The following is a 102451-nucleotide window of genomic DNA, read 5'->3' as shown; positions in this document are numbered from 1 at the left end:
GTCATAACAGTTGTGCTGGCGACAATAGCAAGAGTGAACCACCTGATCCCTTCCCGAACTCAGAAGTGAAACCTCTTAGCGCTGATGGTAGTGTGGGGTTACCCATGTGAGAGTAAGTCATCGCCAGTTCATTATTCGAAACACCCCCTGATATCTCAGGGGGTGTTTTTTTATGTGGGGAAAAAGGGAAGAAAAAAATAATAAGAAAAGCAGAAGAAAAAACAGGGAAATGATAGATATTTAAAAAGAATAAGGCCGATCAACAATAAACTCGTCTAGAACTCTTTTATATCATTTAAAATGTTTTGCTAATGAAAATGTGTAATAAATCAATATAATAAAATCGTTTGTCTCTTTAATAATATATAGGGTATTTAAGATGTTTTTAAAAAAATTATTAGCTACAGTTTTATTTGCATTTGTTTCTTTCAATACTACAGCCGGTGTGTATCAGGGTAAACTAAGTGAATGTTTGGTAAATAAAATTTCAGCAAAAGAGAGTCAGAACTTAACAGCTTGGATTTATTTGGCATTTTCAGCACATCCAGAAATTTCTAAATATAGTAAAGTAACGCCAGTTGAGATACAAAAAATTGATAAAAATATGGCTATTCTATTTCAAGATTTATTTACTAAACGTTGTAATGCTGAAATCAAAGCTGTTACAGAAAATGAAGGAACAAATGCTCTAGGTAAAGCATTTGAACTATTGGGAAATCGTGCAGCTGAAAATCTGATGAAAAATCCAATTGTTGAAAAACGTATTGCATCATTTGCGCAATATTTTGATGAAGATAAAATGCGTCAATCTATGAAATAATTGAAGAGATTAGACCTAACAAAATTTATCCTCTTAAGCTTAGTTAGGTCTATATGGTTAAATAAAAGATTAAATTTTTAGAAATTATAAGGAACTTTTTAAATTATTTTGATGTTCTTTAACTTGTTTTGCATAACGTTTGCCTTGTTTTTTCATTTTTCGATTGGTGTTATAAGCAGTAGGTCCGACATTATAGTAGGCTAAAGCTTTTGGAATACTACCTGCCGCATTTTTATATTTAGTTAAAATAAATGACCCACAATTAATATTGGTTAATTCGTCATATAAATCCCCAGGGCATGTTGCTTGCCAATAACGTGGCATCACCTGAGTTAAACCGACTGCACCTGCAGGAGAACTGACATAAGGGCGGAAAGTTGATTCTTGGCGAATAACGGCAGCCAGTAGTAAAGGATCTAAGTTGTATTGATCGGCAGTTTGCACAATGTAGGGTGACACTCGATTTGCAGTTTCAGGATTGACTGAATAGGCCTTTTGGATCCCTGATGAAAGTTTAACTGCACGTTTTTCTACAGAGCCACCACCTAGTGATGAACATCCAGAAATCAGGGTTACAGATATAATAACAGTTGAAAACTTTAAGCTGTGAGCGTTTAGGAGCGACGAAAGACGAGTTGAAAGGCGAGTTTTATTCAGTACATTCTGCATTTATATTCACTTTAAAATAATCATGGCTAAGTGTAATTTCTAAAGCGATATTATGAACTGGAGACTTAGAGGTCAATATTTTCTTAAGATGCTCTGTACAGTGAAATTGTAAGAATTGATGGAAATGTACTCAAATTACATGATTTTTTAAGTGAAGAGAGAAAAACAGATCGTGTTAATTGAGTCAGTATTTCTCTCTTTACATTCTTACTTAAGATTGTGGGGCATTCAAATCCCGAGAACTTTAGTTATAAAAAACTAGAATATCCACTCATTAAATATCCCTATTTGGAAAAGCTATAACTCTTTTCAGAGGTATTAGTGGAATCTGAGTTTAAAGCGTTTTAAGCATCCAAATTTCGCATGCTTGGCTATGACCTGTATTGCCCTTGGGAGCTTGTAAGTGTTGAAATCCTACTTTTTCATAAAGTTTCACTGCTTGCCCAAGTGTATGTGTAGTTTCTAAATAACACGCTTTAAAATTATGATCTTTGGCGAATTGAAAACAAAGTTCTAAAATATCTTTGGCTAAGCCATGACCACGTAATTCAGGCATAAAATACATTTTTTGGATTTCTAAAATGCTTGAGTCTCCAACTAAAGGAGAAAGGCCCCCACCACCTAAAATTGTACCGTGTTGATTTTCAATAACCCAATATTGTGCATTTGCTTGCGTATAGACGTGATATAAATCATCTAAAATTGGATCTGCAACGGCAAATCCTGATTCAGGTGCTAATCCAAATTCTTTGGAAACTGTGCGAATGACATTGGCAATGCTTACATTGTCTTCAAGTTGAAGTGGTCGGATCTGAAACATAATCATCGAAAAACAAAAAGATGGATTGTTTATAGACTGATCCTATAAAAAAATCCATCTCTAAGTTTAAAATTACTCAAGCAAAAAATTACTTTAATTCGCTTGAACTTTTACCCAGTTCACGACGTGCAACGATTAATTGTTGAATTTGCTGTGTGCCTTCAAATATATCGAGGATTTTTGAATCACGTGCCCATTTTTCTAATAATTCATCTTCGCTATAGCCGACAGCCGCTGCGAGTTCTACACACTTTAACGTGATTTCATTACCTACACGGCCTGCTTTTGCTTTAGCGATGGATGCTTCACGTGAGTTTGGTTTTTTGTTGTCGGCCATCCATGCGGCTTTGAGCATGAGGAGACGTGCTGCTTCCCAGTCTGCTTCCATTCGATATATTTGTGCAGCAATATTCGAGCTTTGTAAGATCGGTGTTGAATACTGCTCATCTAATTCATCTTTAAAGATTTCTTTAATTCGCTCTAAAGATGCCTTGGCACAGCCAATAGCCATCGCGGCAACGAGTGGGCGAGTATTATCAAAAGTTTCCATAACCCCAGCAAAACCCTTTGCTACATCAATTTCAGCATTGCCTAATAAGTTTGCAGCAGGGACACGACAATCTACAAAGCTAATGGCAGCCGTATCAGAAGCTTTAATACCCAATTTATGTTCTAGGCGTTCTACAGTCATGCCCAGCGTACCTTTTTCAACAACAAAGGATTTAATCGCTGCACGGCCTAATTTTTTATCTAGCGTTGCCCAAACCACCACGGAATCAGCACGCTCACCCGAGGTGACAAAGATTTTTTCCCCATTGAGAATGTATTCATCGCCATCTTTCGTCGCTGTTGTCCGAATAGCAGCAGAATCAGAGCCGCAATTGGGTTCTGTAATGGCCATAGCGGCCCAAGTTCCTTTTAAGCGTTCTAGTTGTTCATCATTGGCTACTGCTGCAATAGCCGAATTTCCAAGCCCTTGTCGAGGCATACTGAGCAACAGGCCTGTATCTCCATAGCACATCTCGATGATACTGAGGGCTGTCGACATATTGACACCGTTTTTATTACCAGTGTCTGTGTCACCACGTTTATTGACGGCAGCACCTGCATTCATGCCATCTCCGCCATCATTCATACCGTCGACGAGGGAAGATAACATGTCTAACTCTTTAGGATAGGCATGTTCGGCTTTGTCATATTTACGTGAAATAGGACGTAGAACATTTAATGCGACTTCATGGGCTTGGTCGATCAGCAATTTAAATTTTTTCGGATTTTGTAAGTTCATGGACATTTCCTTGTTTTTATTTTGCTGAATTAAGCATGCAAGCCAGATTGAAGAATCGCTGTGGCACGTAAGTCTCGATACCAACGTTCTACGGGATGTTCTTTGGTAAAGCCGTGACCACCTAATATTTGCACGCCATCGGTCCCAATTTTCATCGATTTTTCAGCACATAGCACGCGAGCTAAATAGGCTTCACGATGAAAAGGCTTGCCGGCTTCGGCTAGGCTTGCTGCATTGAGGATGAGCATATGCATGGCATCAATTTCGATTGCCATATCTGCAATCATAAATGCCACACTTTGACGGTGCGAAATTGGCTCTCCAAAAGCTGTACGTTCGTTTGCATATTGAATGCAATATTTTTTGACTGCAGTTGCGGTGCCAACAGCCATGGCACACCACATTAAGTTGCCAAGATCGATAAATGAGGTGTAATTGAAATCTTGATCTCCTAAGCGTTGGGCAGGGGTCTGATCAAATTTTAAAGTTACCGTTTCAGTGGCTTTCAAACCCATAGCAGGTGTTTTTTTTGCGCTAATGCTCTGGTCGCGTTGCACAATAAAAACTTCAGGCTGTCCATTGAGCATGGCACTCACTAACAGCACATCTGCCTGTTCGCCTAGAAGGACTAAGGTTTTCTCCCCACTGATTTTATACTGCTGGCTATCAGCAATCGCGTGAGTTTTAAGTTGATAGGGATTAAATGCCGCTGTTGCCTCTTGAACCGCAAAGCTTGCACGTAGGGCTGAATCATCTGCAAATGCCGCTAAGTAGGTTGCTTGAACAGATTCGGAACCCCATTGGGTAATGGCGTTGATACAGCTAAACGTCGACAGTAAACCTGCTGTTAAACTAAAGTCACCTTCAGCCAATTGTTCAGCAATTAAGATATTGCTAATGATATTTTTTTCTGCCGCGACGCCACCCAAATCTTCAGGTAAGGCATAATAATTTAGACCTAGATCTTGGATATGTTGCCATAACGCTTCAGGAAATCTTTCCTCTTGATCGGCTTGATGAGCAAGTGGATACAAGACTTCTGTGGCAAACTGCTGCATCGCATCAGCAGTCATTTGTTGTTCTTCAGTCAGGTTTAAATCAAATAATGATTTTTGTTGATTAGGCAAACGTTGCTTATGCACATCTTTGTTGGTCTGAAATGCTTTTTGCGTCTGGCTCAGGGTTTTAAAACCAGCTTTTGAGCTTTGATACAAAGATTTTTCAACAAATTTGCGCAGTTTAAACTGATCGAGTACATCACTTCCGGCAATTTTAGTTAAAAGTGAGAGTCCAAATCCTTGTGCCTTGTTTACCATATTGGTCATTGTTGTTTTCCATTTGCGTTGTTCTTATTTAATGCTGACATGCCAAAGATAGAAAAACCATGTCATAAATGACATGCATGATTGTCAAAGATAAACGGCGCGCTTAGGCGATTTTTGATAGCTAAATGATTAATTAAGAATGAAAAAGTAAAAAATCTAAAACGGTTTGTTATTTTAAAATTGACTTGGCTGACATTTGAGTCAGCCAAGTTTTAAGGTCTGTATTGAATGATTATTGATATTTTTGAATCATACGACGAACATTGGTTTTTGCTTCAATGACGGTCATAAAGGTATATGCACCGATAAATTTACGGCTAATAAACATAAACTCTTTAGGTGGAACTGAGAAATAGCGAGATGCCATCGATTTTGACGCTTGTTGCATCACACGGCTATGTAATTGGCTTTTTTTCCAGTCATAGCGTTGTTGTTCGTCCATAACACCAGCAGGGATGTTTGGGTTATTTTCAGTGCTACTAAATGCCTCTGTCGCTAACAAAAAGACTTTAGCCATATCAGGTTTAATACTTTGTGGAATACCATCAAAGAACTCATAACCTGTCATCGCTTTGACCATTTGCTCAGAGCTGTGATGGTAACCCGCGGTAATCAAATTACGCGCAACGCCTAATAGATGCTCATCAAACTGACGGATCGCACCAAAGTCGAGGAGTACGATTTTATCTGGTACATCCGCACCATTGCCCAAACGCACCAAATAGTTTCCGAAGTTAGGGTCGGTTTGCATTTCACCCCATTCAAAAATTTCGCGTACGGCAATTTCAAGTGATGCTTCACCTAAGGCGTTACGGCGCTCTTGAGGAAGTGACAGCATTACTGGGCTGTTAATCGGTACACCACGTTCAAAAGTCATACACAGTACTTGAGGTGTTGAATAACTTTCAATGATTTGCGGCACGATATAGCGTGGGTCTTCTTTTAAGCGTGCAGCAAAACGGCGAGTGGTGTCTGCTTCAATTTTATAATTTACTTCACGATGCATCATTTCACGAACTTCATCAAACCACTGATCAAATTCACGGGTTTGAGGAACCATTCGTGTCAGTTTGAGCATGTTTTTGAATAGATTCATATCTGAATCGATTGCATCTGCCACACCCGGATACTGGATTTTTAAAACCAGTTCTAAACCATCAGATTTACGTTTTGCACGATGAACTTGTGCCAAAGATGCTGTACCAAGCGGCTCATGATCAATCACGAGATCATCAAGTTTTGAGCCAAGTTGATTTTGTAATTGTACTTTGATGGCTGGCCATGCCAATGCGACTGTTTGATTGTTAAGGGTATTGAGGGCTTGGGTGATTTCTTCAGGTAGAAAATGTTCACCATACAACGCCATCATTTGCCCAATTTTTACAATTGAACCTTTTAATTTACCAATTTCTGCGACGAGATATTCAGCCTGATCTTTCATGGCTTTTTTACGCTTTTTCTCTTTTTCTTCTTCACTCGAAAAAATAGAAGTGGCGTTTGATGCTGCCCAACGAGTTCCCGCAAGTAGCGATGCCTTTGCGATAGATAAGCGTCGATCCATAGAAGACGTTTTCAAGTGTTTGAGCTTATCGTTCTGATCTGACATGTAAATTAAATCCTTTAATCAGCAATTCGCAGAAAAATACATTGTAGCTAATTTTAACGTTTCTTAACGTATTAAAATAGTTCAACTTACTGAATATGCAGTAAGCATTTGCAAACTTAAGCAAGATGCCACGTAGACAGGCACATTGGAAAAGAAAACTATAAACGATATTTGATTTTTACCGTATCGTTTTGCATCAATGCGGCTTTATGTTCTTCAATATGTTGATGAATAAGATGTTGGACAGATTCGTCTTTAAATCCGGCAGCATAACCTTTGACAATAATAATGCTCGGTAAGCTAAAAAATAGGGTACGTGCGTTTTCTAGACTCGCATCAGGGAAAACTTGATGTTCGATCAGCAGTTGCTGAAAAAATGCCTTTTCAGTTTGCACGTTTAAAGACTGAGTGTCTTCCCAATAGCTTTGACGCATAGCCATGAGGTTATTGTGCTTATAGCTCATTGGAGCTCCGCATTTAAAATTTAACTGTTTGTATGGGGATGATTTTAAGAAAATAAAGCTTAGGATCAAGTACAAATTGCTAAACAATTGAGCTTGAATTGGTTTTTATTCGTAATTTTCATCTAATTAGATTTTATAGAATGCTGAAAGGCATAAAGTACACATTTCATTTCAGCGAATGTATCAGACCTCATATATACGGTTATGAAATGCTTTCAAGCGGTGAATAATGCCGTATTTTTATTATAAATAGCATTAAAACAAGGTATCATAGGGCGTTTAAAAAATTATGAACTGGAGACGCCTTAAGTGGATCGACCGACTATTAGCCCTGAACATTTACAGGAAGCAGCTGAAAACCTATCTACAATTCGTGATTATATCCGCTTTGGGGTAACAGCTTTACGTCAATATGATGCCCACTTAGGACAAGGTACAGAAGACTATTTTGCTGAAAGCTCAGCATTGGTTTTACAAACGTTATCTCTAGATTGGAATGCAGATGCGGAAATCTTAGATGCGAAATTATTGCCAAGTGAAGTTGCAGAATTTTTAGCATTGTTAGAACGTCGTATTAATGAAAAAGTTCCGACGTCTTATTTACTAAACTTGTCATATTTCTTTGGTAAGCCATTTTATGTCGATGAACGTGTACTAATTCCACGTTCTCCAATTGCAGAGTTAATTGAAAACCGTTTTGCACCTTATTGTTTAGGCGAAAATGGCGAGATGGGTGCTGCAGTTAATAATCTACCTGAAAATGCCAATCCAAAAACTCCTCAGCGCATTTTAGATATGTGTACGGGTTCGGGTTGTATCGCGATTGCCTTAGCTTATGCATTCCCAGACGCTGAAGTTGATGCAACAGATTTATCTAAAGATGCACTTGAAGTGGCACAAATTAACTGTGAACACCACAATAAACAATATCAAGTGGCATTACTCGAGTCTGATTTATTTGCCAAAATTCCAGCAGAAAATCAATATGATTTGATCGTGTCGAATCCACCATATGTGGATGCTGAAGACATGGCAGATTTACCAGAAGAATTCCACCATGAACCTGAAATGGCGCTTGCTGCGGGTCAAGATGGTTTGGATCTTGTACGTAAAATGTTGGCACAAGCTGCAGATTACCTGACTGAAGATGGCTTAATTGTGATCGAAGTGGGTAACTCTGAATGGGCAATGCGTCAAAACTTCAATACCGTTGATTTTTACTGGTTACAGTTCCAAAAAGGCGGTACAGGTATCTTTGCATTGACTGCTGCTCAATGCCGCGAATACCGAGATTTATTCATTCAATCTGTTCAAGCATAAGGAGTCGTTTGACATGGCAGGTAATAGTATAGGGCAACTCTTCCGTGTAACGACTTGTGGTGAATCTCATGGCGTTGGTTTGATGGCCATTGTGGATGGGGTTCCACCGGGTATTGAACTGACTGAAGCCGATTTGCAAAAGGATCTGGATCGTCGTAAGCCGGGCACATCTAAGTTTGCGACTCAGCGTAAAGAACCCGATGAAGTTGAAATTATTTCAGGCGTATTTGAAGGCAAAACAACCGGTACATCGATTGGTCTATTGATCCGTAACACAGATCAAAAATCAAAAGATTATGGCAACATCGCGCAAACCTTCCGTCCGGGTCATGCAGACTATACGTATACACATAAGTATGGTTTTCGTGATTACCGTGGTGGTGGCCGTTCGAGTGCTCGTGAAACTGCGATGCGTGTTGCTGCGGGTGCGATTGCTAAAAAATTCTTGTTTGAGAAATTCGGCATAGAAATTCGTGGTCATGTAACCCAAATTGGTACCGAAAAAGCAGAGAAATTGGACTGGAATGAAGTTCCGAATAACCCATTTTTCTGTGGTGATGCAGATGCCGTCCCACGTTTCGAAGCTCTCGTAACGTCACTTCGTGAACAAGGAACGAGCTGTGGCGCCAAACTGGAAATTATTGCGACGCAAGTGCCAGTCGGTTGGGGCGAGCCTGTATTTGATCGTTTAGATGCAGATATTGCACATGCCATGATGTCCATCAATGCTGTAAAAGGTGTGGAAATTGGTGATGGCTTTGGCGTTGCTGAGCAGTTTGGTCATGAAACCCGTGATGAGTTAACTACGGATGGTTTCTTGGCAAACCATGCAGGCGGCATTTTGGGTGGTATTTCGAGTGGTCAGGATATTCGTGTTGCGATCGCCTTGAAACCAACAGCTTCCATTACTACGCCGGGTAAAACCATCACGATTAATCGTGAAGATACAGATGTGTTGACCAAAGGTCGCCATGATCCTTGTGTCGGTGTTCGTGCGACACCAATTGCAGAGGCGATGTTGGCAATTGTGCTTATGGATCACTTCATGCGTAACCGCGCACAAAATGCGGATGTAGTCGCACCATTTGCCCCAATTGAACCCAAGTGAGGAAACAAAGCGCTGCTTTGTTCCGAACGCGGTTGGTGAGTAGCGTTAGCGAGTCACAGTAGATAAATAACAAAGCGTTGCTTTGTTCCGAACGCGGTTAGTGAATAGCGTTAGCGAGTCACAGTGGATAAATAACAAAGCGTTGCTTTGTTCCGAACGCGGTTAGTGAATAGCTTTAGCAAGTCACAGTGTATAAATAACAAAGCGTTGCTTTGTTCCGAACGCGGTTGGTGAGTAGCGTTAGCGAGTCACAGTGGATAAATAACAAAGCGCTGCTTTGTTCCGAACGCGGTTGGTGAATAGCTTTAGCAAGTCACACTGATGAGAAAATTGCATAAAAAAACCAGACAATTGTCTGGTTTTTTTATTTCGGTAAACTAGGCCTATGAAAATAAATAGCAAAAAAATATGAATATACGAAATGCTTTACTTGGTGATATTCAGCAGCTTGAAAGCTTAATGAATACAGCCTATCGGGAAAATCATCCCAAGAGTTGGACGACAGAACATCATATTGTTCGAGGAAATCGAATAAATGTGTCTCAACTCAGTCAACTCTTACAAAAAAGGGATTTTCATTTATATGTGATTGAGTCGGTACATGCGCAGATCATGGGGTGTATTGGTATTCAAATGCAGGGGAAGAGCTGTGAAATTGGTCATTTTGCAATTCATCCAAATGAGCAAGCTCAGGGCTTAGGAAAAAAAATTATTGCAATTTGCAGAACAGCAAGCGATGTTGATTGAACCCAATGTTGAAGAATTTGTGATGTATGTGATTGATCGGCGTTTAGAATTAATAAAATATTATCAACGACGTGGCTATAAGCTTACAGATGAAAATCAAGCCTATCCTCTTCATCTAGAGGTAGGTCAACCGATTTGTGAACTGACAATTAAACAATTAATTAAACGAATAAAATAAAGACCATGTGATGCATTTGATCAATTTATAAAGCGAGATGAATAAAAAATCCCCAAAAAACATACACTAACTTTTGGGATTTTGATTTTAGACTATTTGGGCTTAAGAGTAAGCACGTAAAAATAGTCGGTAGGCATCTGATGATTTTTGGTTTTTTAGCATATAGTGTGCGATTTCACCTTGGTTGGTATTCATAATCACCGCAATATCTTTTGCGTCACAGAATTGTTTAAGCACAGTATCTGGAATCATCACGGTATTAGAAGAATCAATCACATTTGAATTATCTAAGCGACGATAATTTGTTTGACCAATTGCAGGATAAGACAAAACTTTGCCGTCAATCACAAAAGATATTTCATTCATATCAAGCTGCTGTTGATCATAAGAGTGCAGTGAAAGCGCATACTCACCTTTGTTCTTTTGCCAATCAATTGCAAGTTCAGGACATTTTTGCCCAGCCTCACACAGTAATTGACCTCGAGTAATGGTTCGTTGGATCACTTTGCTGTTTTCAACGGTATTCACACCATTTAGCTTCAAGGTTCTTGTTTCAGGTTTATTTTTAGGTACGGTAATACAACCTGTGAGTAGTAGGAGTGTAAATCCTAGAACTAAATAATTTTTCATGTGTTTTTCCATGTTAGCGTTATTTTTATAAGCAATATTTATTTTGGCGCATATTCACACAGAAAAACAAAAAAGTAAAATACATCACACTTTTCTAGTTTTGTTTGAGCACTGCTTTGATATAAGTGGTCGATATTCAAATAAAAAATATTATTAAGTGATGTAAATCTTATTTCATTGAAATTTAGATAACTTAAGTAAGATCTGTGATTTTGCGCTATCAATCTGCTCGGGATTGGTTTGTCGAGACAATTGGTCACGTGGTTTTTCGCCTAAAAAATATTTGATCCGTTCAGCATTCGCACCCGATGGATGGGGAAGTCCTGCTAAAATCTGCTGATCTTTTAAATAGCCTAAGCTGCTTACATAATTTAAAACCTCATCTACACCTTTGCCTAGCGGAATATAAATTGCGTTCGGAAGCTGTTGAATCATAGGAATAAAATAATCATCAATATGTTGTTTTAATAATTCATTTTTCAACATTGCGGGCGTTGAGCCTGCATAATTTTTTCCATTGACCAAAATACATTGCTGTAAAACCGAACACATTTGCACCATATCTTGATGATTGCTAAATAGCTCTGCAGTGGTCTGTATGCCTAATTGATTCTGTAATCCAATATGATCTAGCAGTTGAGTTAAATTTTTACGAATAGGACCACTAAAAGCACCACTATTCTTGGCAAGTTTAAGTATGTTTTCCTCAGATAATTGCTGCTCTACGCCGTCCTTCGCTGCAATTAATGCATTACGCCATTGTTGTTGGCCTGGGCAGATGCCGACGATGACCACTTTTGCATCATGATTTATGGCCTCGAATGGTGCATAAAAACTTTGAACAGGTCCCAGAGTCTTAAGAAGGAGTAAATCACTTTGGGTTAATTCTTCAATAGAATGTGTTTTGATCACAGATGCAAAGCGAGAGAAAAGCGTATAATCCGACATAAAACTTCAATCTTTCTAGATATAAATTTCATTTAATATTTTAAACCTTTATTTTAAAGATGAAGTATTTAGGTTTAGAAAAAATGATTTTAAATTTATAACCTAACAACTTAAATCGATATAAAAATAATATTTAACAATATTGACCCAAACAGGACTTGAGATTTGGTACAAATATTGCTCATATCTAACTAAGGCAATACCAAGATGAATGCCGAATAAAAACGAATGGATGATTGCAGGAGAGAAGCACAGATCGTGCTCGCCGAAGGAGCAAGTTCCCCCAGGAAACTCTCAGGCAAAAGGACTGTAATCATATAAAAAATCTGGAGAGAAGTAGGCCGGATCTACTCACCGAAGGGGAAGGTTCACATTGCTTCGCAAGGAACCAAAGCTCTCAGGTACCAATGACAGATGGGGCGAGCATAGGAAATATAATTTCCAAGGAGCCTATATGTGTCATATTGTTGTGATTGGTGCAGGTATTACTGGGGTAACGACAGCTTACGAACTCGGATTACTCGGTTATCGTGTCACTGTGGTCGATAAACATCTTTATCCTGCGATGGAAACGTCGTTTGCCAATGGTGGTCAATTATCAGCGTGTAATGCTGAGGTGTGGAACCAAAAAGCAACGGTGGTGAAAGGCATCAAATGGATGTCGCAAAAATCGGCACCATTATTATTAAATCCAAGTTTTAACCTACATAAATATTCATGGCTCTTTGAGTTTATGGGGCATATTAAAGATTATCGTGAAAATACCCATGAGACAGTGCGTCTAGCGTTGATGGCACGTCAGCGCTTATTTGAAATAGCTGAGCATGAAAACTTACAGTTTGATTTAGAAAAACGCGGCATTTTACATTTCTTTCATAATCAACATGATTATGAGGTGGCGACTCAAGTTAATAATATGCTCTGTGAGGGTGGCTTAGAGCGTCATCCTGTGACATTAGCTGAAATCCGTGACATTGAGCCTAGTCTGACAGGTGAATACTATGGTGGATTGTATTGCCCAGGGGACGCCACGGGCGACATCCATAAATTTACGACGCAGCTTGCCAAAGCAACAGAACGCTTTGATGTGAAATATATGTGGGGCTTTGAGGTGACTGACTTTGAACATCATGCAAAAGGTGTCAATGTTCAGTTAAAAGCCAGTGATGAAAATATGGAACATCCTGATGCAAATACCTTACTTGAGGCAGATGCTGTGGTGGTCTGTGGTGGTGTAGGCAGTTATGAACTTGCGCATAAACTCGGTGACCGTGTAAATGTCTATCCAGTCAAAGGATATTCAATTACCATAAACTTAAATGATGAACAAAGTCAGACCAATGCGCCTTGGGTGAGTCTGTTGGATGAAAGTGCCAAAATTGTGACTTCACGCTTAGGTGCAAATCGACTACGTGTTGCAGGCACGGCAGAGTTTAATGGCTATAACCGAGACATTCGTGCAGATCGCATTCAGCCCTTAATTGATTGGTCGAATCGTAACTTTAATCTATCAACAGAACATGTGGTGCCATGGGCGGGTTTACGACCAATGATGCCCAATATGATGCCTGTAGTACATGCAGGTAAGCGAGATCATATTTTCTATAATACAGGGCATGGTCACCTTGGATGGACCTTGTCTGCGGCAACAGCTGCAATGATTAGCCAGCAAGTGCAGCAAACACATCCGATTTAACTGACATATTTTAGACATCAAAAAAGCCTCAATGTTGAGGCTTTTTTGTATTTTTCTAAGTCATTCGAATTTGATCTTAATCATATAAACGATAAATCCCTGCAAAACGTTCACAGCCTTTTTGTTCAGTTTTTACTGAGAGTAAGGCTTTACTGTAATTGAACTGATATTTGCAGTCGTGTTCATTATCGGTGATTTGATTTTTTTGTTCGGGTGTTGTGTAAGCTAAAAATGGGATGGTTTGTGTTTCGACTCGATTGTTAGGATTACGATAGGCAATGCCTTCAATTTTGATGCTGTCTTTGCCCAGTTGATGTACCTTTAAATGTACAGGTGATGTCGCAAAATGACCATTTTCAAATTTCAGATAATGCTGCGTTAAACTTTGGTTCATCGAGGTGTAGATATTCAAATCTTCATGGCGAAGCTCAAATTGTTGTTTAAAACACTCCAAGTTTTTGCATTGCTGAACTCGGCTATACCATAATTTTTGCGTATCTATCAGTAAGCGTATTGGGGCATCGGTAATCAACTGCGCTGTTAAAAAAAGCCCATCTAGCTTTTCACGTTGTTCTTCAAAACCGTTAGAACAGTAATTTTTTTTTGCCTGAGTATTGGCCTGATCACAGTCTATCTTTTCTGCATGCGTAAACATCGCTAGGCTAGAACCTATTAGCAGAACCAGTCCGAATTTTTTGATGATATTTATTTCAGTTTTCAACAGCATGATCGCTTATACTTTCACTATGTTGCGCTTGCCCACACTATAGCGAAATAGAAAGCGTGAATACAAGATTTCAATCATTATTTTCTCAAGGAACTCAAGCATGATAGCTCAAATTCGTATCGGTCAGGGCATGGATGTGCATGCATTTGAAGAAGGTGACTTTGTAACGCTTGCTGGTGTTCAAATTCCACATACACATGGACTCAAAGCACATTCAGATGGTGATGTGGTATTGCATGCGCTTTGTGATGCATTATTAGGAGCTTTGGCACTTGGAGATATTGGTCAGCATTTTCCAGATACAGATCCAAAATTTAAAGGTGCCGATAGTCGAGTACTTTTAAAACACGTCTACCAACTGATTTTAGATCGTGGATATGTACTTAATAATGCTGATATTACCGTGGCTTGTGAGCGCCCTAAACTAGCAAAACATAATTTAGAAATGCGTCAAAGTATCGCAGATGTTATGGATGTTGAAGTTACACAAATTAGCATCAAAGCGACCACCACCGAAAAATTAGGGTTTACTGGTCGCCAAGAAGGTATTCTTTCTACTGCAACAGTACTGATTTCTCACGCAAAATGATCTGGATGGATCAGTGCATGTTGTAAATCTTGAGTTGCTTTACGGCCTTGAAGTTGTAAGGCAACCGCATGGATTAAACCTGTCCATGTTTCATTGGGTTCCCAAATTTGATGCATCAAATCTTGAGCCTTTGGCATATCAACATCCATATAGTATTGACGATATAAATACATCAAACTGCTGACACGGAAGTTTTTTGCACAGTGTAGCCAAACCGTTTGACCTTGAACCAAATGGTCAATCATATCGAGTACTAAAAGGCATTGATCATCTGAAGGGGTATCCCAAGAGATTGGAACTTGGATGTAGTTCAGGCCTAGATCTAGGCAAATGCGGTCTTCATGCTCGATATGATTGGATGCATCAGTCAGTGCTAAATTAATAACCGTTGAAACACCATATTCTTTGATCGTTTGAAGCTCAGAAGGAGATGGTTGACCGGACGTTAATAAGTGTTCATGTATATATTGGAAGTTTTCAATGTGACTTAACGCATTTTCGATTTCATTCATCTGACAAATAATCCTTCAAAGTAAAACGCCATCTCGAAGATGGCGTTTTTCATTCACTTAGCGTGTCGGTAACACGTCTTTAAGTGCTTCATGCATCTCTAACAAGACTTTTTCAGTCGTATCCCAATCGATACAGCCATCAGTCACTGATTTACCATATTCGAGGTCACATAAGTTGGCAGGAATATCCTGACGACCACCTTTTAAGTGACTTTCTACCATAATACCCACGATTGACTTGTTTCCGTCAAGGATTTGTTCAGTAATATTTTTCAGAACAAGGGGTTGTAGGTACGGGTCTTTGTTTGAGTTTGCATGACTGGTATCAATCATGATTTTGCCACTAACTTTTGCTTTGGCTAATGCCGCTTCGGCATCTGCAACAGAACCTGCGTCGTAGTTTGGTTTACCGTTACCGCCACGAAGTACAACGTGTGCATAAGGGTTACCACTGGTACGAATAACTGAAACTTGACCTTGGTCGCTTAAGCCCAAGAAGCTATGACCATGTTTAACAGATTGCATGGCATTGGTCGCAACGGTTAAACCGCCATCTGTACCATTTTTAAAGCCAACTGGTGAAGAAAGGCCAGAAGACATTTCACGATGTGTTTGGCTTTCAGTGGTACGCGCACCAATCGCTGACCAAGAAATAAGATCTTGGTAGTACTGTGGTGAGTTTGGATCGAGCGCTTCAGTTGCACAAGGCAAACCTTTTTCATTCAATTCAAGTAAAAGTTTACGACCAATACGTAAGCCTTTTTCGATGTTGAAAGAGTCGTTCATGTCTGGGTCATTAATTAGACCTTTCCAACCCACAGTGGTACGTGGTTTTTCAAAATACACTCGCATCACGACATAGATCGTATCTTGGATTTTGTCACTTAAAACTTTTAAACGGTCAGCATAATCATGTGCAGCGACTGTGTCGTGAATTGAACATGGACCAATGACAACAAAAAGACGTTTGTCATTTCCATCTAAAATATTACGTACAGTTTCACGGCCCTTAAGGACTGTTTGATAGGCAGTTTCAGTCAGAGGTAGCTCTTTTTTTAGTTCTGCAGGAGTAACAAGAGGCTGAATGCTTTTTACATTCACGTCATCAATGTCGTTTTGGGTAATAGAATTTGACTGTAAAGTATTCATTGCCGTCACTGGTTTGATTATACAAAAGGTTGTTTCGTGAGCCGAATATAACATGAATATAGCATGCAAATGTTATAAAAAAGATCAATAAGTCTCTGAAAAAAAAGTGATGAATCGGGCAGTTAATTTAAACCTGCTGACTATTCACCGTCGGTGCGATCAACATTGCAGTTGTTGGTTTTTCAACAGGTTTTGATTTTACTGGATTAATGATGAAATTCATGCCTAAAACAAACAAGGTAATGCCTAAGACTTTACGAATCACTTTTTCTGGTAAACGTGAGCTGATCAAAGTTCCGACAACAATCGCTGGAATAGAACCAACCAATAACCAACCCAATAAATGAAAATCGACATTACCTGAGCTCATATGACCCAAGCCTGCAACCAGTGTAAGAAGCACGGCATGTACGACGTCAGAGCCGATAATACGAATCATCGGTAAGTTCGGGAACATAAGCACCAAAGCCATAATACCGAAGGCACCTGCACCAACAGACGATAGGGTAACGAATACGCCTAAAATAATCCCCATGATGATGATATATGCACGCTTATTTTTAGCTTGGAAATTGATACGTTCAAGATCCGCACTCATATCATCCAACTGATCAGTTTTTCGAAATTTATTAAAGAATTTTTCGATATGACCACGGAAAATAATTGAGATCCCAGTAATCGTCAGCATAAAACCCAAAAACATGGTTAATACCGTTTTGTAATGTGTCGATTGGCTCAGATAGTTTTCCAGTACCCAATGGGTCGCAAAAGACGCAGGGATACTGCCGACTGCAAGCCAAATAACAATGGTCCATACAATATTCATTTTACGTGCATGAACTAAAGAACCACAAAATTTTGAAATTGCGGCATATAGTAGGTCTGTGCCGATCGCAATATGGGGTTCAATTTTATACAGGCTGATCAGGATCGGGGTCATCAATGAACCACCGCCAACGCCGGTAATACCTACGCAGAAACCTACAATTACACCTGCCAGAATGAACTCTAAAGGACCGACCATCGCTGAATGCCAAATATCAAAAAACGTGCATATCTTATGACTAATTGATATAAGTCGTTGTCTCGATTAGTGATTTGCTTGTGAAAAAAATAGATAAAGAGTGGTTTTAATTTGGAAAATAATGGATTTTAAATAAGCTAAGTTATTGATTGTAGTTTTTGCAAGTGGTTGATAGCTCAAATGGAGATTATGCTGCAGTGAAATCATGTATTTAGAATATAAGGTGATGACTATCTGAAATGCATCTCTAATACCAAAAAACGCACCGTAGGTTTATTTTCCTAGTCTTTAATTAGTTATTTATCGATATATGCGACTGTGAACTTAAAGTCCATTCCTGCAAAATCTATACTCCTTAAAAAGATAAGGTTTCGCCATTATTCCAATATGAGTAGAAGGACACTGACCAGACATTTTAAACATGCGACAGGACTACCTATTGTCACTTGGTTAAACAATGAAAGACTGCGATATGCGGCTGAATTGCTTGAAGTGACAGATTATTCGATTGATAAAATTGCGGAAAGCGCAGGTTTTAATACCGCAGTGCTATTTCGTAAATTGTTTAAGAATAAATACGGTACAAATCCGAACCATTGGCGGAAAAATTTTAATCAGCAGCTAAATAGCAGTGATGAATATTCCTAAAATGTTGAATTAAAGACGTGCAGCTTTTTTTTGGAAATCTATTAACTTTGTGAAGGACTCGTATAGAATCTATAGCTAAAGAACATTGAGTTAAAAGGACAGACTTTTGCAAAATCGGAAACTGAAAATTGGCATCGTGGTTGGGGAAGTATCCGGGGATACATTAGGCGCCAAGCTTATCCGCAGTTTTCGAGAGCAAGGGATTGATGCGGAATTTGAAGGCATCGGCGGTCCGCAAATGATTGCAGAAGGTTTTAATAGCTATTATCCGATGGATATTTTATCGGTAATGGGGATTGTTGAGGTCTTAAAAGATATTAAAAAACTCTTTGCTGTACGCGATGGTCTGGTTGAAAAATGGACTGAAAATCCTGTCGATGTTTTTGTGGGGATTGATGCGCCGGATTTTAATTTGCGTTTATCTAAGAGCTTAAAGCAAAAACAGCTACCAATTAAAACAGTACAATATGTTAGCCCTTCAGTGTGGGCGTGGCGTCAAGGGCGTGTACATGGCATTAAAGCAAGTATTGATTTAGTCCTTTGCTTATTTCCATTTGAAAAAGCGTTTTTCCAAAAATGGCAAGTTCCGGCTGCATTTGTCGGACACCCATTGGCAAGTCAGTTGCCTTTAGATAATCCACTCGTTGCGGCTAAACACGAGTTAGGCTTAGATGAGCATCAAAAACACATTGCATTACTTCCGGGCAGCCGTCGCGGGGAAATTGAGCGCTTAGGGCCTTTGGTGCTGTCTGCCGCACAGATTTTGACGGAGCAGCATCCAGACTATGTATTCCTGATTCCTGCAATTAATGATGCACGTAAACAGCAAATCGAAGTGTTGCTCAAGCAGTTTCCTGAAGCATTACAAGCCAAAGTTCGCTTGATGGAAAACACCGATACCGAATCTAAAATTGGCCGTCTGGTGATGAACGCATCGAATATTGTCGCTTTGGCTTCGGGTACAGCGACTTTAGAAGCGATGCTTTTACACCGTCCAATGGTGACCTTTTATAAGTTAAATTGGCTGACCTATCATGTGGTGAAATTGCTGATCAAAATTCCGTATTATTCATTGCCAAATATTATTGCGGGCAAAAAGGTGATTCAGGAACTCATCCAACATGATGCAACGCCTGAAAAATTAGCAGCAGAAATTGAAAGCTTGATGGATGTTGAAAAATCGCAAATTCAAGTGATGCAGCACATCACCATGCATAAACAACTGCTTTCAGGTAACAGTGAAAACCCTGTGGAAGCGATTTTAAAGCTTTTAGATTAAACCTCTAAGGTGACTCAGTTTTTGCGAGTTGATGCTGCTGTCGATACTGGCTCGGTGTTAGATCATAAAACTTTTTAAAAGTTTGGCTAAATGCTGTTTCAGATGAGTAACCGATACGATGGGCAATTTGCTGAATAGTCAGTTGCCCCATTTGTAAGTGCTGTGTCGCCAGTCGCAAACGATGTTGCTGCAAATAGGCGAGTGGAGATTCACCGAGCATTTGAGTGAATAAACTGGCAAATTTAGAACGTGACATGCAACATTGTTCTGCCAAGCTTTCGACGGTCCAAGCATGCTGTGGTTGTTCATGAATCGCGGCCAAAGCGTTGGATAATTCAGGATGACTTAAGGCATGCAACCAACTGCTTGAATCTGACAAGGCTGCAATATAATCACGCACACATTCGATAAATAAAATACTCACCAAATGATCCAAAATTTTGTCGCGGCCTGGACGGATCTGATTCGCTTCAACGGCCAGAAAATGTAAGCCAATTTGCAACCATTCAGGTGCGGTACTGCTCATGATGTGTGGTGTGTGTAATAGCGTGGGGAGTGCATTCACTAAAGGCTTTGCCATAATGCTGTCGACATGTCCACGGATCGCGAGTACAAATAATTCTTCTGCTTCATGAGATTCGGCAGAATTTAATTCAATGGTTTTATTTCGTTGCTCTTGAAACAGTGGTGTGATGTTCACTGATTCGACCAAGATATCAGACTGTATAGATTTGCAGTGGTGGTTTTGCCCTGACGGAATAAGGCAAAGATCGCCAGCTTCAAGCAAAACCTGCTCTTGATCTATATGCACAACACACTGACCTTGAATCACCACATACGCAACCATGGCATTGTGATCTTGAAAATGAAAAGCCCAAGGATGCTTTGATCTCAAATAAATATATTCAGATCGGTGGAGATGAATATCATCAAAAATTTTACTTAAAGCATCCATATTTCAAATATTTACTCATATTAATTTTGTATTTATAGATGGTCACTATGTGTTTAAAGGTCAACATTTATCCTTAAATGCCAAAGACGATCGCATATTTTTTTTGGACGCTTAAAACTGTTCTGGCTGCCCATATTTTACGAATATAAACACAGAAGAAGTAATTAGGGAAGTCTAGCGCATGAATGCACCAGTAAAATTAAATGAACAGCAGCTCGCTCAGTTAGAAAGCAAAATCGGTAGTGTTTTAGATAAAAAACGTTATGGTTGGCTATTGAGTCCAGGTTTACCTGTCATTGGTATGGGGATCTTGGCGGGTTATCATTTTGGTCCAAAACCGACAAAAAAACTATTTGCCATGGGCGGGCCGCTTCTATTGCATGTCATTATTCCTGCACTGGATGCACTGATCGGTGATGATGCCAATAACCCGACAGATGATGACATTAAAGTTTTAGTAAATGATCCTTATTATGATCGTATCGTCAAATTATTTATTCTACTGCAAATGGCAGCGAATGCTTTTGCTGGCTATGTGGTTACCCGTAAAGATGTTTCAATATTAGATCAAGTTCTACTTGGGATTTCGATGGGTGCAATTAATGGCGTCGGTGTAAATACAGCACATGAACTCTGCCATCGACCACATAAAAAAGACCATTACTGGGCACATGCGACGCTCGCACCATTAGGTTATAGCCATTTCCGTATAGAACATCCATATGGACACCATAAACGTGCGGCAACTCCTGAAGATCCTGCATCTTCAAAAATGGGCGAAACCTTTTATGAGTTTTGGCCACGCACTGTATTTGGTGGAATTAAATCGGCGGTGCAGATTGAGAAACAACGTTTAAAACGTAAAGGTTTAAGTTTCTTTTCGAAGGAAAATGAACTGTTTCATGGTTGGGCGATGAGTGCAGGTTTTCATGCCTCGATGCTGAAAATGTTTGGTAAAGGCGTGACACCGTATTTAGTTACACAGGCCTTTTATGGAATCAGCCTTTTTGAAATTATTAATTATATTGAACATTATGGCCTGAAGCGTGAGCAAAAACCGGATGGAAGCTATGCGCGCACCATGCCTGAACATAGTTGGAATAACAATAATATTGTGACCAATCTATTTTTGTATCAATTACAGCGACATTCAGACCATCATGCATATCCGACTCGTCCATTTCAGGCTTTAAGACATTTTGATGAAGCGCCAGAGTTGCCTAGCGGCTATGCCACTATGCTAATTCCTGCTTTAGTACCCTCTATTTGGTTTAAGATGATGGATAAACGTGTCTATGATCACTACCAAGGCGATTTAACTAAAGCCAATATTCATCCTAAACGTCGTGCAAGTATTTTTAAAAAGTTTGCAATTTCAGACATTTAAATCGAATACCTGATAAGAAGAATCCCAAGCTTGTTTGCTTGGGATTTTTTATTGTGCGTATTATTAACCGATGCTACGCAGTAACATCAGAAGCGCACGTTGATTCAAATAAAAGAACGATACACGGTAACGTCATCCGCAATTGTTTGAGACAGGACTAATTGTAATCAAAAATGTTTCTGCGATTCTTTGAATAATTTGCCGCTAGTGAACTATTTTTACGGTGAGGAGCAATGCTCCGCAAGATTGTTTCCTTATGAAGCACGCTTCTCATTTTGCCGAATAAGAAACAACGCTTCGTAAGAGTATCTCCAGCCGAAGGCTAATACCTTTATTCAATCCTTAGATGTAAGACTCCGTCGCATAGACTTAAAAATCATTTTTAAAATGTAAAATTAATTCTACGTGCGTAACATCATTTAAAATCCCAAATTTTCTGTTTGAAACTTAGTCATTTCTTAAGACCACCAATAGCGCAAAATGTGGAAAAAAATCGGTGCAGAAAAGCAGATTGAATCAATTCGGTCGAGCATGCCACCATGGCCTTGGATAAGTTGTCCCCAGTCTTTTACACCACGATCGCGTTTAATGGCTGACATGACAAGACCACCAAAGAAGCCAAATATGCAAACAATAAATCCAATACATGCAGCCTGTAGATAGCTAAAGGGTGTAAGCCATGACATAGCAACACCTAATGCAGTGGCTAAAGCAATGCCTCCGATTAATCCTTCTACGGTCTTAGATGGTGAAAGTATCGGTGCGACTTTGTGCTTTCCAAATAGCTTGCCACAGACATATTGCAAGACATCGGAGGCTTGTACCACCATGATCAGCCAGATTGCTAGCCAAATTTTTTCACCCTCAAATCCGGGAAGTTTGAGGTTTAATAGCGCAGGCACATGCGAAATACAGAATACGCTGATCATCAGACCCCATTGAATTTTTGAACTGCGCTCTAAAAATCGCGTGGTATCTTCGGCTTTGAGTGTAGCGATAGGGATAAGAAGAAATACATACAGCGGAATAAAAATCGAATATAGCCCGTACCAGTCGATATACACCAAGTAATACTGGTAAGGGATGACAAAATAAAAAGCGATCAATAAAGGAAGATAATCACCGCGACGGGTTGGAAGTAAGCTGATAAATTCACGTAAAGCAAAGAGTGAAATCAACGCAAACAGGATCACAAAGGCAATTTTGCCTAATGAAATTGCTACACCAAGTACCAACAACATGACCCACCATGCATTGATCCGCGCATTTAAATTGTCGATGACCGGTGCCGGCGCATAACCCGCTTTAAATTTTAGTATTGAGCCAATGGTTGAGGCAATAATCAAAATAACCGCAAAGATACCAAACAATACATAGGTCATTTGCGCATTGGTGAATTCCATTATTGATACTCCAATGCTTTTAATTTGAGTAATTCGTCCTGAGCGTAGTTTAAAAACTCAGTTTTACTCTGTTCATTATGGGCTTCTAAAGGTTTGCCAAAAATAACGGTAGATAATAATGGCAATGGTATAAGCGCGCCTTTAGGCATGACACGTTTTAAATTAGAGATCCATACCGGTACGATTTCAACATCAGGAAATTGATTTTTGAGATGAAATAAGCCGCTTTTAAAGGCTAATAATTCAACGTCATCATTTAAATTTCGAGTACCCTCAGGAAAGAAAATAATCGAGTCACCTTGAGCTAATACGGTTTTGATCGGTTCTAAGGGGTCTTGATTTTGCTCTCGATTTCGCTGAATAGTGACGCCAGTAAACGTGTCTTGAATGAGAAAACGTCGAAAGCCATCTTTTAACCAATAATCCGAAGCCGCTACAGGACGGGTCCTCCGTCTGAGATCTGTCGGCAGTGATGACCAAAGTAAAATAAAGTCGATATGGCTATTATGATTTGCATAATAAATACGCTGTTTCATAACCGGTTTGCACCCGACCCAGAGACTCCGCGCACCCGTGAGCAGCCGCGCACCACGACGAGTGAGAAAGGCAATATAGCGAGCAATTGAACGGCTTAAAAAATTACCTTTCATTGGTGAGTGAGCATTCCCTGAAGTGTCTAATGGATTTGGCATGGTTTCAAATTATTGTGAATTATTTATACAGTAAAAATATGCAGATGAATGCGATGTATTGCAAGCAAAGCACAAAGATCTGCCATTTAAATAAAGCCAGACAACCTAATTCACGCAGCTCCCATGCGCGACCACATTTATTTGCAGGCATTAATTTTAAGTTGATTAAACTTAAGTCCAGCTCCTTGGTGGTTTGTTCAAGGTTTTGAGTTTGGCTGTATTCAGCGACAGTGGCTAAAAGTGCCGAATCAAATTTGATTCTCAGGCTTAAATAATGTTGTATTCCGAGCAAAACTAGACAAATTAATATATATAGCAAATCGAATAGCATCACATTACCAAACTGGATAATGAGCCAGAGCGTGAGGATCGCTGCTACATAAGCTGAAATGAGCAATCCAGTGGTGGATTGCAACAACTTTGATAGCACCACAAGTTGTAAATTCATGGTGCAAGTCCTTTAAGTTTTAAACGATAAGTATTTAAATGTTTTATTTGCGGTGTTTTAAGCACAACCCAAGGACGGTTATGGCGAATAATCCGTAAAACATCTTCGACTGAATATTCAGGATGTTGTTTCAATAATAATGCGGCAACTACAGCACTACTTCGTGAATATCCCAAAGCACAGAAGACCAAGATGTTTTGTGCTTCATCATTGTTATTAGATTTCAAGAATAGTTCTAAAGACTCTACAGCATTATGTAGCTGATTGGCCTGTAAAGGAATCAGGTCTAAACTCAAGTTTTGAGCATAGGAGCATTTTGGATAAGTGGGTAATTCTGCGCAACAATCGAGTAAAGCATCATATTGCTGCATGACGTGTTTGGACGGATAGCGACCTAAATAAATATAACTCTGATTGATTTTGATGATTTTAGAATCTTCAGGATGGCGATAGGTCCAGATTCGGCTATTGATCCAAGCAAATACAAAGTAAGGCGCAAACAATATTTTTGCAGCAATGGTCATATCACCATGACTGAGTTTTTGAAAAAAATGGGGACGATTGAATAAATATGCAAACGAAACTAAAAGCAGACTGCTTGCAGGATAGAGCAGCCAAAGCCACCAACCTTTTGCATGTGCGATTGCGCTACACAATAAGGCAGCAAACAGATAAAGGATGCCGATTTTAATGTGCTTTAAGCTTAGCCGACTTTGTTTATTTTGAACCCATGGCGCAGAGCCAGCCATCGGGAATAGCCATAAACATAAGGCACCGACCAATAAACCTGTTGGAATATCTATAAAATGGTGCTGCCAAGTGGTTAGAACTGAGAGACCAATCAAAAAGGACCAACCATCTACCAGATATTTTAGCTTACCTGTGCTATGCCGACGGAAAAAATCCCAAAGTATCACCAGTAGCACAATATGCAGAGAGGGTGCTTGATTAAACGGTTTATCAAAGCCCATCAAGACATCAAACCACAGCCCGAAAAAACCTGTGAGTTCGGGGCGCTCAAAGCTAAAACGTAGCGGGAAAAGTAAAAAGCAGCTGATTGAAAGGATTTGTGCCGAAAATAGTCGCAGTACATGTTGTTTTAATTCAAACTTATTCCAACAAAGTAATAAAGACAAACCATAGAACAGATCAATCGACCAATACGGCACAATACTCCATGGCCAAAGTGGAATATATTTTTCCCATTCAAAGACGATAACAGGTACGGAAGCTAAGCCCGCAGCGTATTGATTGGCAAAACCATAACTTAAGAAGAAAAAAGGTGCCAGAAATGCCAAACACAGTAGGCCGTATTTCCAAGTTCCTTTTTCAGTATCCAGTTTATGCATAAGATTGACCGTCCAAGCTTAAATTTTTTGTGCAACGGAAACGGTGAAAATACCAAACTCATCAATAACTTGATCGATTTTTTTGAAACCAGCTTGCTCAACTAATGCATCCATTTCTGCTTGTGAGCGTAAACGCATCACCCATGCATCTCCTTGGCGATGTGAGGTCAGAGCACGGGCAATAAACTCTTGTTGCGGATGCCAAATTTGACCTGTGTAGATGAGATACCCATCTTTCTCAATGGCCTGACATAAGCCGGATAAGGACTGTCTGAGTAAATCATTATCACTAAATAATTCGTATAAACCTGAGACCACGGCTAGAGTGGGTTTAGGTTCAACACTGGCTAATGAAGTGGCATCAAAGGCATCCGCTTCTACAAAATTGGCAATCTGGCTTAAACCTCTTTGCTCAATCATTGCTTGACCTGCTTGTACATTGATCGAGCTATAGTCTCTAAGCAGGATGGATTCAGGCTGCTCAGGCAGTTTTTGTACAGCATCTAAAATATATCGGCCATGGCCTGCAGCAATATCCATAATCCGTACCGCGTGTTGGTCATCATGTAACTTAGAAGCATATTTCGTTAATAGCGCTTCAATATTTTGTTTTCTAACGCGAATACCACGCCAACCAATCGCATTTAAATATTGTCGATCGATGATTTTACCCAGTGCATTTTGGCTTTCTGATTTATCTCTGTAGACAAAATCTAAGGTACTGCCGGAGTCATATCCTGTCTCTTCACCAATTTTTAAACCCTTGGAAAAGAGACTACCAATTTTAAGATTTTGTTTGGTTAAGCTCCAAAATGCATGTTTTAAAGAATGCTTTGGAAGCGTTGAACTTAAGGTTTCTGCTACAGCACAGCTCGGGCCAATTTTATCGGCATCTAAAAGTTTAGGTGCGGAATAGGGTTGTTTAAAACATTGTTGAATAAAGCGATGGATTTTATCTGTGGCGATTTTGCGATGTTTTTCACCCAAAGTATCATGATAAAAACCATCTAAGACGTGAAATTCCTTCATTGGATGAGGAAGTTTTTGATAAAACGCCAATTGCGGTTTTTGATGCACCACGAAGTCAGATCCTGAACATAAAACCTGTGTAGGAACGAAAATATTTTGTGCATCTTTAACGATTCGATCTGAGGCTGCATATAGACCCAGCAGCATACGGACCGATATGGCCCGAGCGATCTGCGGGTCAGTGTCATAACTTTGCGCACGTGCAGTATCGTGCGTCAACATTTTGGCTTTGACATAACTATTGATAAAAAAGTTGCCGGCGAATTTGTTGAGGAGTGTTAAGCCGGGTTTTGCAAAAGGCACATAGAGTTTGATGTCAAATGCAGGCGAGGCAAGGCATAAAGCACGAATTTTAGGGGCATAATCATGCACCCATGTCGCGGCTAAAACAGCGCCAACGCTTTGAGCTACAATTGCTATATTTTCTGATCGAATTTGGTAATTTTGTTCTATATGCTGAACAAAATATTGAATGTCTTGAACGCATGCAGAAAAGCTCGGTGCATCTCCTCGTTCACCAGGAGTATTACCGTGACCTCGCGCATCCCAAGCGAAAAAATCAAAATCAGGCAAATTCAATTCATTGACCAAATGCGCCATTCGTCCCGAATGTTCATGGCCACGATGAAATAAGATCACCGCTTTTTTCTTACGGTTGCTTTTTAAACTGCTATTTTCCCAATGTTGATAAAACAAGGATGTTCCATCATGGCTCGTAAAGGTATGCTGAGTATTGTTATACATTGTGTTGTTCTCAAAATAATGAATCGACTGACGATCTAAACTGAAATTTATTGTGGGTTGATAATGCTATTTTTAATGCGGTTATAAATCGTAATAAATAATAAAAAGATGGTAATAATCAAAATACTATTGCAGATAAGAGACAATGTATTTAAGCCAACATTCAATATAGAAGAGGTCACGATGATGACGCAGATGATGCTAAATACAAAAGCGCGGTCACTTTTTCCCATTGGACCATCGTAACGACGTTCTTGCCCCACTAATGGCGCCATCACACCGGTATATTCGGCAAGTATGGCGAGAAAACAGGTTAAAATAAGTAATTCAGCTTGAATAAAAGCAAAACAAATTAAACTAAAATAGAGTGCTGAGTCGGAAATCACATCACATAATTCATTATAAAAAGCACCGAGTTTGGATTGTTGGTTGAACTCACGTGCCAGCATGCCATCTATGGCATTGAAGCCCATTCGAATAAGCATCCACACGGGGAAAATCAACAGTAAAATGCCAATACCGTTGTGAGAAAAATAGATATAAATAAAAAATGCCACAGCTAGCGAAATGAACATTGCCAGTAGTGTTACTTGATTTGCTGTAATACCAAGATGATGAAGTGATTTAACCAAAGGTCGAAGCAGGTTTTGAAATGCAGGCTTAAGCTGGTAGATCGAAGGCATATTATTGTTATAGCGGTATGATTTGCATGAATTTTATACGATTGATGCTTAACTTAACAAGAATTTGAATGTTAAAGATTGTCACAAGGCTGACGATTCGCCTGTATAACGCATTAAATTTTCTTGTGTGGTGCTTGCGACTAATTTTCCATCTTGCCACATTTGCCCATGACTAAGCCCACGTGATTGCGAGGTTCGAGTGGTATTCATGTCATAGAAAATCCAATCATCCACCCGAAAGGTATGATGAAAATACATCGAATGATCAAGGCTGGTTGCGATGAGTTCAGGAGACAGATAATTTAAACCATGTGTTTTGAGCGCCGCAGAATATAAATTATAGTCTGAATAGTATGCTGCAATGGCCTGATGTATATGAAGTTGGTCAAATTGGGCATCTAAGGCATCATGGAGTTTTAAATATTCTGCATATTGATTTTGATTTAAGACAGAAGCTTGACCGGACGGTGGCAAATCTGTCAGCACGTATTCAATTGGTTTAGATATAAGCTGAAAAGGCTGTAAAAATGTGGATAGATATTCAGGTGAAATAGATGATTGGATTTGCGCTTTATAGAATTGCTCCTCTTTGAGGCTACTTGGTGGAAATTGTTGGATCAAATCTGGTTCAGGTATTTGATACTCCATACCCATTTCGTTTTTCATATAGGACAACATCACCATATATATTGGTTTGCCATGCTGTATGGCGGTCACTTGTCGTGTAGAAAAACTATGGCTATCACGTAAATTTTCGACTTTAAATAATACGGGATGATTTGCATGACCCGCAGAAGTAAAGTTGGCATGTAAAGAGTGGAGTGGGAGTGTACAGGTATAGGATGCACTGACTATGCTCTGAGCAAGTAATTGTCCACCAAAAATATGGTCACCAAACAGTGGTTTACTTTGTGCTAAAAAGTAGCCCTGCTCTTTGGGCACTACAGATAATAATTGGATGAGGTCTTGAATCAGTGTTGTCATCTTTTTTTGAAATTTTTGCTTTGTTTAAATGTATTCAACTCGAACTTATTGCACAAGCCATGTTCATGAAAAATATAAAAGTCTTCGCCAGTCTTTCTAGAATAGGCTTATAATCGAGTTTTCCTAGTTGTCCGAATGGAATGACGAAAAAGCAATGACACCTGCATGTAAACTCTTAAAATCTAATAAAATCGACTTTACCATTCATGAATATGATCATGACCCAGAAGCAAAAAGTTTTGGTTTAGAAGCTGCGGAAAAACTAGGCTTAACGGTCGATGAAGTATTTAAAACATTGATGGTTACGGACGATAAAAATTACTTTGTTGCCGTATTGCCAGTGGAATATCAGCTGAATTTGAAAAAAGTGGCCACAGCATTTGGCTGTAAAAAACTCAAAATGGCCGATCCAAAAGATGCAGAGCGTTTAACTGGTTATTTGGTTGGTGGTATTAGTCCAGTTGGACAGAAAAAACGCTTAAAAACTGTGATCGATGCTTCCGCACAGAACTTAGCTAAAATCTATGTCAGTGGTGGTAAGCGTGGTTTGGATATTGGTTTAAAACCCGAAGATTTAGCAAAAGTTTTGGGTGCAAACTTTGCTGATGTGATTGATGATTAAATGTGGTTTTTGACTACTTAAATTTAAGTGAATTTAGAGGGAATACCTTCCACTTCAAAATCTATAAAATAACAAAAGCCGCATAGAGCGGCTTTGTGGTTCGATGATGCATCAAGTGTACGGAAGAGATGCTTAGGAATATAATCACAACTCATCTTCTCTTTTAAGCGAAAATTTAGTTATCTCGGAACAGCCGAAAAATTTTGGTTGATGATAATTACAACTTTTACTATTAGATTTTCAGCTGCTGTCTGGGGTGTTGATTAAATGTTCGATACTTATTTTTCTGCATAATATTTCAGGTGCAAGTTTATTAATTATGCACAAAATCACGAGAGATAACTTTATTTTAATTCAACATAACTTTCAGTGTTTACAAGCTTTATTAAGTAGTTTTGTTTTGTATTTAAAGTGAGCCCATTCGCATCTTTTAAATTTGATGTATGCAGGGCAATTAGACATTTTTGCGTGCCACAATGGATAACTTTAGCTTTAGCTGGATATGTAATAGTTAGTTTTTTAGCTTCGAGCCAATCAGTAATGAGGGCATCGTCAATGATAATTTGATTATGTTTTGTGCTATTAAATTCATTTTCAGCTTCTTTACGGGCATCTTTACCAATACTAATAACATAAAAAGTAAATGTGAAAAATAAAATATAAAAACCAACTAAATATGCATAGTAAATTCCACCACTTTGAACAATTTTATCAATTTTTTCACTGTGTTCTATGACTTCAAAATTATGAAATTTCTCTGATGAATCAATGGCGTCTTTAGCTGCAGGTTTTATGATATTGAGCGTAAATTGCCCAAGAGAAATCCAAAATAAGCCTACAATTGATAAAGGTTTTTGTATTTTGCTATTAATGGTATAGATAAAAATAGTTAGTAAAATTTGCCACAATTTTACTAAGATCCTTTTAAAAATCAGGTTGAAAATAAAGAGAAGGATAAATGTAATAAAGACAAATATAAATTTTATCATCACTTCATATAAATTATTTTGGTAGACAGTATGTACCAAAGCAGCGAGTAAAAGTATTAAGAAGCCTACTACTAGCCCTGACATACCGTTTACCCATCCATACATTAGATAGTCTTGAATAGATATGCCAAGTGAAACTTGATTAAATCCGTAGTAGCTGATTAAACCATCGTAGTAAAAGTAACCGCAAACAAATAAGTAAATAGTAAATATTGTTGTAAAGAGGGCTATATCAAAACTGAAGTTAAATTTCATATGTAATGTTTCTTGGATCCGCTTATATGCTTTTTTAAGTGCTTAGGTGAATAGTATTAAAGCAAAGTTAGAAGTGCAAATTGAGAATTAGACCTAGATCAGGGTATCTAAGATGTTTCTGTAATAGTGGACGAAATTGTCTTAATTCAGTTAGTACAAAATGCTCGCCAAATGTGGGTTTATTTTTAGCTTTGAATAACGAAAATCCATGAAGTTGCAGAAGTAGAATTTAGTAAAACTTCATGTTTAGAGGCTCATTCATTAATAGTGCTTAATTATATTTAAATGTAAAAATACCTATAAAAAATAGGTATTTAAAATCCGACTAAAACAGTTGTATTTTAATTTAAAAGCTGTAATTTGAAAGAGCGATCTAATAAAGAGACAACAAAATGCCTTATTCAAATACTAAAGCGATTATTGAGCAAATCTATAATTTTGTATTAGAAAAACATGGTTTAGCGTCTAAAAGTCGATTTATGCAGTTATCGATTTTCTTTAAAGAATTACATGAAGGGGATGAGTCAAAATTTACCGCAGATAGGTCTTTTTATTACAAAGGAATATTTAACAACAGAGAAAAAAGTGTATTTGCGAATGCTGCGCCAGACTTTTTTGATAAGCACAAGTTTTTGGATTGGGTTGTTAAATCAATTGATTGATTTCAACCAAATCGTTTGAGTACATATTCATCATTCATGCTGTATAGCCAGTCTGAATAGAAGATATGGATCAGAAATCAGTAGGTGTTTGTTATGAAATGCATGCTTATAGTCAATAAAGATGCATGATCAGTATGATGCCAGTAAAGTCTTCAATGATTAAAATTTAACTGCACATTTCGTTCTTTGATTTAAATAAAAGCTTGGTTCAAAGCAGAATATAAAAACCCATGTAAAAGACATGGGTTTTTAGTTTAAGTTGCACAATGTGATAATTTGGCTAAAAAATAAGCAATTCGATTCATTTGTTCTATGCTAAATGAGAAAATTATCATTTAGTTCCATTTCAGAAAATTGTATAAATAAAAACAGAAAAGTTCATATCAAAAAAATTAATTTTTAAATACATAGAGATAAGACCAAATTTGCAATCCTGTAGCAAATCTTCACAAAAATGCAATTATTAACAATAATGATTATCATTAACATGGTTTCATGCTGGCCAGCGTACTAAGCATGACTTGCACAGTTAAAGAAACATAATTACATGACAAAGCTTGGAAAAGCTTAAAAATAGAGGATATGGTCAGATGAAAGAGCTTGCTAATCGCTTGGCGATGCAGCATCTTGTCAATGCATACTCACAAGAAACCGGTAAAGGTATTTTGCTGGAAAAGTATCAACAGAATTCATCACAATTGACGTTTAGCCAAGGCTTGACGTTGTTATGCATCCCTTTAGATTGCATTCAATCACAGTTATTTGTACCACTATCTTATGTCAGCCTTGTTGGTAGACATCGTCTTGCAGATCTCCCATACGTTTTTAATAAAGGACAGAAACTGTCATTTAGTATCACCGCGATCGCGAATTTATTGCTTGAACAGCTCGTACAAGAGTCAGGTCATACACTGGATGCTTCATCATTATTAGAGCGTTGGATCGAAAGTCGTGAAGCGCTTATTCAATTTTTGACACTACGTGAACATGATTTTGAGGCTTTGGTCCAAGCGGAACAAAGTTTCATTGAATCGGAACAAGCTTTAATTTTAGGGCACAGCATGCATCCTGCACCGAAAAGTCGGGTCGGTTTTGTGCATGAAGATTGGGAAAGGTATTCGCCAGAAGCCAAAGGTCTAAGCCAACTGCATTATTGGTTGGTAGCTCCAGAATATATTCAAGAAGGTTCAGCTTTAGATCAAGCTGTATCAGCGCAATTGAAAAGCGAATTGCAATGGCATTTATCAGAAACAGATCAAGCGCTACTGAATGCTTATTCGCATTATAAGTTATTGCCTTTGCATCCTTGGCAAGCACGTTATTTACAGTCAAAAACATGGTTTAAAAACTTAAAAACCAAATTAAAAATTATCGATTTTGGCGAGAAAGGTTGGGCATTTTCCCCAACAACTTCGGTACGCACCATGGCAAGTTTTGCAGCGCCGTGGATGTTAAAACCGTCACTATCTGTAATGATCACCAATTCAATCCGAGTCAATCTTGCCAAAGAATGCCACCGTGGTGAAATGACCCATCGACTTTGGCATTCAAGTCTTGGTGAGCGTATTTTACAGCAATGCCCAACGCTCAAAGCGGTGAATGATCCTGCTTGGATGGCATTGAGTATAGATGATGAAATAGTCAATGAAACTATTTGTATTTTCCGTGATCAGCCTTTCAGTGAAAAGCAGCAGGTGAGTTGTATTGCATCATTGTGCCAAGATCATCCTGCACAGCCCAAAAACCGTTTTAATGCCTTATTTGAACAAATCGCAAAACAACAACCTGAACTTGATCAAAGCGCCATTGCGATCAATTGGTTTAAACAATTTTTGGCAATTAGTCTGAAACCACTGATGTATATGTACCATCAATACGGAATGGCTTTTGAATCACATCAGCAAAATGTCTTACTTGAGCTTGAACATGCAATGCCTAAATATCTATGGCTGCGTGACAATCAAGGCTTTTACTATATCGAAGAACTTGCAGGTGAGGTCTTAAGCGCATTTCCAGAGTTGCAAGAAAAAGCGCATGCCGTGGGTTCCAAAGCCTTTGTCGATGAGCGCTTTAGCTATTATTTCTTTGGTAATACTTTATTCGGCATTATCAATGCAATTGGTGCAACTGGATATGTCACAGAGCAAGTGTTGATATCGATATTGCAAAATGAACTGTTGGACTTACATCGGGCATATCCAGAAAGTTCATTGATTCATTCATTACTGTATCAGCCGACCTTGCCGTATAAGGGTAATCTGTTGACGCGCTTGTATGAGCTGGATGAATTGATTGCCCCAGTCGATCAGCAATCGGTTTATGTACAGTTGCCAAATCCTTTATGTGTGGAACAGAAGGATGTGCAATATGCTTGATTTTATTGGGATAGGCTTAGGGCCATTTAACCTTAGTTTGGCGAGTTTGCTACATAAGCAAAATCATTTGCAGTATCAATTTTTTGAAAAGAAACCACAGTTCGACTGGCATGCGGGTATGCAATTGCCCAATACAGTACTGCAAGTGCCGTTTATGGCCGATCTGGTTTCCATGGTCGATCCAACCAGTCCTTTTAGTTTTTTAAATTACTTAAAGGCGCAGCAGCGTTTATACAAATTCTATTTTTTAGAACAAGCTCAGATTCCTAGACGTGAATATAACCATTATTGTCAATGGGTTGCAGACCAACTAGAGCATATTCAATATCAATCAACCGTAAAAGCCATTTATGCCCAAGAGCAAGGCTTTGAAGTCATGGTTGAACAAGATGGACGTTTTAGACGTTATCAATGCCGAAATTTGGTCATTGGTTCGGGGAATGTTCCGCATTTACCACAGTGTCTAAAAGACATACAGCAGCAATATCCTGAGCGCTGCTTACATTCTGCAAATTATTGCAATGCAGAGTTAAATCATTTGAAAGGTAATGTGGTTGTACTGGGATCAGGCCAGTCTTCGGCCGAAGTCTTTATGGATCTGTTTGATCGTCAATATTTGCAGGATCAGACTACAACAGCGCAGTTTAAGTTACATTGGCTGACACGCTCGAGTGGGTTTTTCCCGATGGAATATGCACCACTTGGATTGGAGCATTTTAGTCCTGATTATACTGCGCATTTTTATCAACTGAGCCCAGAAAATAAAGCCGAACTATTGAAGCAACAAGGCCTGTTATATAAGGGCATCAGTGCAAAAACCATCCGTGATATTTATCAAAAACTATATCACCGGAGTATTGGTCAAAATATTCAACAGACGCATTTACATGCTCAGGTGGGTTTGGTTGCTGCCGAGCCGCATGGCGCGGGCATCCGTTTGCAGTTTCAGCATAAAGTCACGGCAGAACAATTCTATCTGGATGCCGACTTTGTTGTGGCTTCAACGGGATATCACAGTCCAGAGTGGCAATATCTCAAATATCTAAAACCACTGATTCAATGTGATGAATTCGGTCGCTGGAAAATCAGTCAGGACTACCGCGTACAGCATGACGCTGTTGGGGAGATCTTTGTTCAAAATCAGGAAATGCACAGTCACGGTGTCGGGACTCCTGATTTAGGGTTGGGTGCTCACCGTGCAGCGATCATTGCCAATCAATTATTGGGTTTTGACTTATACGATTTAGGTGATCAAGCGCAAAGTTTCCAACATTTTTCACCCAGTGAAAATGCTGAAATGCACAGTATGGGCATTGTAAAGAAATCAGCGCCAACCAATATCCAAAGACCATTTTCCGTAAAAAAAACCATTGCCAACTATGCAATGAGCCGCAATACAACAATGCCGAATAAGCAAGAACAGAATGCGGTTAAACTCGAGAAATTATAATGACATTTGCAAAATTACAGATAAATCAAACGCAGTGGCGCCGTGCAGGGCAAAGACTGATTGAAATGGCGATTGCTGAATTTTTATATGAAGAAATTATTCAAATTCAGCCAGTGGAAAATAACACTTGGCAACTCAATCTGGATGATAAAACGTATCAATTTGAAGCGACTCAGTTTCTGCTTGGGCATTGGCGTATAGTTGAAGGGAGTGTTCGAGATTTAGGTGATTCGACAGCACAGCCCGCATGGAATCTACATGAATTTATTCGTGCCTTTTCAAATCAAGCTGAAGTGAAACCTTTTACCAAGGCCTATTTGATTAAAGAAATGAACAATACATGGTTGGCTGAAGCACATGTTTTTGATGAGCAAAGATTGCTGAGTCAGGCTGTGCTGTCAGCGCCACACTATCAAATTGAAGGCATGTTACGTGGACACCCATGGCTCATTATGAGTAAGGGGCGTATGGGCTTTGGCTATGATGATTATTTAAGCTCAGCACCAGAGATTTCTCCAACGGTCAAAGTTCTGTGGTTAGCTGTTCATCGTGATTTAGCTGAGTTTCGTTCGACCGAGGCTTGGTATGCGAAAAGCTTATATCGCCATGAATTGAATTCTGCGCAATTACACGATTTTCAACAGCAATTGGCGGACAACGCCTTAAATGCTGCTGAGTATTTCTTTATTCCTGTACATGCATGGCAATGGCATCAGTGGTTAATCCCGACCTATGCCAATGAAATCGTCGATCAGCGCATTGTAGAGCTGGACATTGGACAAGATGACTATGCGCCAATGCAATCAATTCGTACTTTATGCAATACCAGTCATCCTGAACGTCATTATGTAAAGTTACCTGTCAGTATCTTTAATACGGCGGTATATCGAGGTTTGCCTTCAAAACGAAATTTAGCTGCACCTGCGGTGACCGCTTGGCTGAAGGACATTCAACATCATGATGTAGACCTGCAAAAAACACAGGTAGCATTTTTGGGTGAAGTTGCAAGTTTAACTTTGCAACAGCCATGTTTTGATCAGATAGACGGTGCGCCTTACCAATTTAAAGAATTGTTTGGTTGTTTATGGCGTGAAAGTGTCGAGCCATGTATTGGTGAACACCAGTTAGCACTTTCCCAAGCAGCATTGTTGCATCGAGACATAAATGGTCGGTCTATTTTATCCGTGTTGATTGAGGCTTCAGGTTTGACCCCTTTGCAATGGCTGAAACGTTTTGCTGAAGTTTGTGTAACACCGCTACTGATTTGTTTATACAAATATGGTTTGGCTTTTTCTCCCCACGGTGAAAACACCATGTTGATCCATGAAAATGGCTTACCGAAAAAAATGGTGCTGAAGGACTTTATTGATGATGTCAATTTAGTTGATGAAGATTTTCCTGAACTCGAAAATTTACCAACTGAAGGGCAAATTTTACTGCGCCATCCTGCTGAAGAACTTAGTCACTTTATCTTTACAGGTTTGTTCATGGTGCATTACCGCTATATCTCTAATGTCTTCCTTGAAGATTATCCACAGCATACAGAACTTGAGTTTTGGCAAACCATCTCCACCGTGATTGACGAATTTCATCAGGCACATCCTGAATTGGCAGATCGTATTGAAAAATTCAGTATGTTCCGTCCACGTTTCGAGAAAATTTGTCTGAACCGTGTTCGACTGTTTACTACCAGTTATAACGACGAAGCAGAACGACCAGTACCTGTATTTTTAGATCCTATTGCAAACCCTGTGAGTCCAAGCACTTTAAATCAGTGGGCGAAACAACAGCATACCGCCGAACAGAAAACGACAACTAATCGTATTGCGTCATAAACAGATTTTTGAGCTAAGAACAGAAAAGATTAAACAAATTTAAAGGACGACATCATGACAACGTTATCACGACAACTACCTGATTTTTATGAATACCATGAGAATGAGACGCAATACTACTTACGACAAATGCAATATCCAGAAGATATGGCTTTGGTTCATAAATGGATGCATGAACCGCATGTTATTCCACAGTGGCAGCTCAATAGGTCAGAAACTGAACTAAAAGTGTATTACGAAAAAATGCTGACAGATGATCATCACCGAATTTTGATTGTGGGGGTAAATGGTGAAGATGTGGGCTACACAGAGATCTACGAAGGAAAACGGGATCGATTAGGTTTGTACTACGACGGTGATGAGCTTGATCTAGGTTGGCATTTGTTATTTGGTGAAAAGTCCGTTTTTGGTAAAGGCTATTTACGTCCCGTCATGCGTTTATTGAGTTTTTATATCTTTGAAAATGCTGCATCAGCCAAGATTGTGGGAGAGCCTGATCATAGTGTGAAGCCTTATGCCGTCGTAGTTGAAGACATGTGCTATGAAGCGCAGCGCCTAATCCCAATGCCTGAAAAGACCGCCATGTTGTATTACTGCTTTAGAGAAACATTTTATTCAAAATTTGGTCATTACTTAAACGACTCCAAGGCATTTCAGCATCAGCAACTAGCTAAGGCGGTGTCATGAGTTATCGCTGCACCCACATGCACATACTGGACATGCGCTTTTCAGCGCATGTTTCAGTGGAAGAGTTTGAACAATGGTTGACTCAAGTTGAGCGCTTTTTTCTGAAAAGTCAGCCCTTTGTTTTGGTTATGCAAACGGCTGAGGGAACGACTTTTCCTGAAGAATATCGGCAAATACAGGCCGTTTGGTACAAGAAGTTTAAACATCTCTTTTTTCAATATTGTTTGGGTCTGGTGCGTATTGCGCAAGATCCAGATGACTTCAAACGTTTAAATACACCCGCGCTGCATGCAGCGTGGCGTGTGCCTTATTACGTTTCATTAGAACAGTCTGATGCGCTGCAATGGGCAGTGCAGAGGTGGATATGCAACAACACTCAAGAAAATTAAATCATGCAATTTCACCATCTCAAATTTCAGTCCTGAGTTTGAGCGTCGTGATTATTTTGTACTTAGCACATGCATTGCCTTTGTATTTTTACAATGTGGCTTTGCCTGCCATTTTACGACATCAAGGGGTAGATTTACGCTGGATCGGCATGTTATCGCTGCTTTATATTCCATGGGCATTCAAGTTTTTTTGGGCGCCTTGGATCGATCAGCTCTATGTCAAAAAACTCGGTAAACGTAAAACATGGCTGTTGTTTACGCAAATCGCATTGGTACTGGGGGTACTGGTTTTAGCCTTTACGCAGTTTTCTTATGGGCTGACTTTATTTGTCATTGTTGGTTTATGGATTTCAACGTTTGCGGCAACGCAAGATATTGCGATTGATGGTTATACCGTAGAGAAATTTACCGAAGGCAATTACCGTCTGGGCAGTATGGCACAGAGCATTGGGGTGGCCGTCGGTAGCATGCTTGGTGGCACTGCAACTTTATGGATTTACCAATATTGGGGTTGGCAGTCAGCGCTCACAACTTTAGCGCTGCTGACATTTTTAACCATGTTTGCTGTGTTTTTTATTCAAGAAGAACCACAAACTCAAATTGCCAAAGCCAAACCAAGCCTACGACAAGCGTTTAAACGACCTGCGATTCGTTGGGCCTTGCTGCTCATCGTTTGTTATCGCGTGGTGGAAGCACCCGCTATGGCAATGCTGAATCCCATGTTGATCGATCAAAAATGGTCACTGTCTCAGATCGGGGTGTTGATGTCTGTGGTCGGTGCCGGTGTCGGTCTGATTGCAGCTGTTAGTGCAGCTGTATTGCTGAAAAAAATCAAAGCGACGCAATTGTTGGTCTGGGCAGGATGGTTACGTACATTGCTATATGCCGTCATTGGGGCAGCCGTTGTATTGGAGTGGTTGAATCAATGGCATCTGCTTTTAGGTCTATTTGTCGTGTTGATGCTAGCCATTCGTTATATCGCCATGACATCACTCTATGCCTATTTCATGCAGACCAGTTCTAAAGAACAGGCGGGTACCGATTTCACCATATTAGTGTGCTTTGAATTGCTCGTTTACTTCATTAGCGGTGCATTTTCAGGCTTTCTCGCAAAATCATTAGGCTATGGACATTTTTACTTGGTATTGGCAATTGGCTCAGTAATCAGCGTCTTAATTAGTCAGCGCATTGTTTTAAAAACACAAAATTTTAAAACTCAAACACTTCCGACTCAATCGGAACTCTAAGAAATGGAAAAGAATATGAAACGTTTAGCTCTACCGATGCAACTGACGTGTCTCAGCCTTGCAATTTGCACTCAGCTTTATGCACAAGACGTCACAACGGACACAGCACAAAATACTGCAGTTGAAACACAAACTGCAGTAGCTACTAAAATGGCACCGATTGTTGTGACGGCAACTCGTTCTGCGAAAAGCATTGCAGATATTGCGGGTACGGTGTACAGCATTCCTAAAGAAGAAATTGAAAAACAAGCCAATGCAGGTAAAAGCACAGCTGATATTGTTGGTTTATTGGTGCCATCACTGACTCCATCGAGTGGTACAACGTCTAACTATGGGATGACCATGCGTGGACGTGTGGTGCAATACATGATCGATGGTGTGCCGCAAACGGGATATCGTGATGGATCTCGACAACTGGCGAGTATTAGCCCGTCGATGATTGAACGAATTGAAGTGGTCTCTGGCGCAAGTAGTATTTATGGTTCAGGTGCGACAGGCGGTATTATCAATATCATCACCAAACGAGGTGGATCTGAACCGCTGAGTTTTGAAACGAAAGTCGGTGTTACTTCTGGTAATAACTTTAAGTCTGATGCTCTGGCTTATGAAGCTGCACAAACCATGAACTTTAATCAAGGCAATTTACGCGGAACTTTAGGTGCAAGCTATACCAAACGTGGTGAAATACAAGATAGTCATGGCAACCGTATTGGACCTGAAATTGCACAAACAGACCGTCAAGATACCGACACTTTAGATCTAAATGGTCGTGTCAGTTGGAAAATTGCCGATGGTCAAACGCTGAGTTTTGGCGCGCAATATTATAATGATGAGCAAGATAGTGACTATGGCCCTGACTATGGTCCAAATTTAAATGCGCTGCGCTCACAGCCCGTGGGTGGCAAGCTGCCGTTGTCATTAAATGCGGTAAAAGGCTTACAACTTGCTGAACAACCACAAACTGAACGTTATAGCGTCAATGCACAATATGAAAATCAGGATATTTTAGGGCATCGTCTAAACGCTGAAACATATTATCGAAATGAAAAGGCGCGTTGGTTCCCATCTGCACGTCAAATGGCACCTGAGCTCTTCTTGGTGTATCAGTCAGAAACCGATATTGATGTGTTAGGCGCACGTGTTGCTCTACAAAAAGATCTTAACTTAAATGGTCGTGAACTGGGGCTAACCTATGGTGTGGACTATGAAAATGAAAAAGATCAACAAAATATCCAGATGTATGACAGTGCTACATTTATTCAAAGTAATGGTCTGAGTTATCAGCCGTTTAACTACTATGCCTTTGGCCCAGATGTTGAAACAGAAAAACTTGGCGTATTTGCCCAAGCGCAATATGAATTAACCGACCAACTTGGCTTACAAGCTGGCATTCGCCATGAACGTGTAGAAAGCGATGTCGATTCATCTGTGCCTTATATGGAAGCCATTACTGCAGATTTAACCCCAGGCTATGTGGCGAAAACACTGAATGGCGGCAATGTAAAACATGATGCAACGCTGTTTAATGTTGGCGCGGTGTATCACTTAACTGATGCACAGCAAGTGTTTGCCAATTTCTCACAAGGTTCAAACTTGCCCGATGTGCAACGTATGCTGCGTGATGTGCCAGCAAATTCTGTGATTAATAGCCAAACCATTGACCCGATTAAAGTCAATAACTATGAACTCGGTTGGCGTGTACAAAATGCCGGTGGTTTAAATGCAGGAGTGACAGCTTTTTATAATGACTCAGATAAAAGCCTGAAATTTGGTGCGCCGAATTACACCATTGATGTTATTGATACCGATGAACGTATCTATGGTGTCGAAGCCAATGCCAGTTATCAAGTTCAACCAAATTGGACGGTTGGGGGCACAGTTGCATATACCACGGGCCAATTTAAAAATACCCAAGGTGACTGGCAAGAGTTGGATGCTATTCGTGTAGCACCTTTAAAAGGAACAGCATTTTCAGAATGGCAATTTGATAATGACATGAGCCTACGTGTTCAAGCTTTAGCGATTGGCGGTACAGACAAAGCCCAAAAAGACGCTGTGAAATATGGATCTGCTCCAGCAGCGGCAATTAAAGGCTTTGCAACGATGGACGTGATTGCCAATGCAAAAGTAGGACCGGGTAATGTGGGCTTTGGTGTCTACAACGTGTGGAATACGGATTATAAATCGGTATACAGCCAGTCGGTTGAAACTGTCTATGGCCCAATTTCTAGCCTAGCGGCTCAAGGTCGTACCTACGGTTTAAGTTATACGGTGAAATACTGATTTAAAGCCTGAATCAGGTTTAAAGCACGGTATCGTGACTTACAAAATAGAGGTGGCTTAAGTCACCTCTATTGTTTATAACGTAGCCATTAAAAATGGATAACAAAAATAATGGATCGAAATAACAAACTGTTTATTGCCGCCAGTCTTGCCAATGGTGCAAGTTTCTCGATGATATTGCCGCTGTTGGCGCCATTGGTTCGTGAGTTAAAACTTACTGAGCTACAAGGTGGCGCGATGGTTTCCGTCGGTGCGCTGCTGATGGCTGTCGGTGCCATTTACATTTCAAAAAATCAATCTAAGTTTTCGATTTATCAACTCTTGAGTATCGGTTTTGTGGGCATGGCTGTGACATGGGGGCTATTTACAGCCGTGTTGATGTATGGCCTTACTGTTCATATAGGGATGTTGCTGCTGTTTAGTTTATTGATGTTGTCACGCGCAGCGACTGGGGTATTTATGGCGATGCCACAGATTGCCTTGCAAACTTATGTGATGACCCGTTTTAGCAATGAGCAGTATCGTTCACAAGCGATGTCAAAATTTGGTGCATTAAATAGTGCAGGCGTGATCATTGGTCCATTTCTAACAACCTTGCTGCTGGGCTTTGGTGGAATCATGACGCCGCTGTGGGCTGCAATCATTATTTTAGCGTTGATTTCTGTGGTCTTGGTGTTCAGCTTTGACCGACATACAGAACAGCATAGCGTTGAAAAGCCAGTGACAGAAAAGCATGAGTCACCATCTACAGATTTGAGCATTCAGCAATGCTATCCATGGTTAATGTTGGGATTCAGTCTCTATCTTGCCATCGTGACCGTAAATTTAACGGCAGGGTTTTATATTCAAGACCGCTTTAATATGACTGCTGCAGAGGGTGCAGTGCATTTTGCAGAGTGTTCTCTCGTCGTGGGTATCGCTTTGGTGATTATGCAAACGCTGATTTCTAAGTATTTAAATTGGTCCGTATATCGCTTACTGTGGGTTGGGCTGTTTAGCATGGCAGCAGCCTTGCTGATTTCGGTTTTCACCACTGAATTACAGATATTTCAAGCTACATATCTTTTATATGGTATATCGGTTGCATGTTTAATCCCTGCATTTACAACGGGTGCAGCGCAAACGGCGCCCAGTGCGTTACAGACTAAGGTGGCAAGTTGGTGTACAGCCACTCAGGCTTTGAGCTTTGTTGTCGGGCCACTGATTAGTACGGGTTTATATCAGTGGCACAAAGAATTTCCGTATTATTTTTTATTTTTAGTGATGCTCGGTCTGATCGTATTCTTTTTATTTCAAACCAAAACTCAAACCGTGAAGCGAGTTACTGAGTGAAATTGCAGTGAATTGTATATTTACAGCAATAGATCACTGTGTAGACCGTACCATCCTGACAACAGTGGGTTTTGATTACATGATGTTACTTGATCAGCGATTGATTTTACAAAATAGATTTTAAAAGCAAGCTTTTTGATTAAAAAATAACCACAATTGTTTCATTAATTCTCAAAGTACTGAATCAATAGTTTTCTCCGTTATTCTTTTCACATAAAAAATAACGGAGGTTAAATGCTTAAATTTAATAATGATTTGGTTCTGGGCGCCATTTTTGATATGGATGGAACAATGTTTGATACTGAACGTTTACGGTTTCAAACATTGAAACAGGCATCTCTTGAATTGATCGGTGTTGAGTTTTCCGAATCATATCTGATGAATTGTTTGGGATTAAGTGCACAAAGCGCGCATCGATTGGCCCAAGCCGAATATGATGAAAACATTCCATACGCAGATATTCGCAAACGCGCAGATGAATTAGAGTTGGAGCATGTTCGTCAGTTTGGTGTACCGATCAAAAAAGGCTTGGTTCAAGTATTAGAACGCTTACGCAAGTCAGGACTGAGGATGGCCGTGGCAACATCGAGTCGCCGTGCAATCGCAGAAGAATATCTCATCAATGCCAATGTGTATAAGTTCTTTGATGTCTTAGTCTGTGGCGATGAAGTTGAAAATGGTAAGCCACATCCTGAAATATTTATGCGTGCTGCCGCAAAGCTGAATTTAAATCCTGCTGATTGTTTGATGTTTGAAGACTCGGAAAATGGTGTGACTTCGGCCTTTGACGCTGGCGGTATTACCGTACTGTTTAAAGATATTAAATCGCCCAATCAAAACATGCTGTCCAAAGCCAAATATTATTATGAATGTATGTATGACTGTTTGACGGAACTTGACTCGTTCACTGCGCATTTAGAGATGCCGCATGTGCAAGAGGCTTTTCCACAAACCCTTAATCAGCTCACTGTTGGTATTCATGGTTTTGGGGCGATTGGTGGTGGTTATTTAGCACAAATTTTGTCGCATTGGGATGGTTATACACGCCCGAAAAAAATTTATGCATCGACTCGTAACCCTCTATATCGCTCTGCGGTCAATGCATTTGGTACCTACTGTATTCGTTATGGTCAATTGTCTTATGACGAACGCATTGAAAACATGGCAGTCATTGATGCTGAAAATATTCAGCAGATGCAAGAGATGTACACAGAGTCAAGTTTGGTTGCCATCTGTTTGCCTGAAAAAGCGATTGCAGAAGAGGCCAAAACCATTGCACAAGGCATGTATGCACGACATATTGCACATGATGAGAAAGCCATCGAACCTCTAACGATGCTGATCATTTTGAACAAAGTCGGAGCAAAACAATTATTAATGTCACATTTAAAACAGGCTTTAACTGAGCTTGCTGGAGCGGTTGTTGCAGAGAAAATCATGCAACAACACTATTTTTGCGATACCGTGGTCAACCGCATGGTATCTAAGTTAAGTGACCAAAACTTATATCGTCAGCTCCGTATAAAATATAATATCTTCAAACAATTTCAATTAGATGAAGTTGAAGTGAATGCTCAATTAGACTTAGAAGATGCGACGAAATTAAATCCTGATCAGGAACGTCAAGCCACTTTATATGTTGAGGATATGCGCCGAAATTTCCACCCAAGTCATATATTGCAAAGCATGGATTTAATTTTATTCAATGCTGAGTCTGACATGCCGATCTATGTAGAAAATAACAGTCCTTTGTTAGAAAAAATGCGTCAAATGATTTTGGTCGATCATATTGAAGATATTCAGCTAATCAAAAATCGCTTATGGAATGGCGTACATGCCATGTTGGCTTGGCAATCTGCACTGTTCAATCATCAAACCATAGGTGTGGCACTTGCAGATCATCGTGTTGATCAATTTATGCATGAACTCATTGACGAGGTGCAGGCTGGTTTAGCACGATGCTTACCTAATCGTGCTTTTGATTTAACACGACTGGCAGAAAGCTTTATAAACTCTTGTGAACATGCGTATAAAGATCCATGTGCGCGTGTGGCACGAGATCCTTTACGTAAACTTGCAATTAATGAACGAGTGTTGGGCTCGTTGGCGACCAATCTGAAATATGGACTGGAGACAAAGCACCTACAGCAAGGGATTGTCTATGGTTTGATGTATGCCGTGAGTGTAAATCAATGTTCGATGGAACAGGTTATCAACTTTATCCAGTTGCAATTTTCAGAACTGAAAAAGACAAACGAGCTTGAACAACTGGAACGTATTGAACAGATTGAGGCCAATGTAATGATACAGTTGCAGCATTTTTCTGATCAGTCCACAGAGCAGTTTACATCTTGGAAAAACCATGCTGTAACGCAAGATCAGAAAGATACTGCGAAATTTGCCTAAAATATAATGCTTATCTGTGCGCAATATATATTGAATCAAAAATGCTGAGTATGACTCGGCATTTTTTTATTAAAGAAAGCTCTTAGATGAATGAATTTCAGTTCTAACTGAATATTACTAAATCAAAATTGGGCAAAGTCTGTTTTGATTCATGCTTTAATAAAGCAGATTGAATTTAAAGTGATTTATCTGTGTTTTTAAAACCTTCAACGCAAGTCGTACCGACGCTCAATCAGGATTATCCCGATTGGCATCAAGGTCGTCAGCACTATGCTTTGTGGTATCTAGAAATACAGGATCCTGAATTATTGGAATATCTCACAGCACTTCGAGCGCAGTTTTCAGATATTTTATACACGCCGAATACGCGCCAATTTCATATCACCGTGTTTATTTGTGGCTTTTTTGAAGAGTTAAATAAAACCCAATTAATCGATCATTCTGAACAACGATGGAATGATAATTTCTCAGCAGATGAATTGGCACTGCACCAACAACAACTTCGACAGTTATCGCTATCTAATATTCGGTTACGTACAGGTCAGATCAATAGCTTTCAAAGCGCGCTGTTTATTGAAATTGTGGATTTAGATCGTAAGTTAGAGCATCTACGTCAAGCTTTTAATTTAAGTTCGAATGAAATTGCACCGATCGAATATTGTCCGCATATCACATTGGGCTTGTATAAACAGGCATGGAATAGCGATGATATTTTTGAAAGAATCCAACAAGTTGAACAGCACTGCTTTGATTTTGAAAGCGAGCAACTGACTTTTGGTTATTATCAGGCTCAAGTACTACAAGGGGCATTAAGTCCTTATTATCAACATCAGTTTAGACAAAATATAGAGATGGCACAGTCATGATTCATTTCATTTTGGGTGGGGCGCGTTCAGGTAAGAGCCGACTTGCAGAACAAAAAGCCAAAGAAAGTGCTCAAGCCGTCATCTATGTGGCTACAGCACAAGCCTATGATGATGAAATGCAGGAGCGAATTCAGCATCATCAAGCAGACCGACCTGAACATTGGGGGCTGATTGAAGAGCCTCTATATTTAGCCGACCGCTTAGTTGAAATAGACCAAGCTCATCAAACCATTCTTATCGATTGTTTAACGCTGTGGATGAGTAATTTATTGCTGCATGAACAAGCAGACTTTCAACAGCATCAATGCCAAAAATTACTTACGGTGCTGCCGACATTAAAGTCAGACATTATTTTAGTCAGTAACGAAACTGGGCTGGGCGTTGTTCCCATGGGACAAATCAGTCGAAAATTCGTCGATGAATCTGGGCGCTTACATCAACAAATTGGTCAAATCGCTGACCATGTGGTGTTTTGTGTTGCAGGTTTTCCAATGATCTTAAAAGGAGATAAAGCATGAACTGGTGGCAAGAACCCTGTCAAAATCCAAGTATCGAAGCTAAGCAACAGGCGTCAAATCACCAGTTACAGCTAACTAAACCTACGGGCTCGCTTTCAGAACTTGAAAATGTTGCGGTGCAACTTGCATCATTACAAAATACAGATCAGCCTAATATGGATTTTCCATGGATCACCATCTTTGCAGGTGATCATGGTGTGATGGAAGAAAATATTTCGGCCTATCCTCAAGCTGTCACACGCCAAATGCTACAAAACTTCACGACCGGTGGTGCATGTATTAGTGTCATTGCACGTGAGTATCAAGCCAAACTACAAGTGATTGACTGTGGTTCGGTAGGTGACGCTTATGAATATGCAGGGGTAGAGCGCTACTGTATTGCAGCGGGTACAGCAAATTTTGCTAAAACTGTTGCGATGAGCGAATCACAATGTATTGAAGCGATGAATCTCGGCCGTAAAAGTGTTGAAGATGCTATCGCTGCAGGTGCGTCTATTTATGTCGCAGGGGAAATGGGCATTGGCAATACCTGTTCGGCTTCTGCTGTTGCATGTTTTTTATTTAATGAGCCGGCCGAAAAACTGACAGGTGTTGGTACAGGTATTCGTGCTGAACAATTGGCACATAAGAAACAAGTGATTGATCAAGCTTTAGCTTTACATCAGGACTATGTCGGCCAAGATGTCTTTAAAGCTCTATGTGCTGTAGGTGGTTTGGAAATTGCCGCGATGGTTGGAGCATACATTCGCTGTGCGCAATTGGGTTTGGCAATGGTCGTGGATGGATTTATTAGTACAGTTTCGGCCTTGGTTGCTATTCGTTTAAATCCTGCGGTGCGTGATTGGATGCTCTTTGGTCATCAATCGGCTGAATATGGGCACCAACGTTTACTTCAAGCCCTTGAAGCTGAACCACTCTTAAAGTTGAATTTACGTTTAGGTGAAGGCAGCGGTGCCGGTGCGGCCTTGGGTTTAATTCGTTTGGCATGTCGCTTACATAATAACATGGCGACTTTCGCACAAGCTGCTGTGATTGGTGAAAAAGTTTAAATGGAACATTTCCGTTTAGATATATTGCGTCATGGTGAGACTGAACTGAGCCATACCTTACGTGGCTCTACAGATGATGCTTTGACGCAAAAAGGTTGGCAGCAGATGCAGCAGACCATAGATGATGTATTGAACGTCATACATACACACGGTTTAGCGAGCTGGGATGTCATCATCACTTCTGACTTGCAGCGCTGCCGTTTATTTGCTTTAGATTTGTCTCAACAACTTAAATGTCCAATGTTTGAAAATGCGAAATTTCAAGAAATGCATTTTGGCGACTGGGAAGCGGTATCAACCAAGCATATCTATGAAAACACTCCAGAGTTACTCGCACAGTTTTGGCAAAGTCCAAGTACATTTACGCCACCGAATGCAGAAAGTCTTCAGCAATTTCAACAACGGATATTAAGCGGTCTAGATGAGCTAGTTTTGCAGGCTCAACAGCATCATTGGGACCGCGTTTTATTGGTTTCCCATGGTGGTGTGATTAAATTATTAAAATGTATGGCACAGCAAAGTCATTTAGATGATTTATTAAAAATGACTGCCGAATTGGGACAATTAAATTCATTCATTGTGAAAAATCGTGCAAATATTCGTATTTTGGAGCAAAGTGAATGACACCTTTTTGGATTGCTCTCCAGTTTCTCACGACTTTCCCGATTCAACTCAAAGCGATGCCATCGAAACAGCAAAATGGACAGTCTTTGCTGTTTTATCCAGCGGTGGGATTGTTGATTGGCGGCATTCTTGCCTTGCTTGCTTTCACATTTCACAGCCTGCCGATCATCTTACTTAGCAGTATTTTGCTTGTGGTCTGGATTTGGCTCACAGGTGGTTTACATCTAGATGGTTTAGCAGATACGGCAGATGCGTGGGTCGGTGGCTTTGGTGATGCCGAGCGTACACTTAAAATCATGAAAGACCCTGCATGTGGGCCGATTGGTGTGTTGAGCCTCGTCGTGATTTGCTTACTCAAATGGTCGGCACTTTATGTTTTGCTACAACAGCAAATGTATTTGGCATTGATTGTATTTCTAATGTTGGGTCGTTTAGCCCCTTTATTTTTGTTTTTAACAACTCAGTATGTCCGTGAAAAAGGCTTAGGCTCATCGATAGCAGCAACTATTCCACGAAAGTCGGCATACATGATATTTACACTCTGCCTAAGTGCATGTTTGTATTTTAGCTGGCCTGGAGTTGTGAGTATATTTACGTTTATTTGTACTTTACTGTATTTACGATGGAAATTTATTCAGCGTATAGGTGGCGTAACGGGAGATACAATTGGTGCAGCGATTGAAATCACAGAGGTGTCGAGTCTTTTAGCGTTTGTCATAGCACTTCATTATGTAATTGCTTAGTTTTACAGTGAAATGACTTAACTCCTGATTTAAAAAAAGCCCAGCTAATGCACTGGGCTTTTTATTTTATCCTAATAGATAAATGACCAAATGAATAAGTGATGGCCCAAGCAATACCATAAAGACCCCAGCTAGTACCATGCTCAAGCAGGCTGCAACACCTTCTTCTTTATGACGTGATAACGCCTTACTTGTACCAAATCCATGTGCAGCATTGCCAAGAGCCGCACCTTGCGCAAAGCGTGAATGCAATTTAAGCCCAGCCAAAACTAGGTCAGCCAAAGCCACGCCGGCAATCCCAGTAATCATGGTAAATAGAATCACCAATTCGACTGAACCCCCAATATTCGAGGTAAGTTCCATGGCAAAGGGGGTAGAAATGGAACGTGCCATTAAGCTATAAGACGTTTCTTGGTCAAACTGAAACAACTGTGCCAAATAAAAAGCACTGATAATTCCTGCTAACATGCCAATCACGATGCCCAAACTAATACTCAGCGCATGCTGACGGATAATTTGTCGATATTCATAGATGGGAATAGCAAAGGCCACAGTGGCAGGGCCGAGCATCCATACAATCCATTGGCTTTCTTGCATATAGGTGTCATATGAAATATGAAAGCAAAGTATGAGTATAATCAGCACAAACGGGACGAATAGTGCAGGGGAAAGAACCATATACGGTAACTTACGATGTAGCTTTTTCGCCAAAATATAACCGACAAGGGTCAGGACGAAAAACAATACAGAGATGCTGTTCAACCCAAAATCGTTCATAAGGTTTTTCCTGCTGTGTTGACATCATGATCTGTCGCAGTTTGGTGTTTCGCTTTAAGTTTTGCCTCGAGTTTAAAGCCCCAATAAACCGTAAATGCTGTAAACACCATGACACAGACGGTACCCAGTACCACGGCTAAAATTAACTGCCAGCCAGAGCTGAGTAATAAATCTTGATATTTAATTAATCCAACTACACAGGGGATAAAGAATAGAACCAGTTCAGCCAAAATAAAATCTGAGCCTTGTTTGATCCACTGCATTTTAAATAAACCACTCAACAATGCGGCTAAAAGGAGCAATAAACCAATCACGCCAGCAGAGATCGGCAAGTTAAACCAAGATTGAATGCAAGAGCCAATCCACCAGATCAATATCAATAAACTTAGCTGCGCTAAAGTTTTAAGAAACTGGGTAAATTTGGAAGTAGATTGTGGAAACGTATCCATGAGACGACAGTAGAATAGGAGATGACGCTATTTTAAAAGTGCATACCCTGTATAATTATGAATAATTAATTATTAATTATGCTTAAATGGAATAATAATGGACATTAAAAGCCTAAAAGTCTTTGTGACCATCGTACAAAAACAGAGTTTTAGTCATGCAGCAGAAGCGCTTTTTGTCACTCAGCCGACCATTAGTAAATTAATTCGTCAGTTAGAAGACGAGATCGGCGTGCCTTTATTTCATAAAGGAGAAGCAGGTCGAAAAAGGGAAGCACAGCTCACCTATATGGGAGAGCAGATTTATCAGCATGCCTTAGTGATATTGAATGAACAACAACGGATGCTTGATACCGTTACCCAAGTTCGTGCCTTAAAACAAGGTAAATTGACCCTAGGTTTACCGCCATTGGCATCAGTGTTGTTCAGTCAGTTAATCGCGCTGTTTCATAAAAAATACCCCAATATTGAACTGAGCTTTTTTGAGGTTGGGGCGACAGGTATAGAAAGTGCCATTTTAAAAAAACAGGTCGACGTCGGGATTATTTTGGGTCACTTGAAACCGGTGCTGAGTGGTATTCCAGTGATGGAGTCACCTTTGTGTCTATTGTCCAAAAAAAACTCACAGTGGCGTAAGCGAAAAACAGTATCGCTGATTGAATTAAAAGAAGAATCCTTTTTATTATATGATGATACCTTCACACTCAATGACATCATCATACAGGCGGCAAACTACGTCGGATTTGAGCCCAATGTAGTGTGTAAAAGTAGCCAGTGGGACTTCATCGCCAAAATGGTAGATTCAAATGTCGGGATTGCACTCCTGCCTAAAATTTATTGTGAACAACTTGATGCGGCAAAATACCATATGGCTGAATTAGAAAATCCAAACCTAGACTGGAAACTCAGTATGGCCTGGAATACCACTGTTGCCATGAGTCCCGCAACGCGTGCATGGCTAGAAATCATTGAAGACAATAAAGACAAAATACATTTTTAGTTCATTCACAGATCAAGCCGATAAATAAATGATTGGAAATGAAGGTTGATTTATGATTTGTATATCAAAGATTATTGAAAAGGATTTTGCAAAATCAACAGGCATGAATTAAATTGGGTGTTGGTCGTTATTTTTGATGGTTCATAAAATGAAATGGGATGATATTGGTCAACAACCGTGTTCAATCGCTCGTGCGCTTTCAGTGCTAGGGGATCGTTGGACCATGTTGATTATCCGTAATGCATTTATGGGCATTCGACGTTTTGATGACTTTCAACAAAATCTCGGTGTGACGCGTCATGTGTTATCCGACCGATTAAAGCGTTTGGTTGAAGAGGGTATTTTAACCAAAGTTGCTTATGTCGAGCGTCAGGAACGTTTTGAATATCGACTGACGCAAAAAGGCTTAGACTTGTATCCAATCCTTTTAGCTATGACACATTGGGCCGATCAATATATGGATCAGGGCTTAGGATCACCTGTTGAATATGTGCATCAGGCATGTGGGCAAAAATTTAAACCGGTTTTGGTGTGCTCATGTTGTGCTGAACCGATCCAAGCCAAACAGGTCAAACCGATATTTACCCAAGCCTATTACATCGCTCTCAACCAATTAAAACCTGCCTAAGCTGTTTTATGGCTTTCTTCAAGATGCTGATTTGCATCTATTTAGCCAAAATAGCCTAAGCGGCATTTAGATTGCTTTAAAATTACAAACAATTTGCAGGCTTAGGGATTCCCGCTAAACGACTTAAATGCCGAGCGACCAAACCCGTGTTAAATTTGTCTTGTAACACCGCATTATTAATATCAGCGCTCACCGTTTTCATTAAAAATTTAATGAGTGGGCGAGTTGCCGGTGAGTGACCAAACTGTTGATAAAACTGTCGTACAGCTTGTAAAACTTCAAAATGCCAAGGGCTTAACTCAAGTTCTAAACTTTTAGCCAGTTCTTGGGCAACAGCTTCATTCCAAATAGTGTAATCCACCAAATGGCCATCTTGGTCTAATTCAAGATTCATATTCATTCCAAAAGAGAAGATTGTAGAAATGGATCGCTTTTACTCAAATTATTTGAGTGAAATACATCTTTTAAATTTCAGGCATAGATCAGCAAAAGCGGCATAGTCGATTACTTTCATATGACTATAATTCATAGTTTTACCTAAAATCTCAGCATCATTTTCAAGTACATAACATGTGCCAAATTGCTGAATTTGTTCATCTGCAATATGTAAGACTGCTTCACCCATCAAGATGATCGCATCTTCAGGGTTGATTAAACTGGCTAACTGCTGGATGTGCTGTAGGGTATTGGCGTAGCTGGCTTGGACTAAATACAGCGTAGAATTTGACATCATCATTCCTCTTTTACCAATACAACACATGATCAAATTGTTGAATTAATTTAGTATTGAATTGAACAAACTCAAGTTCTTGTTCACTGTTGATTACAAATGGATGCTGTGAATTTTTTTGTTCAATATAAATCGGGGTGAGATCGTAAAACTCAAAGCTATCAACCATGTTGGAAGCGAGTTTAAACGCATGCTTGAGCTGACTAAACTCTTGTTCTGCTTGAAGTAAGCTTAGCGCAGCATCTTTGAGCAATACTTTAACGTCACAGCCGAAGGTTGCAAGCACCATGGTCGCAGAAAGACTTTCATGTACTTGTAAGCTTGCAAGATTTGCATGGGTTAAAACAACCAGTACAGATTTCACGTAATTTTCCTTTTCAATGCTACAAATGCGCGGCAATCAAAATACTTAGAATTGCAATAAACGGTCAGCAGCTTGTACGGCATCGGCGAGTTCGCCTAGGCCCACAAGTTCAAATTGCTCAGCTAGATTATGTTGCTGAATATTGTGACGCTGTGCATTTTCCTGATCTGTGATCCCACGTGCGAGAGCTGCACTTACGCAAACAGGTAAACGAATGCCGAGTTTTTGCCATTCACTACTGAGTTTGCGTTGATCATCTGGCACCCATTGCAGGGCATTTGCGACATTTACACCATCTTGATAGAAAAAAACCCGAAAGTTTTCGCCTTTTTGCTTCAGCGCTTGGGCAAGACCCAAAGCATGCCAAGCCAATATCGAAGTGGGTGAGGAGGTAATTAGTAATAGAGTACTCATCGAAATTCACTAAATGAATAAACGGTCTAGATCGACAGTTTGTTCTGAGTTCAGAAGAAAAAGCTAGTATACAATGATTTACTCAATGATCTGAATATTTGCACAGTTTTGCTTATTTAGGCAGCACTGCCATTGCAAATTTTTCTTCAAATAGAACGATTGGTATAACATTGGGTTTAATTTGGATTCAGCCTCGAGCCATCACTTTTTCATAAATAAACTCTACGGTTACATACTGAAAAATCTTTATATGAATAAAACGCAATTTTTGATTTTACAGAGTGCTATGATCTTTTCATTTTTTAAACCATCTCATGAATATAGAGAAATTTAATTTAAGTTTATTTAATTCAATCAATGCTTCGGACAATGCTTTAGATTTCACTATTTCTTTTGCCATATTTATTGCCAATGATCTATTTTATATCGTGATTCTTTTGATGTTTTTGGCTTGGTTTAAAGGCAGTTTTGACACCAAAAAACAAATCGTTAAAGCCACAGTTTTTACAATCGTCGCTTTTCTTATCAGCCAAGTGATTTCGAGTTTCTTTTACTATCCTAGACCCTTTGTCTTGGACGTCGGACGCACGATTATAGAACATTCACCGAATGGATCCTTCCCGAGTGATCACATGCTGTTTTTTAGCACGATTGCATTTTCTTATATATTTTCAAAGCAAAAAACCGTCGGCTATGTATTTCTCGCATTCGCTTTTCTTGTGGCGTGGTCGAGAGTCTATTTAGGTGTGCATTATCCAATGGATATGGCGGGCGCGTTGATCATCGCTGTTTTGCTTAATTTTGTCGGACTGTCTTTATGGCGAAGCTATGGTTTTCATTTGGTGAGCATGATATTAAAAGTTTACGAGTTCCTATTCTCAGCCATGATTAAAAAAGGCTATATCCGCTAAATTAAGTTGCTTAGATATTTGCGATTTCAAACGTTTGCTGCTGTTATAGTTACATTGCCAACATCTTGCCAGATGAATATTTATGATGATTCATCTGGCGTTCACATCCAGATTCTATACCTCAAAAAATAGTCAGACTGCTCAATTCCATTTGCTCATTCGAGCAGGTGTTTTCTAGTTCGACTGTCCTACATCAAATATTTAGTAGTGCGAATTTTTTTTAAATATCTTCTTCTAAAAGCGTTCACTCAAATACCACGTAATCTTGAGATTTCTTCAAAATTGATTGGCTAGCGAGGTCATTTTTCGTAAATCAAATACAGTTAATATTCATAACTGCAACACAGTCAAAATTCCAAAGCAGTAAGATAAAACTAGAATGCTCTTGCAGATTGTTCGGCTCATGGAAAATGCTGAGGCGAGGTTTAATAATTTTGATCTGTAGATAAGTTGGTGACGACACCAAGATGATGCCAAAGAGTTGTAAAAGCTTGATAACTATAAGGAGTATCTAAACAATGATTTTAGTGACTGGTGGTTTAGGCTTTATAGGCTCACATATAGCCTTGAGTTTAATGGCTCAAGGTCAAGAAGTCATTATTGTGGATAATTTATCCAATGCAAATTTACAAACACTTGAACGACTTGAATTTATTTCAGGCATGTATGTGCCTTTTGTCAAACTCGATATTCGCAATACTCCCGCACTCAATAAAGTATTTGAACAATATACCGTCGATGCTGTCATTCATACGGCAGGCTTTAAGTCATTGGAAGAATCCGTCCTTAAACCACTTGAATATTATAATGATAATGTCAGTTGTATCATGAGTTTGCTGCGTGCTATGCAGCGAACAGGTGTACGAACACTGATCCATTTATCAAGTTTAGCGGTATATGGACAGTCGTCGGCAGAATTAACAGAAGACACAGAAATCAATTTTACCTATCCAAATCCCTATGTGAAATCTCAACAAATGGTGGAAGAAATTATACGGGATACGGCACGTACTGATAATGAGTGGAAAATTGCGATTTTGCGTTTAGGAAACGTCGCAGGTGCTTTCGAACATGCAGTTTTAGGTGAGTTTGTTGCGCCATTGCCAAAAAATATCGTGCCGCTTGCGATGCAAGTCGGGGCTTTACAACGAGACTTTATTGAACTTCGCAAACAAGCTAAAACTGAAGATGGTACTGTGGAACGGAGTTTCTTGCATGTACTCGACTGCTGTAAGGCGGTGTGGCAATGTTTGCAATGGTTGTCGCAGCAGCAATTCGCCTGTGAGGCTTTTAATATTTCAGGTGAGTTGGTTTCGATACAGCAACTGTTAGATACGCTTTCAGAAGTGACACAGGCGGAGATTAAGACGGTCGAATCTAGTTTTTACCCCAGCCATGAATATGACCAGCTTGGGGCAAGTACACAGAAAGCGAAAAGTACTTTTGATTGGCAGCCTGAACAAGATTTAAAGAAAATGCTAGAAGATGAATGGCGTTTCTATCAACAAACATTAAGAGGGAATTAACTCGTCTTGTTTTCGGTAAATTTAATCATCGTGCATGATTTTCTTTATAAAATCACGATAAAGATTATCAAATAAATCATTTATAATTGATAATGGTTATTATTTACAAACCTAAGCAAGTTACCTAAACTGTATTTATCAGCAGAATTTGATTCTGCACAGACGTTCAAGTTTTATAGATAAGGATATGAGGTCATTTATGCAAACACGTATTGAACATGACACAATGGGCGATGTTGAAGTACCTAGCGATGCGATGTGGGGTGCACAAACACAGCGTAGTTTGCAAAACTTTAAAATTGGTGGTGAACGTTTACCACGTCCAATGATTCGTGCAATGGGTCTCGTGAAAAAATCAGCTGCGATCACCAACGCAGCATTGGGTCAAATCCCTCAGGAACTTTCTGGATATATCGTCAATGCAGCCGAAGAAGTGATCTCCGGTCAATGGGATGTACAATTTCCACTGGTAGTTTGGCAAACTGGTTCAGGCACGCAAAGTAACATGAACTGTAATGAGGTCATTGCCAATATTGCCAATCAAAAACTGGGTAATCCGTTGGGTTCACAAAAACCTGTCCATCCCAATGATCATGTCAATCGTGCTCAATCGACCAACGATTCATTCCCAACCGCAATTCATGTGGCTGCAAGTCTACAAATCAATGAGCTTTTAATTCCTGCTGTAACGAAACTTCGTAATACCTTAGAAGCGAAATCTAAAGAATTTAAAGATATTGTTAAAATTGGCCGTACACATTTACAGGACGCAACGCCTTTAACATTAGGCCAAGAGTTTAGTGGCTATGTTTCACAGCTCGATCATGGTTTGAAGCGTTTAAATCAAGCTTTAGAAGGGCTGTATGAATTACCACTAGGCGGAACAGCGGTGGGTACAGGTCTCAACGCACATCCTGAATATGCTGTAAAAGCAGCAGCAGAACTTGCGAAGCAAACAGGACTACCATTTGTCACTGCACCCAATAAATTTGAAGCACTTGCAGGACGTGATGCTGCTGTATTTGCATCGGGGGCGTTAAAAACACTTGCTGTAAGTTTAAATAAAATCGCCAATGACGTGCGCTGGTTAGCCAGTGGCCCACGCTGTGGTTTTGGTGAGCTACGCATTCCAGAAAATGAACCAGGCTCAAGCATCATGCCTGGTAAGGTCAATCCAACTCAAAGTGAAGCCATGACAATGGTGGTTGCTCAAGTACTTGGAAATGATACAACTATTAATGTTGCGGGGGCATCGGGTAACTTTGAATTAAACGTGTTTATGCCTGTTATTGCCTTTAACTTATTGCAATCTATTCAACTCCTCAGCGATGCATGTAATAGTTTTAATGACCACTGTGCAGTAGGCATTGAGCCAAACCGTGAAAAAATCGACCATTTCTTACATGATTCTTTAATGTTAGTTACGGCACTCAATCCTGTAATTGGTTATGAAAATGCTGCAAAAGTTGCTAAAACTGCATATAAGGAAGGAAAAACCTTAAAACAAGTTGCGGTAGAACTCGGTTTAGTCACTGCTGAGCAATTTGATGAAGTGGTTCGTCCTGAGCAAATGGTTTCACCAAATACCAAATAAATTTTTTGAGATCATTCATCTAGAGTGTTTGAAAATAAAAAGAGAAGCTAACTCATACTTAGCTTCTCTTTTTATTAGATATATGATTGCTTTATTTTTCAGCTGGATCCTACCTAATACAGATTCTTTGGATTCATATTCATCTTGAAATGTATGTATAGAAACCAGACGATTTATTAAAAATAGGGGAACGAACAAAATGAAGAAAGGCCTGATGATGAAGCAAGTAATTCATTGGATTGGGCTTTGAATTCATTGGCACACTTGTTAAAATGCCTTTCTTTTTCTGTTTTCGTTGCTATTTGACATTTGTTTGAATAAATATTTGCAAGACAGTGTTTTATTTAAGGATTTCCCCCAATGCTCACCATCTATTTGACAGATGTCCAAAAGAACGTTCAATTTAAAGACTATCCGGGCGAGCATCCTGTTAAATTTGTTTTGAATTTTAAAAAGATTTTCCCAAGTGTTATGGAGCTTTTGCTACCAGTTTTGCCTGAAAATGAAAATCTAGAAGAAATGAGCTGGGAATCGACAACGACAGATTTTGAAAAATTTAAATTGCTACTCAGTGGTTGGGGCGTAATCGAACTACGTTTGAATGCTATTGCCCAATATAAAGACCGTGCTTATGCAGATAACTTGGTAAAAAAAGCACAGCAAAAGCGCAAAGAATATAAAAAAGCACAGTCAAAATTACAAACTGTTGAACTGGATTATCTATTCATGCACGAAGTTCATGGTTTGATTGATGCAGAGTTGGTCGAGCTAGGTGAAAAATTCTATCTACCGACTTTACGTGAGCTTTGGAAAAACCAAGTGTCAGCGAATGTACTAGAAGCAAAATTCTAAACGTCAAAAAGTTAGTCGAAAAATCCTCCGCTTAGGAGGATTTTTTATATGTACAGCAGAACTTCAGATTTACTTCGACAAGTGACTGTTTCATAGTGACCCATCAAGCAAGTGAAGCATTGATCCTAAACAATATCGTGAACGGTCATCCCTTCTAAATACTTAAAATATTTCTGCTTAAAGGCTTTTAGACTTAACCAGTCATTTGTAGAAGGTCGTCTAATTCGATGGTAGTAAACTTTGAGAATAATACAGCATCGGTTTCTTTTCTAGTAGTAAACACTACCGTGAATCACATGGTCTTTTAATGTGGGAGACAAGCTTCGCTTACTGCATTATCCCATGAGCAGCATACTGTGTAAGGTCGCGACGGTTGTATACTAGAATACCGTTATTCATCAATAAATAGCCCCTACAATCATGATTACAGTACTTCGAGTCTGTGAAGTATTGCTTTGCAAGGAAATGTACCATGCACCTGTTTGGATAACCTTGATGAGCTACTGCTTAATTAAATGCATTACACGCATATCAATTGATGGTCTGATTTTACTTGACCATTACAATGGCTAGTTTGCCAACAGACAGTACAACGACTAAATAAACTTAGCATCCACATAAATACAACCCATCTTGCTTGGTACTGATATAAGTAATATCCGTTGTATGCTTATATTTGCGTGCAACTTTATTCAGTAAACTTAGCTTTTTAAATATTCTTAGATTCTACAGACAGAACATTCATTCATACGATAATCAAGATCATGTATGTCATGGACATGATTGTGCGCCTAAATGAGTATGATGCTGCCAATGGATAGCTTTCAAATCATCATACATAAATAAATCTAACATTTTTCATGCATAGAAGCGTGAAGTGCTGACACCTAGATATTTGCAGGCAGAAGAGACTGCAGTGATTATTTTTAACTGATCGGTGATAGATTTAAGTAAGTATATCGTTGCTTTGAATACTTTCTTAGCTTTACGAGTATAGGGCTATGCTGGCAGCATGTCGAAAGACACAGCAAACTATTAGCGAAAGAGTCTCTCAAAGATGCTAAAACTTGAAAATCATAAATGCGGACATTAAAAAGCCCCCATGGTTAGGGGCTAGTCGTATCACTCGCGTGATACTCATATAAGGCTCATCTCATACTGTGTATATTAAAGCATAAAATTGAAAAAATGCTGAGTAAATTGACAGTTAAAACTTTGTTGTTTTAGGAAAAAGCGATCGCTATACTTTGCCATGAACATTTGTTCAATTCACTATAACCATAAAGAACTATATTGATGAAAGAATATAAAGTTGTTATCTATCAAGAAGGTATGCTGGGATCTTTGCTGCTTGGCTCTTCAAAAGTTGATCCTGTTAAATTCACTAATTTTTTAAATCAAAATGCGCAGCAAGGTTGGGCGGTGATTACGATGGAAAAAGATATCCGCCGTATGCTACTTTTTTGGAAGCGTGAAGCTTATGTAGTTGTTTTGGAGAGAGAAATATGAAATATGGTGTCTTTAGCGCACTTATTATTTCAGTTTTATGGGGGTTATTAGCCATCGCTCAGTTGTGGTTTGAGTTGCTCAGTGTCGAAGTATTTACCAAAATAACCGTCACTGTGGCGATTCTAGAAGCCATCATTATTATCGCAACATTGGTCATACGTGAGTATTTGACAGATAAAAAATTGAAAAAAGATGGCTTTATAGATTAGACCGCATAAATAGGGCGATTGAGTGCTGAACTCAATTGCCCTTAAATTTTAAAGTCATCTTATAGATTAAATCTATATTGGCTCATTACTCAATCATCATAAGGTCAGCACTGCTGGCAGATTTTAATTGTCGTAGCGCAAAAATAGAGCGTGTATGGCGTATACCTTTCATAGAATATAAGTTTTTACGCAAAAAACGCTCATAGTGTTCAGCATTTTTAACCGCAACTTTCACTAAATAATCGTAATCGCCAGTGACTAAATGTGCCTCTACCACTTCTGGCATATTGGCTAAAGTTTCACTAAATTGATCTAAAATTTCATCATCGTGACGTTCTAATGTGATTTCAATAAAGAATAATTCATTGATCCCAATCGATTTTGGATTGATGTTGGCTGTATAACCATCGATAATTTTTAAATTTTCTAGACGTTTTAAGCGTGTCCAACATGGCGAAGAGGAGAGACCAACACGTTCAGAAAGCTGGGCTATGGTGAGTCGTCCATCTTCTCTTAATGCGGATAATATTAAACGATCAATTCTGTCGAGGTTGTGTCGTGCTTCACTCATGCCAAAATAGAATATAATTGAGAAAAAATAGTTATATCATTTTTTGCAATGGTCGGCTGAAGAAAATTAGCACACTCGGACTTGCAATGCAGATTTTAAAGATAGAAAAATAAATTATGTAAGGTGTTAGGCAGGGTGATTGAAGCTAAAAATAGAAAATCTTGTGCAGATTATAAAAAGACCACTCAGCCGGATTACTGACTGAGTGGCAAAAACTTAAGCGTGTAACTGTTGTTCAATGATCGGCCATAGGTTTTGATGTGACGATTTAAACATCAACATATGTCCGATGGCTTTATGACCTGTTTCTTTCGGTTTTAACTCAATCATTTGAGTCGAAGCATTCGGGTATAAGCGCAGCAAGTCTTTGACATTGGCTTCCGTGGCGATTTCGTCATCAGAGCTCCATACGGCAGTGATCGGACAGCTCACCTGTTGATGAAAATCATGCTGAACAGTTTTGCCTAAGGCTTTGATGACATAACCGGGTTTGCTACAAAATTCAGCCCATTCACGAGCAACATCTTTTGGCAAATTTTCACCCATGCCAATCGCATTAGTCGGGCCATAGCCAATGGTATAGCGTGCAATCGGGAAGATCACATTAAACATCACTGGAGCTAAAAGCTTGGTGCGACCTTTAAGATCTTTGACATGACCTGTAGAGCCAGAAACAGCAACCACTTTGGCAACTTTGTCATAATTTGGCACGATACCTAATAATTGTCCGCCTGCGCTATGACCGAGTAATATGACTTTAGGTGCCTGCGTTTTACTGATCAAAGCGTCGATTGCCGCAGGGATATCTAGCTGCCCCCATTGCACAATACTTGCTGTCGATTGTTTTAAAGGGCTGTGTAGCGACTCACCAATACCACGAAAATCGAAAACTAAAACGTCATAGCCTTGTTGGCTCAACCATGTTGCATAGCTATTATAAAATTGCTTGGTAATGCCTGTGGCTGGACAAATCAACACAGGTAAAGCCTGTTTGAGCTCTGTCTGGTGCGGATAAAAGCGCGCACTCAGTGAATAGCCGTCTTGGCAATGAATCGTGAGTTTTTCAGATGATGACATGATTCAAACTTCATGGGTGTGTTCCGATGTCACTAATTTACACAAGTTCCAAAAAGAAACCTGAAAAGAGTATGACTCTAAAGTCATGTCATAACAGGTTTGAAGCAAGTACTATTGCAGAAGAAATACAGATAAAAATAATGCGTATAATTGAACAATGGATGTAAATTAAAATGGACATGCTTCAACTTTCGAGTGCAGTAAAAATTGCGATAGTTTTTAGTGGGATTTATTTATGGGTAGGTATGCTCACAGGTGTGTGGAAATATGCACAAATAAGGCAGTCTGAACTGGCACGTGCGCATTATTATGTAGATATCGCACATCGGAGCAGTTTGTTATACGCCCCAGCGACGCTTATTTTAGCGGTATTGGCCTATTTTTCAGCACTTCCACATACACTCAATTTACTCTTTGTAATCATCAATTTGTTCTTTTTTAGCTTTTCGATTTTAAGCTATGTGCTGCATGGCTTTTTAGCTGATACCACCAATCAATTTAAAGTACCGCACGTCTTAGGCAAATGGCATTTACCTAAATGGATGATGAGTATGGCAATGCTTGGATTGGTGATTGGCGAGTTAATTGCAACACTCGGATTGCTCTTCGGAGTCATCGTTAAATTTTGGTTTTAAGCAAAGTAGTATCAAATAAAAATCGTATCAATTAGATTGGAGGCTAATCAGGAGATAAAAGCTTTTAAAGTGCAGACGATTGTTAGGTCGAAGAATTTATATAAACAAAATTTTAAGTTCTGCAGAATTGAAAATTTATGAGAAAAGGCTGATGATTTTCTGGTTATTTTAGGGATTATTTGTATTGTTATTTAAAAAGGATTAAATGATCGAGAAGGTGGGGGTGGCATCTTTCTTTTTTCAAGATGGATGATGCCTCATCCATCTTCTAACTTAAAATTCTGTTGATTTTTGCTTTCGATATTTGTGGTCAATGACTGCCCATAAATAAAAGGCTACAGAGACAATAAGCGCATAAGCAAAATATTCAGGTCTTAAATTTCCTTGTATTAAGCCTTGAATAAGTAGTGTCAGCATGAGAGCAATAGTGGTGCTTGTATAGGTCACCATGTTCTTATTTGCCTTCAGAGCGTTAATGAAGAATTGCTTTTTGAAATGTACTGATAACATCTCCACCCCTCCTTGTTGTTGTTTAGCCAAAACCCATGATTTTGGTCAGGTTTGAACTACTGTTGTACTTCGAAACTAGAAGTATTTCAATAGCAAATGTCATTATTTTGTCATAAAACTATGTTAGATCATCGTATAAGAATAATCATTTTATTCATATACTAAATATTATGAATCTAAAGGTGTTGACTGGTGAGTAAAATGGTCGATGCATAATATCTATGTATGAATAAGCAATATATATACCAACACGGGTATATCGGCTTTATGACACGAAACCGCCTAGCTTACAGTCTGAATCGGGCTTAATCATGGAGTTTGTGTACGGTGTATTTTGCAGAAAGTATTTGTATTTTAACTATTATTATATTTTGTAGCCAAAGGGCTGGATTTTTTTCTCATCATGAAAATAAAACTTTATTAAAAAAGTTCAATGACTTAGGATTTTTGCGCTGTAGTAGGACAAATAAAAGTCAGTTTGGGTAAAACTCGACAATTATTGGTCACAGGTAAAATCGTCATTCGGGTAAAACTCCGATTTTAGACAGGTCAAAAAAGGTTATTTTTTAACTTTGTCAATTACAGCAGCAATAATCAGCACAATCACAGAAGGGATCAGCCATGCTAAATTTTGTTGAGCAAGCGGTAGATTGGCAATAAAGCTTGGAAGCGCATCTTCGAAACCAGCTACTTTTAAACCATCAAAAATACCGAAAATAAACGCACAAGCGGTAACAGGAGCAATAACTCGTGATGGTGAAATAAACCATTTAGAGCAGAAGCTAAGTAGGATAACTGCAATCGCAGGTGGATAAATTGCACTTAAAACAGGCACTGAAACTGCAATGAGTTTGGTTAAACCTAAGTTTGAAATCAGCAGTGAGAAACCAACTAAAATGAACACAAAAACTTTGTATGGAATTTTAGTCAATTCTGAGAAATATTCAGCACATGCGCAGGTCAAGCCAATCGCGGTAACCATACATGCAACAAAGATCATTGCAGATAGGAAATAAGCGCCCATATCACCAAATGCATGTTGTACATATGCATGCAGGATCACTGCACCATTTGTTGCATTTGGAGCAATATCATGGCTGCCCATACCGAGTTTGAACAAGCTGATATAAACCAGTGTAAGTCCAATACCTGAAATAATACTGGCAATGACAGCATACTTGGTGACGAGCTTACTATCCGTTACACCACGTGAAGTAATGGCTTTTACGATCACGATACCAAAAACTAAAGCACCTAAAGTATCCATGGTTAAATAACCATTGACCACACCTTCAGAAACTGGTGCAGCCACGTAGTTACCAATTGCAGGCGGAATTACACCAGCAGGGATAAAGAACGCAGAGATACCCAGTACAATGAGACCTAAGATCTTGAGCGGTGAAAGGAAATAACCCACAGTATCCAAAATTTTGTTTGGATAAAGTGAAACAATGGTCACTAATGCAAAATAAATCACGCTATAAATTAGCAGACTGTTTGCGCCGTTACCAAAATAAGAAGAGAAACCAATTTCATATGAAACGGTAGCTGTACGAGGTGTTGCAAATAAAGGTCCAACAGCTAAGTAACACGCGACAGTAAGGATAATGCTGGCTGCTTTACCCAAAGGTGAACTTAAAACTTGAATAGAACCCTCAACACGCGACAAAGCAATAATCGTGATGACAGGTAGACCAACTGCGGTGATTAAGAAACCAAATGCAGCTAACCAAACATGTTCACCCGCTTGCTGTGCGACAATTGGTGGGAAAATAATGTTACCTGCACCAATAAACAGTGCAAAGGTCATAAAACCTAAGGCAACAATATCCCGTGTACGAAGACTTGTCATAAAGGGGAGATGAACTGTGAAAAAAGGCAATTTTAGTGCAATTAAGCTCGTTTTTGGAGCAAAATTTATAAATCGTATAGATAGTTTTTATAATACGAATCATGAATATATTGACAGATAAAATAATGTTTTATTTATATTTATGATAAATAAAAGAAATTTATTGTATATAAATTTTTTATAGAAATATGTTTAGCGATTAAGATTTATCAGATATAAATCAATTGTTCTAATTTTCAGCACTAAATAGGATGCTATAAGCCGAATAAATGCAGAAATATTGGCTGAATAAAACAAAAAAAATCTAAAAGGTCTATAATTCGGTGTATTCAAATTTGAGGATATTCAGATGAAAGCTTCCAAAATCACGATTAAAACCGAGCAAGATATTGAAAAATTACGCATTTCAGGTCGTTTAGCTGCTCAGGTTTTAGAGATGATCGGGGAGTATGTCAAGCCGGGCGTGACCACTGAATATCTAGACGATATCTGTAATGATTTTATCGTCAACACACTTAAAGTGATTCCTGCCAACGTTGGCTACTATGGCTATACCAAAACCACCTGTATTTCACCGAATGAAGTGGTTTGTCATGGTATTCCTTCGAAAGAAACTGTATTGAAAGATGGTGACATTATCAATATTGATGTTGCCATCATTAAAGATGGTTATTTTGGTGATACCAGTCGTATGTACTATGTGGGTGAGGTTTCGCCTGCGGCTAAAAAGTTAGTGGAAACTACCTACGAAGCCATGGTTGCAGGGATTCATGCAGTTAAACCGGGAGCAACTTTGGGGGATGTAGGCTATGCCATTCAACAAGTTGCTCATCGTGAAGGCTACAGCATAGTACGTGAATACTGTGGTCACGGAATTGGTAAGGTTTATCATGAGCAACCGAGCGTTTTACACTATGGTCAACCGGGTCAAGGTGTGATTCTGAAAAAAGGCATGGTCTTTACCATTGAACCGATGATTAACAGCGGTAAAGCGCGAACTAAAGAGTTAAAAGATGGCTGGACAGTGATTACTGCAGACCGCTCTTTATCTGCACAGTGGGAACATATGGTGGTTGTAACCGATAGTGGTTTTGAGTTGCTATCTCCATGGCCAGAAGGTACAGGTACATATCCTGCAATCTAAGCTAAATCGCGAATTTAATCCTGAATCTGCTGTATCTAAAGGATTGAAGTTAAATTAAATTATACATGTGTATAATTTTTGACTTTAGTCTAATAATTTGTGGTGTGTATGAACGTTATAGGTTTTAAGACTAAGAGGTTTTGTCTATAGCTTAATTTATAAGGCTTTGCTTATAACTCTGAAAATCAGTTAGAGCTATTAACGATTTAATAAAGATGTATTTTATTTATATAATATGATTACAGATTCTGCTGTAGTTTCTGATTTTCTTAGTTTTTAAGTTTTCGCTTACCCATCACATGGGTAAGCTTTTTTTTGCCTAAAATTTAGCGTGTTCATGTTGGCTGAGTTTTTCAACTAAATAATCAATGAAAACACGTACAGCCGGTAATAAGCCACGACGAGATGGATATACAGCATGGAAAATACCATGTGCAGCTTTCCATTCAGGTAATACATGAACCAAAGCACCTGATTTCACATGATCGGACACAATACTGTCGGGTAATAACACCACGCCACAATCTTGGCAGGCTAGTGCAGCTAACATCGATAGGTCAGAGCCCATTACCGTTGGGTTGACTTTAATTTTTTTCTGATGATGCTGTGCATCGGTCACAATAATATGTTGATCGAGATGCTCATCCGCCATACTTAATATTTGATGTTGTGATAAGTCTTCGGGCTGTTTGAGTTCACCAAATTTATTCAGATAGGCCTGACTGGCAAATAAGTGCTGCTCAATCGTTTCAAATTTACGAATGACTAAATTGGGGTCGTCGTCTAGATTTGAACGTACACGTAGCGCAAGATCGAAGCCTTCATTAATGATATCTACGCGCCGATTGGTCACCATCATTTGCACTTTGATTTCTGGATATTGCTTTAAAAATTCAGGTAATATTTTGGTCATTTCATTTTGCGCGATGGAAACAGGTAAGCTGACTTTAATTAAGCCGCGCGGCTGCGTACTGAGATGATCAACCAAATCATGTGCGGCTTGAGCGGCATTCATCATAACTTGTGCATGGCGGTAGATATTCATACCAATATCTGTCACAGCAAAATGTCGTGAACTACGTTGAATCAGGCGGACACCTAAACGTTCTTCTAAGTTATAGACCCGACGACTCAGTTTTGATTTTGGAATATCTGTTGCACGTTCTGCTGCACTAAAACCACCATGTTCGACCACTTGGGCAAAACAATAAAAATCATCTAGATCACTCAGCACTGTTCTTATTCCATATTTGCAACGATTTAGCTAATTAACTTGAATTGTTTCATGAAGTCAATCACGTTTTGTAGTTTTTCATGTGAGAAAGTTGAGTAAAATTGCCAAGACTAAAGTCGGGTTAACCTTGTAATCGTTTCACATTAGCATGACCAAACAATAAATGTGGTGTATACATCTTTTAAATAACCGAATTTGAAGGATGTGATTTGAGTGTCGTCCTGATATATTCAAATAAAAGACCATTATGAAAGAAATTCGACATTAAAGGACAATGTCATGGAATTAAGACATTTACGTTACTTTGTCGCCGTTGTAGAAGAACAGAGTTTTACGAAGGCTGCTGAAAAGCTATTTATTGCTCAACCTCCTTTAAGTCGTCAAATTCAAAATTTAGAAGAAGAGTTGGGGGCACAGCTTTTTGAGCGTGGCAGCCGTCCTTTAAGAACTACCACCATTGGCCGTTTCTTTTATCAGCAAGCCGTGAAATTACTTTCCAATGCAGAAGAAATTAAGCTCATTACGCAGCGGGCCAGTGCTACTGAACGCACGATTAATATCGGTTATGGCGGTTCGCTACTCTGTGGTTTATTACCTCGAATTGTTTATTTGTTCCGTCAGCAATATCCACACTTAAATGTAAATTTAATTGAACTGAGTGCAGTCGATCAGATTCAGGCATTAAAAGAAGGTCGGGTTGATGCATGTTTTAGCCGAGTTCGTGTGTCGGATCAGGCGGTTAAACGTGTGCTATTGCGTGAAGAGCCGCTAATTGTTGCGGTGCATTCGAGCCATCCTTTATCTTCACAGCAGCAGATTGCATTAAATAATCTCAAAGATGAGCAGATTTTTATCTATCCAGCAACGGATGGTCAAAGTTATGCAACGCTGATCAAGTCGTTGTTTTTAGAATACGGTATGGAGCCGAAACGCTTTAACACCCAAGCAGATTTGCAGCAATCACTAGGCATGGTTGCAGCAGGCGAAGGTATTTGTATTGTTCCTGAATCTGTACAAATTATGCAGTTTAGGCATGTGAATTATGTGAAATTATCGGATAGTGCGGCCATTAGCCAAATTTACTTGATCGTGCGGAATGATGATGAAGGGGAGTTGGCGCGTCCTTTATTTGACTGCGTTTACCAAGTATATGATTTGGAAGCAATTGAATACGATCGTCGGGTTTTCTAGTGCTTATTTTAAAAAGTAATAATAACGTTAAATTTGAAATTCAATTTTGAAGCAAACGTTTAAGTAACACCTTTCTGCATAAAACATAGGCTCATTCTTGAAAGTATTGAGCCTATTTTTTTATTCAGTCTTATTAGAGCGCTTGTTTTAAGAACTTGGTGATTTCACGGCTGAATTTGACCGGTTCACTGAGCAATGGCGTGTGTCCCGATTTTTTAAAAATAATCTGCTCTGCATTGGCTAGGCTGTCAGCAATAATTTTTTGACCTTGAGCAGGATAGAGGATCGATTTTGCCCCTGTGAAAAAAGTTGTTGGCGCGGTGAGTGCTGCAATGGCTTCACGATAATCTTCAGTATGGTTTAAATAATTTTGAATATACCAATATAAATACGCCACACTTTGTGAGGGTAACATCAGCTTCTGTAAAGTTGGTTGTTGGTATGCAATACGGAAAGCGGATAATGCATAAGGATTGCTATTTTGTAAGTCTATGAACCTTAACCAAGCGTCGACCAGACCTTGACGGTCATGTTTATTCATCTGCTGTGCAAATGGCACGGAGAGGTTGGTTGCAAGTACCTTCGAGATGTCTTCTAAAATACTTAAAAACTCAGTGTGGCGTTTGCCATATAAACCATATTGCCAATCTGCATCTACTCGTATTTTAGGCGTTTGATCGATGTGCAAATAACGTTTAATTTTTTCAGCAAACTGACCGTATTTTAAACCGTGCATGGTGGTCGTTGCCCCCCATGGAGTAGGCAATCACCGTGATTTTATCGTAACCGAGCTGGGAAACTAAGCTGTCAATATCTCGCCAATGGCTTGAAATGGTGTCCATATTTGGAATTTGACAAAGTTTAGAGCCGCCAAATCCACGCCAGTCTGGAATGATAAATTTAAAATGCTTTCGGTGTTGATATAGAAAAGGGTGCCATTGCCAACTTTGCATGCCCAGTCCAGATAAAACCAGAATGGGTTCTCCTTGACCATATTCACGAACATACAGTTGTTGCTGATCGGGCATTGTATAGTGTGGCATGCGGCTTCCTATTTATTTTTTGTTTTAGCGATTAAACTTATGCAACTGTGGAATGATGGTTTCAAGCCATTTGATCCAACCGATTTCCAAATCTATCCCAAGCTGTAAAATCATTTTATGAATGTACAAAGTACGGTCTTCATCATGCGCATGTGCAAAGTCTTTTGCAAAAATAGACTGGTACACTTTTAGTTTTTCTTTGTGAATGTCTAGATGGCGCTCTAATTCGGGTAATACGCCATTTGTACCCAGCTGAGCTTCTGCACGTAAACGAACCATCAACTCTTCACGTAATTGAGCCGGAGGGCTTTGCTCAACCATCCAATTGGCTAATTCAACACGTCCAAGCTGTTCAACTTGGTAGGTTTTTTTACGGGTTGTACTGTGCTCATCTTCAATGGTGCTGATCCAGCCTTTTTGCAGCATGCCATTGAGTTCACGGTAGATTTGCTGATGTGTTGCATTCCAAAAAAAGCCCATAGAGCGGTCAAAACGGCGTGCAAGGTCAATTCCTGTACTCGGTTTTTCAAGTAAGCTCGTGAGTAAAACATGGGCTAAAGACATATATGGCTCAGTCAAAATAGTTTTGTACTTTTTATTATGCAACATGTTGCATAAAAATCAAATCTCGCATATAAATTAGTGCAACAAGTTGCAAAAATCTTGTATGCGTAGATGTAAATAGAAAGCTCGTATACAAGCGAAGATAAAAAAAGCCAGCTTTTCAGCACGCTAAGGAGAAAAAATGTCAAATTATCCAAATTTATTGGCACCACTAGATTTAGGTTTTACAACGCTAAAGAACCGTGTATTGATGGGTTCTATGCATATCGGCCTTGAAGAAGCACCGGGTGGCTATGAACGCATGGCAGCTTTTTACGCTGAGCGTGCGAAAGGTGGTGTAGGTCTGATTGTAACTGGTGGTATTTCTCCCAATGATGATGGTGTGACATTTGCTGGTGGTTCAAAATTAGACTCTTTAGAAGAAGCAGAAAAACATAAAGTGATTACGCAGGCGGTACATGATGCTGGCGGTAAAATTGCGATGCAGATTTTGCATACAGGTCGTTACTCGTATCAGGCCAATAATGTTGCACCTTCATCTATTCAAGCACCAATTAACCCAGTAAAACCGCAAGCTTTAAGCACAGCAGACGTCGAACGCACAATCAATGATTTTGCCAAATGTGCTCAGTTAGCACAGACAGCGGGTTATGATGGTGTAGAGGTCATGGGGTCAGAAGGTTATTTAATTAATGAGTTTATTGCTGCACGTACCAACCACCGTGATGATGAATGGGGTGGCAGTTATGAAAACCGGATTCGTTTTCCAATTGAGATCGTGCGTCGTACGCGTGAATTAGTCGGTGAAAATTTTATTATTATTTACCGTCTTTCTATGTTGGATTTGGTTGAAGGCGGTTCGACTTTCGAAGAAGTTGTGCAACTTGCAAAAGCGATTGAAAAAGCCGGTGCAACCATTATCAATACCGGTATTGGTTGGCACGAAGCACGTATTCCGACCATTGCAACCAAAGTGCCACGTGCTGCATTTACATGGGTGACCAAGAAATTAAAAGGTATAGTGAATGTTCCTTTAATCACCTCAAACCGTATCAATACCCCTGAAATGGCTGAGCACGTACTTGCTTCGGGTGATGCAGATATGGTGTCCATGGCACGTCCAATGCTGGCTGACCCACGTTTTGTGGAAAAAGCAGAACAAGGTCGTAGTGATGAAATTAATACCTGTATTGGTTGTAACCAAGCCTGCCTAGATCATATTTTTTCGATGAAAATTGCAACATGTTTGGTTAACCCTCAAGCTTGCTATGAAACTGAACTGATTTTTAAAGAATCTGCACAGGTGAAAAATATTGCTGTGATTGGTGCGGGACCTGCGGGTTTAAGCTTTGCAACTTATGCTGCAGAGCGTGGTCATAACATAACTATTTTTGAAGCATCGAGCCAAATTGGTGGGCAGTTCAATATCGCGAAAACGATTCCTGGTAAAGAAGAGTTTTATGAAACGCTGCGTTATTTCAAACGCAAAATAGAACTATTGCCTCAGATTAAATTGGTACTGAACCATACGGCAACGTATGAAGAATTAGCTCAGTCTGATTTTGATGACATCGTGGTGGCGACGGGTGTAACGCCGCGTCAGTTAGATATAGATGGTATTGATCATCCAAAAGTATTGAGCTATTTACAGGTTTTACGTGAACGTCACCCTGTTGGCAAACGTGTAGCAATCATTGGTGCGGGTGGTATTGGTTTTGATACGGCTGAATATTTAACGCATGAAGGTGAAAGCGGTAGCCTCAATCCTGAGAAATTTTATGATGAATGGGGAATTGATACCACTTATGCACAAGTCGGTGGCTTGAAACATCCTGACGTTGAAGAATCGCCGCGTGAAGTGTATTTATTGCAGCGTAAGGCTAAATCGGTCGGTGCTGGCTTAGGTAAAACCACGGGTTGGATTCACCGTACAGGTTTGAAACACCGTGATGTAAAAATGATTGCGGGTGCAAGCTACGACAAAATAGATGATCAAGGTTTGCATATTACCGTTGATGGTCAACCACGTATTTTAGATGTTGATCATGTGGTGATTTGTGCAGGTCAGGAATCCTATACCGCGATGTATGAACAGTTACAAGCAGATGGAAAAAATGTGCATCTGATTGGTGGTGCGAAAGAAGCTGGTGAGTTAGATGCTAAACGTGCCATTCGTCAAGGTGCAGATTTGGCTGCGGTGATTTAATCAGCCTCATACTTATCCACGACAACTACATTCAATTTAATATGCAGTTGTCGTGCTTCCTCTCCATTTTGAGAGGAGTTTGAGGATAGGGAAATGATTCATCAACAAAAAAAGGACATAAACATGATTATTGAAATAACAAAAAAATCTGTTGCACGTTGGCACGAAATGCTCGACACACGGGATATGAATATTTTAAATGAACTCTTGGCAGAGGATGTGGTGTTTCGTTCACCTGTCGCGTTTAACCCATATCCAGGTAAGCCTGTAGTAACTTTTATTTTGACCAATGTGATTCAAATTTTTGAAAATTTTACCTATCACCGTGAGTTTTACTCAGAAGATGGTTTAAATGTGGTGCTTGAGTTTTCTGCCAATGTTGGCGAGAAAAAGTTAAAAGGGATCGACATGATTCAGTTTAATGAACAAGGACAGATGATTGATTTTGAAGTCATGCTCCGTCCGAAAAGTGGCTTGGAAGCATTGGCGGCGAAAATGGGTGAGCGCATTACGCAATATCAGCCTTAAATCTGCTGATTTTAAATGCTCATCACAGAATGATAAAAAGCATGATGGATATTGTCATGCTTTTTGCTTATGAGGCTTAAGCAAACAAATATTGCTAGCGAGATATGGTTTTGTAGATACGTTTGTTTAATGGGCCTTGTTTGTCAAAGTGAAAAGATTGAAATGATTTGCTGTAGTGCGAAGCGAGGTGAAGGTAAGGTCAATGAATAATGTGATGCATAAAGGGTGTCAGGCTCTTTTAAATTTTGTAGATCATGCCATCGGTGCAGAATTACCACAGCTTTATTATCATCCTGAAGGGCAAATGAAACATGTGCTGCCGAAGTTAAAGCAACTACATGAAAAATATCGTCCTACGCCTTGGCTGTCGAATACTCATGCACATTTACTGTATTTTGATGTCATTAAAAAGCGCCAAGTGAAGCTTAAATACGACGCTATAGAGCAACTGACCATGGCTGATGGAGGGATTACAGCCATTGCATGGTTGGGCTTAGATTTACCTGCGGATGTGCCAACTGTGGTGCTCATGCATACGATTACGGGAACGCCTGAAAGTATGCGAGAAGTGGTTCGGGATCTTCATCTATATACAGGTTGGCGCATTGCACTGTGTTTAAGACGCGGTCATGCCAATTTGCCTATGCCAGTTGCCAAAATAAATTTATTTGGTTCAACCGATGACTTACGTGAACAGATTGCCTTTATTCAGCAGAAATTTCCCGCATCGAGTTTGTATGGCGTCGGTTCATCTGCAGGAACGGGGCTATTGGTCCGCTATTTAGGCGAGCAAGGTGAGGAAACACCACTTAAAGCGGCTTTTGCTTTATGTCCGGGTTATGATACTGAGCTTGGCTTTAAAAATGTACATCCTTTTTACAGTAAAATGATGACCAAGAAGCTCTTTCAGAAATTTGTAGAACCCTATTCTGCAACATGGTCAACAACACCATCTTTAATAGAAGTACTAAAAAGTAAAAATTTGGCGCAGTTTGAGCGTGCTTATTTCCAAATGGCTGGTTTTACTGATTATGAAAGTTATGCAAAATCTACCAATCCAATTTATGTATTTGAAAATCTTAAAATTCCATTGATGATTTTAAATGCCGAAGATGACCCTGTTTGCCACATTCAAAACTTTGAACCCTATAAAGAATTAATCCGTTCTTTGCCGAATGTTGTGGTGGTAACCACCAAAAAAGGCAGTCACTGTGGTTATTATGAAGGTTTAGTGGAAACCCATTCATGGGCAACCAAATTGATGGCAGATTTTTTAAAGTTATATGCGAACTAAAAAATAGCCTACTTTTAATAGGCTATTTTTTGTGAAATTATTCAGCTTGTGCGCAACATGCAGATGTTTGAGGTTTAATCTTCATTTGAATCAATACTAAAATCAACGCTATAGCGCTCAGTGTAGCGCCTGCATAAGACACCGCGGCATAGCTGAGGTTAAGATTTAGCACTGCGGCACCAGCAACAGCGCCCAAAGCATTTCCAAGATTAAATGCACCAATATTCACTGAAGAAGCGAGGCCTGGTGCATCGTGAGCGACTGTCATAACACGCATTTGTAAAGGTGGTACAACGGCAAAGGCTGCTGCTCCCCAGATGATTAATGCAATCGCCGCGCCAATGGTGGATGTTGCTAAAATTGGAAATAACAGCATCATCAGCATGAGTAAGACTAAAAAGCCAATCAAGGTTTTATCTAAGGATTGATCTGCAAACTTACCACCGAAATGGTTACCAATTGAAAATCCGATCCCGATTAAGACCAACATGAAAGTGATAAGCTCAGGGCTTGCATGGGTAAAGACTTTTAAGCTCGGTGCGATATAAGTATATAGCGCGAACATAGCTCCAGCACTCATGACTGTGGTCAGCAGTGCTAAAACAACAGGCATGCGTGTTAATACTTTTAACTCTGCTCGTACATCAGGTTTTTCGGTCTGTTGCTGATGGGGCAGTGCTTTCCATAATGCCAACATGGTGATAATGCCCAGTAAGGTAATGGCTGCAAAAGACATACGCCAACCGATATTTTGCCCCACCCACGTTGCGAGTGGCACACCGCCAATATTGGCAATGGTCAAGCCCATAAACATCATGGCGACAGCGCTGGCTTGTTTATCTTTCGGAACAACACTCGCTGCAACCACAGAACCTAAGCCAAAAAATGCACCATGATTTAAGCTGGTGACTAAGCGTGCCGTCATTAAACCGAGATAATTGGGTGCAATCGTTGCCAAAATATTACCGATGGTAAAGATTGCCATTAGTAAAATAAGGGCAGTGCGTTTTGGAAAACGTGCTAACCATAAGGTCATTAATGGGGCACCAATCATGACGCCAACGGCATAGGCACTAATCAGTAAGCCCGCTTGAGGAATGGAAACCGATAAATCTGCTGCGATTTCAGGCAAAAAACCCATCGGTGAAAATTCTGTTGTGCCAATTGCAAAAGCACCAACAGCTAATGCAATTAATGGAAAATTGAATTTCATATTAAATATCCCACACTGGAGCAAGTTCAGGTGGGTTCACTTCACGCGCATTTCTGTCCAGTGTGGCAATGGCCTGCATCTGTTCAGGTGTTAAATGAATCTCTTGAGCTTTTAAATTACTGATTAAATGTTCAGGTTTGGTTGAAGATGGAATCACGGCATAACCTTTTTGCAGTGCCCATGCGAGTGCAATTTGAGCTGAAGTAGCTTGGTGTTCGGTCGCGATGTTTAACAGCGTTGGGTCTTGCAAAACTTTGCCATAAGCCAAAGTCATATAGGATGTGACATCTATATTGTTCGCTTGCAGATAATTGGCCAAGTTTTGATTTTGCAAATATGGACTGAGTTCAATTTGATTGGTTGCAATATTTTCCAGCCCAATGTGATCAATGGCTTGTTGAGTGAGCTCTATATTAAAATTAGATACACCAATATGCTCAGTCAATCCTTGTTTTTTTGCCTCAAGTAAATGTCCCATTAATTCAGGAATATCGACTCCAAGTGCAGGTGCTGGCCAATGAATAAGTGTAAGGTTAACTGCATCAGTCCTCAATTTAATTAAACTGTCTTTTAGACTGGGTATTAGTTTGTCGGCAGCATAATTTTCAGTCCAAATTTTCGTGGTTAAGAAAATATCAGCTCGATTGACCTGACTTTCATGGAGTGCTTGGCCTACTTCTGCTTCATTAGCGTAAATTTGTGCGGTGTCTACAGCACGATATCCAACTTCTAAGGCTGTTTTAACTGAGTGAATGACAGTTTCACCTGTCAAACGGAAGGTGCCGACACCAAATTGAGGAACAATCATCAGGAATTCTCTTTTTTGAATTGATGCTATTGTGCTGCTAATTTTAATGAAGAAAAATGCATGAGTTTGGAATATATTATTGATTAAAAATCACGAATTAGAATATGCAATGAAATCGACCATTGAGGAGCTGCAGGCTTTTACTGTTATTGTAGATAGCGGCTCTATTATCAAAGCAGCAGAAAGACTGGATCAAACAGCATCTGGTGTCAGCCGTGCATTACAGCGTCTGGAATCTAAATTAAATGTAACCCTGTTGGAACGAACAACCCGCAAAATTAAGCTCACGCAAGAGGGGCAATTATTTTTAGCTAAAACACGGCGGATATTGAATGATTTGAGTGAAGCGGAAGATTCTCTGCTGAAATTAGATGCAGATACTTCGGGGTTAGTGCGAGTCGATTCTGCGATTTCGTTTATTCTGCATATGATCGTTCCCTTGATTCCAGAATTTAATGCACGTTATCCACATATACAGATTGAATTGGTGAATCATGATCAAGTGATTGACTTATTAGAGCATAAAGCGGATGTCGCAATTCGCTTTGGAAAATTAAACGATTCAAGTTTGCATGCAAAACTCATCTATAAGAGTCGATTGTGTTTGGTGGCGAGTCCTGAATATCTTCAGCAGCATGGACGACCGCAAAATGCTGATGAGCTAACAGCACATGCTTTACTTGGATTTAGTCAAATTACCCATATGAATACTTGGCCGTTCCAAGTCGCAGGGAAGCCCCTGACGATCCGACCCAACATCAAGGCATCAAATGGTGAAACACTACGGGAGCTTGCGATTCATGGGATGGGCATCGCTTGTCTTTCGATTTTTATGTTAGAAAAAGATATTGCAGAAGGGCGATTGGTACAATTTTTAGACGATCAAATTGAACCGCATGAACAGCTTATTCATGCTGTCTATTATCAACAAGAGCATTTACCGAAACGTGTTCGTTTATTTATTGAATATTTAGCTGAAAAATTACAAGAATAGTTGTGAGAAAAAACAGTGCATCGTCGGGTACAGATTTTTATTTACATAGAAACAATAAAAAACCCGACTTTTGCCGGGTTTTTTTGATCATTTGTTTGATAAAACTTCGATCTTAGTTCTCTAAGGCTGGTGTTGCAGCAGCAATGGCAGCAGCTACGGCGTCATCTTCAGACTGTGCAGAACCTGAGTTTTGTTTAGGTTGAGCAGCTTGCGCAGGTTTTTCTGCAGCTTTAGGTGCTTCTGCTTTTGGAGCTGGAGCTTCTGCAGGAGGAGTAGGTTCACGACGAATTTCAGTTGTTGTATTCGGTGTTTCTTCACGAATCACTTCAACTTGCTGTTGAGTCGTTTCTTCAACAACGGGTTGTTCTTCAACTGGTTCTAATTGTGTAGGTACAGATGCTGTTGGTTCAGATGCTGCAACTTCAACCTGTTCCTGTTCTTCTTCTTTTGGTGCTTCTTTTTTTACACATGCTGTAAGAAGTAGACCTGTTGCGATTGCACCGCAGATTAAAAGTTTCTTATTCATAATTACACAAAACAAAAAAGTGTGGATTGGATAAATGCATTATAACAGCAAATAAGAATATAGAAATGATAAGAACTTACTCTAAATTTTTATGATAATTGCTGTTACAATAGCCAATTGTTAATTGTTCTATGAATTGATGCGGAATGACTTTGCTTTCTTGGTACAGAGTAAAGTAAAATCGCACAACATTGTAGGCCAATTTAGGCTCCATTGTACGAGAAACTTAATGACCCATTTTATTTTCGTTACTGGTGGTGTTGTATCATCACTAGGTAAAGGTATTTCAGCTGCATCAGTGGCTGCGCTTTTAGAAGCCCGTGGTTTAAAAGTAACCATGGTAAAAATGGATCCATACATTAATGTCGATCCAGGGACTATGAGTCCATTCCAACACGGTGAAGTTTTTGTCACAGAGGATGGTGCTGAAACTGACTTAGACTTGGGTTATTACGAACGTTTCTTGCGTCGTGCGAAAATGACCAAACTGAACAACTTTACTTCAGGACGAGTGTACCAAGATGTCTTGAATAAAGAACGTCGTGGTGACTACCTCGGTGGTACAGTTCAAGTTATTCCACATATTACTGACAATATTAAAGAACGTGTTCTTCGCGCAGGTGAAGGCTATGACGTTGCGATCGTTGAGATCGGCGGTACAGTAGGTGACATTGAATCTCTCCCATTCATGGAATCTGTACGTCAACTTATGGTCGAACTCGGTCATAAGCGCACAATGTTAATGCACTTAACTTTACTCCCATACATTAAGTCAGCTGCTGAATTAAAAACCAAACCAACTCAACACTCTGTAAAAGAGCTTTTATCGATTGGTATTCAACCAGACATCCTGATCTGCCGTACAGAGCATGATGTTGATGCTGATACTACACGTAAAATCGCGTTATTTACGAACGTTGAAGCACGTGCAGTTGTGGTATGTAAAGATGCGCGTTCAATTTACCAAATTCCACGTACTTTCTATGAACAAAACGTTGACGATTTAATTTGTGAACGTTTTGGTTATAACGATCTTCCAGAAGCTGATCTTACAGACTGGGATAACGTTGTAGATGCATTACTGAACCCTGAATACACAGTTCGTGTAGCGATGGTTGGTAAATACGTTGAACTTCCAGATGCATACAAATCTGTAAACGAAGCACTTTTACATGCGGGTATTCAAAACCGTGTGAAAGTTCAAATCGACTACGTCAATGCAGAAGAGCTTGAAAGCCAAGATGTAAACGACGTATTAAAAGACGCGGATGCAATCTTAGTGCCAGGTGGTTTCGGTGAACGTGGTACAGAAGGCAAAATGAAAGCGATTCGTTTTGCACGTGAAAACGGTGTACCGTTCCTCGGCATCTGTTTGGGTATGCAGTTGGCTGTGATCGAATATGCGCGCAACGTTGCGGGTATTGGCGATGCAACTTCAACTGAATTTAACCGTTCTACAAAATCACCATTGATTGGTCTAATCACTGAATGGTTAGATGAGCGCGGCGAAGTTCAACAACGTAATGCAGATTCTGACTTAGGCGGCACAATGCGTCTGGGTGCTCAAAAATCTGAATTGGTTGCAGGAACAAGAACTGCACAAGTTTACGGTTCTGAAGAGATCGTTGAACGTCATCGTCATCGTTATGAAATGAACAACCGTTATATCCCAGTGCTTGAAGAAAAAGGCATGAAGATTTCAGGTTATTCTCCAGTACAGCGTCTTGTTGAAACTGTTGAAATTCCTGAACATCCTTGGTTTATTGCTGTACAATTCCATCCGGAATTTACAAGTTCACCACGTGATGGACACCCATTATTTGCTGGCTTTATTGATGCTGCTAAAAAACAGTATCAAAAAACCAAGTAATGGCATTGTAGGACTAAACTAGGAAGTTTAAATGTCACAATTAAAACCACAGGAAATTGTACGTTTAGGCGATATACAAATGGCAAATCATTTGCCATTTGTACTATTCGGCGGCATGAACGTACTTGAGTCAAAAGACCTTGCTTTTGAAATTGCTGAAACCTATGTGGATATCTGCAAACGCTTGGATATTCCATATGTGTTTAAAGCAAGTTTTGATAAAGCCAATCGTTCAAGCTTGAACTCTTTCCGTGGCCCAGGCCTGGAAAAAGGAATCGAGTGGTTAGCTGACATTAAAAAACACTTTAATGTGCCGATTATTACTGACGTACATGAACCATACCAAGCTGCGCCTGTTGCTGAAGTTGCGGATATTATCCAGCTTCCTGCATTTTTAAGCCGTCAGACTGACCTTGTTGAAGCGATGGCGAAAACTGATGCCATCATTAACATCAAAAAAGCACAGTTCCTCGCACCACACGAAATGCGTCATATTCTGCATAAGTGTTTGGAAGCAGGGAATGACAAACTGATTCTTTGTGAACGTGGTTCAGCATTTGGTTACAACAACTTAGTTGTCGATATGTTGGGCTTTGACATCATGAAAGAAATGAATGTCCCTGTGTTCTTTGATGTGACACATGCGCTTCAAACGCCGGGTGGTCGTGCGGATTCTGCGGGTGGTCGTCGTGCGCAAATCACGACACTGGCACGAGCAGGTATGGCGACTGGTTTAGCAGGTTTGTTCTTAGAAGCTCATCCAGATCCAGAAAATGCCAAATGTGACGGTCCATGTGCGCTACGCATGTCACAGTTGGAGCCTTTCTTGGCACAGTTAAAAGAACTCGATACCTTGGTTAAAGGTTTCGCAAAGTTAGACACACACTAATTCGATACACATTGATGCGTCACTTTTGACGCATCATTTTTATTAATCAACTGAGGAATTGTTCATGAGCCAAATCGTTGACATTCGTGCACGTGAAATTTTGGACTCTCGTGGTAACCCTACCATCGAAGCAGACGTAATCTTAGCCTCTGGCGTTGTAGGCCGTGCATGTGCACCATCTGGTGCTTCAACTGGTTCTCGTGAAGCTTTAGAACTTCGTGACGGCGACAAAGCTCGTTACTTAGGTAAAGGCGTTAAAACTGCGGTTAACAACGTTAACACAGTAATTCGTGATGCATTGTTGGGTAAATCAGTATTCGAACAAAAAGACATTGATAACACAATGATCGCGCTTGACGGTACTGAAAACAAAGAAAAATTAGGTGCGAACGCAACTTTAGCGGTATCGCTAGCTGCTGCGCGCGCTGCTGCTGATGAAAAGAAAATTCCACTTTTCCAATACATCGCAGACCTTCGTAATAACAGCATTTTGACTATGCCTGTTCCAATGATGAACATCCTAAATGGTGGTTCACATGCAGACAACAACGTAGACATTCAAGAATTTATGATTGAGCCAGTTGGCTTCACTTCATTCTCTGAAGCTTTACGCGCTGGTGCTGAAATTTTCCATTCTTTGAAATCAGTTTTAAAGAAACAAGGTTTAAATACTGCAGTTGGTGATGAAGGCGGTTTTGCACCGAACCTTCGTTCTAACGAAGAAGCAATTACAGTAATTCTTGAAGCAATTGAAAAAACTGGCTACAAAGCTGGTTCTGACATTATGCTTGCGCTTGACTGTGCATCTTCAGAATTCTACAAAGATGGTCAATACATCCTTGCAGGTGAAGGCAATAAAGCATTCACAAGCAACCAATTTGCTGACTACCTTGCAGGTTTTGCAAAACAATACCCAATCATTTCAATTGAAGATGGTTTGGACGAGTCTGATTGGGAAGGTTGGTCTTACCTCACTTCAATCCTTGGCGACAAAATCCAATTGGTTGGTGATGACCTATTCGTGACGAATCCTAAGATTCTTCAACGTGGTATCAACGAAAAAGTGGGTAACTCGATCCTGATCAAGTACAACCAAATCGGTACGTTGACTGAAACTCTAGATGCAATCTACCTTGCGAAAGCAAATGGTTACACTACAGTAATTTCACACCGTTCTGGTGAAACTGAAGATTCAACTATTGCGGATCTTGCAGTAGGTACAGCAGCGGGTCAAATCAAAACTGGTTCACTTTGCCGTTCTGACCGTGTAGCGAAATATAACCAATTACTTCGTATTGAAGAATTGACTAATGCTGCATATCGCGGTAAAGCTGAGTTCAAAGGTTTGAACTAAGCAGATCATGCTATCTATGTTAAATGTATTTGACTCCAAAGCGAGTAAAGCATTGTTGGGCCTTGCGATCTTTTTGATCGCAGGGTTTCAATATTTATACTGGTTCGGTGAAGGTGGTTATCATCAACATCAACAACTGAGTCAGAAAATACAACAACAAGTCGAACTCAATGACGAATTAAAAGAACGAAATCGCGTACTTGCCGCTGAAGTATACGATTTAAAAAATGGCGTTGAAGCTATTGAAGAGCATGCTCGTCTAGATTTAGGTTTAATTAAACCGCATGAGACTTTCGTACAGATGAGTACGATCAGTACTCAGTACAAACCAATTTATATTGATCCAAACGCAAAAGTAGACCTACGTACCAATGAGTCAGAACCAGCCGAACTTCCACCAGAACCTTAAATTGTGGGCCATTATTCCTGCTGCTGGTTCAGGAAGTCGATTTTCTAAAACTGAACTAAAACAATATCAAAACATTGCGGGTCTAACTGTGCTTGAACACACAGTTGCACGTCTCAACCAATTGCCGTTGACAGGCTATGTGTTGGCTATAGGTGAGCAAGATAATGTTGCTCAGACCTTGGCACTAGCTAATCAAGAGAAGGCTCATTTTTGTTTAGGCGGTGCAGAGCGTGTGCATTCTGTACTCAATGCATTGCAATATCTATCTTCGATTGCCAATGATGATGATTGGGTGTTCGTTCATGATGCAGCACGACCATGTGTCTCACAGTTGAGTCTAGAAGATTTAGTTCAATCGGCAGTCGATTCGGAGCAAAGTGCGATTCTCGCAATTCCCGTACGCGATACCTTAAAACGAGTTGAAACGGCACCACAAATATCAACAACGGTAGATCGTTCAACTTTATGGCAAGCGCAGACACCACAAATTGCCAAATTGGGTGTACTTAAAAATGCCATTGAACAAGCGCTTGCCGCTGGTGCGACCATCACAGATGAAGCAAGTGCCTTAGAATTTGTCGGTGAGCAAGTTAATGTCGTGCAAGGTCGTTCGGACAATATTAAAATTACCTATCCTGATGACTTGGAATTGGCACGTTTAATTTTAGCGTCTCAAGTTAATAGATGATTATTTCAAGGAATATTTAAGGGACAGTGATTTTTACTGTCGCTTTAATCTATAATTCCCGCATCCTTTTTAGATCTGTTTCGCAATGATCCCTTCTCAACAGTATCGTTTTTTACGTCAGTCATTACGTGATGGCCGCAGTATAAAACACGATTCTTCTCGATGGGCTAAACTTCATTTAGACCCGTGGTTACTTTGCTTCTTGGTACTCAATGCAATATTGGGGCTGATGGTTGTCTATAGTGCGACCGCGGAAGATTCGGGAATGGTACTACGTCAAGCCACAAGTTTTGGTGTAGGCTTTATTGTGATGTTGATCTGCGCGCAAATTCCACCCAAAGTTTACCAATCTATGAGTCCGTACTTATATGCCATCGGTATATTTTTACTGTTGTTGGTTTTGGTTATTGGTGAAAAAAGGATGGGGGCGAAACGCTGGATTAGCTTACCGGGTATCGGCAGTATGCAGCCGAGTGAGTTTATGAAATTTGCCATGCCACTGATTATGGCGTGGTATTTTGCGCGAAAACCTTTTCCACCGAAATTTTTACAAATTGTCGGGGCATTAATTTTATTATTGATTCCATTTGCATTGGTCGCTTTACAGCCTGACTTGAATATCGGTTTGATTATTCCGGGTATTTTTGTTTTATTTTTAAGTGGAATGTCTTGGCGTTTAATTGCAGCTGCTTTAACAGCCTTTGCGATTGCAGCACCTGTACTCTGGATGTTCTTTTTGCAGGAATATCAGAAAAAACGTGTACTGACGTTATTCGATCCTGAGTCTGACGCACTTGGTGCAGGTTGGAATATTATTCAGTCTAAAATTGCCATTGGTTCAGGCGGTTTAATGGGTAAGGGGTATACCGAAGGGACACAGTCGCATTTGGGTTATCTGCCAGAGCATCATACTGACTTTATTATGTCGACCTATGCTGAAGAGTTTGGCTTTATTGGTGTATTTCTTTTATTTAGTTTATTTACAGCAATTATTGTTCGCTGTTTGATTATTGGACTAAATTGCTTCCATAATTTTGGACGACTCTATGCAGGGGCGATAGGATTAACTTTCTTCTTTTTTGTATTTTTAAACTCGGGTATGGTCAGTGGGATTTTACCGGTAACAGGTGATCCACTACCGTTGATGAGTTATGGTGGTACAGCCGTAATTGCGATGCTCGCAGGAATGGGAATTGTGATGTCGATTCATACGCATCGCTAAGCATTAATGTAAACGGAATAATCAAGCCGGACCAATGTCCGGCTTTTTTTATGCGCTGGACGTACGGGAAAATGCTGTAGCAGAATGTATTGAGCAGTCCGTCAGAACGTAAATCAATGTTTCTGTGCAGATGATTGGCAGGTCGAATGCCTTGGTTGTAGTTGTTTAAGCTATGGCGGACTGGCCGGCCAGCGCTCATAAGCGCCCGCAAGTATAATCTGTCAGTATCTGGGCAGGCGCCGGCTAAGCGGATAAAAACAGCCGGCTTCATGCCGGCTTTGGGTTTAGTTGAATAGCTGATTGATTTTTCTGGCTATTTCTTTGTTGTAAATTCGATAGTCGCTGATGGCATAGGGGCTGAACAGGGCATATTTGCAGCTGGTGCTGGAACCATTTTTGGCGGCAGCGGTGCGGCAGTTCAAGATGGAAAAGACCTTCGCGTCAGCCGATTTAAGCTCAAATGAGCTTAAGTAAATTTTTTCATTGGCAATATCCTGAGTAGTAACGGTATAGCCATTTTTTACTAGCACATTGCTGAGGCTGGAAATCGTGCGTTTGCTGCTGACTGTCAGCGCATCTTCATAGCCGAAGGTTTTAATCAGGGTTGCAGTGTTCAGCTGCTCGGCATTTTTAAATAATTCCGGCGCTGCGTTTTTGATAAAGAAGCCGAAGTCTTCTGTGCTGATATCGGCCGTAATAGGCTTGAAGGTCATGCGTACGCCATCACTCAGCCTGTCGTATGCGACGCGCATCTGTATATCTGCGCAGGAACTGGAGTCGTTGGCGCTGCGGCGGTGATCAGCGCTGACCGTATTGCAGACTTTTATTTTAACCCGGTCTTGCGCCAGGCGCCGGAATTGCGCGTCATAAATATGATGCACACTCCAGTAACGGTCTTGTTTTAACTGGTTAAAGAACGGGGCATTGCTGATCAGCCCTTTGTTTAAATCCAATTCATTATAAGCCGAGAGCGGTACTGTCAGGGAAAAACTGTTCAGTTCTGGATTGAGCTGGATATGCTGGGTTTTAGGCCCGAAGCCGCCTAGCACATTTTGATAGAGGCTGCCGCGTTCCCCTGTGACTTGGCAGCCGGATAGCCCGGCTGCTGCGGCAAGAAACAATAATGTTTTTTGCATATTTTGATTTTTTCTATAGATAACGATTATTCGAAATTGAAGCTGACGTCAGAAGCCGTGTTTGGAGACGGATGCTGGAAAATACGCTCGTTCTGATGGTCAAAGTAAACTTTCCAGCTGTTTTTGATATTTTTGCACTGGAATAAGCCGTAGTATTTTTGCAGATTCGGTGTAGACAGCACCTCAGAGCCTTTATAAGGAATCAGCGGTGATGGATGGCTTTTAATTTGTACAAATTCACCGCCGTCACGCGCACAATAGGTGTTTGCGCGTTCCCACATAATGGTGCCAGCACCGTAAGATACGTTATTCATGGTGATGGTGCGCGGATTTTTATACTTGGCTTGGAAAAATTCCTGCACCGTCGGATACTGTTCAAAATCCTTATCTGTCAGCTGCCCCAAGGTATTCCATTTATCAATAGCTTTTGACAGCCATCCTTTTTTTGCTTCTTCTGCAGATGCGTAAGTACTGGCAATAATGCATGCTGCAGCTAAAAAGGTTTTAGTTTTCATTATATAACTCCAATTCAGGTGCAGAGCATGCTAAAGGCCATGCAGCGGCGATGCAACTTTGCGGGCGCTAATATGTATAATCAAATGTTAGAAAATGTTTAATTTTTAATAAAAATTTATAATATTTTGTTTTATTAATCTGCATTGAAAAATCAGCGCTTTAAGGCAAACATAAAAAAAGCCCTCAATTGAGGGCTTTATTTAGATATTAATTAATGTAGGAACCATGTGTAGTAGCCCCACAGCATAAGTGGCCAAGCGAGAAAGGGGCTAAAAAGCCATTTCCAGAACCAATGGTGTGGCGTAAAACCCACACCATGCACAAAACCACCTGAAATACCTATCATGATGAACATCAGCGCTCGATGGCTATATCCACCATTGTCATCCAGCATAACAGCAGGATGTACAAGTAACACGGCTGCCAAAGGAAAAGCTAACAGGCAGGAAATGACCATTGCAAATTTATTTGGCTTCTTTTCTACAAGTGATTTTTCTACAGCAGCATCAGTCATTTGTTATTCCTCATCTAGATCTTGATGATGTTCGATGTAAAGCGCACTAAGTACACCTGCAAAACATGCCATCAAAATACCGAGAATCCAAGCAAAATACCACATCGTCTTTTCTCCTTAGACACAGCCTTAGTATAGGCTGTGTGAATTCTCTTCAATATGTTTGTTAGTAACCACGCCCCACATTTTGTAGTAACACCAAGTTGTGTAGCACAGGATAAGTGGGACAAAAATACATGCTGCAACTGTCATCACAGTTAGGGTATTTTTACTTGATACCGCATCCCACATAGTCAAACTTACAGTTGGGTTGATGCTCGATGGCATAAGGAAAGGGAACAATGCAAAACCAGCAGTTAAGATTGCACCAATGACTGCCAAGCTTGAACCAAGGAAGCTGAAACCTGCTTTACCTTTACCTGCGGCAAGGATGATGATCAGCGCACCTAAAATAGCCATGATTGGCGCAATCATAGTAATTGGATAAGTACTGTAATTGTTCATCCAACCTGGGTTGGCATTGGTGATCACTTCTTTAGCTAATGGGTTTGCAACGCCATTAGTGTCAAACGGTTGAGCTAATGTGTAGCCTTGGATATTACCGAAGTATAACCATGCGCCTGCCAGTAAGAAGCAAACTAAGAATACGATACCCATAAGCTGAGTTGCTTTTGCAGAGCGTGCGCGTAGATCGCCGTCTGTACGAAGCATGAGCCATGCACCACCGTGAGCGCAAAGCATAGATAAACTCACGATACCGCAAACTAAAGCGAATGGGTTAAGCAGTGCAAAGAAGCTCCCTGTATAAGTCGAGCGAACAGTTTCGTCCATAGTGAATGGAACACCAAGGAACATATTACCAAACGCAACACCAAATACGAGGGCAGGAACGGCACCACCAATTGCTAAACCCCAGTCCCAAGAATTACGCCACTTGGTATTTTCAAGTTTAGAACGGTAGTCAAAACCGACTGGACGTAAGAAGAGAGCGAAGAGTACCAGTAACAGCGCCCAATACATGCCTGAGAATGCAGTTGCATATACCATTGGCCATGCTGCAAACAGTGCACCACCGGCAGTAATAAACCATACTTGGTTACCGTCCCAGTGTGGGGCAATCGTATTGATTGCCGCACGACGTTCTTCGTCTTTTTTACCTACGAATGGCATGATCGCCATTGAGCCCATATCGAAGCCATCGGTGAGGGCGAAGCCGATCAGTAGGACACCGACTAAAACCCACCAAATGATTTTGAGTAATTCATATTCGATCATGCTTGAGCCTCCTCATTTGCCTTTTTTGCAGCTTCAAGTTTCTCGAAGTGGTATTTACCAGTATGTAGAGAACTTGGGCCAAGGCGTGAGAATTTAATCATTAAGTACATTTCAATGATCAGCAGTACAGTGTAGAACGCTGCCAATGCAAGGATAGAACCCCATACATCACCTGTACTTAAGCTAGAAGCTGAAAGATGTGTAGGTAGAACTTCACCGATAGTCCAAGGTTGACGACCAACTTCGGCAACATACCAACCTGTTTGTGCTGCAATCCAAGGTAATGGCAGGGCAAATAAAGCAAACTTTAATAACCAAGGTTTGTTTTCTGCATTACGTTTACCGACAGCAAAGGTAGCAAGTACGAACAGAAGGAGCATTAAGAAACCAGAAGCAACCATTGCACGGAATGCCCAGAACAAGCTTGGGACATGTGGAATAGTGTCTTTTGCAGCTGCTTTGATTTGTTCGTCAGAAGCATCGACCACTTTGTCTGTGTATTTTTTCAGAAGCAGACCATAACCCAAGTCTTTTTGAGACTCAGCAAATGCTGCTTTAAGTTCAGGAGACGTATCGCCTGCACGAAGTTGTTCTAACTGCGAGTAAGCCACCATACCGTTACGAATACGCGCTTCGTGTTGTACGATCAGGTCTTTAATACCTGTCACTTCTTTGTCAGTTGAACGTGTTGCAATAATCCCCATGACATAAGGAATTTTGATCGCGTAGTCAGTAGACATGGTTTCTTTATTTGGAATACCAAACAAAGTAAATGGCGCTGGAGCTGGGTGAGTGTCCCATTCAGCTTCAATTGCAGCAAGTTTAGTTTTTTGTACATCACCAATTTCATAACCAGATTCATCACCTAGTAAGATCACTGAAAGTGTAGACGCTAAACCAAAGATAGCAGCGATGGCGAATGAGCGACGCGCAAATGGCAAGTCACGCTTTTTCAATAAGTAGTAACTTGAAATTGCCAGTACGAAAATAGCACCAGTCACATAACCTGCAGATACGGTATGCACGAATTTAACCTGAGCCACGGGGTTGAAAATCAGCGCACCGAAGTCCACCATTTCCATACGCATGGTTTCATAGTTAAAAGCAGAACCAACAGGGTTTTGCATCCAACCATTGGCCACTAAAATCCATAGTGCAGACATGTTCGAGCCAAGCGCAACTAACCAAGTGACAGCCAAATGCTGAACTTTGGATAGGCGATCCCAGCCGAAGAAGAATAAACCAATAAATGTTGATTCAAGGAAGAATGCCATCAGACCTTCAATGGCTAATGGTGCACCGAAAATATCACCGACATAGTGCGAGTAATACGCCCAGTTAGTACCGAACTGAAACTCCATGGTCAAACCAGTAGTAACACCTAATGCGAAGTTAATACCGAAGAGTTTTCCCCAGAATTTAGTCATGTCTTTATAAATTTCTTTGCCAGAAATCACATAGGTGGTTTCCATAATGGCAAGAATAAAAGCCAGACCTAAAGTCAGCGGAACAAAAATAAAGTGATACATCGCGGTCATTGCAAATTGGAACCGCGAAAGATCGACCACGCTTTCAGAAATCATCAACGTGTCTCCTTGATTTGGGAAGGACTGCCAGCAATATGCTCGGCAACTTGATTGTCAAAGTTTTTAGGGATGGTAGGGGCGTCGAACCAGATGTTCTTAATGATCATTAAAATAATCACTTTAATTATTAGTATTGCGGTTATTTCTCTGACCACACGACGATTTAAATCTTTGAATTTTAAGCTCATGGAGATAAGCCTATTCTTTAAACTTGTACTATATTATTAACAAATATACACAAAAAGCAAATAGGTTGAACAGTTAAAATAAAAATATATTATTAAAGTGTTTTAATACAATAACTTAATCGTTTTAATGATTTAAAAATAAACTAATTCTGTTATTTAAATACCTGACTAAAATACTTATATTTAAACTTTTTAAACCCGACTAAATTGCTTATGTATCTAATTTAAATTCTGACTAATTTACTATATTTACTAAAATTTACATTGTGAATAATGAGAATCTTTACTAATTAAATATAAGTAGGTTAAGTCTTGAAGTGCGACACCACCTCGCTATTAAATAACCCGAATCATGAATAAGCCCAGATATATCATGATAAATTGAGGCTTGTTTTGATGTGGGCCGCATTCTTCAGTGTATAAACTTCTGTCTGCGGACATATCGCAGCAATTGCCTCAGGAAGCTTTTACGTCCATCAATGCAGGCGATCAGAATGTCTGTCACTATTCTGCAAATCTGTGAATACGCTGAACATTCATTAGCACCTTCACTTTTTGAAAGGTAAAGACCTAGCCGTTCTTTATGGTCCTCGGCATGTAATCCCAGAATGGTAAAACGGCTTTGTTGACAGAAATACCTTCATTCTTGATCTTTTTTGTTAAAAACACGACATTTTAATTGGTGAATAATACTTGTAATGAATGGTATTGAGCCACACAAATGGATATACGGCAATATCGAGAAGACGCCGTTACCAAGCATGTAATTCAGGGATTAACTTGTCTGTAATATTGGTAATGCCACCCTTGGAAAGAACCAGTGCATACATATCGGTAATTTGTTTCTGAATATTGCGGTAGCCCGTACGGAGTGCATATAGCGAAATGACTTTGTTGTCGATCTATTTATGGAGTTAGGTTTGATTTTTCTTGACGAGTTGAGGCTCAAAATCGTCAGCACGATCCCGAGGTATTTCCAGTTCAAATGAACCGTAAGATGATTTTACAGTCTTACGAGAATAGCTATTCCTACAATTGGCTAGTGGGGGCTTCTAAATTCAATTTCAGCATTTAAAGCTGCTTCTGTCAGTTGTTTGAGGGGTGGGGTTAAGATACCGTTTTCACCAGTGAGGAGGGCTTGACTGTAATTGTTTTTAAAAACAGCTTTGAAATCAAAGTTGCTTGCCATGATGTGTCATTTCTTGTTTGATTCAGTTTATTGAAATGACACAGATTTTTGAATACTATTGAAAAAGCAGGTATTTATAACGTATATAAGTCCTACTTTTGCTAATCAAAGCGCAATATTGTATACTTCTGCTTAACTCGAAGCGGGTAATGTTCCTGCTTATCTTTTTTTATTTAGCTGATTGTGATTTATCTGTATTCAAGCTTCTGACTTGAATCATATCTTTGTAACTACAGAATTATTATTCCAAACCCGATTGATTAATCTCTTTGTTCTGTCACAAAAAGCTCACATGTTGAGTAAATCTTTTGAATATTTTAAATACTTGGCAAACTGCCAAAGCCGTAAATGGCGACGAAATTAATGTAAAAATGGTGCCTTTAAAACGTCAACAAAATACCAATGCTGGTTTAATTTGGGTTGATGTTGGGCAAATGGTTGAATTAGAAACAGGCGAGACATTTAACCTGAATCTAGATGGCAAAAGCTTCTATACTGGCCCAAACCAGCTATATCGCTTAGCCTAAAAGCAAAAAACAGCAGATGATCTGCTGTTTTTTTTTTGCTTAATTTAAAGTCTACGTTTGCATGGTCTGGATGCGTATATTAATCAAATATGATGGTAAGTTTTTCTAAAGGCTAACGATTAGAAAGCTATGGACTAGTAAGACCAAATTTTTAATTTTAAATCACTCACAGATGGGTTTTCACCAATCTCTAATATTTGAGCTTGTTCTGTACGCCAGTCCCCTAAAACGATACGAGGTTTGCCATGCACATCGTGTATTTGGGGGCGGTGGGTATGTCCATGAATCAGTAGATCGGCATGCTCTAAAGCTTTTTCTACAGCTTCGGCATTTACATCCATAATGTCATAGGATTTAACTTGCTTGGTTTCTGTACTTTTTTTGCGGAAGCCATTGGCGATTTTTTGTCGAATGCTAAGCGGTAAGCTCTTTAAGAAACCTAAAAGCAAAGGATTACGAATCACTTTACGAAACTTTTGGTAAGACACATCATCGGTGCAAAGTAAATCGCCATGTTCGAGGCGAATTTTATAGTTGCTAATGTGGAGATAATCAACGTCTTGTAATAATTGACCGTGAAATTTATCTAAAAACTTTTGACCCAATGCAAAGTCACGATTACCTACTTGGAAATAAATTTGATTTCCCAAAGCAGTAAAATCTTTAAGCGCTGCAATGATTTCGTCTAACCATGGGGCAGTAAAGTCATCACCAATCCAAGCATTAAACCAATCACCTAAAATATACAGCTGGGTATTTTGAGTTTTGTATTGTACTAACAAAGCTAAAAACCCCCGAACGAGTCGAGGGTGTTCAGGTGACAAATGTAAATCAGCGATAAACAGATAGGTCACGAATCTTTTCCTTATTCTAAAAATCCCTCCCAGCCTCCCTTTGGAAAAGGGAGGAGTTCCGACATTTATTTCATATTGAAACTCCCTCCTTTATTAAAGGGACTTGCGCAGCAATGCTACTCAGGGAGAATTTAAAAATTATTCAGAAATGATTTTAGCTGATTCGATTACAACGTTCTCTAGAGGAACGTCTGCGTGGTAGCCACGGTTACCAGTACGAACGCTTTTGATTGCGTCAACAACGTCAAGACCTTCAACTACTTTACCAAATACTGCATAGCCCCAACCTTGCGCTGTTTTACCAGTGTGATTAAGGAAAGAGTTGTTTTTCACGTTAATGAAGAATTGAGCTGAAGCAGAGTGAGGTGCTTGAGTACGTGCCATAGCGATCGTACCAACATCATTGCTTAAACCGTTGTCAGCTTCGTTTTCAATAGAATCACGAGTTGTTTTTTCTTTGAAGTTTTCATCCATGCCGCCGCCTTGGATCATGAAACCATCAATAACACGGTGGAAAATCACGCCGTCATAGAAACCATCGCGAACATACTGTAAGAAGTTTTCAGCAGTTTTAGGTGCTTTTTCAGTGTTAAGCTCAAGAACAATACGACCTTTATTGGTGTTTAATTCGACTTGAGGAAAACTCATTGTGTAATCTCCTGTACATGGACATGAAAGCCATGGGTTTTTTGGTTGTGAGAAGCATAAGCAAACTGTAAACTACAAGGCAAGTAAAAACGTTACTTTCTTTGTTAAAAATAAAGAAAAGCGTTTTAATTATCCTAATTTTATCTTTATAGAAGTGATTTTATTACCATGAAGCCAAACGATGTTGTTTCATCCCTGCCTAACAATCCGACAACCAAGAACAATGCCCCTGTCGAAGCTGCGCAGCAGGAACAACAGCCAGGCTTAGATTTTGTACGTCAAGTCATTACCGATGATTTATCTGCAGGTCGTACAGAACAAGTTGTAACACGTTTCCCACCAGAGCCAAACGGCTACCTACATATTGGTCATGTAAAAGCCATTTGTCTGAACTTTGGTATTGCTCAAGAATTCGCGGGTCTATGTAACCTCCGTTTCGACGATACAAACCCAGATGCCGAAGAACAAGAGTATGTAGATGGTATTGCCAATGACGTGAAATGGCTAGGTTTTGAGTGGAACGGCGAGCCGCGTTATGCATCGAGCTATTTTGATCAGCTTTACGCTTGGGCAGTTCAATTGATTGAACAAGGTGATGCCTATGTGGATTTGCAAAGCCCTGAAGAAATCAAACTAAACCGCGGTAATTTTGTTGAGCCGGGTAAAAACTCGCCGCAACGTGATGCTAGCGTAGAAGAAAACTTAGCGCGTTTTGAACAAATGCGTAATGGTGAGTTGGGAGAAGGTCAGGCAGTACTACGTGCCAAAATTGACATGACTTCACCTAACATTCATATGCGTGATCCTATTTTGTATCGTATTTTGCATTCTGAACATCACCAAACTGGTGATAAATGGAAAATGTACCCAATGTACGATTATGCGCATCCATTATCAGATGCCATTGAAGGAGTTACGCATTCACTGTGTACACTAGAGTTTGTTGATCATCGTCCGTTCTATGACTGGGTTGTAGAGAAAGTTAAATCCCCATCTGTACCACGTCAGTACGAATCAAGCCGTCTAAATGTGGATTACACCATTACCTCTAAACGTAAATTACGTAAATTGGTTGAAGGTGGATTTGTGAATGGTTGGGATGACCCACGTATGCCGACCGTTGTAGGTATGCGCCGTCGCGGCTTTACTCCAGAAGGTCTGCGTGACTTCTGTAAACGTGTCGGTGTAACAAAAGTCGATGGCAGTATCGTGGATGTTGCAATGCTTGAATACTGCATCCGTCAGTCTTTAGAAAATACTGCTTCGCGTGGTATGGCAGTGTTGAATCCACTCAAAGTGACTTTAACTAACTTGCCTGAAGCAATGGATTTGGTACATGCACGTCATCCAAACGTTGACATGGGTGACCGTATCATTCCGTTGACTCAAGACATTTACATCGACCGTAAAGACTTTGAAGAAGTTGCACCTAAAGGCTTTAAACGTCTGATTCCGGGCGGTGAAGTGCGTTTACGTCATGCGTATGTCATTAAGTGTGATGAAGTGATTAAAGACGAGAACGGTGAAGTGATTGAATTGAAATGTTCAATCGACCCTGAAACTTTAGGTAAAAACCCTGAAGGCCGTAAAGTGAAAGGTGTTGTACATTGGGTTTCTGCAAGCAAGGGTATTGCAGCGGAAGTTCGTATCTACGACCGTTTATTCACTGAATCAGACCCTGAAGTGGGTGATGACTTCCTTGCAAACTTAAATCCAGAATCACTTAAAGTGGTTCAAGCGGTCATTGAGCCTGCATTGGCAGAAGCAAAACCTGAAGATCGTTTCCAATTTGAACGTGAAGGTTACTTTGTTGCAGATCAGTTTGATCATACAGCTGAAAAACCAGTGTTTAACCGCATCTTAGATTTGAAAGACAGTTTTAAACCGGGTAAATAAAATCTTAGTTTTTAAAGGGATTCATCTTTGAATCCCCAATAGGTTAAGATCAAGTAGGTTAAGATTAAGCTCAACTTCGGTTGGGCTTTTTTCATGGTTGAGATGGTCCATTAAGGCAGTACAGAGTGAAAATAAGTGATCATTCGAAATAAAAATAATAGCTTTAAACTTTTATTTGCATGGCATGGCACGATACTCCCGAAAGTCATGCCTGCTTTAGCTGTCGTGGTGAGTTTGTCTGCGATTTTGGTGTATCTAAGCGCTGCACACTACCTGAATACGCCTGAAGTTCCAGCCATCGGATTTACCATCTTTGGGGTAATTCTATCGATCTTTTTGAGTTTTCGAAATACTGCCTGTTATGACCGTTGGTGGGAAGGGCGCAAGCTTTGGGGTTCATTGATTGCCAATACTCGTCACATGATTCGTGATAGCCATGTCCTTGAAGATGAGCAAAGAACCGTGTTGATGTACCGTATCATGCTGTTTTGCAATTTATTACGTGATCGTTTACGCCATGAATCACAAGATATTGCGCATTTTAAAGACGGTGTAGCTTTGACGGATCAGCAATGGCAGCAATGTCGAGATAATATCAATGCGCCACAGTATTTACTTGAAATTATTCAAAAAGATTTAGTCAAAACCTATAAACAAGGTCAGATTACAGACATTATCTACAGCACGCTTACACGTCATACCGTAGCGATGGGTGATATCCATGCAGGCTGTGACCGTATTATGACCACGCCATTGCCATTTTCCTATTCGGTGCTTTTACATCGCGCGGTGTATTCATTTTGTCTGATTTTGCCGTTTAGCCTAGAGGCCAGTTTAGGGATTTGGACACCTGTAATTGTGGCTTTGATTGCATATTTATTTTTAGGTTTGGATGCGTTAAGTGCAGAACTGGAAGAGCCTTTTGGCTTGCAGGAAAATGATTTACCGCTGGATTCGATTGTACGGAATATTGAGCGTGAAATATTTAGTAGTTTAGAGGTGGATCTGCCACCGCTGATTAAGACTTTTAACAGTAACCTAAGATAAGTTTTGGCCTAATTTTCAGATAAATTGGGCGATACATACCACGCATATTGATGCTGGAAAAAATCGTCCAAGTGTCGCATAAAAGCCTGTACTTTAGGCGGAACAAAATGTCGATGCGGAATTACCACATAGATTGCAGTACTTTGAACAGGGATCTTGGGTAGAACTTGGATGAGCTGGCCAGATTGTAAATCTTCATCCACATGCCAGATGGAGTGGTTTGAGATGCCTAAACCTGCAAGTGCTGCTTGGTGTACGCCTTCACCTGAGTTGATATGAACTTGTCCTGAAACAGGTATATTTATGTTGTGTTGATCTTGGACGAATGTCCAAAGCTGCGAAACACCCTTAGGGTATTTCTGTAAAATGCATTGGTGTATAGAGAGCTCTTCTAGGGAGTGAGGTTCGCCATGTTGTTCGATATAGCTAGGCGAGGCACACAAAATACGACGGTTTAAGCTGAGCGGTTTAGCAATCAGTGATGAGTCTTCTAACTATCCAATACGTATCGCAACGTCGATACCTGCGGAGACCAAATCTAAATTTTGATCGGTCTGTTCAATATCCAAAGTCAATGTTGGGTGCAACTTGGCAAAGGCTGCAAATACTGGCCCTAAAATACGATTTCCAAAAACTTCTGAACAGGTGATTTTTAATACGCCGCTGAGTTGTTGTGGTTCAGGCTGAAATTGGCTCAGGAGAGAATTAAATTGTTCGAATAAGGGAAAACCTTGCTGCAATAAAACAGCACCTTCCTGTGTTAAATGTAGCTGCCGTATAGTGCGATGAAATAAGCGCAGCCCTAAACTTTGTTCAAGTCTGTGTAGACGGCTACTAGCGACAGAAACAGAGAGATTGGCTTCTTTAGCGGCTTGACTGATTGAACCCAGTATCGCCATTCGTGTGAATAAGTCGAAATCTTCAGTTAGCATTATCAATATAATCAAGAAAGTCTTTCTTGATATTCAGGGTTTTTCTGATAAACATCTGTACTTATTCTGTGTATAAATTAAACACAGGAAATCACCATGAACTATCACAACCTAGGGCAATCTGGCTTACAAGTTTCAGAGTTCGGCTTTGGTGCAGGTACATTTGGCGGGCAAGGCCCTATTTTCTCTGCATGGGGGCAATCGAGTTTAAATGATGCCCAACGTATGATTGATCTGTGTATTGATCAAGGCGTGAATTATTTCGATACCGCAGATGCTTACTCAAATGGTGCCTCAGAGCAGATGCTCGGTGCATTACTTCAATCAAAACGCCAAGAGGTGATTATTTCCAGCAAAGTGGGTATCCGATTGAACGATGGAATCAATCAAGGTGGATATTCTAGAAGCTATATAATTCAAGCCGTGGAGGCGAGTTTAAAGCGTTTAGGTACGGATTATATTGATGTGCTGCAACTCTGCATCAGTTTGATAGCACGACGCCACTTGAGCAGCTGATGCGCAGTTTAGATGACTTGGTAGGTAGTGGAAAAGTTCGCTATATCGGTGCGTCGAATTTTTCAGGCTGGCAGCTCATGAAAGCACAGTCGATTGCTCAGCAGCATGGCTATGAAAAGCTAAGTGTGCATCAAGTCTATTATTCTTTGATTGGACGTGACTATGAATGGGAGTTGATGCCTGCACAGCATGATCAACAGATTGGTGCAGTGGTTTGGAGTCCGCTGGGCTGGGGGAGATTAACTGGAAAATTTGATCGTGAGCATGCGATTCCAAAGCAAAGTCGACTACATGAGACCGCTCAATTCGCACCGCCAGTTCAACACGAAAAGTTATTTGCAGTGTTAGATGTAATGCAAGAAATTGCCATGGAAACAGGGCACTCTATCCCACAGATTGCATTGAATTGGCTGAAAACCAGACCGACTGTGTCTAGTATTTTGATAGGCGCACGTAATGAACAGCAACTGTTGGATAACCTTGCGGCGAAAGAATGGTCATTAAGCGTAGAGCAGTTAGCCCGATTAGACGCAGTCAGTGCAGTGTATCCACCTTATCCATACTATCCCTATAGGAATGGGCAATTTACAGAGAAGAATCCCACGCTAGTGACATCAGCATTTATTACAGAACATACAGCATAATAGGGCAATAACAATTCAGTGGTAGGCAATAATCAGTTCTCTGTGCTATCACTGAATAAAATTAAAATACTGTAGGAATGCTGATGAGTGTCGTGATTGAAACCCAGATGTTAATTCGTAAGTCCATCAATATCGTATTTAATGCTTTTGTTGATCCTTTAATAACACAGCATTTTTGGTTTAGTGCATCGAGTGGCTATCTAGAAGAAGGTAAAACCGTGCAATGGACTTGGCAGAAATATAATGCAGTCGCCGATGTAGACGTGCTGAGTATTAAGGAAAACAAATTAATTCAAATACAGTGGGGAGAACCAAAAACTCAAGTCGATTTTATTTTTGAGCAGATTAGCCCGATGGAAACCTACGTTCGTATCAAAAATTCAAAGATTCCTCTGCAAGGTCAGGCATTAATTGATTTTATTATCGATAGTACAGGTGGTTTTACAACGGTTTTGGATGCAGCCAAAATTTATTTAGAACATGGCCTGCAAAGCAATTTGGTTGAAGATAAATTTCCACCTTTTAGCAATGCGAACTTTTAGCAATGTGAAGAGTGACCAAAATTAAGCATGACATCTGATACGCGGTAAGCAGAATCTTGTGTATTGGCACAGGATCTCGAAGCAATGTGCTGATGTATTGAAATTTGATAAAGCCACGGTTCAACGATGCTGTAGTGGATTAACGATTTTTATGTTCTTCACGCTTTAAATAGGTATAAACCGGCATTTGCATTTTGGCTTTTTCGCGCAGTTTCTTTTTGATATAGAACACCAGTGCAAAGCAAGTAGTGGTCACGGTCAGCATCATGCTACTCATAAAACTCATCAGAGAACTGACATAACCAATCGTGGTGAGTCGGTTCATCATACGAAACACCTGAGGACTACTTTCAACACCGGTAATAGCCCAGGTGCATAAGTGTTCGCAGTTATTAATAATCAGATGATAGTTGTTTTCATGCATACGTGAGCGCATGCGACGCACCACTTTACGCCCTTTAAATTTTGGATTGCTGTACGACTGAACGATGATTTTTTTGCCGTGACTGAAATTTTCGATAGAAGTCATTTCAATCGGATGTTTTTTGAAAAGGTGTGCAAAACCTGAGTAGTGAATGACTCTACCGCGGCCGGCATATATGCCATGATGGCTATAACCGAAGTGTTTAACAATCAGATGTGTTCCAAGAGGAAAACCATCTTTCTGCACATGCATGTATTTACCAGTCCTACTTTAAATCCGAATTATTTTTAAAGATTAGTCTACTTTTAATCTGTGAATTAATCGACTATTTTAGCGATGATTTAGCTAAAATTTGTTCGATTTTTAACGTGCGCTATGGATAGGGTCATGCTTGGTCTTCAATTAACCTCAATGTTTAAAAAAATGCGCTTTATGATGCTGCTCGGTCTGATTTTCTCACCGAGTATTTCCTATGCCAATATTCAAGCGAAACGTGTCAGTCAGCCTCTTGCCGTGGATGTGGTTGAAATTTCCGATCTGAGTCAACTGAAGCTCTATTTATATGATGCAGACCAGCAGCCATATCGAGACCTGCAGCGTTTAAAACAGGCATTAGCGCGTAAGTGTAATACGATGAACTTCGCAATGAATGCAGGGATGTATCACGCAGACTTAGCGCCTGTTGGTCTTTACGTTGAAAATGGGCTGCAGAAAAAAGCCTTGAATCGTGCAACACGAGGCTTTGGCAATTTCTTAATTCAGCCGAATGGTGTTTTGGCATGGAATGCTAAGAGCGCGGTGATATTAACCACACAAAAATATGCGTCCACAGATTTTAATGCACGTTATGCGACGCAGTCAGGTCCGATGCTGGTGGTAGATGGAAAAATCAATCCAAAATTTATCCCACAGTCAGATTCATTGAAAATCCGCAATGGTGTGGGGATCAAGAACGGCAAGTTGTATTTTGTGATCAGTCGTGAAGGCGTGTCGTTTTATGCATTTGCACAATATTTTAAGCAACAATTATCGATTAACAATGCCTTGTATTTAGATGGATCTGTGTCTAGTGCAGATATCCAAGCGTTGAATAGACATGATTCAAGTTTGAAACCTTTAGGGCCAATTGTAGCGTATACAACAGCATCTCAATGCAAACAATAGAAGCCCGAATAATCGGGCTTCATCTGTACAGTGTTTAGATTGATCGAAACAACTGCTTATTTCCCGACTAAACCTAAAAAGGTACTTTGGGTTTGGCACATTTGAATGGCTTGTTCTTTAGATTGTTTTTTAATACTTTCTTCAAACTGTTTTTTCTGTTCTTTGATTTGTTCTTCGTTTAAGCCCATTTGTTTCGACAAGGCTTCGAGTTTATCCCAGGATTCTTCGCATTCTTTGGGGATTTGGCTACAAGCACTTAGACTGAGTATGCAGCAGGCAATAAGGCAACTTGTTAATTTATTCATGTTCATTCCTTTAATTTTTATATCAATGCTGTTTAGAGGTCTTCGGCATCATATTTGATGCAATATTGGGTTTTATTGTCGAGTGCTTAAAAATTATATATCGCTAATTTGCCTTGGAGCATAGCATAAAAGTTGTAAATTACGATGTGGCCGACTCACAAAACCTGATCTGTAAATAAGCGGCATCATTATGATTATTTTAAAAATGAAAAAGGCACTCTGTAAATAGAATGCCTTGTTTGAACACTGAATGTTCAGACTCTACTGTAGAGGTAGATGCTGGATTTCATTTAATTCCTTACGGCTATAACCGCGCGAAGCGAGCACTTTTTTAATACCGAGGATAACATCTTCATCTGTTGCCTTTGTAAGAGCAGCAATAAGCTGTTCATTGGTTTTACAAGAGCAATCATTTTCAACACAGGCAATTTGATTCTTATGCCCGTTTTGCTGTTCATTAGCGAACAACTTATGCCAAAAACTCATAGAGCCTTCATTTGCGACCTAACATAGGACGAAATATAACCAATCCAATAAATAAAGCAAGACTACTAAAGTGAAATTTTAGCCACTTGAATCATCATTTTTTCGATTGGACTTTTAAAATCTTTAACTTATTTGTTCTTAAAGCTGTTCATAAATATGCATGTGACGAGAAAATAAAGCTTTTTTAGCATATAAAAAAGGAGCTTTTAGAAAGCTCCTTTTATGACAGCAACATGACTTGAAATAATTTGTTTAAATCTTCTCAAGAAACACGCCAGACTCTACATGGTGTGTATAAGGGAACTGATCAAACAAGGCAAATTTGCTGATTTTATGCGTTTGTGAAAGTAGTTTGAGATTGTCATGCAAAGTATCTGGGTTGCATGAAATATAGATAATGCGTTCAAAACGTTGCAACAGTTTTAGTGTTTCATCATCGATACCTGCACGCGGTGGATCGACGAATACCGTATCGAAGTTATAGCTTGAAATTTCAATTTCAGCTTCTTCAAGGCGACGGAATGTACGTTCAGCATTGTAGGCTTGGGTGAACTCTTCAGCAGATAGACGAGCCACTTGGATATTATCAATGCCATTTTGCTCAATATTCCACTGCGCGGCATAAACTGAAGACTTGGCTAATTCTGTTGCCAAAACGCGATTAAAGCGTGTAGAAAGAGGCAGCGTGAAATTACCATTACCACAGTAGAGCTCAAGTAAGTCTTGGTCTGAGTGATCGGCAGCCTGACACGCCCATTCCAGCATTTTTTGACATACGCCGGCATTTGGCTGTGTGAAGCTACTTTCGATTTGCTTGTACTGATATTTACGGTCAAATACTTGGAGTTCTTCAACCACATAGTCATCAGTTAAAATCACGCGCTGACCACGACTACGACCATAAATCTTGATATTGAGCTTGTCAGACAGGGCTTTGGCAGCAATTTCCCATTCAGCATTGAGTGGGCAACGGTAAACCAATGAAACCAGCATTTCACCTTTCAGGGTTGCTAAGAAATGAACCTCAAATAAACGGCTCGATAAGATCTCTTGTGCCTTGAGTTCATTTAATAATATTGGCATTAAGTCATTAATGCTTTTATCTGCAATAGGGAAATCTTTAATTTCTACAACTTGTTTTTCATTGTCTGCATTGCGTTCAAACATTGCATAGAACATATCATTTTCAGTATGCCAAATTCGGAATTCCGCTCGCATACGAAAGTTTTGTTCAGCAGAAGGAAAAACTTCTAAAGAGGGAGGGTTGTATTCTGAAAATTGAGCCGTAATGCGGGCAACTTTGGCATCAAGTTGTTGCTGATAAGTTGAAGTCATATGCAGTAAAAAATCGCAAACATATTAAAAAAAGTCATGTTAGCAAAATTCACCTTATAAGACTAAATTAATTCCACTTTTGGCTGTATTTATCTGTAGAGAAAATGAGTCTGAATACGCTAAACAGAATATTTATCTAGGGGAAGTTAAAAAAACGCTCAATCTTTATGGAACATTCATAAAGATTGAGCTAAGTGAGGAACTGATTAGTTGGAGTTCATTCGAATGTTTAATTCATCGTCATTAAGCTGGCATTACCACCGGCTGCCGCTGTATTGACACTGATTGCCCGCTCAATCACGAAACGTTCTACAGGGATGTCATATTGGCCTGAAGCTAAATGCGTAATGCCAATAATTGCACCTTCACGAGATGCAATGACTTGTTGAATT

At 39.8% G+C, this 102451-nt stretch carries 103 protein-coding genes, 1 rRNA gene, 5 pseudogenes and 1 riboswitch (1 of these 110 running past the window's edge); of the genes and pseudogenes, 54 read left to right on the top strand and 55 right to left on the bottom strand.

Annotation, left to right across the window (positions count from 1 at the left end):
• Positions 1–14 precede the first annotated feature (14 nt).
• Both rrf and FTV11_RS07220 read left to right on the top strand, forming a co-directional pair.
• Positions 15–129 (top strand): 5S ribosomal RNA (gene rrf / locus FTV11_RS07225).
• A gap of 250 nt (positions 130–379) precedes the next feature.
• The gene (locus FTV11_RS07220) at positions 380–820 is read left to right on the top strand and encodes a hypothetical protein (protein WP_180009496.1); all 441 of its coding nucleotides are present in this window, start codon (positions 380–382) and stop codon (positions 818–820) included.
• Positions 821–904: 84 nt separating this feature from the next.
• Here FTV11_RS07220 and FTV11_RS07215 read toward each other — a convergent pair whose 3' ends face one another.
• The 6 genes from FTV11_RS07215 to FTV11_RS07190 all read right to left on the bottom strand — a co-directional run bounded on the left by FTV11_RS07215 (position 905) and on the right by FTV11_RS07190 (position 6992).
• On the bottom strand, positions 905–1489 hold the full coding sequence (locus FTV11_RS07215) for a lytic transglycosylase domain-containing protein (RefSeq protein ID WP_180005579.1): 585 nt from the start codon (positions 1487–1489) through the stop codon (positions 905–907).
• A 334-nt stretch (positions 1490–1823) separates the two neighbouring features.
• The gene (locus tag FTV11_RS07210) at positions 1824–2309 is read right to left on the bottom strand and encodes a GNAT family N-acetyltransferase (protein ID WP_180009505.1); all 486 of its coding nucleotides are present in this window, start codon (positions 2307–2309) and stop codon (positions 1824–1826) included.
• A gap of 88 nt (positions 2310–2397) precedes the next feature.
• Positions 2398–3597, bottom strand: a complete 1200-nt coding sequence (locus FTV11_RS07205) for an acyl-CoA dehydrogenase family protein (protein WP_180009497.1) — start codon at positions 3595–3597, stop codon at positions 2398–2400.
• Between the two features lie 29 nt (positions 3598–3626).
• Entirely contained in the window at positions 3627–4913 is a 1287-nt protein-coding gene (locus FTV11_RS07200) for an acyl-CoA dehydrogenase family protein (protein WP_180073653.1), read from the bottom strand.
• Positions 4914–5154: 241 nt separating this feature from the next.
• Complete coding sequence (locus FTV11_RS07195) at positions 5155–6528, bottom strand: AarF/ABC1/UbiB kinase family protein (RefSeq protein ID WP_180041466.1); 1374 nt, start codon at positions 6526–6528, stop codon at positions 5155–5157.
• Between the two features lie 158 nt (positions 6529–6686).
• Positions 6687–6992 carry a hypothetical protein gene (locus FTV11_RS07190; protein ID WP_078191029.1) on the bottom strand — a complete coding sequence of 102 codons (306 nt, stop codon included), beginning with the start codon at positions 6990–6992 and terminating at the stop codon, positions 6687–6689.
• Positions 6993–7301: 309 nt separating this feature from the next.
• On the opposite strand from FTV11_RS07190, the gene prmB reads away from it, so the two are divergent.
• The 4 genes from prmB (at position 7302) to FTV11_RS07170 (ending at position 10345) form a co-directional block, all read left to right on the top strand.
• On the top strand, positions 7302–8312 hold the full coding sequence (gene prmB / locus FTV11_RS07185; protein ID WP_078193871.1) for a 50S ribosomal protein L3 N(5)-glutamine methyltransferase: 1011 nt from the start codon (positions 7302–7304) through the stop codon (positions 8310–8312).
• Positions 8313–8325: 13 nt separating this feature from the next.
• Positions 8326–9420: a chorismate synthase gene (gene aroC / locus FTV11_RS07180; protein ID WP_168378684.1), complete on the top strand. Its 1095-nt coding sequence runs from the start codon at positions 8326–8328 to the stop codon at positions 9418–9420.
• A gap of 408 nt (positions 9421–9828) precedes the next feature.
• A complete protein-coding gene (locus FTV11_RS07175; RefSeq protein WP_180026296.1) occupies positions 9829–10167 on the top strand; it encodes a GNAT family N-acetyltransferase in 339 nt (112 codons plus the stop codon).
• Positions 10133–10345, top strand: coding sequence for a hypothetical protein (locus FTV11_RS07170; RefSeq protein ID WP_180026295.1), 213 nt, complete (start codon positions 10133–10135; stop codon positions 10343–10345). Before FTV11_RS07175 ends, FTV11_RS07170 begins: the two co-directional genes overlap by 35 nt.
• 102 nt (positions 10346–10447) lie before the next feature.
• On the opposite strand, the gene FTV11_RS07165 is transcribed toward FTV11_RS07170, so the two are convergent.
• Together FTV11_RS07165 and FTV11_RS07160 are read right to left on the bottom strand one after the other, a co-directional pair.
• Positions 10448–10975: a hypothetical protein gene (locus FTV11_RS07165; RefSeq protein WP_180073646.1), complete on the bottom strand. Its 528-nt coding sequence runs from the start codon at positions 10973–10975 to the stop codon at positions 10448–10450.
• A 174-nt stretch (positions 10976–11149) separates the two neighbouring features.
• Entirely contained in the window at positions 11150–11923 is a 774-nt protein-coding gene (locus tag FTV11_RS07160) for a hypothetical protein (RefSeq protein ID WP_180073645.1), read from the bottom strand.
• Positions 11924–12152: 229 nt separating this feature from the next.
• A riboswitch (glycine riboswitch) is annotated at positions 12153–12243 on the top strand.
• A 134-nt stretch (positions 12244–12377) separates the two neighbouring features.
• Between FTV11_RS07160 and FTV11_RS07155 the strand changes: the two genes are divergently transcribed.
• Positions 12378–13619, top strand: coding sequence for a D-amino acid dehydrogenase (locus FTV11_RS07155; protein ID WP_180073644.1), 1242 nt, complete (start codon positions 12378–12380; stop codon positions 13617–13619).
• 76 nt (positions 13620–13695) lie between these two features.
• Here the strand turns inward: FTV11_RS07155 and FTV11_RS07150 are convergent, their stop codons facing one another.
• Positions 13696–14346 (bottom strand): hypothetical protein, encoded by a 651-nt coding sequence (locus FTV11_RS07150; protein WP_180022779.1) that lies wholly within the window; start codon positions 14344–14346, stop codon positions 13696–13698.
• Between the two features lie 100 nt (positions 14347–14446).
• Here FTV11_RS07150 and ispF point away from each other — a divergent pair, with 100 nt between their 5' ends.
• Positions 14447–14935 (top strand): 2-C-methyl-D-erythritol 2,4-cyclodiphosphate synthase, encoded by a 489-nt coding sequence (gene ispF / locus FTV11_RS07145; RefSeq protein ID WP_168378679.1) that lies wholly within the window; start codon positions 14447–14449, stop codon positions 14933–14935.
• Here ispF and FTV11_RS07140 read toward each other — a convergent pair.
• The 3 genes from FTV11_RS07140 to FTV11_RS07130 form a co-directional block, all read right to left on the bottom strand.
• Positions 14923–15447, bottom strand: a complete 525-nt coding sequence (locus FTV11_RS07140) for a protein tyrosine phosphatase family protein (RefSeq protein ID WP_078191020.1) — start codon at positions 15445–15447, stop codon at positions 14923–14925. The two genes, ispF and FTV11_RS07140, sit on opposite strands and share 13 nt — an antisense overlap.
• A 57-nt stretch (positions 15448–15504) precedes the next feature.
• The gene (locus FTV11_RS07135) at positions 15505–16596 is read right to left on the bottom strand and encodes a 3-deoxy-7-phosphoheptulonate synthase (RefSeq protein ID WP_143221612.1); all 1092 of its coding nucleotides are present in this window, start codon (positions 16594–16596) and stop codon (positions 15505–15507) included.
• Between the two features lie 127 nt (positions 16597–16723).
• Positions 16724–17620 carry a sulfite exporter TauE/SafE family protein gene (locus tag FTV11_RS07130; RefSeq protein WP_078193863.1) on the bottom strand — a complete coding sequence of 299 codons (897 nt, stop codon included), beginning with the start codon at positions 17618–17620 and terminating at the stop codon, positions 16724–16726.
• Between the two features lie 387 nt (positions 17621–18007).
• Here FTV11_RS07130 and FTV11_RS07125 point away from each other — a divergent pair, with 387 nt between their 5' ends.
• Positions 18008–18268: a helix-turn-helix domain-containing protein gene (locus FTV11_RS07125; RefSeq protein WP_180009501.1), complete on the top strand. Its 261-nt coding sequence runs from the start codon at positions 18008–18010 to the stop codon at positions 18266–18268.
• Between the two features lie 106 nt (positions 18269–18374).
• Positions 18375–19547 (top strand): lipid-A-disaccharide synthase, encoded by a 1173-nt coding sequence (gene lpxB, locus FTV11_RS07120; RefSeq protein ID WP_180022776.1) that lies wholly within the window; start codon positions 18375–18377, stop codon positions 19545–19547.
• A gap of 4 nt (positions 19548–19551) precedes the next feature.
• On the opposite strand, the gene FTV11_RS07115 is transcribed toward lpxB, so the two are convergent.
• The gene (locus tag FTV11_RS07115; RefSeq protein WP_180049598.1) at positions 19552–20502 is read right to left on the bottom strand and encodes an AraC family transcriptional regulator; all 951 of its coding nucleotides are present in this window, start codon (positions 20500–20502) and stop codon (positions 19552–19554) included.
• Positions 20503–20683: 181 nt separating this feature from the next.
• Between FTV11_RS07115 and FTV11_RS07110 the strand changes: the two genes are divergently transcribed.
• On the top strand, positions 20684–21889 hold the full coding sequence (locus tag FTV11_RS07110) for an alkane 1-monooxygenase (RefSeq protein ID WP_180049600.1): 1206 nt from the start codon (positions 20684–20686) through the stop codon (positions 21887–21889).
• A gap of 458 nt (positions 21890–22347) precedes the next feature.
• Here the strand turns inward: FTV11_RS07110 and FTV11_RS07105 are convergent, their stop codons facing one another.
• The 7 genes from FTV11_RS07105 to FTV11_RS07075 all read right to left on the bottom strand — a co-directional run bounded on the left by FTV11_RS07105 (position 22348) and on the right by FTV11_RS07075 (position 29221).
• Positions 22348–23292, bottom strand: coding sequence for a phosphatidate cytidylyltransferase (locus tag FTV11_RS07105; RefSeq protein ID WP_078191012.1), 945 nt, complete (start codon positions 23290–23292; stop codon positions 22348–22350).
• Entirely contained in the window at positions 23292–23942 is a 651-nt protein-coding gene (locus FTV11_RS07100; protein ID WP_180007876.1) for a 1-acyl-sn-glycerol-3-phosphate acyltransferase, read from the bottom strand. The genes FTV11_RS07105 and FTV11_RS07100 overlap by 1 nt, the downstream gene beginning before the upstream one ends.
• Positions 23943–24003: 61 nt before the next feature.
• Positions 24004–24432, bottom strand: a complete 429-nt coding sequence (locus FTV11_RS07095) for a hypothetical protein (protein ID WP_180007868.1) — start codon at positions 24430–24432, stop codon at positions 24004–24006.
• Entirely contained in the window at positions 24429–25781 is a 1353-nt protein-coding gene (locus FTV11_RS07090; protein ID WP_180007867.1) for a phosphatase PAP2 family protein, read from the bottom strand. The genes FTV11_RS07095 and FTV11_RS07090 overlap by 4 nt, the downstream gene beginning before the upstream one ends.
• Before the next feature lie 18 nt (positions 25782–25799).
• Positions 25800–27554 (bottom strand): bifunctional alpha/beta hydrolase/class I SAM-dependent methyltransferase, encoded by a 1755-nt coding sequence (locus FTV11_RS07085; RefSeq protein WP_180073643.1) that lies wholly within the window; start codon positions 27552–27554, stop codon positions 25800–25802.
• Between the two features lie 47 nt (positions 27555–27601).
• Positions 27602–28237 (bottom strand): CDP-alcohol phosphatidyltransferase family protein, encoded by a 636-nt coding sequence (locus FTV11_RS07080; protein WP_168378667.1) that lies wholly within the window; start codon positions 28235–28237, stop codon positions 27602–27604.
• Positions 28238–28318: 81 nt separating this feature from the next.
• Positions 28319–29221: an acyl-CoA thioesterase II gene (locus FTV11_RS07075; protein ID WP_180007865.1), complete on the bottom strand. Its 903-nt coding sequence runs from the start codon at positions 29219–29221 to the stop codon at positions 28319–28321.
• 154 nt (positions 29222–29375) lie between these two features.
• Between FTV11_RS07075 and ybaK the strand changes: the two genes are divergently transcribed.
• Positions 29376–29843: a Cys-tRNA(Pro) deacylase gene (gene ybaK, locus FTV11_RS07070; RefSeq protein ID WP_180007875.1), complete on the top strand. Its 468-nt coding sequence runs from the start codon at positions 29376–29378 to the stop codon at positions 29841–29843.
• A 344-nt stretch (positions 29844–30187) separates the two neighbouring features.
• Here ybaK and FTV11_RS07065 read toward each other — a convergent pair whose 3' ends face one another.
• Positions 30188–31087: a hypothetical protein gene (locus FTV11_RS07065; RefSeq protein ID WP_180007864.1), complete on the bottom strand. Its 900-nt coding sequence runs from the start codon at positions 31085–31087 to the stop codon at positions 30188–30190.
• A 392-nt stretch (positions 31088–31479) separates the two neighbouring features.
• Between FTV11_RS07065 and FTV11_RS07060 the strand changes: the two genes are divergently transcribed.
• From FTV11_RS07060 to FTV11_RS06990, 15 genes are all read left to right on the top strand, one after another.
• A complete protein-coding gene (locus FTV11_RS07060) occupies positions 31480–31749 on the top strand; it encodes a hypothetical protein (RefSeq protein WP_168378663.1) in 270 nt (89 codons plus the stop codon).
• A 590-nt stretch (positions 31750–32339) separates the two neighbouring features.
• Positions 32340–34124 (top strand): IucA/IucC family siderophore biosynthesis protein, encoded by a 1785-nt coding sequence (locus FTV11_RS07055; RefSeq protein ID WP_180007863.1) that lies wholly within the window; start codon positions 32340–32342, stop codon positions 34122–34124.
• Positions 34117–35574: a lysine N(6)-hydroxylase/L-ornithine N(5)-oxygenase family protein gene (locus tag FTV11_RS07050; RefSeq protein ID WP_180073642.1), complete on the top strand. Its 1458-nt coding sequence runs from the start codon at positions 34117–34119 to the stop codon at positions 35572–35574. Before FTV11_RS07055 ends, FTV11_RS07050 begins: the two co-directional genes overlap by 8 nt.
• A complete protein-coding gene (locus tag FTV11_RS07045) occupies positions 35574–37409 on the top strand; it encodes an IucA/IucC family siderophore biosynthesis protein (RefSeq protein ID WP_180007861.1) in 1836 nt (611 codons plus the stop codon). Before FTV11_RS07050 ends, FTV11_RS07045 begins: the two co-directional genes overlap by 1 nt.
• 54 nt (positions 37410–37463) lie before the next feature.
• Positions 37464–38096, top strand: coding sequence for a GNAT family N-acetyltransferase (locus tag FTV11_RS07040; RefSeq protein WP_180073641.1), 633 nt, complete (start codon positions 37464–37466; stop codon positions 38094–38096).
• Positions 38093–38485 carry a hypothetical protein gene (locus tag FTV11_RS07035; RefSeq protein WP_078190999.1) on the top strand — a complete coding sequence of 131 codons (393 nt, stop codon included), beginning with the start codon at positions 38093–38095 and terminating at the stop codon, positions 38483–38485. The genes FTV11_RS07040 and FTV11_RS07035 overlap by 4 nt, the downstream gene beginning before the upstream one ends.
• On the top strand, positions 38461–39732 hold the full coding sequence (locus FTV11_RS07030; protein ID WP_257223200.1) for an MFS transporter: 1272 nt from the start codon (positions 38461–38463) through the stop codon (positions 39730–39732). Before FTV11_RS07035 ends, FTV11_RS07030 begins: the two co-directional genes overlap by 25 nt.
• Positions 39733–39747: 15 nt before the next feature.
• Positions 39748–42015, top strand: coding sequence for a TonB-dependent receptor (locus tag FTV11_RS07025; protein ID WP_180073639.1), 2268 nt, complete (start codon positions 39748–39750; stop codon positions 42013–42015).
• Positions 42016–42126: 111 nt separating this feature from the next.
• A complete protein-coding gene (locus tag FTV11_RS07020) occupies positions 42127–43347 on the top strand; it encodes an MFS transporter (RefSeq protein ID WP_180073638.1) in 1221 nt (406 codons plus the stop codon).
• A gap of 234 nt (positions 43348–43581) precedes the next feature.
• Positions 43582–45753 carry a bifunctional mannitol-1-phosphate dehydrogenase/phosphatase gene (gene mtlD / locus FTV11_RS07015; RefSeq protein WP_180073637.1) on the top strand — a complete coding sequence of 724 codons (2172 nt, stop codon included), beginning with the start codon at positions 43582–43584 and terminating at the stop codon, positions 45751–45753.
• A gap of 191 nt (positions 45754–45944) precedes the next feature.
• Positions 45945–46619, top strand: a complete 675-nt coding sequence (locus FTV11_RS07010; RefSeq protein WP_180073636.1) for a 2'-5' RNA ligase family protein — start codon at positions 45945–45947, stop codon at positions 46617–46619.
• Positions 46616–47137, top strand: coding sequence for a bifunctional adenosylcobinamide kinase/adenosylcobinamide-phosphate guanylyltransferase (cobU, locus tag FTV11_RS07005; protein ID WP_180073635.1), 522 nt, complete (start codon positions 46616–46618; stop codon positions 47135–47137). The genes FTV11_RS07010 and cobU overlap by 4 nt, the downstream gene beginning before the upstream one ends.
• A complete protein-coding gene (cobT, locus tag FTV11_RS07000; protein ID WP_180073634.1) occupies positions 47134–48186 on the top strand; it encodes a nicotinate-nucleotide--dimethylbenzimidazole phosphoribosyltransferase in 1053 nt (350 codons plus the stop codon). Before cobU ends, cobT begins: the two co-directional genes overlap by 4 nt.
• Entirely contained in the window at positions 48187–48810 is a 624-nt protein-coding gene (locus FTV11_RS06995; RefSeq protein ID WP_180073633.1) for a histidine phosphatase family protein, read from the top strand.
• On the top strand, positions 48807–49553 hold the full coding sequence (locus FTV11_RS06990) for an adenosylcobinamide-GDP ribazoletransferase (protein WP_180073632.1): 747 nt from the start codon (positions 48807–48809) through the stop codon (positions 49551–49553). The genes FTV11_RS06995 and FTV11_RS06990 overlap by 4 nt, the downstream gene beginning before the upstream one ends.
• Positions 49554–49619: 66 nt before the next feature.
• Here the strand turns inward: FTV11_RS06990 and FTV11_RS06985 are convergent, their stop codons facing one another.
• Both FTV11_RS06985 and FTV11_RS06980 read right to left on the bottom strand, forming a co-directional pair.
• A complete protein-coding gene (locus tag FTV11_RS06985) occupies positions 49620–50330 on the bottom strand; it encodes an LrgB family protein (protein ID WP_180073631.1) in 711 nt (236 codons plus the stop codon).
• Positions 50327–50779 (bottom strand): CidA/LrgA family protein, encoded by a 453-nt coding sequence (locus FTV11_RS06980; protein WP_180022109.1) that lies wholly within the window; start codon positions 50777–50779, stop codon positions 50327–50329. Before FTV11_RS06980 ends, FTV11_RS06985 begins: the two co-directional genes overlap by 4 nt.
• A gap of 97 nt (positions 50780–50876) precedes the next feature.
• Between FTV11_RS06980 and FTV11_RS06975 the strand changes: the two genes are divergently transcribed.
• Both FTV11_RS06975 and FTV11_RS06970 read left to right on the top strand, forming a co-directional pair.
• Positions 50877–51776 carry a LysR family transcriptional regulator gene (locus tag FTV11_RS06975; RefSeq protein ID WP_180007851.1) on the top strand — a complete coding sequence of 300 codons (900 nt, stop codon included), beginning with the start codon at positions 50877–50879 and terminating at the stop codon, positions 51774–51776.
• A 148-nt stretch (positions 51777–51924) separates the two neighbouring features.
• On the top strand, positions 51925–52404 hold the full coding sequence (locus FTV11_RS06970) for a helix-turn-helix domain-containing protein (protein WP_078191046.1): 480 nt from the start codon (positions 51925–51927) through the stop codon (positions 52402–52404).
• 82 nt (positions 52405–52486) lie between these two features.
• Here the strand turns inward: FTV11_RS06970 and FTV11_RS06965 are convergent, their stop codons facing one another.
• Genes FTV11_RS06965 through tusD form a run of 4 tightly spaced genes read right to left on the bottom strand, consistent with a single transcriptional unit; the run spans position 52487 to position 53912 of the window.
• The gene (locus FTV11_RS06965) at positions 52487–52798 is read right to left on the bottom strand and encodes a TusE/DsrC/DsvC family sulfur relay protein (RefSeq protein ID WP_111884335.1); all 312 of its coding nucleotides are present in this window, start codon (positions 52796–52798) and stop codon (positions 52487–52489) included.
• A gap of 48 nt (positions 52799–52846) precedes the next feature.
• Complete coding sequence (locus FTV11_RS06960) at positions 52847–53134, bottom strand: DsrH/TusB family sulfur metabolism protein (protein ID WP_180073630.1); 288 nt, start codon at positions 53132–53134, stop codon at positions 52847–52849.
• Between the two features lie 13 nt (positions 53135–53147).
• Complete coding sequence (locus FTV11_RS06955) at positions 53148–53498, bottom strand: hypothetical protein (protein ID WP_180059611.1); 351 nt, start codon at positions 53496–53498, stop codon at positions 53148–53150.
• A gap of 45 nt (positions 53499–53543) precedes the next feature.
• A complete protein-coding gene (gene tusD, locus FTV11_RS06950; protein WP_078190984.1) occupies positions 53544–53912 on the bottom strand; it encodes a sulfurtransferase complex subunit TusD in 369 nt (122 codons plus the stop codon).
• A 314-nt stretch (positions 53913–54226) separates the two neighbouring features.
• Here tusD and FTV11_RS06945 point away from each other — a divergent pair, with 314 nt between their 5' ends.
• The 4 genes from FTV11_RS06945 to FTV11_RS06930 all read left to right on the top strand — a co-directional run bounded on the left by FTV11_RS06945 (position 54227) and on the right by FTV11_RS06930 (position 58795).
• The gene (locus FTV11_RS06945) at positions 54227–54823 is read left to right on the top strand and encodes a phosphatase PAP2 family protein (RefSeq protein ID WP_180026274.1); all 597 of its coding nucleotides are present in this window, start codon (positions 54227–54229) and stop codon (positions 54821–54823) included.
• A gap of 518 nt (positions 54824–55341) precedes the next feature.
• Positions 55342–56349 (top strand): SDR family NAD(P)-dependent oxidoreductase, encoded by a 1008-nt coding sequence (locus tag FTV11_RS06940; protein ID WP_180011423.1) that lies wholly within the window; start codon positions 55342–55344, stop codon positions 56347–56349.
• Between the two features lie 199 nt (positions 56350–56548).
• Positions 56549–57943, top strand: a complete 1395-nt coding sequence (gene fumC / locus FTV11_RS06935; RefSeq protein ID WP_180073629.1) for a class II fumarate hydratase — start codon at positions 56549–56551, stop codon at positions 57941–57943.
• 360 nt (positions 57944–58303) lie between these two features.
• Positions 58304–58795 (top strand): hypothetical protein, encoded by a 492-nt coding sequence (locus tag FTV11_RS06930; RefSeq protein WP_078193829.1) that lies wholly within the window; start codon positions 58304–58306, stop codon positions 58793–58795.
• Positions 58796–58920: 125 nt separating this feature from the next.
• Here FTV11_RS06930 and FTV11_RS17315 read toward each other — a convergent pair.
• A pseudogene (locus FTV11_RS17315) lies at positions 58921–59707 on the bottom strand (IS3 family transposase); the annotation flags it as partial.
• Positions 59708–60091: 384 nt separating this feature from the next.
• Here FTV11_RS17315 and FTV11_RS06925 point away from each other — a divergent pair.
• Together FTV11_RS06925 and FTV11_RS06920 are read left to right on the top strand one after the other, a co-directional pair.
• A complete protein-coding gene (locus FTV11_RS06925) occupies positions 60092–60304 on the top strand; it encodes a DUF4177 domain-containing protein (RefSeq protein ID WP_168378641.1) in 213 nt (70 codons plus the stop codon).
• Positions 60301–60513, top strand: coding sequence for a hypothetical protein (locus FTV11_RS06920; RefSeq protein ID WP_168378640.1), 213 nt, complete (start codon positions 60301–60303; stop codon positions 60511–60513). The genes FTV11_RS06925 and FTV11_RS06920 overlap by 4 nt, the downstream gene beginning before the upstream one ends.
• Before the next feature lie 85 nt (positions 60514–60598).
• Here FTV11_RS06920 and FTV11_RS06915 read toward each other — a convergent pair whose 3' ends face one another.
• Positions 60599–61084 carry an Lrp/AsnC family transcriptional regulator gene (locus FTV11_RS06915; RefSeq protein WP_078188537.1) on the bottom strand — a complete coding sequence of 162 codons (486 nt, stop codon included), beginning with the start codon at positions 61082–61084 and terminating at the stop codon, positions 60599–60601.
• Positions 61085–61300: 216 nt separating this feature from the next.
• Positions 61301–62161 (bottom strand): alpha/beta fold hydrolase, encoded by an 861-nt coding sequence (locus FTV11_RS06910; protein ID WP_180073628.1) that lies wholly within the window; start codon positions 62159–62161, stop codon positions 61301–61303.
• A 173-nt stretch (positions 62162–62334) separates the two neighbouring features.
• On the opposite strand from FTV11_RS06910, the gene FTV11_RS06905 reads away from it, so the two are divergent.
• Positions 62335–62796: a hypothetical protein gene (locus FTV11_RS06905; protein WP_180007847.1), complete on the top strand. Its 462-nt coding sequence runs from the start codon at positions 62335–62337 to the stop codon at positions 62794–62796.
• Positions 62797–63069: 273 nt separating this feature from the next.
• Here FTV11_RS06905 and FTV11_RS06900 read toward each other — a convergent pair whose 3' ends face one another.
• Together FTV11_RS06900 and brnQ are read right to left on the bottom strand one after the other, a co-directional pair.
• Positions 63070–63306, bottom strand: coding sequence for a hypothetical protein (locus tag FTV11_RS06900; protein ID WP_078188534.1), 237 nt, complete (start codon positions 63304–63306; stop codon positions 63070–63072).
• Between the two features lie 559 nt (positions 63307–63865).
• Positions 63866–65158 (bottom strand): branched-chain amino acid transport system II carrier protein, encoded by a 1293-nt coding sequence (gene brnQ, locus FTV11_RS06895; protein WP_180007846.1) that lies wholly within the window; start codon positions 65156–65158, stop codon positions 63866–63868.
• Positions 65159–65507: 349 nt separating this feature from the next.
• Between brnQ and map the strand changes: the two genes are divergently transcribed.
• On the top strand, positions 65508–66302 hold the full coding sequence (gene map / locus FTV11_RS06890) for a type I methionyl aminopeptidase (RefSeq protein WP_168378636.1): 795 nt from the start codon (positions 65508–65510) through the stop codon (positions 66300–66302).
• A 319-nt stretch (positions 66303–66621) separates the two neighbouring features.
• Here the strand turns inward: map and FTV11_RS06885 are convergent, their stop codons facing one another.
• Positions 66622–67536: a LysR substrate-binding domain-containing protein gene (locus tag FTV11_RS06885; RefSeq protein ID WP_180011275.1), complete on the bottom strand. Its 915-nt coding sequence runs from the start codon at positions 67534–67536 to the stop codon at positions 66622–66624.
• Between the two features lie 279 nt (positions 67537–67815).
• Here FTV11_RS06885 and FTV11_RS06880 point away from each other — a divergent pair, with 279 nt between their 5' ends.
• Positions 67816–68727 (top strand): LysR family transcriptional regulator, encoded by a 912-nt coding sequence (locus tag FTV11_RS06880; protein ID WP_078188530.1) that lies wholly within the window; start codon positions 67816–67818, stop codon positions 68725–68727.
• A 133-nt stretch (positions 68728–68860) separates the two neighbouring features.
• Here the strand turns inward: FTV11_RS06880 and FTV11_RS06875 are convergent.
• Both FTV11_RS06875 and FTV11_RS06870 read right to left on the bottom strand, forming a co-directional pair.
• Positions 68861–69770: pseudogene (locus tag FTV11_RS06875) on the bottom strand (alpha/beta fold hydrolase).
• Between the two features lie 24 nt (positions 69771–69794).
• Positions 69795–70334, bottom strand: coding sequence for a PadR family transcriptional regulator (locus FTV11_RS06870; RefSeq protein WP_180049622.1), 540 nt, complete (start codon positions 70332–70334; stop codon positions 69795–69797).
• Positions 70335–70515: 181 nt separating this feature from the next.
• Between FTV11_RS06870 and FTV11_RS06865 the strand changes: the two genes are divergently transcribed.
• The 3 genes from FTV11_RS06865 to FTV11_RS06855 all read left to right on the top strand — a co-directional run bounded on the left by FTV11_RS06865 (position 70516) and on the right by FTV11_RS06855 (position 74362).
• The gene (locus tag FTV11_RS06865) at positions 70516–72540 is read left to right on the top strand and encodes an NADPH-dependent 2,4-dienoyl-CoA reductase (RefSeq protein ID WP_180073627.1); all 2025 of its coding nucleotides are present in this window, start codon (positions 70516–70518) and stop codon (positions 72538–72540) included.
• 123 nt (positions 72541–72663) lie between these two features.
• Complete coding sequence (locus FTV11_RS06860) at positions 72664–73068, top strand: nuclear transport factor 2 family protein (protein WP_180055919.1); 405 nt, start codon at positions 72664–72666, stop codon at positions 73066–73068.
• 202 nt (positions 73069–73270) lie between these two features.
• Entirely contained in the window at positions 73271–74362 is a 1092-nt protein-coding gene (locus FTV11_RS06855; protein ID WP_180073626.1) for a YheT family hydrolase, read from the top strand.
• Between the two features lie 37 nt (positions 74363–74399).
• Here FTV11_RS06855 and FTV11_RS06850 read toward each other — a convergent pair whose 3' ends face one another.
• Together FTV11_RS06850 and dkgB are read right to left on the bottom strand one after the other, a co-directional pair.
• A complete protein-coding gene (locus FTV11_RS06850) occupies positions 74400–75575 on the bottom strand; it encodes an MFS transporter (RefSeq protein WP_180073625.1) in 1176 nt (391 codons plus the stop codon).
• A gap of 1 nt (position 75576) precedes the next feature.
• On the bottom strand, positions 75577–76383 hold the full coding sequence (dkgB, locus tag FTV11_RS06845) for a 2,5-didehydrogluconate reductase DkgB (protein ID WP_218950475.1): 807 nt from the start codon (positions 76381–76383) through the stop codon (positions 75577–75579).
• A 109-nt stretch (positions 76384–76492) separates the two neighbouring features.
• Here dkgB and FTV11_RS06840 point away from each other — a divergent pair, with 109 nt between their 5' ends.
• Positions 76493–77377: a LysR family transcriptional regulator gene (locus FTV11_RS06840; RefSeq protein ID WP_180005111.1), complete on the top strand. Its 885-nt coding sequence runs from the start codon at positions 76493–76495 to the stop codon at positions 77375–77377.
• Positions 77378–77489: 112 nt separating this feature from the next.
• Here FTV11_RS06840 and FTV11_RS06835 read toward each other — a convergent pair whose 3' ends face one another.
• Positions 77490–77903, bottom strand: coding sequence for an internalin (locus tag FTV11_RS06835; RefSeq protein ID WP_180041001.1), 414 nt, complete (start codon positions 77901–77903; stop codon positions 77490–77492).
• A 229-nt stretch (positions 77904–78132) separates the two neighbouring features.
• On the opposite strand from FTV11_RS06835, the gene FTV11_RS06830 reads away from it, so the two are divergent.
• The 6 genes from FTV11_RS06830 (at position 78133) to rodA (ending at position 84335) form a co-directional block, all read left to right on the top strand.
• Positions 78133–79773, top strand: a complete 1641-nt coding sequence (locus FTV11_RS06830; RefSeq protein ID WP_180073624.1) for a CTP synthase — start codon at positions 78133–78135, stop codon at positions 79771–79773.
• Positions 79774–79804: 31 nt separating this feature from the next.
• Complete coding sequence (gene kdsA, locus FTV11_RS06825; RefSeq protein WP_078188522.1) at positions 79805–80662, top strand: 3-deoxy-8-phosphooctulonate synthase; 858 nt, start codon at positions 79805–79807, stop codon at positions 80660–80662.
• A 64-nt stretch (positions 80663–80726) separates the two neighbouring features.
• Positions 80727–82016, top strand: coding sequence for a phosphopyruvate hydratase (eno, locus tag FTV11_RS06820; protein ID WP_078188521.1), 1290 nt, complete (start codon positions 80727–80729; stop codon positions 82014–82016).
• A 16-nt stretch (positions 82017–82032) separates the two neighbouring features.
• Positions 82033–82425, top strand: coding sequence for a septum formation initiator family protein (locus FTV11_RS06815; RefSeq protein WP_078188520.1), 393 nt, complete (start codon positions 82033–82035; stop codon positions 82423–82425).
• Positions 82388–83113, top strand: coding sequence for a 2-C-methyl-D-erythritol 4-phosphate cytidylyltransferase (gene ispD / locus FTV11_RS06810; protein WP_180073623.1), 726 nt, complete (start codon positions 82388–82390; stop codon positions 83111–83113). Before FTV11_RS06815 ends, ispD begins: the two co-directional genes overlap by 38 nt.
• 85 nt (positions 83114–83198) lie before the next feature.
• Positions 83199–84335 carry a rod shape-determining protein RodA gene (gene rodA / locus FTV11_RS06805; RefSeq protein WP_180073622.1) on the top strand — a complete coding sequence of 379 codons (1137 nt, stop codon included), beginning with the start codon at positions 83199–83201 and terminating at the stop codon, positions 84333–84335.
• A 284-nt stretch (positions 84336–84619) separates the two neighbouring features.
• Here rodA and FTV11_RS06800 read toward each other — a convergent pair whose 3' ends face one another.
• From FTV11_RS06800 to FTV11_RS06760, 9 genes and pseudogenes are all read right to left on the bottom strand, one after another.
• Positions 84620–85471, bottom strand: coding sequence for a hypothetical protein (locus tag FTV11_RS06800; protein WP_180022129.1), 852 nt, complete (start codon positions 85469–85471; stop codon positions 84620–84622).
• A 26-nt stretch (positions 85472–85497) separates the two neighbouring features.
• Positions 85498–85986, bottom strand: coding sequence for a hypothetical protein (locus tag FTV11_RS06795; protein ID WP_180022130.1), 489 nt, complete (start codon positions 85984–85986; stop codon positions 85498–85500).
• Positions 85987–86198: 212 nt separating this feature from the next.
• Positions 86199–86501 carry a cyd operon YbgE family protein gene (locus FTV11_RS06790; protein WP_180007838.1) on the bottom strand — a complete coding sequence of 101 codons (303 nt, stop codon included), beginning with the start codon at positions 86499–86501 and terminating at the stop codon, positions 86199–86201.
• A 3-nt stretch (positions 86502–86504) separates the two neighbouring features.
• Positions 86505–86606, bottom strand: a complete 102-nt coding sequence (gene cydX, locus FTV11_RS06785) for a cytochrome bd-I oxidase subunit CydX (protein ID WP_002120988.1) — start codon at positions 86604–86606, stop codon at positions 86505–86507.
• A gap of 24 nt (positions 86607–86630) precedes the next feature.
• Positions 86631–87776 carry a cytochrome d ubiquinol oxidase subunit II gene (cydB, locus tag FTV11_RS06780; RefSeq protein WP_168378622.1) on the bottom strand — a complete coding sequence of 382 codons (1146 nt, stop codon included), beginning with the start codon at positions 87774–87776 and terminating at the stop codon, positions 86631–86633.
• Complete coding sequence (locus FTV11_RS06775; protein ID WP_078188514.1) at positions 87773–89359, bottom strand: cytochrome ubiquinol oxidase subunit I; 1587 nt, start codon at positions 89357–89359, stop codon at positions 87773–87775. The genes cydB and FTV11_RS06775 overlap by 4 nt, the downstream gene beginning before the upstream one ends.
• The gene (gene cydP, locus FTV11_RS06770; RefSeq protein ID WP_078188513.1) at positions 89359–89550 is read right to left on the bottom strand and encodes a cytochrome oxidase putative small subunit CydP; all 192 of its coding nucleotides are present in this window, start codon (positions 89548–89550) and stop codon (positions 89359–89361) included. Before cydP ends, FTV11_RS06775 begins: the two co-directional genes overlap by 1 nt.
• 752 nt (positions 89551–90302) lie before the next feature.
• Positions 90303–90530: pseudogene (locus FTV11_RS17310) on the bottom strand (transposase).
• Positions 90531–90589: 59 nt separating this feature from the next.
• Positions 90590–90739: a hypothetical protein gene (locus tag FTV11_RS06760; RefSeq protein WP_168378620.1), complete on the bottom strand. Its 150-nt coding sequence runs from the start codon at positions 90737–90739 to the stop codon at positions 90590–90592.
• 308 nt (positions 90740–91047) lie between these two features.
• Between FTV11_RS06760 and FTV11_RS06755 the strand changes: the two genes are divergently transcribed.
• The gene (locus tag FTV11_RS06755; protein WP_168378619.1) at positions 91048–91266 is read left to right on the top strand and encodes a transposase; all 219 of its coding nucleotides are present in this window, start codon (positions 91048–91050) and stop codon (positions 91264–91266) included.
• Between the two features lie 134 nt (positions 91267–91400).
• Here the strand turns inward: FTV11_RS06755 and FTV11_RS06750 are convergent, their stop codons facing one another.
• Positions 91401–92120, bottom strand: a complete 720-nt coding sequence (locus FTV11_RS06750; RefSeq protein ID WP_180073621.1) for a UDP-2,3-diacylglucosamine diphosphatase — start codon at positions 92118–92120, stop codon at positions 91401–91403.
• 138 nt (positions 92121–92258) lie between these two features.
• Positions 92259–92768, bottom strand: coding sequence for a peptidylprolyl isomerase (locus FTV11_RS06745; RefSeq protein WP_078193500.1), 510 nt, complete (start codon positions 92766–92768; stop codon positions 92259–92261).
• A gap of 168 nt (positions 92769–92936) precedes the next feature.
• Here FTV11_RS06745 and FTV11_RS06740 point away from each other — a divergent pair, with 168 nt between their 5' ends.
• Positions 92937–94664, top strand: coding sequence for a glutamine--tRNA ligase/YqeY domain fusion protein (locus FTV11_RS06740; RefSeq protein WP_180073620.1), 1728 nt, complete (start codon positions 92937–92939; stop codon positions 94662–94664).
• Positions 94665–94799: 135 nt separating this feature from the next.
• Positions 94800–95711, top strand: a complete 912-nt coding sequence (locus tag FTV11_RS06735; RefSeq protein WP_180073619.1) for a bestrophin family protein — start codon at positions 94800–94802, stop codon at positions 95709–95711.
• Between the two features lie 8 nt (positions 95712–95719).
• Here the strand turns inward: FTV11_RS06735 and FTV11_RS06730 are convergent.
• A pseudogene (locus FTV11_RS06730) lies at positions 95720–96643 on the bottom strand (LysR family transcriptional regulator).
• Positions 96644–96739: 96 nt separating this feature from the next.
• Here FTV11_RS06730 and FTV11_RS06725 point away from each other — a divergent pair.
• Positions 96740–97803 (top strand): annotated as a pseudogene (locus FTV11_RS06725) (aldo/keto reductase).
• 83 nt (positions 97804–97886) lie between these two features.
• Positions 97887–98345 carry an SRPBCC domain-containing protein gene (locus FTV11_RS06720; RefSeq protein ID WP_372491103.1) on the top strand — a complete coding sequence of 153 codons (459 nt, stop codon included), beginning with the start codon at positions 97887–97889 and terminating at the stop codon, positions 98343–98345.
• Between the two features lie 139 nt (positions 98346–98484).
• Here the strand turns inward: FTV11_RS06720 and FTV11_RS06715 are convergent, their stop codons facing one another.
• Positions 98485–99021, bottom strand: coding sequence for a lecithin retinol acyltransferase family protein (locus FTV11_RS06715; RefSeq protein ID WP_111883727.1), 537 nt, complete (start codon positions 99019–99021; stop codon positions 98485–98487).
• A 135-nt stretch (positions 99022–99156) separates the two neighbouring features.
• Between FTV11_RS06715 and FTV11_RS06710 the strand changes: the two genes are divergently transcribed.
• Positions 99157–99933, top strand: coding sequence for a phosphodiester glycosidase family protein (locus tag FTV11_RS06710; protein ID WP_257223197.1), 777 nt, complete (start codon positions 99157–99159; stop codon positions 99931–99933).
• 56 nt (positions 99934–99989) lie between these two features.
• Here FTV11_RS06710 and FTV11_RS06705 read toward each other — a convergent pair whose 3' ends face one another.
• From FTV11_RS06705 to putA, 4 genes are all read right to left on the bottom strand, one after another.
• Complete coding sequence (locus FTV11_RS06705) at positions 99990–100238, bottom strand: hypothetical protein (RefSeq protein WP_078188680.1); 249 nt, start codon at positions 100236–100238, stop codon at positions 99990–99992.
• Positions 100239–100499: 261 nt separating this feature from the next.
• On the bottom strand, positions 100500–100724 hold the full coding sequence (locus FTV11_RS06700) for a hypothetical protein (protein WP_168378613.1): 225 nt from the start codon (positions 100722–100724) through the stop codon (positions 100500–100502).
• Between the two features lie 252 nt (positions 100725–100976).
• A complete protein-coding gene (gene trmA / locus FTV11_RS06695; RefSeq protein WP_180073618.1) occupies positions 100977–102059 on the bottom strand; it encodes a tRNA (uridine(54)-C5)-methyltransferase TrmA in 1083 nt (360 codons plus the stop codon).
• A 229-nt stretch (positions 102060–102288) separates the two neighbouring features.
• On the bottom strand, positions 102289–102451 hold the 3' end of the coding sequence (putA, locus tag FTV11_RS06690) for a trifunctional transcriptional regulator/proline dehydrogenase/L-glutamate gamma-semialdehyde dehydrogenase (protein WP_180073617.1). 3569 nt of this gene lie beyond the right edge of the window; only the last 163 of its 3732 coding nucleotides appear in the window; the start codon falls outside the window, past its right edge — the gene reads right to left on this strand; its stop codon occupies positions 102289–102291.

Origin of the sequence: Acinetobacter sp. YH12231 (assembly GCF_013417755.1) — a bacterium.
Taxonomy (GTDB): domain Bacteria; phylum Pseudomonadota; class Gammaproteobacteria; order Pseudomonadales; family Moraxellaceae; genus Acinetobacter; species Acinetobacter amyesii.
This window is presented reverse-complemented; position numbering and strand designations above follow the sequence as displayed.

Bases quoted from the DNA above. Each gene is read 5' to 3' on its own strand.
- FTV11_RS07220 (WP_180009496.1), top strand. From the start codon at position 380: ATGTTTTTAAAAAAATTATTAGCTACAGTTTTATTTGCATTTGTTTCT.
- FTV11_RS07215 (WP_180005579.1), bottom strand. From the start codon at position 1,489: ATGCAGAATGTACTGAATAAAACTCGCCTTTCAACTCGTCTTTCGTCG.
- FTV11_RS07210 (WP_180009505.1), bottom strand. From the start codon at position 2,309: ATGTTTCAGATCCGACCACTTCAACTTGAAGACAATGTAAGCATTGCC.
- FTV11_RS07205 (WP_180009497.1), bottom strand. From the start codon at position 3,597: ATGAACTTACAAAATCCGAAAAAATTTAAATTGCTGATCGACCAAGCC.
- FTV11_RS07200 (WP_180073653.1), bottom strand. From the start codon at position 4,913: ATGGTAAACAAGGCACAAGGATTTGGACTCTCACTTTTAACTAAAATT.
- FTV11_RS07195 (WP_180041466.1), bottom strand. From the start codon at position 6,528: ATGTCAGATCAGAACGATAAGCTCAAACACTTGAAAACGTCTTCTATG.
- FTV11_RS07190 (WP_078191029.1), bottom strand. From the start codon at position 6,992: ATGAGCTATAAGCACAATAACCTCATGGCTATGCGTCAAAGCTATTGG.
- aroC (WP_168378684.1), top strand. From the start codon at position 8,326: ATGGCAGGTAATAGTATAGGGCAACTCTTCCGTGTAACGACTTGTGGT.
- FTV11_RS07175 (WP_180026296.1), top strand. From the start codon at position 9,829: ATGAATATACGAAATGCTTTACTTGGTGATATTCAGCAGCTTGAAAGC.
- FTV11_RS07165 (WP_180073646.1), bottom strand. From the start codon at position 10,975: ATGAAAAATTATTTAGTTCTAGGATTTACACTCCTACTACTCACAGGT.
- FTV11_RS07160 (WP_180073645.1), bottom strand. From the start codon at position 11,923: ATGTCGGATTATACGCTTTTCTCTCGCTTTGCATCTGTGATCAAAACA.
- FTV11_RS07155 (WP_180073644.1), top strand. From the start codon at position 12,378: ATGTGTCATATTGTTGTGATTGGTGCAGGTATTACTGGGGTAACGACA.
- FTV11_RS07150 (WP_180022779.1), bottom strand. From the start codon at position 14,346: ATGCTGTTGAAAACTGAAATAAATATCATCAAAAAATTCGGACTGGTT.
- ispF (WP_168378679.1), top strand. From the start codon at position 14,447: ATGATAGCTCAAATTCGTATCGGTCAGGGCATGGATGTGCATGCATTT.
- FTV11_RS07140 (WP_078191020.1), bottom strand. From the start codon at position 15,447: ATGAATGAAATCGAAAATGCGTTAAGTCACATTGAAAACTTCCAATAT.
- FTV11_RS07135 (WP_143221612.1), bottom strand. From the start codon at position 16,596: ATGAATACTTTACAGTCAAATTCTATTACCCAAAACGACATTGATGAC.
- FTV11_RS07130 (WP_078193863.1), bottom strand. From the start codon at position 17,620: ATGGTCGGTCCTTTAGAGTTCATTCTGGCAGGTGTAATTGTAGGTTTC.
- FTV11_RS07125 (WP_180009501.1), top strand. From the start codon at position 18,008: ATGAGTAGAAGGACACTGACCAGACATTTTAAACATGCGACAGGACTA.
- FTV11_RS07115 (WP_180049598.1), bottom strand. From the start codon at position 20,502: ATGGATGCTTTAAGTAAAATTTTTGATGATATTCATCTCCACCGATCT.
- FTV11_RS07110 (WP_180049600.1), top strand. From the start codon at position 20,684: ATGAATGCACCAGTAAAATTAAATGAACAGCAGCTCGCTCAGTTAGAA.
- FTV11_RS07105 (WP_078191012.1), bottom strand. From the start codon at position 23,292: ATGGAATTCACCAATGCGCAAATGACCTATGTATTGTTTGGTATCTTT.
- FTV11_RS07100 (WP_180007876.1), bottom strand. From the start codon at position 23,942: ATGAAAGGTAATTTTTTAAGCCGTTCAATTGCTCGCTATATTGCCTTT.
- FTV11_RS07095 (WP_180007868.1), bottom strand. From the start codon at position 24,432: ATGAATTTACAACTTGTGGTGCTATCAAAGTTGTTGCAATCCACCACT.
- FTV11_RS07090 (WP_180007867.1), bottom strand. From the start codon at position 25,781: ATGCATAAACTGGATACTGAAAAAGGAACTTGGAAATACGGCCTACTG.
- FTV11_RS07085 (WP_180073643.1), bottom strand. From the start codon at position 27,554: ATGTATAACAATACTCAGCATACCTTTACGAGCCATGATGGAACATCC.
- FTV11_RS07080 (WP_168378667.1), bottom strand. From the start codon at position 28,237: ATGCCTTCGATCTACCAGCTTAAGCCTGCATTTCAAAACCTGCTTCGA.
- FTV11_RS07075 (WP_180007865.1), bottom strand. From the start codon at position 29,221: ATGACAACACTGATTCAAGACCTCATCCAATTATTATCTGTAGTGCCC.
- ybaK (WP_180007875.1), top strand. From the start codon at position 29,376: ATGACACCTGCATGTAAACTCTTAAAATCTAATAAAATCGACTTTACC.
- FTV11_RS07065 (WP_180007864.1), bottom strand. From the start codon at position 31,087: ATGAAATTTAACTTCAGTTTTGATATAGCCCTCTTTACAACAATATTT.
- FTV11_RS07060 (WP_168378663.1), top strand. From the start codon at position 31,480: ATGCCTTATTCAAATACTAAAGCGATTATTGAGCAAATCTATAATTTT.
- FTV11_RS07055 (WP_180007863.1), top strand. From the start codon at position 32,340: ATGAAAGAGCTTGCTAATCGCTTGGCGATGCAGCATCTTGTCAATGCA.
- FTV11_RS07050 (WP_180073642.1), top strand. From the start codon at position 34,117: ATGCTTGATTTTATTGGGATAGGCTTAGGGCCATTTAACCTTAGTTTG.
- FTV11_RS07045 (WP_180007861.1), top strand. From the start codon at position 35,574: ATGACATTTGCAAAATTACAGATAAATCAAACGCAGTGGCGCCGTGCA.
- FTV11_RS07040 (WP_180073641.1), top strand. From the start codon at position 37,464: ATGACAACGTTATCACGACAACTACCTGATTTTTATGAATACCATGAG.
- FTV11_RS07035 (WP_078190999.1), top strand. From the start codon at position 38,093: ATGAGTTATCGCTGCACCCACATGCACATACTGGACATGCGCTTTTCA.
- FTV11_RS07030 (WP_257223200.1), top strand. From the start codon at position 38,461: ATGCAACAACACTCAAGAAAATTAAATCATGCAATTTCACCATCTCAA.
- FTV11_RS07025 (WP_180073639.1), top strand. From the start codon at position 39,748: ATGAAACGTTTAGCTCTACCGATGCAACTGACGTGTCTCAGCCTTGCA.
- FTV11_RS07020 (WP_180073638.1), top strand. From the start codon at position 42,127: ATGGATCGAAATAACAAACTGTTTATTGCCGCCAGTCTTGCCAATGGT.
- mtlD (WP_180073637.1), top strand. From the start codon at position 43,582: ATGCTTAAATTTAATAATGATTTGGTTCTGGGCGCCATTTTTGATATG.
- cobU (WP_180073635.1), top strand. From the start codon at position 46,616: ATGATTCATTTCATTTTGGGTGGGGCGCGTTCAGGTAAGAGCCGACTT.
- cobT (WP_180073634.1), top strand. From the start codon at position 47,134: ATGAACTGGTGGCAAGAACCCTGTCAAAATCCAAGTATCGAAGCTAAG.
- FTV11_RS06995 (WP_180073633.1), top strand. From the start codon at position 48,187: ATGGAACATTTCCGTTTAGATATATTGCGTCATGGTGAGACTGAACTG.
- FTV11_RS06990 (WP_180073632.1), top strand. From the start codon at position 48,807: ATGACACCTTTTTGGATTGCTCTCCAGTTTCTCACGACTTTCCCGATT.
- FTV11_RS06985 (WP_180073631.1), bottom strand. From the start codon at position 50,330: ATGAACGATTTTGGGTTGAACAGCATCTCTGTATTGTTTTTCGTCCTG.
- FTV11_RS06980 (WP_180022109.1), bottom strand. From the start codon at position 50,779: ATGGATACGTTTCCACAATCTACTTCCAAATTTACCCAGTTTCTTAAA.
- FTV11_RS06975 (WP_180007851.1), top strand. From the start codon at position 50,877: ATGGACATTAAAAGCCTAAAAGTCTTTGTGACCATCGTACAAAAACAG.
- FTV11_RS06970 (WP_078191046.1), top strand. From the start codon at position 51,925: ATGAAATGGGATGATATTGGTCAACAACCGTGTTCAATCGCTCGTGCG.
- FTV11_RS06965 (WP_111884335.1), bottom strand. From the start codon at position 52,798: ATGAATCTTGAATTAGACCAAGATGGCCATTTGGTGGATTACACTATT.
- FTV11_RS06960 (WP_180073630.1), bottom strand. From the start codon at position 53,134: ATGTCAAATTCTACGCTGTATTTAGTCCAAGCCAGCTACGCCAATACC.
- tusD (WP_078190984.1), bottom strand. From the start codon at position 53,912: ATGAGTACTCTATTACTAATTACCTCCTCACCCACTTCGATATTGGCT.
- FTV11_RS06945 (WP_180026274.1), top strand. From the start codon at position 54,227: ATGAATATAGAGAAATTTAATTTAAGTTTATTTAATTCAATCAATGCT.
- FTV11_RS06940 (WP_180011423.1), top strand. From the start codon at position 55,342: ATGATTTTAGTGACTGGTGGTTTAGGCTTTATAGGCTCACATATAGCC.
- fumC (WP_180073629.1), top strand. From the start codon at position 56,549: ATGCAAACACGTATTGAACATGACACAATGGGCGATGTTGAAGTACCT.
- FTV11_RS06930 (WP_078193829.1), top strand. From the start codon at position 58,304: ATGCTCACCATCTATTTGACAGATGTCCAAAAGAACGTTCAATTTAAA.
- FTV11_RS06925 (WP_168378641.1), top strand. From the start codon at position 60,092: ATGAAAGAATATAAAGTTGTTATCTATCAAGAAGGTATGCTGGGATCT.
- FTV11_RS06920 (WP_168378640.1), top strand. From the start codon at position 60,301: ATGAAATATGGTGTCTTTAGCGCACTTATTATTTCAGTTTTATGGGGG.
- FTV11_RS06915 (WP_078188537.1), bottom strand. From the start codon at position 61,084: ATGAGTGAAGCACGACACAACCTCGACAGAATTGATCGTTTAATATTA.
- FTV11_RS06910 (WP_180073628.1), bottom strand. From the start codon at position 62,161: ATGTCATCATCTGAAAAACTCACGATTCATTGCCAAGACGGCTATTCA.
- FTV11_RS06905 (WP_180007847.1), top strand. From the start codon at position 62,335: ATGGACATGCTTCAACTTTCGAGTGCAGTAAAAATTGCGATAGTTTTT.
- FTV11_RS06900 (WP_078188534.1), bottom strand. From the start codon at position 63,306: ATGTTATCAGTACATTTCAAAAAGCAATTCTTCATTAACGCTCTGAAG.
- brnQ (WP_180007846.1), bottom strand. From the start codon at position 65,158: ATGACAAGTCTTCGTACACGGGATATTGTTGCCTTAGGTTTTATGACC.
- map (WP_168378636.1), top strand. From the start codon at position 65,508: ATGAAAGCTTCCAAAATCACGATTAAAACCGAGCAAGATATTGAAAAA.
- FTV11_RS06880 (WP_078188530.1), top strand. From the start codon at position 67,816: ATGGAATTAAGACATTTACGTTACTTTGTCGCCGTTGTAGAAGAACAG.
- FTV11_RS06870 (WP_180049622.1), bottom strand. From the start codon at position 70,334: ATGTCTTTAGCCCATGTTTTACTCACGAGCTTACTTGAAAAACCGAGT.
- FTV11_RS06865 (WP_180073627.1), top strand. From the start codon at position 70,516: ATGTCAAATTATCCAAATTTATTGGCACCACTAGATTTAGGTTTTACA.
- FTV11_RS06860 (WP_180055919.1), top strand. From the start codon at position 72,664: ATGATTATTGAAATAACAAAAAAATCTGTTGCACGTTGGCACGAAATG.
- FTV11_RS06855 (WP_180073626.1), top strand. From the start codon at position 73,271: ATGAATAATGTGATGCATAAAGGGTGTCAGGCTCTTTTAAATTTTGTA.
- FTV11_RS06850 (WP_180073625.1), bottom strand. From the start codon at position 75,575: ATGAAATTCAATTTTCCATTAATTGCATTAGCTGTTGGTGCTTTTGCA.
- dkgB (WP_218950475.1), bottom strand. From the start codon at position 76,383: ATGATTGTTCCTCAATTTGGTGTCGGCACCTTCCGTTTGACAGGTGAA.
- FTV11_RS06840 (WP_180005111.1), top strand. From the start codon at position 76,493: ATGAAATCGACCATTGAGGAGCTGCAGGCTTTTACTGTTATTGTAGAT.
- FTV11_RS06835 (WP_180041001.1), bottom strand. From the start codon at position 77,903: ATGAATAAGAAACTTTTAATCTGCGGTGCAATCGCAACAGGTCTACTT.
- FTV11_RS06830 (WP_180073624.1), top strand. From the start codon at position 78,133: ATGACCCATTTTATTTTCGTTACTGGTGGTGTTGTATCATCACTAGGT.
- kdsA (WP_078188522.1), top strand. From the start codon at position 79,805: ATGTCACAATTAAAACCACAGGAAATTGTACGTTTAGGCGATATACAA.
- eno (WP_078188521.1), top strand. From the start codon at position 80,727: ATGAGCCAAATCGTTGACATTCGTGCACGTGAAATTTTGGACTCTCGT.
- FTV11_RS06815 (WP_078188520.1), top strand. From the start codon at position 82,033: ATGTTAAATGTATTTGACTCCAAAGCGAGTAAAGCATTGTTGGGCCTT.
- ispD (WP_180073623.1), top strand. From the start codon at position 82,388: ATGAGTCAGAACCAGCCGAACTTCCACCAGAACCTTAAATTGTGGGCC.
- rodA (WP_180073622.1), top strand. From the start codon at position 83,199: ATGATCCCTTCTCAACAGTATCGTTTTTTACGTCAGTCATTACGTGAT.
- FTV11_RS06800 (WP_180022129.1), bottom strand. From the start codon at position 85,471: ATGCAAAAAACATTATTGTTTCTTGCCGCAGCAGCCGGGCTATCCGGC.
- FTV11_RS06795 (WP_180022130.1), bottom strand. From the start codon at position 85,986: ATGAAAACTAAAACCTTTTTAGCTGCAGCATGCATTATTGCCAGTACT.
- FTV11_RS06790 (WP_180007838.1), bottom strand. From the start codon at position 86,501: ATGACTGATGCTGCTGTAGAAAAATCACTTGTAGAAAAGAAGCCAAAT.
- cydX (WP_002120988.1), bottom strand. From the start codon at position 86,606: ATGTGGTATTTTGCTTGGATTCTCGGTATTTTGATGGCATGTTTTGCA.
- cydB (WP_168378622.1), bottom strand. From the start codon at position 87,776: ATGATCGAATATGAATTACTCAAAATCATTTGGTGGGTTTTAGTCGGT.
- FTV11_RS06775 (WP_078188514.1), bottom strand. From the start codon at position 89,359: ATGATTTCTGAAAGCGTGGTCGATCTTTCGCGGTTCCAATTTGCAATG.
- cydP (WP_078188513.1), bottom strand. From the start codon at position 89,550: ATGAGCTTAAAATTCAAAGATTTAAATCGTCGTGTGGTCAGAGAAATA.
- FTV11_RS06760 (WP_168378620.1), bottom strand. From the start codon at position 90,739: ATGGCAAGCAACTTTGATTTCAAAGCTGTTTTTAAAAACAATTACAGT.
- FTV11_RS06745 (WP_078193500.1), bottom strand. From the start codon at position 92,768: ATGAGTTTTCCTCAAGTCGAATTAAACACCAATAAAGGTCGTATTGTT.
- FTV11_RS06740 (WP_180073620.1), top strand. From the start codon at position 92,937: ATGAAGCCAAACGATGTTGTTTCATCCCTGCCTAACAATCCGACAACC.
- FTV11_RS06720 (WP_372491103.1), top strand. From the start codon at position 97,887: ATGAGTGTCGTGATTGAAACCCAGATGTTAATTCGTAAGTCCATCAAT.
- FTV11_RS06715 (WP_111883727.1), bottom strand. From the start codon at position 99,021: ATGCATGTGCAGAAAGATGGTTTTCCTCTTGGAACACATCTGATTGTT.
- FTV11_RS06710 (WP_257223197.1), top strand. From the start codon at position 99,157: ATGCTTGGTCTTCAATTAACCTCAATGTTTAAAAAAATGCGCTTTATG.
- FTV11_RS06705 (WP_078188680.1), bottom strand. From the start codon at position 100,238: ATGAATAAATTAACAAGTTGCCTTATTGCCTGCTGCATACTCAGTCTA.
- FTV11_RS06700 (WP_168378613.1), bottom strand. From the start codon at position 100,724: ATGAGTTTTTGGCATAAGTTGTTCGCTAATGAACAGCAAAACGGGCAT.
- trmA (WP_180073618.1), bottom strand. From the start codon at position 102,059: ATGACTTCAACTTATCAGCAACAACTTGATGCCAAAGTTGCCCGCATT.